The sequence below is a fragment of the Prevotella sp. C561 genome (genome assembly GCF_000224595.1).
Classification (GTDB): domain Bacteria; phylum Bacteroidota; class Bacteroidia; order Bacteroidales; family Bacteroidaceae; genus Prevotella; species Prevotella jejuni.
This window is the reverse complement of sequence record NZ_JH114145.1, coordinates 15,694-98,539: the sequence shown is the minus strand read 5'-3', so window position 1 is coordinate 98,539 and position 82,846 is coordinate 15,694. Positions and strand designations below refer to the sequence as shown.

The following is an 82,846-nucleotide window of genomic DNA, read 5'->3' as shown; positions in this document are numbered from 1 at the left end:
GTGAAATAGTTCACGTAAACGAAACCACTAATCTGATGGATGCATCCATGCCTGGTCAGCACAGAAAGGCAAACCATGCTACTGGTCCAGCTGCTGCTAAGGCAAGTCAATGGAATGAGGAAGACTTCGAGAACGAAGCGCCAACATCATGGGAAGACTAACAGAGAGTTATTAACTAAAAGAACAAAGTAAAACGAATAAATGATGAAGAAAACAATGAAACAATATTCATTTGCATCGCAACTAAAGTCTTTGGCTGTCGTGTTCGGCATTGCCTTGACTTTTGCATCTTGTGCTAAGGAGGATGTGGCACAGAACCCAAGCAATAAAGAGGGCGACAACGATAAGAACCTTACGACTTTCGTTGCAGGCGACGAGGCAAAAACCCGCACGTCATTGGATTATAACAGTAGCGACTTCTCTTGGGAAGCAGGCGACTATATCTACGTAAAGGACGATGATGGCATAATGAGAAAGAGTACGAACGCTCCAACTCAGAAGGTAGCTTCTTTCCGTTATAGAGTTCCTGGTAAGTTTGGTGCAAGTGCAAGCTATAAGGTTTATTACTTGGGTAAGAACAGTAACGGCAGCCAAGTAACCATTTCTGCTAACCAGACGCAAACCTCCCCAGACAACACCGAGCATTTCGGCACTGCAGGCGACTACGGTACAGCTACGGCAACAGGAGCAGTCGGCGGCAGCATCTTTAGCTTCCAGTTAGAGCATCAGCCAGCTTACCTTGTCTTCCAGCCTTACACAAGTAACACAATTCTGCATAACTGTTACTTAACTAAGGTAGAGGTAACCTCTGACAACGATATTGCCGAGACATACAGCATCAATACAACAACAGGTGCTTTGGATGCTTCAGCAGGTACAGGCAGAAAACAAATTGTCTTGACCACAAGCGGCAGTAGTACTAATCCAAACGGCTTCCCACTAAGCAACAGTTCAGCCAGCGTAACCACTAACGGTGCTTACATGGTGATTAAGCCAGGAACTCATACCTTAAAAGTACGTTACTGGGTAAAAAACGTTACAACAAGAGTAGAGGGTACTATTACGAAGACTCTTCCTGCAACTGCATACGCTTCCAACACTTACTACGATATGAAGGCCGACCTCAACGTAACGAATTACGATGGCGACCATTATTACATGTGGGATGCTCAGAATCAATATTGGTACGGTTACGAATGGACAAAGCACTTGTCTGGAAACACAGGCCAGCCAACGCTTAACGGTAACAGTTCATCAAACTATCCCAAAGGCAGTTACGACCCTAACCATCGTTATTACCACGAGGGCGGCGGTTTAGGTCGCTTCGATGCAACCCAGAGTTGCGCAGGTCTTCTTAACGTTAACGAGATGTCTTGGTACTGCATGTACGGTGATCCCCGTTGGGACGCAGACGAATTATGGACTACTATGGGTCATTTATATAAAGGCGGTATGTGGTTTAAGAAGAAGTCCGTATTACAAGCCGAGCATCATTACGACACCGAGAAATCTGCCGACGGTTCAACCGACGTGCGTACAACGTACAAGTACTACGAAAACACCAATAGTATCCGCTCTGGTCTTCCTTCCGCTGCCGATGCAGGCAATTATTTCTACCTGCCCGCCTTGGGTTACTACGACCGTGGTCAGCTGATCGATGTTGGCAGCGTTGGCGTCTATTGGTCGTCAAATACTAGCACATTGATGTGGAACTACGCGTACTGCCTGAGCTTCACCGATTCTCGCGTCAACGTGGGCAACGCCGATCGCTACCGCGGGTACAGGGTAGAGGCGTTTCAGTAGTCCTCGCGATTGCCCTTTTACAGGTGTCGCCCTCTAAAAGGCGACACCTAAAGAACCGCCGTAAAACCCCACCCGGCCCTCCCCGAGGGGGAGGGAGTGCTTAACGGACAGGGCTTCTGCTGAATGCGTATTCCGTCGCTGCGCTCACCGTATCTACGTGTTGGCGGATGCGTATTTAGCTACTCGTAGATACGCATTGCGCAGCCGTTAGATGCGTATCTAACAGCAGCGCTCACCGCATTCAGCAGCAGCGCTCACCGCATCTGGCAGCACGTAGATACGCATTGCGCAGCAAGGGAATGCGCATTTAGCAGGTGAAGGATGCAGAAAGTAGGAAAAAAGAGACGATGAAAGGGAGGAAACAAACCAAGAAAATAGAATGGGGTAGCATGAAGATGCACGAAGAAAGCTGCAGAAGCGTGCTGCCCTACGCTATGATAAACAACAATAGTATTAATAATTTAAAGTCGAAAGAATCATGAAAATTCGTTTAGTACCAAAGAAAAATCCGCAAAAGCGGGAGGAAGTGAAGTTTTATGCTAATCCTGTTAATCTTGGGCATAAGTCGCTCGACGACATTGCACGTGACATTGCGGGGCGTTCGTCCTTGACGCGTGGTGATGTGTCGAACGTGTTGTATAACTTTATCGATTGTCTGCCCCATTATCTCCGTGATGGTTTCAGCATTCAGTTGGGCGAGTTTGGCTCGATGCGTGTCACACTGTCGAGCAAAGGAGCCGAAAAGGAGGAGGATTTTAAGACCGCAACCATTAAGCCTCGTGTCGTCTTCACGCCTGGCGGAGAATTGAAGCGAGAACTTGCTGCAAACTCCTACGAGTCGGTGAGGAAGAAGGAGGAAACAGACAAAGACAAGAAAAAGGAGGATAAGAAAAAGAACGGAGGAGGAAGTGGCCCAGTAGCGGGCCAAGGATAGGAAAGGATATTGGGCTAATTGGCCTAATAGGGCTAATAAGGCCTAATGAGGCTAATAAGGCTAATAAGGCTAATGAGCCTAATAGGGCCTAATAGGGCCAATATTCAAGAAAAGAAAATAGTTCGGTTTTAATAATACTGAATTGATTAATTTAGTTTTAATTATGTTTCCAGCGGGAAGCCATTGATGTGATATCAATGACGATACATCGGTAATTTAATTTTCGTTTCTTGCCCCTGGCACCATGGTTGGTGTCATGGGGCAAGTTTTTTTGTGGTAGCTCGTTGGGAATTTTATTTCTCACAGATTTTCACAGATGAACAGAAGCCTTTTTGCTCACAGGGAGAACCCACAAACGCCGACAAGCGACGACAGATAGCACAGAACCTTTCTGCTAATTTTGGTTATATCGTTCTGTGTCATCGGTTGACTTAATGTCTCTGTGCGTCTTTGTGAAATCTGTTCGTCTGTGTAGTTCTGTGAGAAAAAGAATACAAGTGGCTTGATAGATGTTTTGAATGCCATTATATAAGAGCTTTAGTTTATCACACCAAATCTCAGAAGAGTCCCCATAATTCACAATACAAAATAATAGTTTATCCTATATTTTTCTTACCTTTGCAATCAGAACATAAAATATAGTTTAACGAAATAATAAAGAAAATGAAACCTACATTATTACTCCTTGCGGCAGGTATGGGAAGCCGCTACGGTGGGCTGAAGCAGCTCGACGAACTGGGTCCTAATGGTGAGACCATTATGGATTACTCTATCTATGATGCTATTCAGGCAGGATTTGGTAAGATTGTCTTTGTTATCCGTAAGGATTTCGAGGAGCAGTTCCGCAGCCAGGTTCTCTCAAAGTATGAGGGTCATATCCCTGCAGAACTTGTTTTCCAGAGCATCGATGCACTGCCAGAAGGATTCTCTGTTCCTGAAGGTCGTGAGAAGCCATGGGGCACCAACCATGCGGTCTTGATGGCAAAGGATGTTATCAAAGAGCCTTTCTGCGTTATCAACTGCGACGACTTCTATAACCGTGATTGCTTCAAGGTAATTGGTAAGTTCCTTGCTGACCTCCCAGAGGGTGCAAGAGACAAGTACGCAATGGTTGGTTTCCGCGTAGGTAACACATTGAGCGAGAATGGTACTGTTGCTCGTGGTATCTGCTCTACCGATGCTGAAGGACACTTGACAACCGTTGTTGAGCGTACAGAGATTGAGCGTAGAGATGGCGAAATCAAGTATAAAGACGACAATGGTGAGTGGGTAGCCGTAGGCGAGAACACTCCTGTATCTATGAATGTATGGGGCTTCACACCAGACTACTTTGAATACAGCGAGGCCTATTTTAAGGAGTTCCTCTCTGATCCTAAGAACATGGAGAACAAAAAATCTGAATACTTCATCCCATTGATGGTAAACAAGCTCATCAACGATGGTACATCTACCGTGAAGGTGCTTGACACTACCAGCAAGTGGTTTGGCGTTACCTACGCTGCCGACCGTCAGAGTGTGGTTGAAAGGATTCAGTCACTGGTTGATGATGGTACCTATCCTGCTAAATTGTTCTAATTCATAACCCCTGCCTGGGTACTATTTCCACATACATCCTTTGATATTATTCAAGATGTAAGACGGGTATCCAGGCAGGTTTTTTTATTTCTTACATCTCTATACACATCGGGCATAATAGCCCAACCAATTTCAAACACACCAAAGCTTATAGCTATAATGGAATTAAACCTACTAAATCAAGAAGAGATTGCAACACTTCGCAATCTTCTTTCCAATGCAACAAACATAGTAATCTGTGCACATAAGTCGCCTGACGGTGACGCAACAGGTTCGTCACTGGCATGGATGCACTATCTGAACCAGATTGGCAAGACTAATATAAAGGTGTGTCTGCCTGATGCCACACCCGATTTCCTGCATTGGCTACCAGGACATAATTCCATTATCCGTTATGACAGACGACCCAAAGAGGTAGAGAAAGCATTTAAGGAAGCAGACCTCGTTTGCTGTCTTGACTTCAACCAGCGTTCTCGTGTAGATACGATGCAAGAGGTATTGGACTCTTCCAAGGCCCCTCGCCTACTCATCGACCACCACTTAGAACCTGAGACAAACAACGCACTGACGGTTTCACACCCAGAGATGTCAAGTACCTGTGAGATTGTCTTCCGTCTGATTAGTCAGTTAGATGGCTACGAGAAGATGACAACCCAATGTGCGTCTTGCATTTATTGTGGTATGATGACCGACACAGGTGGCTTCACCTATAATTCTTCACGCCCAGAAATATTCTATATTATCGGTCAGCTTCTCGCAAAGCATATTGATAAGGACGAGATTTATAACCGTGTATTCCATAACTACTCTACCAATGCCCTCCGCCTCCGTGCACACATTATCCTCAATAAGATGAAGGTGATTGAAGAGTTACATGCGTCTTACTACACCGTAACAAAAGAAGAGATGGCACAGTTCCATTTTATTAAGGGTGACATGGAGGGACTTGTTAATATTCCACAGCAGATTAAAGGACTTAAACTAAGTATCTCATTACGAGAAGATACAGAGAAGCCTAAGACCGTACTCGTGAGTCTTCGTTCTTGCAATGGCTTCCACTGTCAACCGATGGCAGCAAAGTTCTTTAATGGTGGCGGTCACGCTGACGCATCAGGTGGAAGACTAAATTGCACCATCGAGGAAGCTGAACAGATTGCCATTAAGGCGATATTATATTATAAGGAGGAATTACAATAGCTAAAATCCTCCATAGAAAAAGCATCAACAACATCGTATCTCATAGCCTTCTCCCCGTTGAAAGGCTTTTATTCTTCACATTATGAGCATATTAGAACTATCCCAAAAGCGCTTTTCCGTTCGTAAATATAGCGACAAGCCTGTATCAGAAGAGGACTTACAATATATTTTAGAGTCAGTACGTATGGCCCCCTCAGCTGTCAACAGACAACCATGGAAATTTGTCATTGTGAAGTCTAAAGCAGCTCGCAAGCAACTACAAGAATGCTACGACCGTGAATGGTTCAAGTCGGCACCACTCTACATTATTTGTATGCGTGAGGTTGACAGCAACTGGATACGCAAAGAAGACAACAAGCAGCATGGCGATATTGATGTTGCTATTGCTACTGAACATCTTTGCTTGGCTGCAACAGAGCGGGGCTTAGGTAGTTGTTGGGTATGTAATTTCAATGTGGCTAAATTAAAGGAGACATTCCCATACGTTGGGTTTGAACCTGTTGCCATCATTCCTATCGGTCACATAGCTGACGACTGTCCAACGAATGAGAAAAAGCGAAAGTCTTTAGAAGAAATTACAGACATCATATAATCTTCATAACAACCTTTGTCGTTTGGTGAACATTACCCGTAGAGGTTGGTCAATAGTCGTCTTATAAATATAATGTAACAATCATCGAGAATCTTTTCTCTTATCTTCATACAATACGCAGAAGGTCCTCAACACACAAGATGAAGCCAGTGTTATCAGTAAGATATTGTAAGAATTAGATTCAAAACTTACCTTATAATATTCAAGCAGAGGAGTCATCTGCTTATCAACATCATTATTCAACAATCAATTATGCGTATTCTTGGAAACATTATATGGTGGATATTCGGTGGCTTAGAAGCTGCCATCGGATATTTTACAGGTAGTTTAGCACTTGCCATCACCATTATCGGTATACCAGCAGCCGTACAGACATTCAAGCTCGGACTGTTGTGTCTTTGGCCTTTTGGGGCAGAAGTGAGAAACGGAGAAAGTCTTTCGGGCTGTATCACCATCCCTCTCAACATCATCTGGATTATCTTTGGTGGCTTATGGGCATGTCTTACCCACATCTTCTTTGGACTACTTCTTGCCATCACAATTATTGGTATTCCTTTTGCAAAGCAACACTTCAAAATGGCAGGACTGTCACTTGCGCCATTCGGCAAGGATGTTGAGCTTCACCTTTAATCCAAAGACAAGAAATAAAGACAATTGATAATCATTTGAATTAAATTCTTTTAAATCCTTGGTAGAACTATTAAAAGTCAGTATCTTTGGCAAAAACAAAGGAGAAAAAGCCCATGATTACGCAAGACAATTTCAACCAAGAATACGCTGACCCAATAGAGGAACAGCAGATTCGCCATTTCGTGTGCATTGAAATGGGGCGACAGATACACAGATATATCAAAGCTATGCACGGCAGCAAGCAACAGATGCTACGTTTTGAAGAACATCTGAAAGACCTTCCTATGAAGGAAAAAGAGGCTGCTATCGCCCGATACATCGATTTGAATCGCAAAGCTATCAAAGGATTAGACATGAAGATTGTCTTAGCCCGTGCGATGGCCAACTACTCTGACACCTTCGAATACCTCGTCACATTGGTCAACGATAAGCGAAAGATGGTGAAATATCTGAACCTCATACGTGAGATATACATTCAGTATCACGAGGTTATCGAACGGAAAGGAAAGTTTGGTATCCTTGACCATAGAGGACGTATACTCGTTGAACCAAAGTATGAGTTCCTTCGTACTTGTTATGTATATGTCGATGACTTACGTACTATGCCACTCATAGCCCAGTTAGACGGCAAACTTGGTTTGATACTCCCTGATGGTAAAGATACAATCATTGCACCTTTCATCTATGATAGTATATCATTGAGGGACGAACCACCTTATTTCGAAGCAAAGAAAGGAAACAAGGAAATTCTGCTTAACACGGATGGTGAGGAGCAATAATACCCAAAAAGAGCTGTAACTGCTAATGCGGTTACAGCTCTTATTTATTACGATAGAATCTTCTTTAAATCTTTTTCAACAAAGCAGTCAAACCAGCAAGTTGCTCCTGCCACATAGTAATCTTACTATTCACCTTGTCAAGGTCGACTCCCTGATTCAGTTCAGGAGAATCACGCTGCTGCTGCAACAGGCCAATATACTGATTAACAAGTGCTATCTTAGCCTTAACAGTCTTCTTCTTAGGATAGCCACGTTTCTCTACCTCGCGCTGATACTGCTCAGATATAGTATTAATCTGACGACCACACTCTTCATACTGGCTCAACCATTGCTGGTAAACAGCGCTATTCTGCTTGTTCTCAAACTGTGTCGTGTTAGCAGAATCACTCTTCTGCTCGTATGAGCTTTGTGCCATACCCATCATTGGGAAAGCCATCAAAGCAATAACCAATAACTTTTTAACTCTCATAATTGTGTTCTTTTAAATATATAATATCGCTGCAAATATAAAGTAAATATCAGAAAGAACCAAAGTTTTTTTGTAATTTTGCATATTCCGATTAGCCCTTTAAATCTCTTTTAAGGGTCTATAAGAGTAAATATAGAATAAAGTTGAGCAATATGAATAAGTATATTGAGGTAAAAGGAGCCAAGGTTAACAACCTAAAGAATATAGACGTAAATATTCCTCAGGGACAATTTGTCGCCATCACAGGTGTATCTGGTTCAGGTAAGTCATCACTTGCTTTTGATACGCTTTATGCTGAAGGACAACGCCGATATGTAGAGAGTCTTTCTGCTTATGCCCGTCAGTTTTTAGGTAGAATGACTAAACCTGAGGTCGATTTCATCAAAGGACTCCCCCCTGCCATAGCCATTGAACAAAAGGTTATATCCCGTAATCCACGTTCAACAGTGGGTACTTCTACCGAGATATACGAATATCTCCGTCTTCTTTATGCTCGAATAGGTAGAACATTCAGCCCTATTTCTGGCGAAGAAGTGAAACATCACTCTGTAGAAGATGTCATAGAAAAAGTGATGTCCTACTCAGAGGGGACCAAGTTCTGTATTCTTGCCCCACTCCACATCGTCGAAGGACGAAGCGTACAGAACCAACTTGAAATGGAGATGCAGGAAGGTTATGCACGTATCTATGTAGATAACGACTTTATCCGTATAGAAGATTGGCTGGAACAGAACCCTGCTGACGACAACAACAAAGCGACAACTAAGGATAAGACAAAGAGTATCTATCTTGTCATCGACCGTCTATCCGTTGACAGTTCTAAAGACACACTGACCCGACTCACCGATTCTTGCGAGACAGCCTTCTATGAGGGCGATGGCAATATGCAGTTGATGATTCTTCCTTCCAAGATTACTTACGATTTCTCCACACGCTTTGAAGCAGACGGCATACGCTTTGAAGAACCGAACGACAACATGTTTTCGTTTAATTCTCCTCTCGGAGCATGCCCTACTTGTGAGGGTTTTGGTCGCGTCATTGGCATAGATGAGAAGTTAGTCATCCCAGACTCCTCTCTATCTGTCTATGATGGTTGTGTACAATGTTGGCATGGTGAGAAGATGGCAACATGGAAAGATGAGTTCTGTAGACGTGCAGCAAAAGACAATTTCCCTATCTTCAAGCCTTATTTTGAACTAACAAAGGATGAGAAGGAAAGCCTTTGGAAGGGTCTGCCAAGCGAAAGAAAGAAAGACATCCACGATCGTATCTGTATTGACACCTTCTTCCAAATGGTAAAGGAGAACCAATACAAGATTCAATACCGTGTCATGCTCAGCCGTTATCGTGGTAAGACTGTTTGTCCTGACTGCCATGGCACAAAGCTAAAGAAGGAAGCTACATGGGTGAAGATTGGTGGTATGGCTATCACCGACCTCGTTGATATGTCTATTATCAACCTCAAACAATGGTTCGACAAACTGGAACTAACTGAGCATGAGCAAGAGGTCAGCAAGCGACTAATGACCGAGATAACAAGTCGTTTGCAGTTCCTTTTGGATGTAGGATTGGGCTATCTCACCCTCAACCGCCAATCAAACACACTGAGTGGTGGTGAAAGTCAGCGCATCAACCTCACAACTTCCCTTGGCTCCTCACTCGTCGGCTCACTCTATATACTTGACGAACCTTCCATTGGCTTGCATAGTCGAGACACCGATCGACTTATCCACGTACTCAAGGAACTTCAAGCATTAGGCAACACCGTGGTTGTCGTAGAGCATGACGAAGAGATTATGCGTGCAGCCGACTACTTAATTGATGTCGGCCCAGATGCTGGACGATTGGGTGGAGAGATTGTATTTGAAGGTAAAGTATCTGACATCAAACGAATAGAGGGAGACATCAATGATAAAAACAATGCTGAGTCAAAGCAACTCCTTGAGAAGTATCCTCGTTCATACACCATTAAATATCTGACGGGAGCGGAGGTTATCGAAGTACCAAAGAGTCGTCGACCATGGAATATGGCCATAGAACTAAAGGGCGCTCGCATGAATAATCTCAAAGGAGTAGATGTAAAGTTTCCTCTGAACGTCTTTACTGTGGTGACAGGAGTTAGTGGTAGCGGTAAGTCTTCCCTTGTGAAAGGAATTCTCTACCCTGCCCTCAAACGTCATTTAGATGAGGTTGCCGACACACCTGGCGAATATTCTTCTCTTGGAGGTGACTGGAAACAGATTAAACACGTGGAATTTGTTGATCAGAACCCTATCGGTAAGAGTACACGCTCTAACCCTGCGACATACGTGAAGGCATACGACGAAATCAGAAAGCTATTTGCTGACCAGCAGTTATCAAAGCAGATGGGCTACACACCACAGTATTTCTCATTCAACACTGAGGGTGGTCGCTGCGAAGAATGTAAGGGTGCTGGTGTCATTACAGTAGAGATGCAGTTTATGGCAGACCTTGTCTTGGAATGTGAGGAGTGTCACGGACAACGTTTCAAACGTGAGATTCTCGACGTACAGTTCCAAGGTAAGAATATCAATGATGTCTTGAACATGACAGTGTCTGAGGCTATTCAATTCTTCGGTGAGCACAAGCGCAAAGCGATTGTCAACAAACTTAAACCGTTGGAAGATGTTGGATTGGGCTACATCAAACTCGGACAAAGTTCTTCTACCCTATCTGGCGGTGAGAACCAACGTGTGAAACTCGCCTACTTCATCGGACAGGAACAGCAAGACCCAACTCTCTTTATCTTTGATGAACCAACAACGGGTCTGCACTTCCATGATATCGATCGGCTACTCCATGCTTTCAATGCGCTTATCGAACGTGGCCACACCATATTGGTTATCGAACACAACCTTGATGTTATCAAGTGTGCCGACCATGTCATCGACCTTGGTCCTGATGGAGGTGATAAGGGCGGAAACCTCGTAATAGCTGCAACACCAGAAGAGGTGGCTCGCTGCAAGGAGAGTCTGACAGGTAAGTATTTGAAAGAAAAATTATAAATTCACGCCTTGATAAGCATTAATCCTATCACAACAGATTGATAACACCTCCCTTCACAGGCGTTTCTTGGTGGTATTAAGACACACTGCAACATAAATCAGTCGACTGAATCTTTTAAGACAGTCGACTGATTTTTAAAAAGCTCAACCCTTTTGAAGAAAAAGGTTGACCTTTTTGAGCAAAAGGGTCAACCATTTTTAGGAGAAGTGTCAACCACTTTGAAAGCTATTACCTTAACGCTGTTATCTACCACATGCGTACGTCCTCTAATCTGCTATAAGCAGATAGCCGGATTCTATACGCTATCTGATAACAATAACATAGAAAATAGAGACTCATTATGACTATACCACCAAACGTCGATATTATAAGTAGACAAATAAAAAGGCTGAACTCATCCATTGAGCTCAGCCCTTTTTATATCATTGTATGAAACTACCAGAAAACTATATCAAAAGACTCGTTTACAGTAGTCATACGTTCACTCTTGTATTTTACTATGCAACCTTCTCCAAACGTTTCATCATCAAGAACATGAAGCCAGCAGAGACGAAACAAAGGATGATAAAGACAGCCCATACAATTGTCAGAGGTATGTCATTCCACAAGAATCCGCCGACACTAACAAGCAGGTTACCGATGGCTGTAGCAACAAACCATCCACCCATCATCGCGCCCTTATACTTTGGAGGTGCAACCTTACTAACGAAGCTGATACCCATAGGACTCAGCAACAGCTCACCGAATGTAAGAATGAGATAGGTACCAATCAGCCAGTTACCAGAAGCAAATGGAACAGTCTCTCCTGCAGCCTTTGCTGCAGCCTGCGCATTAGGAGTTAGCAAACCACGTGATGCCAAAACCATAAGCAGATAAGCACAACCAGCAATAATCATACCGTAAGCTATCTTACGAGGAGCCTTTGGTTCCTTACCTTTAGCTGCTAAAGCACCAAAGATTGCCATACTTACAGGAGTCAAAGCTACTACATAGAATGGGTTAAACTGCTGGAAGATAGGAGCACTAACATCAACAGGACCACCGATGTTATGATACTTATAAACCAATACTCCTACGGCTGCAAGGAATACAATAGTAGAAATCAGCTTAGCCTTAGAGGTCTTGCTCTGAAAGAATGACATAAGACTATAAACCATGAAGATAATCATCACAAGGTTGATTACGTCAAATGCCATAGTCTGAACACCTTCTGACTTTGGATTTACAAACTCATCAGCAAAGTAAGTTAGAGTAAGACCATTCTGGTGGAATGACATCCAGAAGAAGATAACGACAGCAAAAACAAGACAAAGAGCAACAATACGTTCCTTAGTCTGCTGTGGAGTAAGTTCTTCCTCAGTACCAGCTGTGTCAGTTTTCTTGCTCTTACCTGCACCTGCCTCAACATGTTTGAATGTGCTGCGGAACGCATAATAAATCATCATTGACACAATCAATGACACACAAGCAACTGCAAAAGAGAAGTGGTAAGCATCATTACCAGAATAACCAAGCGAATGCTCTGCCCATTCCTTAATTCTCACAGCTGCTGTAGGAGCAAAGAGTGCACCAATGTTAATAGCCATGTAGAAGATAGAGAAACCTGAATCGCGCTTTGCTGACAGCTCTGGTGCATCATAAAGATTACCTACCATCACCTGTAGGTTACCCTTGAACAAACCTGTTCCAAGACTAACAAGTAGCAAAGCACCAAACATTGCTGCATAGCCCATTACTCCTCCACCCAATGGGATGGACAAGAATAAATAGCCCGCAAACATGACGATAATACCAATAGTCACCATCTTTCCATAGCCAAACTTGTCGGCCATGATACCACCTATCAATGGTAAGAAATAAACTAAGGCAAGGAAAACACCATAAATCAAGCCAGCTTGGTCAGAAGTTAGTCCAAAATTAGCTCTTAAGAATAAACTAAATACAGCTATCATGGTGTAATAGCCGAAACGCTCACCGGTATTGGCTAATGCCAATGCGTACAGTGCTTTAGGTTGGTTCTCAAACATAATGATAAAATTATAGGTTAATTATTACTTTGTTCTTACAATGTCAAAAAGGTAAGTAGCCTTAACAACAATATTGCCGTAATTAGATTTGCCGAAAAAGTCTTTCTTTGAGCTTCCATAAATATTGCCCAAACCATAGTAATAGCGGGCTTCCAGCAAGAAATGTCCTACTTGGCGATTGCTATACTCCATTCCTAAACCAGCAGCAATACCGTAGTCTAACTTCTTTTCTACAGGCATTGACTCCTGTGCAATTACCGCATTACTCCGCCCAGTACCATCAGTAGCAAGATTTGGGGTGTCATAGTTCTTTGATGTCGACTCTCCCAAATAGAGTCCTAACTGTGGACCTGCTTGGAAGAAGAAGTTAAAACCGTTTTGTTCACGTCCCCATGCAAGATGAGCAAAAACTGGAATCTGAATATAGTTTACAGTGCGTGAATACTCTTCAGCGGCCCCGTTAGAGTTGATAACAGACTGATCAGTACCCGTCAGTATCTTCTCTTTCCATCCTACAGAAGCGTAATTGACTTCACCATAGATAGAACAGATAGTATTAAAATACTTCTCGCACACATAACGCACACTCAGTCCGCCCGTTAACCCACCGTGCATGGATTGTCTTACACTCGGAGTGAAGCCCACATTAGAGAGGACATAACCACCATTAACACCAATGGCGAGGTCATCACGATGGTCTCCTATCTGCGCTGCTGCAGTCAGTGGCAGCGCAAATAGGATAACAGCTAATATTCTTGAGCTTATTTTCTTCATCTCGGGATAAGATACTCTTCTTCAGATTAATAGACAAGATTCTCCATTGTCTGGTCTGTCTTAAAGTGAACCAGTTGGAAATTATCATTGATATACCCGCCCTGTCCTACACGAACAAAGTCGTAACGAGTCTGTAACGGACGATACTTAACCTCGGCAGCAGAACCCTTGAAATCCTTTCCATGTGCTTTCAAACCACGAACAAAGAACTGTGCTTGGTCGTAGCCTGTTATTGCCATACGTGGAATAAACTGCTTTGACATCGGCTCGCCATACTGTTCTGTATATTTTGCCTCCAACTCCTTTGTTTTATCTGCTGCCTTATTATAGTAATAGGTAGATGGGATATAAGTGTTATACTTGAAGAACTGGTCAAGATCATAATCTTGATAGACAAACCACTGATTGTATCCAAACAGGCTGACAGCCACACCAGGACGTGATTTCTTCAACTGATTTAACTTCGCAAAGACCTCATTCAACTGCGGACTCTTCTCTGAATTGATAACTACAACATTTGGACGAGTTGACTCAAAATGCTTTGAGAAATCTGCATCTGATGACTTTGAACTCGTAAGATTATACTTAATCTTCTGTAAATCGAGCTGTCTTCTCAAAGTTGTTGTGAAGTCGCCCACCTGACTTGTTGCGTCCTTGCAATTAACAAAGATAGGATGGTGTGTTTTCTGAAAACGCTCTAAGAAAGCGGCTATGGCCTTATTCGTTAACGAAGCATCAGTTTGATAAACCTGGAAAACATTTGGATTCGTCTCCACATCAGTCGCTGTTATTGAGAATGGAATGACGAGTTTTATATCATACGTACGACAGAAATCAGCCAAAGGCTTTACCTGCTCTGAATAAAGAGGACCGAAGATAACATCCAACTTAGAAGCGTTTGGCTCCAACAATGTAGTTCGGATGTCAGCACCCTTTGGTACGTTCCATGCATGAACATCAGTCGTAATACCCTCACTCTTCAACTGGTTAAGAGCCAACAAGATACCACGATAGTATTCAACCATACGTTTACCATCTCCATCTTGGTTATGCAAGGGTAGCATAACACCTACACGAATAGCATTCACAGCCTTCGCAGCAACCTGATTAGTGGCAGCCTTTGCCGCAGCCTTCTTGTCTACCTTACCTTTTATAGACCCGTCAGCTTGGAAATCTCCCTCCTTTGAATAAGGAACAAAGATTAGGTCGCCCTTCTTCAGTTCGTATCCTGCTTGCTTCATCAAAGGGTTTGCTTCTATAAGTTGTGGGATGGTAACACCATACTCCTTGGCTATTCCGAATATAGTCTCCTTGCGTTTAACTTTATGTTGGTCGTGCCATTGGACACTTTGTGCCAATAAGCTATAACTAAAAGTCATCGCAAAGAATAACAAAAGATATTTCAAATACTTTCTCATAAACATACTGTTGGTTTCAAAAAGATTTAATTACAACTGCAAATATACAAAAGAAATCTGTAATCAAAAGATGTAGAATGATAAAAAACACAAAAACGTTAATAGCAAATAATTTATTTGTGCACATAATAACGTTCTTGTATAATTTTTTAGTAATCTATTGTTCGATGTTATCTTAGGTTCTTCCGAAATATAGAAAGATAATGACTCACTCACCAGAGAGAAACGATTACATATCTTACAAGAATAGTTTTATTTTAAGTTGCTGTCATATTTAACATTTCATGAAACTTTGCTGTAAACCAACAAGTTAACATCTTAGAATCTATGACAGATATGACAGGAAAAATAATTTGAGTGAATTGAGCTGTTATAGCAACTTTTCTTCATTCATGCTTAACAAGAAGACAAAAAACAAAAAGTTCAAAGAGGAGGGCTCATCCTATTTCTGCCTTGACGCCTTGACCATTCCTTATAATCTTAGACTGCATCCCATTTGTACGCAAAGACTATGATATTCTGTGAGAACAAACTCCCCTTCTCCTTCTATCAGCATCTTCTACAGGGGGATTTCAATCAGCTCTCAATAGTCCGAAAAGGCCAACAAGGATATGAAAAATCCTTACACAAAGGTAAACCAAACATTCTCAACATAAGACTAACCTTTCCTTAAAACACAAGTTTATAATATTCAACAAATCAGCATATTACAAACAGCGTCGAAGAAGGGGCCTTTCTTGCTTCAAGAAGGGCATCTTCAATAGGCAAGAAGGGCATGTTCTTGAACGTAGTTAGGCCTCTTCTATGAGCATGAAAAGCATGTAGTAGCTTTAAGGGGAGCGAAAGATATTGACAAACTAACAAGGAATTTTGAGCTGACGGGGAATGATTCTATGAGGAGTTAAGGAGTGAAGGGGAGTAATTTCATAAGGTGTTAAGGAGTAAAAGGGAGTGAAAAGGAGTTAAGACAATTCCATCTACACTTTTGATAAGGAGTGATGGGGAGTGAAAAGGGGTTAAGGCAACATCGTTTACACTTTTTTGTAAGGAGTGAAACCACCGATGAAGAAATACGCAGTATTATCTTATCCAGACAAGAACATTTACTTGTCTGTATGGGAAAAATTGTGTAAATTTGCACGATTATACAATTTTCAAGGTAACATAAACGAACGATAAGAATGAAACAACATAAACCACGGATATTGGCCATAATGCTTTCAATGGTGCTATCTACAGTAGCTTGGGCACAAAACTGCCAGCCATCGGCCAAATATACAGATACGAATGGTGAGACAAACACGATTGCAGCTGGTGATACTTATAGTGGTTCAGCTCCATTAACAATAACTTTCACAGCCAGCCCAGCTACCACAACGGATGCAGCAACAAACTACGAATGGCATTTCTTCAACCAGAAGAATCCTCGTTCGGCCTTTCTTATCCGTTATGATAAGGACACGGAATACACGTTCACAGAGGCTGGTACGACGAGGGTAATACTCTATGAGATTCTAAATGGTGACACCACACGCTATAACCCAATAAGCCTGTCGATTAGTGAGAGTAGTCTACAAATGCCTAATGCATTCTCACCTAATGGCGATGGCATCAATGATATCTATCGTGCCAAACCCGGCTATAAGAGTATTGTAGAGTTCAAAGCTATCATCTTTAACCGTTGGGGACAAAAGATATACGAATGGAATGACCCTACTGGTGGCTGGGATGGTAAGTATAAAGGCAAAGACGTTGCCCAAGGAACTTATTTCGTCAATGTAACCGCCAAAGGAGCTGACGGCAAAGAGTTCCACATCCGACGAGATGTTAACCTTCTCAGAGGTTACACGCAGTCGACGAGATGATGATGGGTGGGTGATAGGTGATGAGTGATGGGCGGTGATGAATAGCGATTTTCATCAGTGGTTATCTTCAAGGAAACCATCAACACAGTACTAATCATCAACACCCATCACCAAACACCAAACACCCAACTATCCATCAACACCCAACATTCAACACCAAACACCCAACATTTAACACCCAACAACTCCCATGAATGAGAAAATAGAAGTCTTCGGAGCAAGAGTACATAATCTGAAGAATGTAGATATAACTATCCCACGCAACTCACTTACTGTCTTCACTGGACTGTCTGGTTCAGGCAAAAGTTCGCTTGCATTCGACACTATCTTCGCCGAAGGACAGCGTCGATACATTGAAACCTTCTCTGCTTACGCACGCAATTTCCTTGGTAATATGGAGCGTCCAGACGTCGACAAGATTACAGGATTATCCCCTGTCATCTCCATCGAACAGAAGACAACAAACAAGAACCCCCGCTCGACCGTTGGTACAACAACTGAGATATACGATTTCCTGCGCCTTCTTTATGCACGTGCAGGTGAAGCCTATTCTTATATGAGCGGTGAGAAGATGGTGAAATACACCGAGGAGAAAGTGGTAGACATGATTATGTCTGATTATCAAGACCGCAAGATATATATCCTCTCACCACTTGTTCGCAATCGTAAAGGACATTATCGTGAACTCTTTGAACAGATGCGACGCAAGGGATACTTGTACATTCGTGTCGATGGAGAGGTACAAGAGCTTACACGTGGTATGAAGGTAGACCGCTACAAGAACCATAACATCGAGGTTGTCATCGACAAGATGAAACTAAGTGGTACGGAGAATGAGACACTACGTGAGCGTCTGGCAAAGACGGTCTCTACGGCCATGAAGCAAGGAGAAGGCTTGATAATGATTCTTGATAACGAACGAGACGAAGCTAAATATTTCTCTAAACGACTGATGGACCCAGTCACTGGGATAGCATACAAAGACCCTGCTCCAAACATCTTCTCCTTTAACTCGCCCGAAGGAGCTTGTCCGCAGTGTAAAGGATTGGGTGTGATTGATGAGATAGACTTAAAGAAGGTGATTCCTGATGATAAGCTTGACATCCATAGTGGGGCTATCGTACCGTTAGGAAAGTATAAGAACCAGATGATCTTCTGGCAGATAGATGCACTCTTAAAACGATATGATTGTAGCCTCAAGACCCCTGTCAAGGATATTCCAAAGGAGGCAATGGATGAAGTTTTGTATGGTTCTTTGGAGAAGTTGAAGATTGCTAAAGAGCTTGTACACACCACCTCCGACTACTTTGTGTCCTTTGATGGTATCATCAAGTACCTCCGCACCGTGATGGAGAACGATGATTCCTCAGCGGGAAAGAAGTGGGCCGACCAGTTCATAGCCGAAGCACAATGTCCTGAATGTCATGGTCATCGTCTTAATCGTGAGGCTTTATCTTACAAGATATGGGATAAGAACATTGCTGAACTTGCAGAAATGGATATAACCGAGCTGCGAGATTGGATAGACCATGTTGAGGAACACATGAATGAGAAACAGCGTACAATCGCTGTAGAGATAGTGAAGGAGATACGTAAACGTATAAATTTCTTACTCGATGTGGGCCTTGATTATCTTGCTTTGAACCGCCAAAGTGCTACGCTTTCAGGTGGTGAAAGCCAGCGTATCCGCCTTGCCACACAGATTGGTTCACAACTTGTTAATGTTCTTTATATCCTTGATGAACCATCTATCGGCCTTCATCAGCGTGATAATGAGCGTCTTATCAACTCGCTAAAAGAGCTGCGCGACATGGGAAACACGGTCATCGTGGTAGAACACGACGAAGACATGATGCGTGCTGCCGACTGGATTGTAGACATCGGACCAAAAGCTGGACGCAAAGGTGGCGAGGTTGTCTTCCAAGGAACACCTGCAGACATGCTCAAGACACACACGCTTACCGCACAATACTTGAACGGTGAGCGTAAAATAGAGATACCTAAGGAACGCAGAGAAGGTAATGGAAAGACGCTACAGCTCACTGGCTGTAAGGGTAATAACCTGAAGGACGTAGACGTAACCTTCCCACTTGGCGAACTAATTGTCGTCACTGGTGTGTCTGGTTCAGGAAAGAGTACGTTAATCAACGAGACCCTACAGCCCATTCTCTCACAACACTTCTACCGCTCACTGAAGCGTCCAATGCCTTACAAGAGTATTGAAGGGATTGACAACATCGATAAAGTAGTCAATGTTGACCAAAGTCCTATCGGCCGTACACCACGTAGTAACCCTGCTACTTACACCGGTGTATTCTCTGATATACGCCAACTCTTCGTCAATCTCCCCGAAGCTAAGATACGAGGCTACAAGCCTGGACGATTCTCTTTCAATGTGAAAGGAGGACGTTGTGAGGCCTGTGGCGGTAATGGCTACAAGACTATTGAGATGAACTTCCTACCTGATGTAATGGTACCGTGCGAGGTCTGCCATGGTAAACGCTATAACCGTGAGACGTTAGAAGTGCGTTTCAAGGGAAAGTCAATAGCCGACGTGCTCGACATGACGGTTAACATGGCTGTAGAGTTCTTTGAGAACGTACCACAGATACTACCGAAGATTAAGGCACTACAAGATGTTGGCTTGGGTTATATCAAGCTTGGACAAAGCTCTACTACCCTCTCTGGCGGTGAGAGTCAGCGTGTTAAGTTGGCTACAGAACTGGCAAAACGTGACACCGGTAAGACCCTTTACATCCTTGATGAGCCTACAACAGGTCTGCACTTTGAAGACATACGTATCTTGATGGACGTCTTACAGAAACTTGTTGACCGTGGTAACACTGTTATCATCATCGAACACAACCTCGATGTCATCAAACTTGCAGACTATATCATAGACATGGGACCAGAAGGAGGACGTGGAGGTGGTCGCATGTTGAGCTGTGGTAGACCAGAAGAAGTGGCAAAGAATAAGGAGAGCTACACTTCTCGTTTCCTTGCGAAAGTTCTGAAATAAGTCATAGCTATCAAGAATAAAGTTACAAGTTATCATCTCTTTTATTTGGATAATCGGTAAATTAGTTCTAAATTTGTCGGGTTTCTTTGATGAAGGAAGGACTCAGTAAGATTGTTCCTTACCCACCCTACACAGCTATCCATTGGAGAATAAACATATAGATAATATCACCTAAGATTATGAATAAGAAAGAATACTTACGTTCATGGGCTGAAACCTACAAGAACGACCTAACTAACAACATTATGCCCTTCTGGTTGAACCATGGCTGGGACAAGGAGAATGGCGGTATATACACCTGCTTGGACCGTGATGGATCCTTAATGGACACAACGAAATCGGTGTGGTTTCAAGGACGATGGGCCTTCATCTGCGCTTTTGCATACAACAATGTAGAGAAGAACCAAGAGTGGCTTGAAGCCTCTAAGTCGGCTATCGACTTCATTGAGAAGTATTGCTTTGACAAAGACGGACACATGTACTTTGAGGTGACAGCAGAAGGCAAACCACTGCGCAAGCGTCGTTATGTTTTCTCAGAGACATTCGCAGCAATAGCCTTTGCCGAATACTCTTTGGCTACAGGTGACAAACACTATGCAGAAAGAGCGTTGCAGGTGTTCCATGATGCACAGCGCTTCCTCTCTACGCCAGGTTTTCTCCCTGCTAAGTATGAGCCTACAGTAGAGATGCAGAGCCATTCTATCATTATGATTCTCATCAACGTTGGTTCACGTCTGCGTGCGGTGATTGACGACCCAACACTGACTCAGCAGATTGATGAGTCTATCTCATTGCTCCGTCGCTACTTTATGCACCCAGAGTTTAAGGCATTGCTTGAAACTGTCGGTCCAAAGGGAGAGTTCATTGATACCAATGCAACACGTACCATCAACCCTGGTCATTGTATTGAGACCGCATGGTTTATCATGGAGGAAGCAAAGTTGCGCAACTGGGATAAAGACCTACTCGACACCGCCCTCACCATCTTCGATTGGTCATGGGACTGGGGATGGGACAAGCAATATGGTGGTATCATCAACTTCAGAGACTGCCGTAACCTCCCACCACAGGACTACTCACAGGATATGAAGTTCTGGTGGCCACAGTGCGAGACTATCATTGCCTCTCTCTATGCTTACCTTGGAACAGGCGATGAGGAATATCTCTATCGTCATCAGCGCATTAGCGAGTGGACATACGCCCACTTCCCTGATCAAGACTATCCTGAGTGGTATGGTTACCTACATCGTGACGGAACCGTTGCACAGCCTGCAAAGGGTAATATCTTCAAGGGTCCTTTCCATATTCCACGTATGATGATTAAGGGATATATGCTCTGTCAAGAGATATTGAAGACTATGGAATAGTTATAAGCTACGAAAGAATAAAACAAAGAGTCCCATAACATAACTAATAATAGTTTGTTGTGGGACTTTTTTTATGTAGTGCTGATGTAGGAAATGAAGGAACTAACGTGAGTTAGCAACCACTTAATAAGACTCAAGAAAGAAACGTCCTTGAACTCTATTGGCCATCATCATAATTGATAAGGGATAAGTAATGGTTTTGAGAAGGGCAAGAAAGAACTACAGTAAATCCTTACTTTTTCATGTAACAACACCCTTATTCCTCCCTTTATCCCATCTTCTCCCCACGTTTTAAGGCTTATCTCATCTTGTCCGGATGTCCCGGACAGATTGTCCGAAGGCTCCGGACAGGTTGTACGGAGGCTCCGGACAGGTTGTACGGAGGCTCCGAACAAGTTGTCCAAAGCCTTCGGATAGGTTGCAAAGATACCTTGGACTGGTTGTAAAAATGCTGTAGTCCAATAAAGAAGGGGAACATCACCCTACTCCTTCGGCTCGGTGTCAGTTATATAACTACAAGTTTTTGATACTTAAAAGGTCTATGCGAGCGACATTGTCATCATCCTTCTTAGTGTCCGCATTTCAATCCTTTTGCGTCTTTTGGTTGCTCCTTGCAAATTGAACATTTCCCACTACTTTGTTTCAGAGAAACGATAACGCTGCATTTCACCTAAAACTAAATTTGCTGTCATTACTGTCATTCAATATTGTCACCTAACACATTAGTTTACAACGAGATTACATGAAATGTTAAATATGACAGCAAAATGAAATGAAAAATATTTCTGTAATTGTAAGTGTTATATTCGGCCTTCGTTAATAGACTTTATCAATGATTAGAAAGCGCTTTTAAGATACCCTCACAGCCGTCTTCTATCAAATCAAGAGCGAAGTTGAAATCCTCTGTACCACCATAATAAGGGTCGGGAACACAAGTAGCTGAAGGATGCTGAGTGAAGAAATCTGCCATTCGAATAACCTTCTTTCGTGCCGCCTCATTTGGTGCTTGCGACGTAATATTACGATAGTTATCTTCGTCCATAACGACAATCTTATCGAAACAATCAAAATCTCTGCTTGCATCAAACTGCCGAGCATGATGATTGACATTATACCCACGCTGCCTTCCACACTCTCTCATCCGCTTGTCTGGAAGCTGTCCAACGTGCCAACCCCCAATTCCTGCTGAGTCTATCAAGTATCGGTTGCCCCACCCTCGTTCGTCAACAAGGTGTTGCATCACAGCATGAGCCGCTGAAGAACGGCATATATTGCCTAAACAAATAAACAAGATACTTACTTTCTCTTCTGCTTTTGTCTTCATCATTTGTATTCTGTTTCTTATAATTCAAATAGTTTCTTTATCTCATCCAACCTCTCTAAGGCTACCTCCCTACCCTGTTCATACGTTGCTTGCATCATGGCAGGATCGTGAGAAAGGTGCCCAATAGTAAGTTTTCCTTTAGGTCGTAGGACCAGCGTATTAGGTTTCTTTTCTTCCTCTTTGATATATGCCAACTGCTCATTATACATGATATGGCGCTGTTCCAAAGCCCGCACAATACGTGGATGACGATGTAACCACATTCGCATAAGGGGCATTAATGAATTAGGAGTCTTCACATAGTCTTCTGGTTGAGTAAGTACAACGAGATTATGGTCGTACCCTTGCTCTTGAAAAAAGCGAAGAGGAATAGAGTCGGCAATACCACCATCCAATAGTTTCTTACCTTCCACCGTCACAATACGAGCAGCAATAGGCATAGATGCAGAGGCACGAATAAATTCTAAACAATTATCATCAACCTCCATCAAACGCTTGTATTCAGCCTTACCCGTACCGACATTCGTACATACAGCCCAGAACTCCATAGGGTTATCACGGAAGGTATCAACATCAAAGTAGTCGATGTGACGAGGCATATAATGGTAAGCATACTCCCCACCAAAGTAATCACCGGTCGTAAGGAGTGATCGTAAAGAAGCATATCGCCAGTCGTTTACCAACTTTTTGTTGTATCTTATTGCCCGTCCTGGCTGTTTTGACTTCATATTACAACCAAAGGCAGCACCAGCAGAAACACCTATCACACCATCAGGCCATATCTCATTCTCCATCAAAACATCCATCACACCAGCTGAAAACAATCCGCGCATGGCGCCTCCTTCTAATACAAGTCCTTTCTTCATTATCCTTTATATTATCTATACGACCAACTAATAATATCACGATATGGGAATTAGAGAAAACAAAAATTCCCATGGTAACACACTACCCTCTTATCTTCTTTTAGCCAAGGTCGCAATGGCATCAAAGTTATAAACAAGTGTTCCGCTGGTAAAAGTGGTTGTTTCTATCTTGAAAGAACGATATTTACGGAGACAGTCAACGAAACCTATGGGGTCTTGAACAAATGCTGAGTCAGTTTGTTTACTGATTCCAGGCTTATAACTGAACCTCCCCACCTCTTCTCCGTATGCGTAGACACGTACAAAATTAGTTGTATCATAACTATTACCAGCAAACTGCTCACCATCACCAAGTATCATACAAGCCTCTATTCCAACACGTCCAAGATATCTAACTCGTATCGTCATACGATTAGAAGGAGTTATCTGTGATTTCTTATTTGGTGCACTTTGTGTCTTGGCAACAAGTGAGTCATTCTGATAAGACCATGACGATACATACGTCCCATCACCAGACGAATTACTATCAAGGTCGACAGCCATCATTGTGTCAACTTGTGTCGTATCATAATGTCCTACTCCTCGTGAAGAATAACCTGAACATGACATAATAGCTAAGACCATAACAACCACAAAGGATGTAGGAAGAGCCCGCATAGATAGTAGTTTCATATTTTAAAAGTAAAAGGGTCAAGAGAGTAAAAGGCAGTAAACACATTACCACCTCGTTCTCAAATAAAAAGTTAAGGGAGTTTAGAAATATGTATGAATACCCTTAAAGATAACTTATCTCTAAACTCCCTATACGCTTATTAATATCTGAAGAGCATTAATACTCGCCCCATGCCTTAATATCAATATCATCCATTCCGACATTGCAGAAGGCTGAAATAAACGCACTTGCCAGTCGGCTATTCGTTATCAATGGTACATTGAGGTCGATAGCAGCACGACGAATCTTATAACCATTCGTCAACTCACGCGGAGTAAGGTCCTTTGGCATGTTCACAACCATGTCTATCTTCTTCTCATGGAGAAGTTCAAGCGCTTGTGGATGTTGTCCTTCATCTGATGGCATATAGACGAGTGTGTTCTCAATACCGTTCTCTGTGAGATACTTTGATGTACCAACTGTTGCATAGAGTTCATATCCATGCTGCTTCAACATCTTTGCCGCATCAAGCATTTCAGCCTTCTGCTTTGCGCCACCTGTTGACAACAAGATTGTCTTCTTTGGTATTCTAAGACCAACAGACAGCATTGATTTCATCAAAGCTGTTGAGGTGTCATCACCCAAACAACCTACCTCACCTGTAGAACTCATATCAACACCTAACACTGGGTCGGCCTTCTGTAAACGATTGAAAGAGAACTGAGACGCCTTAATACCTACGTAATCAAGGTCGAAGAGGTTCTTATTAGGCTTCTCAACAGGTGCACCAAGCATAATCTTAGTAGCCAAGTCGATGAAGTTGAGCTTCAACACCTTACTAACGAATGGGAATGAACGGCTCGCACGGAGGTTACACTCAATAACGAGGATATCGTTATCACGTGCCATAAACTGAATGTTGAATGGTCCGTTGATGTGCAACTTCTTCGCAATCTGACGACTGATGCGCTTAATACGGCGCATAGTCTCTACATAAAGTTTCTGTGGTGGGAACTGGATAGTAGCATCACCAGAGTGAACACCAGCAAACTCAATATGCTCAGAGATAGCGTATGCCAATATCTCACCATCTTGTGCAACAGCATCCATCTCAATCTCCTTTGCATGTTCAATGAACTTACTTACCACAACAGGGTGGTCTTCGCTGACGTTGGCAGCCAACTGAAGGAAGCGAGTGAGTTCATCTCTATTAGAACAGATATTCATAGCTGCACCAGAAAGTACGTAAGATGGACGTACAAGTACTGGGAAGCCAACACGGTCAACGAACTTATCAATATCGTCCATACTTGTCAATGCACTCCATTCTGGCTGATTGATACCATTCTCTGTGAGCATTGACGAGAACTTAGCACGGTCCTCAGCGTTATCAATATCCTTTGCTGATGTTCCAAGAATAGGCACATTCTCCTCATCAAGATACATAGCAAGGTTATTTGGAATCTGACCACCTGTTGATACAATCACACCATGTGGATTCTCTGCATCAATGATATCCATAACACGTTCGAAGGTCAACTCATCGAAATAGAGACGATCACACATGTCATAATCCGTTGACACTGTCTCTGGATTATAGTTAATCATAATAGAACGATAGCCCTGACGACGGATGGTATTCAATGCCTGAACACCACACCAGTCGAACTCTACAGAACTACCAATGCGGTAAGCACCTGAACCAAGTACGATAACTGAGTTACGATCATTAGGGAACGTAACATCTGAAGCCACACCAGCGTATGTAACATAGAGGTAATTGGTCTGTGCAGGATACTCGGCAGCCAATGTATCTATCTGCTTAACAACAGGAAGAATACCAAAACTCTTACGTAAACGACGAACGATTCTCATAGCTTCGTGCATCTTCTTGCACTCTTCTTCCAAACCAACAGCACGTGCGATTTGGAAGTCTGTAAAGCCATAAACCTTTGCTGTACGCAGAAGTTCCTTATCAAGTGTGTTGATATTCTTAGTTTTCAGTTCCTCATCAATATCTATGATATGCTTGAGTTTATTAAGGAACCAACGGTCAATCTTGGTTAGTTCGTGAATCTGGTCAACCGTATAGCCCTTGTGCATCGCCTTAGAAATAAGGAACACACGCTTGTCGGTAGGTTCACGCAACGCTGCATCAAGATCGTCTATCTGCAATTCTTTGTTCTCAACAAAGCCATGCATGCCCTGTCCTATCATACGAAGACCCTTCTGAATGGCTTCCTCGAAGTTACGGCCAATAGCCATTACCTCACCAACAGACTTCATACTTGAGCCTAATTCCCTATCCACACCACGGAACTTACTGAGGTCCCAACGTGGAATCTTGCAGACTACATAGTCGAGTGCTGGTTCGAAGAAAGCAGAAGTGGTCTTTGTAACAGAGTTCTTCAACTCAAAGAGTCCGTAGCCCATACCCAACTTAGCAGCAACAAAAGCAAGAGGATAACCAGTTGCCTTGCTGGCAAGAGCTGAAGAACGAGACAAACGAGCATTTACCTCAATAACACGATAATCCTCACTCTCTGGATCGAAAGCATACTGAACATTACATTCACCAACAATACCAATATGACGTACTATCTTTATAGACAGTGCACGAAGCTTATGATACTCGCTGTTAGAAAGGGTCTGAGAAGGTGCAATAACGATAGACTCACCTGTGTGAATACCAAGTGGGTCGAAGTTCTCCATATTACAAACTGTGATACAGTTGTCGTAACGGTCACGAACAACCTCGTACTCTATCTCTTTCCAACCCTTCAAACTCTTCTCTACCAATACCTGAGGAGAGAATGAGAAGGCCTTCTCACAGAGTGTATTCAATTCTTCCTCATTATCGGCAAATCCACTACCAAGGCCACCTAATGCGTATGCAGCACGTACAATAACAGGATAACCGAGGTTCTTTGCAGCCACTCGTGCCTGCTGAATATCCTCACAAGCCTCACTCTTGATAGTCTTTACATCAATCTCGTCAAGTCGTTCAACGAAGAGTTCACGGTCTTCAGTATCCATGATAGCCTTAACAGGAGTACCTAAAACCTTTACATTATACTTCTTCAGCACACCTGTCTTATCCAACTCAACACCACAGTTTAGTGCTGTCTGGCCACCAAAAGACAGGAGAATTCCATCAGGACGTTCCTTCTCAATAACACGCTCAACGAAGTAAGGTTGAACTGGGAGGAAGTAGATTTGGTCTGCTACACCCTCAGATGTCTGTACGGTTGCAATGTTTGGGTTTATCAAAACCGTAGAAACACCCTCCTCGCGTAATGCCTTCAACGCCTGTGAACCAGAGTAATCAAACTCTCCTGCTTCACCAATCTTCAATGCGCCTGAACCAAGTATCAGGACTTTCTTTATTGACTCGTCTTTCATTATTTCAGTGTTTCTACAAATTTATCAAACATAAAGTAAGTATCAACCGGACCAGAGCAAGCCTCTGGGTGGAACTGTGAGGTAAACCAAGGATTCTCCTTATGGCGAATACCCTCATTACTTCCGTCATTCATGTTAACGAAGAGTTCCTGCCATTCCTTGTCTAATGTGGATGCATCAACTGCATAACCGTGATTCTGTGAGGTTATATAACACTTATCAGTACCTACCATGCGAACAGGCTGGTTATGTCCACGATGACCGTATTTCAACTTATAAATCTTTGCTCCTGCAGCCTTTGAAAGCAATTGATTACCCATACAGATTCCACAGATAGGTTTCTTACTCATACTCATCTGCTTACGAATAACCTCAACAGCATCATTACACATATCAGGGTCACCAGGACCATTACCGAGGAAAAGGCCATCATAATCCATACCAGTGTAATCATAGTTCCAAGGTACACGGATAACCTCAACTCCTCTGGTAATCAATGAACGGATAATATTGGCTTTCACACCGCAGTCAACAAGGACAACCTTCTTACCAGCGCCCTCGTTGTAGTGGATAATCTCTTTTGTTGAAACGCGATCAACAAAGTTTACTCCCTCGTAATCAGCCTCTGGGATATTATTAGGTTCATCATCAAAGAGAATCTTACCCATCATCACACCGTGCTCACGTAAAACCTTAGTAAGTTCACGTGTATCAATACCAGTAATACCTGGTACGTGTTCACGCTTCAGCCAGTCAGCCAAACTCTCCACAGCATTCCAATGTGAATGCGCCTCTGTATAGTCAGACACTATCAAGGCTGATACATAGATTTTATCACTCTCCATGAAGGTTGGAATACCACTCTCCCCTATAGTAAAAGGTGGTACACCGTAATTACCTACCAATGGGAAGGTCATTGTTAATAGCTGACCCGCGTATGAAGGGTCGGTTAAGCTCTCTGGATAGCCCATCATAGCTGTGTTGAAGACTACTTCACCAGCCACTGGGGCGTCATATCCAAACGACTTTCCATGGAATTTTGTTCCGTCACTTAAGACTAAAGTTACGTTCCTCATTGCTTATAGTATTGTTGGATTGAAATTTCTATTCATGAAAAGAATTATTTCTTGTCGTGAAAAGAAATCTTTCTTTTCATGAAAATAATTCTTTTTTATCATGATAATAATTTACAGGTAGGCGTTTATTACGCCTTTCCTGCATTTAAGTGTTCACGCTCATAATAGTTAACGAAGGCCGCATTGACCAATCGCATACCACCAGGAGTTGGGTAGTTTCCTGTGAAATACCAGTCACCTGGGTGATTAGGAATAGCTTTATGCAATCCTTCTACACTCTGGAAGACAAGTTCAACAGGCGTTGTCATCCCCTCAGGGCGCAGCATTTCAACTATCTTCTTATTAATCTCATCTACCGTAAATGGCTTATAAACAGCACGTACAGCATTGAAGATAGGTTCGCCCTTAGGCTTTGCCAATTCTTTCTTACAGTTCTCATACACTTCACGAAGAAGACTTTCTTGACCACGTTCACGTATCAATTCGACTACAGCACGGAACACACAGAACTCCTCTGGATGAGGCATATCAATACCGTAGTAGTCTGGGAAACGAATCTGTGGTGCACTTGACACGACTACAATCTTCTTAGGATGCAGACGATCAAGGATACGGAGGATACTTTCTTTCAATGTTGTACCACGCACGATAGAGTCGTCAATGATGACAAGACTATCCTGATAGGGTTTAATACACTCGTATGTAACGTCATAGACATGAGAGGCAAGGTCGTTACGTGAGTTACCTTCTGTAATGAAAGTACGCAATTTTATATCTTTCCATGCCACTTTCTCTGAGCGTACATCTTGATGAATGATATGATAAACCTCCTCTGGAGCAGCATTAGAACCTAAAGCTGCAATCTGCTCAACCTTCTTCTTGTCTATTTGTTCCTTAAAGCCATGAACAAGACCATAGAATGCTACTTCTGCTGTATTAGGGATGTACGAGAGAACAGTATGCTCTGTATCATAATCAACAGCCTTCAAGACTGCATCTGTCAACTGGCGTCCTAAGGTTTCACGTTCCTTATATATATCGCGATCCGAGCCACGAGAGAAATAAATTCGTTCAAAAGAGCAAGCCGCATTCTGCTTAGGTTCAAGTATCTGCTGTAGTGAACACTCCCCACTCTTGTTGACTATCAGTGCTTGACCAGGCTTCAATTCCTGAATATCATCACATTCGAGGTCGAATGTTGTTTGTAGAACAGGACGCTCACTGGCTAAGACAACAATCTCATCATTCTTATAATAGAAAGCAGGACGTATTGCCCATGGGTCACGAATAGAGAACATCTCACCTGAACCAGTCAATCCACAAATAACGTAACCACCATCAAAATGCTGCATCGTTGTCTTAAGGACATTGCTCATCTGTACGTTCTCTTCAATATAGTTGGTGATAGCACGCTTCTCCAAACCTAACTTTTGAGCAGCCACAAAGTTACGTTCAACCTCACGGTCGAGTCTGTGTCCCATCAATTCCAATAGGATGTTCGTATCACTATAGATGCGTGGACACTGTCCTTGTTCGGTCAGTATCTCAAAGACATCTTCAATATTCGTCATATTAAAGTTGCCACACATACAGAGGTTCTTAGCCTTCCAATTGTTACGACGCAAGAAAGGATGAACATAAGAAAGGCCACTCTTGCCGGTAGTAGAGTACCGAAGGTGGCCCATATAAAGGTCTCCCGCAAAGGGAAGCTTAGTTTTAGCAAAAGAAACATCAGACAACTGCTCCTGTGAGTAGTCCTTATAATGCTTATGAACATTAGCAAATATCTCAGTAACAGCATTCTTTCCCTCTGCACGCTCACGGAACATATATTCATTACCTGGCTCAGAGTCTAATTTTACAGAAGCCATACCAGCCCCTTCCTGACCACGATTATGCTGCTTCTCCATCATCAGATAGAGTTTATTCAGTGCATACATCCAGGTGCCATACTTCTCCTGATAATACTCAAGCGGCTTCAACAAACGTATCATTGCTACACCGCAATCTTCATGAATGTTCTTTTCCATTGATAAGCTTTCTGTCTATCTTGTTCTTTTATATTACTCTTTCTCTCTGTATATCTCCCCTTTTAAATAGGAAGATATTATTGGTTTCATTTTTTAGGAGTGTTCATAGCCTGCACATTAAGCGTTAACTCGCACAGACTATGTCTTATAATGTTTGGTTTACTACCACTCATTCGATTCTTATTCAACAGTAACTGACTTCGCCAGATTTCTCGGCTGATCAACATCCTTGCCTTTGCATACAGCTATGTGATAAGCCAACAGCTGTAGTGGAACCGTTACTACTAATGGTTCAAGACATTCCATCATGTCTGGAAGTTCAATGACAGCATCCGCAATCTTAGAGATTGTTGTATCACCCTTTGATACTAAAGCTATCACACGACCTTGACGTGCTTTTATCTCTTGGATATTACTCCTTACTTTCTCATACATTCCGTTATGGGTTGCAATAGCTACAACTGGCATATCTGAGTCAATCAAAGCAATTGGACCATGTTTCATCTCTGCTGCTGGATAACCTTCTGCATGTATATAGGATATCTCTTTCAACTTCAATGCACCTTCCAAAGCCACAGGATAACTATATCCTCGACCAAGATAGAGGAAGTTACGGGCGTAAGTAAACGTACGAGCTAAGTCTGCTATCTGCTCATTTGACTTTAACACCTCTTCTATAATAGATGGCATTTCAGCCAATTCCTTTATTACTTTCTTGTAATCTTCTTCGCTGATAGTTCCTTTTGCATGTGCAAGTGCAAGTGCAAACATTGTCAACACAGTAACCTGTCCTGTGAAGGCCTTCGTTGATGCTACGCCAATCTCAGGTCCTACATGAATATAAGTACCCGTATCAGTAGCACGAGGAATACTTGAGCCTATCGCATTACAGATACCATAAATGAAAGCACCCTTAGACTTTGCAAGCTCGACTGCCGCAAGTGTGTCTGCTGTTTCACCACTCTGTGAGATAGCAATGACAACATCACCACTACCAACTACGGGATTTCCATAACGAAACTCACTTGCGTATTCAACCTGAACAGGGATACGACAATACTCTTCTATCAACTGCTTACCTATTAATCCTGCATGCCAACTTGTTCCACAAGCTACGATAATTATGCGCTTTGCATTGAGTAATTCATTACGATGGTCTATCAAAGCACTCAACGTAACCTGATTATGCTCAGGATGAACACGTCCTCGCATACAATTCTTTAAACATTCTGGCTGCGCAAAAATCTCTTTAAGCATGAAATGAGGGAACCCACCCTTCTCTATCTGACCAAGATTAATATCTACAGTACGCACTTCAGGTGATAACTCTTCATTCAGAATATTAACCACCTTCAGCTCTTCTCCTAACTTCATAACGGCAATATTACCATCATCTAAGTACACTACCTTATCCGTATACTCAATGATAGGACTGGCATCAGAGCCAAGGAAGAACTCCCCATCACCAATACCAACCACCAACGGACTCTGTTTACGTGCCGCAATAATAGTATCTGGATTACGCTTATCAAGTATAGCTATGGCGTATGCACCAATGACTTGATGAAGTGCTAACTGTACAGCTTCCAACAGACTGAGGTTTTTCTTCGTCTGTATATAATCTATCAGTTGCACCAACACTTCTGTATCAGTCTCTGATTGGAACTTCATTCCCTTCTCTATGAGGTTATGCTTTATCTCAGCATAGTTCTCAATGATGCCATTATGAATAATAGCAAGATTCTTAGACTGCGAATAATGCGGGTGAGCATTTACTGAGGAAGGCTCTCCATGAGTAGCCCAACGTGTATGAGCAATGCCGATATTACCTGTTGTATCCTTATCAGAGCAATACTCTTCCAGGTCGGCAACCTTCCCCTTAGTCTTATATACATTCAGATTCTTACTCTCGTTTATCAATGCAACACCTGCACTGTCATACCCTCTATACTCAAGACGCTGTAAGCCTTTAATTAAAATGGGATAAGCTTCACGCTTTGTTCCAATGTATCCTACAATTCCACACATACTCCTAATACAATCTATTATTTTATTAAAAAAAGAGAACACCTCTCACACCCCCTCTTTTTTGGTAGACCCGAAAGGTCTACCCAAGACATGGATGTCAAAGATATTCTCATTCCAATTATATTTCTTCCATAGAAGACTATAAGAATAGCCTCCAAGGACAGTATATTACTTTCTCAACACGTTCACAAGCAGCGAAGCTACTGACGTCACGATACCGATAAAAGAGAACCAGAGAGTGGTTGAACTACCGATACCAGAGTTCTTAGCCTTTACGCTGTTTGGCTCAATATAGAGGACATCATTCTGCTGAAGATAATAATAAGGTGAGTTCAGCAAGTTTGCATCATTAAGATTCAAACGTACGACGTGCTTCTGACCTGTCGCATCTTCACGTATCAACATGATGTTATTACGCTTACCATAAACGCCAAGGTCACCTGCTTGTGCAATAGCTTCCATAACGCTCATCTTCTCCGTTGACACAGGAATAACGCCTGGGTGACCAACTTCACCAAGCACCGTTATATGATAACTGCTCATGCGAACCGTCACAATAGGATTCTCTGTGCGTGCCAAATAAGGTTGAATCTTACTCTTGATAAGGTCCTCACACTCAGGCTTTGTCAAGCCACTTACATGAATCTTACCAATCACAGGGAAATTGATAAAGCCAGAGTTGTCTACCAAGTAGCCCTGTAAAGAACCACCACCAGAACTAACTTGCTTACCACCTCCCAACTGGTTGCGTACTTGCAGGTTAAAAGGAGCTGCCGCATCAGGGTCGGTAGTGTTCACCGTGATGGTCAACTCATCCTTTGGCATAATGCGTGCGTCATACAAACCACGTGAAGCAGCAAGGCTAATAGAGTCAGCATTTTGTAAGTAGGTAAAGCCCTTACTTGAACCACATCCTGACATTGTCACAATCATAGCCGTAACTATGAGGGAGAAAATAATTTTTTTCATTTGAACAAATAACGTGTAGTCAACTATCAACATTAATTTTAGCAAAATAAAAACGAACGAAAATTATGGAACTTCGCCCCTTATTTTATCGATCGAATCATATTCTTTGCAAAAATACAACTATTTTCTGATAACTACAAGCTAATAACTGTTTTTCTTTTTAGATTCTTCAACACATAATAACGCACACCTTTCCACATCAGAACTGTGTTGAAGTGCATTGAGAGAAATTCTGTCTAAAACTTAGGACTTGCCATAAACTATAATGGTCAAAACTGGTTATTAATCGTATTGCTATCAGACATCTTATTAGTCCTTAGTCGTTTACAGCCGTCCTAACGATAAACAGGATTCAGACCAAAGACATTCTACAAGACTTTTAGCCCTTAACAGCGATGGTGCAGACACCTCACACCATTGGTGTTTGACATCAATACAACATGTACAAAGTACCAGCACCAAAGTAGACAACGAGGAGAAAGACTTACGTTTATAATTTAACCGTACGTAGTAAATGTCTAATTACAAGCGTCTTATATGTATAGTTGCTTTATAAAGAGTGTCATTCAGAATGAACAACACACCTTACTCCTTCTTGATGTCAGCCACCACATACTCAGACCTTGTTCCTATACGAAACTTACCACCCCAAATGCCAATTCCAGAAGATACATAATAATGCGTATCTCCCTTCTGTAAAGGCCCAAAGGCATCCTCGTAGATAAGGTCCTCTATCCAACTTATAGGCCATACCTGTCCATAGTGTGTATGCCCAGAGAGTTGGAAATCTACCCCTGCCTGCTGTGCCTCTTCTAAGTGATAAGGCTGATGATCCATAAGAATCGTATAATAACCTTTTGGTGCTGACCCTATCAAATGTCGTAGACTGGCACGTCTTTTATTCGTCCTATCGTCACGTCCTACAATAAGGATTGAGTCACCACCTGCTAAAGGTACCACACTATGCTCGTCGATCAGCAAGTGTATCCCCGCATCTTGATAGAACTTTTTAGCACGGGGCTCGCCACTATAATACTCATGATTGCCCAAACAAGCATATACAGGAGCTTTTAAGCGATGGAACTCTGACGCCATATCTTGATCTATCAAAGCTCGAATACTTCTATCAATGATGTCGCCAGCTATAAGAATTACCTCTGGATTCTCTTCATTGATCATGTCAACCCACTTTCTAAACTCATCTGCACGATTATGATAACCCAAATGTAAATCCGACATCATTACCAATCTATGCGGCTGATGAAAAGGTTTATCAGAGTTCAAAACCATGGGTACACGTTCTTTATGTAGATAATTGAAATAGCCATAGACAAATAATCCTGTCATAATGACGATAACCGACACCGTACCAATCCAACTATTGTAAAGGAAGGAACGAGGAACAAGATGAAACAGTCTACCTAAATCGAGTACAAGAAAGAACAACAATAAATAGAATCCGATGAAAAGAGAAGAATTTCCCAGTTCATACAGTGCTACAGCCACAGACATTGGCTTATCATCAAGACCAAAAATAAAATTGGTAAAAAAGCATACCAAGCACAAAAGCAACGCACCTGTAACGACCCATTTACCTGTAACTGTCATCGGCAGGAGTTGCCACACATGCCAACTTACATACCCAACACCTATTAGAAGGATTAGAAGAAGGACTATTACTCTACTAAAATTCATCTTACAATCTTTTTACTTAAAATATTACTAAATATCTACGTGCCCACAGTATAGAGGCTACACCTCTCATTCCAAGAAACGATAAGAATGCTATCCATAAGGCATCATTCCCATAACTACTCCACAGTAGATAATAGACAACGAAGAATGTTATCATTGCCATAGCTGTTGAGAACAACATCCCCTTAGTTGCTGTCAACCCAATAAAGACCCCATCCAACACAAAAGCTGCCATCCCCACTACGGGAATAAGGTAGGCCCAAAAGAGATAGGGGTGTGCTGCGACGACAACAGTCTTATCGCTTGTGAGAAGATGGAGAAAACCTACACCCCCAAAGACATACATCAACGTAAAAAACAAGGCCATAATGATGCCAAAACCAAACAATCGACGAACGGTTATACGCAACCCTACTCTATCTCCCGCACCATAGTACTTCCCACTTAGTGCTTCTCCTGCGTATGCAAAACCATCCATTATATAAGAAAACAGCGTAAACAATGTCATTAACAAGGTGTTTACAGCCAAAATCATTGGTCCTTGCTTTCCACCTGACGAGGTAAAGAAAAAGTTGACAGCTACCAAACAAAGGGTGCGTAAAAAGATATCCTTGTTTACACGAAAGAACTCACCCCACTTACCCTTCATAGCCAACACTCGACGGACACACCCTTGCAAACACTCACTCTCAACAACTCCGACAGTAGTCATCTGCCTATAAGCAGCATACAGAGAGACAAGAAAACCTACCCATTGAGCAAGTAATGTTCCTGTTGCAACGCCACTTACCCCCCAACCAAGCACGAAGACGAAGAAGAGAGAGGCAAGGATATTGACTATATTCTGCAATACTGCGACAAGCATAGGCGTACGTGTATTCTGCATACCGATAAACCATCCGGTCAAGCCATAGAGTCCCAACATTGCTGGAGCACCCCATATCACTATTCTAAAATAGGTGGCTACGAAGTGCCACGAGGCTGCTGGTGTATTCATCAACCGAAGCATCCCCCACTCTATGCCACGTTGTGCCACAATGAAGAGCAAGCCCATGCCTACTCCTATCATCAAGGTGCGTATAAGAATATCTAAACATTCTTGCCTATCTTTCCTCCCGTATGCCTGAGAAGTCATACCACTTGTACCCATACGAAGGAAGCCTAACAGCCAATACATCACATTGAATATCATTGAACCAACTGCTATCGCACTGATATAGGTCTCATTGCCAATATGCCCTACCACCGCCAAGTCGACAAGACCTAACAGTGGTACCGTCACATTACTTATAATAGAGGGGATGGCAAGGCGCAGTATCTCCCTGTTCCAGTTATCCATCAATTGCATTTCTCTACTCTCTAATGTAATCCTTAGCCACAAGATCGTAATACAAAGCCTCCAACTCTGCCAATGACAAGCGTTCTATTGAATGTTCCAACACTCTAATCAGCTCTGCTCGACGTGCGTCATTCTCTATTCTATCAAAATCCATATCGTTCGTTTATAAGCTATTGTACAAATACTATGCCGAAACAAAAGTAATTGAATTAATTGTGAATTCAAAAGATATTAGCTACTTTTGTGTGCATTATTGGATAATTAAATGATATGAGTAAGAAGCAAGAATACAAACTGAAGAACGAAGAGTATCTCAAAGAACTTAGTCAGAGAGAGGGTATCCGAAGCCTTTCGCATGGTGTTCTCTATGAAGTAATAAAAGATGGAAGCGGTGAGGAACAAGTCTCAGAGCGTTCTATCGTCACCTGTCACTACCGTGGTAGCCTCATCTCTGGTAAGGTGTTCGATGATAGTTGGCAAAGAGGTATCCCTGAGGCATTCCGTGTCAACGAACTGATTACAGGTTTTCAAACAGCACTCTGCGCAATGCACAAAGGCGACCACTGGCGTGTCTACATTCCTTACCAAGAAGGCTATGGCACAAAACGCAACGGTGACATTCCTGCTTTCTCTACTTTAATTTTCGAGATAGAACTGTTTTCAATAGGATAAAGTGTCTCACTCTTCCTTTTGTCTACAAGGACTATTAGTTGACAATACACATCCCCGAAAGAACGGTTATACCAATCATGGCATAGCCGTTCTCTTTCTATTATGGAATAGGAAAGACTAAATTACGCAATATTTCACCATACAGAATACGTCACTTGGAATATTTTTTGTAACTTTGTAGTCTAAGAATTATAAAACAAAAAGACGCATTATATGAATATAAAAGAGACTCCTGTCCTTCTGCTTACAGGTTACTTAGGCAGCGGTAAGACAACATTAGTAAACAAGATTCTTGCCAACAAGAAAGGTATTAAGTTTGCCGTCATCGTTAATGACATTGGTGAAGTGAATATTGATGCCGACCTTATTGAGGCAGGCGGTGTTGTCGACCAGAAGGATGACTCGCTCGTTGCACTCCAAAACGGTTGTATTTGCTGTACGTTGAAGATGGACTTAGTGCAGCAGTTGAACGAGATTGTATCACAGCAAAAGTTCGATTATATCGTCATTGAGGCAAGTGGTATCTGCGAACCAGCCCCTATTGCACAGACTATCTGTGCTTATCCACAGATGTATCCAGACCTGGCCAAGAAAGGAAAAGCAGTACTCGACTCTATCGTTACCGTCGTTGACGCACGTCGTATGTGTGATGAGTTCTCTGCTGGTAGTGACCTTCTGAAGAAAGACTTACAGGAAGATGACCTTGAGAATCTACTTATCCAACAAATTGAGTTCTGTAATATCATTCTCCTTAACAAAGTGGATGATGTCAGCAAGGATGAGTTAGGATTGGTAAAGAAGATTATCCGCTCACTCCAACCAAAGGCTGAGATTATCGAATGTAATTATGGAGATGTTGACTTAGATAAGATTATCAATACAGGAGACTTCGACTTTGATAAGGTTGCAACATCTGCGGCTTGGATTGCAGAGATTGAAGGACACGATGAGGAGGAGGAAGAACATGAGCATCACCATGACCATGATGAACATGAGGACGACCATGATGAGCATGAAGAACATCATGACCACCACCATCATCACCATCATCATCACCACCACCATGGCTTAGAGAACGAAGAGAGTGGCGAGGCTTTGGAATATAACATCCAGACCTTTGTGTATAATGCACGTAAACCATTTGACATAAACTTCTTTGATGACTTCGTTGCACGCCAATGGCCTAAGCAGATTATACGTTGTAAAGGCTTATGCTACTTCGCTAACGAGAAAGATATTTGTTATGTTTTCGAGCAAGCAGGAAAGCAAGTTAGCCTGCGCAATGCTGGTCAGTGGTATGCTACAATGCCACAGTTCCAATTACGTGAGTTCCTTGAGAAAAATCCTAAACTTAAGAAAGATTGGGAGGAACCATACGGAGACAGAATGCAGAAACTCGTATTTATTGGCCAAAACCTCGACAAAGAGGCTATCACCAAAGCCTTGGATACCTGTCTGACTGACTTCTAATCAGTTGATACCCTCACCATTCATGGGAGATTAACAGTATCTTATCTATGGTTCACCCAACCTATGGAGCATCATACTGACTATTCTTTATAGTCGTAGAGAGGGTTACTAAATGAGAGAAGGACGTGGTTTACCACATTCTCTCAAATCCTCACGGGGATTATCTCAATAATTACTCCATCATTCGAGAGAACAAGTAAGATTGCGAAAAATCATTACATAATATCAAGCCAAAGTCTCTCACAACAAAGGTATAGTATCTCTTATAAACAAGTTTATAACCCGCAATAAGTCAACGAGTTATATATAGCATTATTAAAGACGCCCTTCTTGCCTCAAGAAGGGCGTCTTCTGTATGTAAGAAGGGCATGTTCTTGAACGTTGAAAGGCCCCTTCTACCATCTTAAAGAGCATGTGTCAAGTTCGAGAGGAGCAAAAAGATTTGACATGATGAGAAGAGGAACCCTTCCTCCCAGCCCCTAAAACCTCTCCCCCATCCTCTCCTCGAAAAGGAGAAGGATGCCAAATGGGCTGACCTCCTATCAACATCTCTGAAAAAGGAAGGTGTCTAAAGAGACGTCTTCTCCTACCTCCTCCGAAAGAGAGGAGTACCTAACGGGATTAAGTTCGCTATAACTATATAGGTAATGAGCGAAGTATGACAATCTAACTCCGGCCAATAACAGTCAATATTCAATACCCAACAACATTTGCAAACATCTCCATAGAGGTAACCCGGTGGGTTCTGTATTAATATAATATCACCTCATCGCCAATCCGCAGACCACGCTCAGCAAGTTTCTCGTTCTTCTTCACGAGACTCTTCAGACGAATACCATATCGCTGCGCAATATCATATAAGCTCTCAGACTTGCGTACATAATATGGGCGATTCTTATATTCTTTCGGCACTTTCTTCTTTTTCTTCTTCAACCAGATATACTCACCAGGAATAAGTTGGTCATGCTTATCGCGCTCATTATACTTAGCAAGCTTCCTTGCACTTATCTCTAACTCCTTACTTAACGACTTAAACGAATCTCCCTGTCTTACAACAATATAATAGTTATCATTGTATCTATTGATAGGATGGGCTCCTACTATCTGAGCAGGACTAATCCTACCCTTATCAATATCACGAACAACAGTGTTCTCACCACTGTGATGCGCCATAAATCGGTCGTAACGAGTAGCCTTGTCATACTCATAGAGCTTATACAACTCTATCAGATTAATCAAACTCTGCGCATAAACAGGGTTAGTAGCATATCCAGCTCGCTTCAACCCGTATGCCCAACCACGATAATCAGTTCTATCTAAACTGAACAGACTCTTATAACGTGGACGGTCACGAAGAAACTTACAATGGTCTTCAAAGCTCTCTAATGCACTATCGTAGGCACGAAAACATTCTCCTTTTGCGTCATCATCGTGTGTGATAGTACGTCCAACCCAACCATGACATTTGATTCCAAAATGATTATTACCTAAAAGTACGAGTCGGCCACGGCCTGCCCCACTCTCAAGCAAACCTTGTGCTAAGGTGATACTTGCAGGTACACCATACTTCAACATACCTTCAATGGCCATGTCTTTGTACTGATCAATATAAGATTGATAAACTTGATTCCACCTTGCCTGTCCCGACGCTACGGTAGAAAACATATAGAGGAATGAGATAAAAGGAAAATATATCGCTTCATAAAAAGTTCTTTTTAGATAATATAACTGCAAAAATACACGTTTTATTATATACTACAAAGTGATTTATCTTAAATCTCTCAAACATTTCAAAACTTATACGTAACTTTGTACTCTATGAGGACTATTATCGCATTGGGGTCAAACCATAATCAAGAGGAGAATATTTACAAGGCACAAACACTGTTGAAACAACGTTTCAAGAATGTCAAATTCTCTGATAGGCGATGGACTGAACCGATTGGAATCACGTCGGATAAGTTCTTAAACTGTATAGGAACTCTTGAAACAGAGATGTCGCTCACTCAAGTTATACAATGTCTAAAGGAGATTGAACAGACGATGGGTGACTCGCATGAAAACCATCAAAAGGGAAAGGTTCTGATTGATATAGACCTTGCACAATACGGCGAGAAGATTGTAAAAGAGATTATATGGCTGTAAGAATAACAGGGAAATTAATCATAACACTCCTACTGTTCCTAACGTGCTCTGTCTCTGCATCTGCACAGAAAAGCAAGGATGCTGAAGAGTTGGGAAAGGCATTGGAATACTTTACGTCGGCAAAGTATCATGAAGCCCTGCTTATCTTTCAGCGATTAGATAAAGAGTATAAGCTTAACGAACGCTTTAAGGCTTATATAGGATTGTGCTATTACCACGATTGGGATTACGAGACTGCCGCTAAATACTTGGAGGATGCTATGCCAAAACTGGAGGTGTTCGCCCCACATGAACGGTCAGTCTACTATTACACCACGGCTGAAAGTAAGTTCAACCTTAAGCGTTACAAAGAGGCTATCCCCTATTATGAAAAAACACTAACCGTATGTTATGAACGAGAAAAGGCTGATGTCTATTACCGCTTAGGCCTATGTAATATGTTTCTACAGGCATGGAAACTGGCATACGACCAATATATGAATGCTGAAAAGATTTATTGTCAGTATAAAAAGGATGAAGATGTGCAAAGAAGACTTGCTCAGATAAAAAGAATGTCAGCTGCTTGCTGGAATAATTATGAGGCTACTTTACCTAAAGATTCACTATCGAAAATAGACGACAACACGACTAACAAACACAATGAGACGACGCAATTAAAAAACATATCGACAATTTTCAACTCATTGATATCTACAATGTTACTACCGCTAAACACGCCTGACTCTGTAAAAGATATTATCAAAAAAGAAGCGAAAAGAAATCTTGAAAAATAAGTACTATTTTTCTTTTCTTTTCTTCGTTCGTTCATTTTTTTTTCGTACTTTTGCGACACTAACATTATTAAATAGCATAAAAACTCTTGCTTATCACCCTCTTGAGGTACAAACCTAATAGAATTTAGGATTTTTATTCATCTGCTCAATAATTCGACGGCTTACATGTATCAGATAAGAAAGTAGAGTTACAAGATATTACCATAATCTAATATATGGAAAAACACAACAAGGGCTGGCACCGAAGACATTAAGATCTACGACGTCAGCCCTTAATAATTCCTATAAAGCTTATACTATCTCTATCCCTGATGCAATTTAAAGAACTTCCGCATGAATAGTATATATATAATAGATAATATTATAATCTGGCACAAAAGTGTAAGATAACCTGGATACATAATATACCAAATACAGCACAATAATTGTACCGCCATATAAACAAGGGAAACTATTACATGGGGTATCTTCAACTCATTTGCCATAATCTGAAACAAATGCTTTCGATGAGGTTGAGAAATATTCTCATGCAACATTATACGATGTAAAATAGTTAGACAGCCGTCAACACCATAAACAACGAGGAAAGACAGCCAAGAGAGGTCCCCTGTATTTATAACTATAAAACCAAGTGTAAACAAGATAATAAAGGCTATAGAAACAGAACCAACATCTCCTGCAAAGCACTTGGCCCTACTACGGAAATTAAAGAAACAAAATACAAGGGCAGCCGATAAAACTATCTTTAACAAAGATACAATGGTCTCAACTTCTGATGACTGACCCAACAAAGTTTCTTTATCTAAAATGAAAAGTATAGCTGAAAGGACTATTAATGAATATCCACCTGTTATTCCATTGATACCATCCATGAAATTAAAAACATTCATAGCTCCCGTACAAATCACCAAGCCCAAAACAAGAATAAGGACTATAGTAAAGAATCCACTACTGTTTATATCTATTATACTATTATTCCCAAGAATTAACTGGAATAATAGCAGTAACATTCCTATAAACTGCAATGGTAAACGTAATCGTGCACTTAAAGAATGTATATCATCAACAAAACTAAGTATAGAGACTATACTAAGTCCTATAAAGAAAAGCCAATACTCTCTTCCATAGAATATAAACCAAATTAAGGCACCAATATAAAAGATTATACCACCTCCTCTAAGAGTAATAAACTTTGAAGACCCTCGTTCTGATGGCTTATCTATAATATTAAAGTAATCAGCAACCTTAAAATATAAAACTTCAAGAATGAAAAGCGAAAGAAATATAATTGCTATCTGCAACATGCTTACTTATTTTAATATATCTTGTTCTGTTATAGGAGTATACGGACCATCCTTTGTTTCGAAGATTATAGTACCAGACTCTAATACCTCCATAGAATGCCATATCCCAGCAGGAATATGGACACCATAACATCCATGAGATTGGTCGAGAACATCCTCTTCAATAATTACTTTCTCTTCATTATAGAAAAATATCTTAAGCTTTCCACGCAGTAGTATATAAGTCTCTGCTGTATGTCTATGACGATGGATAGGGACAAAAGTTCCAGGTTCCAAAGCATTCAACATACGCTGACATGGAGCCTCTAAAGTTTCATGAAAATTATGATTCATCCGCAAGCGTTCTGACGACTTTGCTGCTGCACTTACAGTATCTAACAAATTCTTATCTATGATTTCCATTTACTATTTTTCCTTAAAACTATGTATCGTATAAGAAAGACCTTCACGAGCAGGAACAGGCATTCTGTCTATCTTTAACGCATTCTTAATCTTGCTATTATCAACAATATAGTTCTCTGTAAGCTTAGCCAAACGTTCCGTGGTTAGAGGTAAATGCAATTTGGCACCAGTCTTAGCTAAAGATGACATAGCAGAGCGTCCAAATTTCCATATTCGAGTCGGACGACCTAAGTTTTCACAAATAATACCAATCAACTCATTTGTAGACAAAACTTCATCATCAGCCAAATTATAAGTTCCACTCTTTACATCAAAAGCCAAAAGCTGCCCCACTACATAACAAACATTGCTTATAGAACAGAAAGAACGCTTATTCTCAAAGGCTCCTAATGGCCAAGGTAATCCTACATTTACGACTTTATAAAGTAAGTTCAGATTACCTTTATTACCGGGCCCATGCATCATACAAGGACGCAAAATATACACATGACGAGAGCCCTTTTGATTCATATCCAAATTACTCCATACCTCATTTATTTTCTTCTCAGCCTCAGCCTTACTTTCTCCATAAGGGCCTTTAGGCGTCATCGGCATATCCTCTGTCAAAGCCTCACCATTAACTTGGTCTGCTGCGGCCTTGACAGAAGAGAAGAATATGAACTTTTTTATATTTGGATGTTTGATAAAGTAATTAAAGACCTTCATTGTCAAATCAACATTAACTTTGAAATAAACACCAGCTTCTGTCTGATTCTTCGTATCATGTGCTTTACCAGCAAGATGAATTATAGCATCTACATCCGGTAATTTATTTTCTTCAAGATCTTTCCATAAATAATCGCCTGACCGCCCAAGCCCGTAGACAACATGTCCTTTCTCTTTCAAATAAGGTATAAGATTTTGTCCAACAAAGCCATGATAGCCAGTAATAAGTATTTTCATTTCAATATAATTTTTCTATTTCTTTCCAAACAATATGATTCTCAAAGTTATCACGAACCCACTTACGTGCCTTTACTCCATCTATATTTGTTTCTCCATTATGAATACGACGAATAGCTGCAGCCAACTGGTCTACATCATGTCTTACAAACAATCCTGTCTCATTTTCAAGTATAGAATCACAGCATCCTGTTGCACGAGTTGTAATAACAGGGACTTTCATTGACTGAGCCTCCAAAACACCTGTAGGAAATCCCTCACGATAAGATGCAAGGACATAAACATTCATCATTGCGTAAAAATACTCCATATCACAATTCTGAAAGTCAGTCCATATAATCTGAGTATCTTTCTTTATATCTTCTTGAACATCATCAGGAAGCGCATCTCGAACTTCAAACATTCCAACAAGAAGAAGTTTGTAATGAGGATTGTCTTTTTTTACCTTGCGAAAAGCTCTTACCAACTCTATAATTCCTTTGTCCTTCACTAAACGACCGGAATACCCTATCACCCAATCGTTAGTATCAATGCCCCACTTTCTTCTCATAGAAGATAGCTTAGCTGTATCAATATTATCTGGATTAAACTTTCCTTCGGTATCAATTCCACAGCACGTCCCTTTATGAAGAATTAATTGCTTGGCTGCGGGCGCTAAATGATCCTCTACAGAGTGTTGTAAAACAGAAGGAGACACACATACTATCTTGGTCGCACAAAGGGATGCCAATCGATCTACACTCATAAGGACAAAACGTTTTAGCCCACGTGAAGTTTGATAGACAAGTCCATGACGGAAATAAATACGATTTGGCACCCTCATTAACCATCCGGCTATCATCGACAACAAACCACCCTTAGGCGTGTGTCCAACAACAATCCCTATTTCTTTTTCTTTGATATATCGACAAATACCAACAATAGTCTTAAAATCTTGAAGAATATTAATAGATCTCAGAACAGGCATCACACGATAATCAAAACCATTCTCCTTGGCATAAGCATCCAAGTATTCTGACGCTGAACACACAACGTGGAAACGATATCCCTTCTCTTTAAAGTACTTAAATTGCCCTCCTATAAAATAAGGAAGTACAAAGTAAATATTTACAACATGGAGTATGTTTTTATTATTATATTTCATTATATACCTTGTTATAACCAACAACCATCATACTGATATCGAACTCTAAAGCTCTATTATAACAGCGTTCAGCAATCTCGTTATAATAAGTCTCATCACTTACTAAACGTTTAATTTCATCAGCCAATGCCTTTGCGTCCTCATGTGGGAAAAGAATACCATATCCCTTAGTAACTTCTTTCAAGCCATTAACATCAGAGGCTATAAAAGGCTTATGTGCACTCATTCCCTCTACATTACTAAGGCTCAACCCTTCCCAATGAGAAGACATCACGATAACATCTGCTGCTCTCAGGACATTTGGAATATCAGTACGTAAGCCTAAGAATCTAACTCGCTCACTTACACCAAGTGAATCTGCTAACTGCTTAACGATTTCTTGACGTATACCAACCCCAGCAAACCAAACCTCAAAGTGACTGTTATCGAGTAGCCCTAAGGCTTTAACAACCGTATCTTGATCTTTCGCATCCCGAAATCCAGCTACCATCAAAATAGCTTTTCTTTGTTCCTTTAATGACAACAAAGCATTATCGGGAGTTGCATCACTTATAGCCTTAACATCTACGCCATTATTAATTGTTGAGATTTGATTATATTGAGGATTGGTATTATCTAACCAAACTCCTCCCATATACTCTCGCAACTTGTCCTCAGCAATCTGACTTATACAGATAACATGATTATACTGTCCATACATCCAGCTTTCAATTGGTGCATACCATTTCCAATCACGCTTACGATTAGAAGTTGTATGCTCCGTAGAGACCAACTTTCGAGAACTAAATAAGTTAGCGATTGCTACAAATAGCTGTGGTGAAGAATTATGCGTATGAACAATATCATAATTCTTCATTATCTTTACCAGCTTTAATATATAGAGCGGATTATAAACCCCATGTCCTAACGCATATATCTTTGTCTGTGGACTCTCTTTCCTTAATCTCTGAGTCAATGGTGTTTCTTTTTCATTAAAGATACATAAATCCACCGTATTCCCCAAAGCCTGCAACCTTGGTATCAAATTAACCACCAAAGTTTCAGCCCCACCCATATCCAAAGATGTTATGACTTGTAATATTCTCATTATCCTGTTTCTTTTGTTCTATAATGCCAGATAATCTTCAAAAGTATTCCACAAATACCACAGAAAGTTTAAAACGTGTTTGCTGTCACTTTTAACATTTCATTATATAAAATTGATATTCAAAGGGTTATGACTTACTCTCAAGTGATAGGAATGACAGCAAAACCGAAAATTTACGCAATAGTAATAATCTATTTGCTTCCGAGAAGACACATAATAATATAGCATTTTCAGTGTTAGTATGCTTGGAACCAAATATAGGACTAACATTCCAGTTTAACACATATATACAGGTATGTTATGAATTATAGAATCCTCTTAACTATCTTTTATTTACACGCTTATCTTTCAAATGTATCAACCAACCTAAAGGTGCTACAGCATTCCATAATCCAGGAATCTTCGGATAACTATCATTTCCATTATAACACAAACGAAATCTCCAATAGTTAATAGCAGCTTTCAACTTATCTTTAAATGGAATGTCAAGCTCTAACATTTCTGCATAACACATCATAGTAGTAATCGGACTTCTCATCCTAACTTTGACTATATTAGACGTTAATCCTTCTGATTGATACTCTACCTTGTATATTATCTTATTGAAATAACGTAACTTATATTCTTTTGCAATACGATTCCACACCAAAGCCTCTGGACAAAACTTTTCTCCTTCTATATCTGGGAAGGGGAACTCTTTCATTACAGAAGTACGAAAGACTTCTTTCATATCTCCTCTTACATGAAACTTATATCGAATATCAACAGAATTGCAATCTATAGAGTCATCAGGAAGCCCACTACCTATTATACATCCATCAAAATATCCATCTATGCCTGACACACCAGCAAAAGATATATCATGTTTAATAGGTTGATAAGTTTCAACTACCAGTTCTAAAGCATTATTAGGAAGAATATCATCACTGTCTAAAATAAAGAAGAGTTCTCCTTTAGCTAATCCAACGCCAGTATTAATAGCCCTATGCTTTCCGCCATTCTTTTGCTGTACATAATGTATATTTATTTTCCCTTCCTTTACAAAGGAACTAACAACGTCTTTAGTATTATCCTTAGAACCATCATCTACTATAATCCATTCAAAATTCTTATATGTTTGAAGAATTAAAGTGTCATATAAACGGTGCAAAAGGCCTGCACGATTATATGTGGGAGTAAAGACACTAATTAATATATCAATCATATCAAACACATTTACTTTTTGAAAATATTATCTTGCTTAAAACAAGACGAATCTGATCCAAAGATATAGCCATTATAAACACAGCAAAGATTAGAAACGAGGTTCTCATAACAAAGCTTGTCGTTGTCTCACAACTGTACCACTGAGCAATCCACTTACCATAATAAGGACGTAAGATAAGTTCGTTTCCATGCAACAAATAAATTGCTAAACATGAGAAAGCAATTCGATTTATGATAGAACTTTTAAATTTAATTTTGCTAAATAATAAAACTAAAACAATAGATTCTAATATAACAAGCGGATTTGTATAAGTAAACAAACGCCCTTCTATTGGGATTCCTAAATATGTAACCGTATACGCTAAAAAGGTTAGAAGAAAAACAATACTTGAAAATAATAGCAATAGATTTCCTTTTGAGAGCGAACAAATTCTAAAATATCCTCCTACATTAATAGTATCGCCGTATTTTTTTAAATATCTACCTAAAAGATAAAGACAAATAAAAGAAAAAGCAGAGTATCCACCTGCCATCCATGCAGCTCCATCAATACTGAACCATCCATAAATAGTTTGGAAAATATAAAGTAGTATCAAAATATTACGATAATACTTTTGATCCACATTTTCCACAAAGACATTTAAAATAGGCGATAAAAAATAAAGACCCAAATAAGCTTTTATAAACCAATAGTCACTACCATTTAGCATTAAGACCGTTGTTAAGCTCTGCAAATTCATATGCTTACTACTAGGTTCAATAAAAACAAGTACTCCCCAAATTACAATTGCAAAGAAAAAAACTTGAAACAAAAGTATACTTAGTCTTTGCAGTCTTAAATTTATACCGAACCATCCGGAAATAAGAATAAAGACATTAACACAAATTATAGAAATCGCATCTATAAAATAGAAACTTATTGCTTTAAAAGGTTCTGCTATAACGAAAGCGGTTGTAGGGCGAGGTAGACATATCAGTACATGAACTATTAGAACCAAAATCATCGCAACAATCCTAAGCAATTCAAAGTTTGAATATCTCTCCTTTATTTTTTTCATAAATATTACATATTTGGTAAAAATCGAAAAGACTTACGACAAAATTTATCATTATCGTATTCATGATTGTATTCATAATTTTCCCAACTATAATCTCCTACTCTAACACCATTTGTAAAGAATGTTTTATAAGGATATAAGTTAAGATAAACCTGCCATCCTGTATAAATTCGTATATAAAGAAATAGACTCAGCCCTATAAGAAAAAGGGGAATCTTATTTTGTATATTTGTTTTATAAGTACAAATAGATGTTATTGTTGCAATTATACCGATCATATAATACCAACTCAAACGCCCACCATTCTCAGAGCGAACAAATAGTAGTAATATACCACAGAAAATAAGTGCCATATTCAACAAGACTACATGAAACTTATCGGCAGGGATATATTTATAGCTCTTTAATATAAGGTATAAAAAGAAAAATGCTTCTAAAATATATGCTATTCTTAAATCACCACTTGCATTATACTCTGCATGCCGCTCAACAATAGAACTACTTTCGTATACTTCAAAAAGTGAGTTAGGTAAAGGAGATAGTCCTAACAATAGTAAAAACAGCATAACTCCCACTATTAATTTTGGGGAAAATTTCTTTAATGGTATAAAGTACAGAGGAAAGAAAATAATAGCAGAATTATGCATAGAGAATCCTATAAGAAAGACTACCAAGAATTTCCACAACTTACGTTCAATAACATACTGAATACTTAACCATACAATTGTTGCAGCAAGCACTTGTCTCAAATAGGTAAATGTAAAGAAAAACCATAAGCCCATAAATAAAATTACAGCTAAAGGATAATTTTCCGTATACTTCCTTAGAGATATAAATAAAAAGATATAAATAATCAATGTGATTATTAAGATGAAAATATAACGATTCTCTGTAAAAAAAGATATTAGTACATTTAGAAAAGTATAACCAAATTCACTATTATAAAAATTATAATAAAGCGATTCAGAATACTTTCCTTTCATCGTTGTTATGTCAGCAATATTATCAAAAATTTCTCCATAAATATATCTGTCATAACCACCAAACATATCAGAAAAGCCTACGAAAAGAGATAAGCCTAAAAGAAATAGGAACAAAAATGAACTATGTTGATTCCTTCCTGGATTAAAAGATAGATAGGAAAAAACAGGTATAAAGAAAATTAGAAGATACAACCACATAAATTACTTATTTAATTAATAATTCCAAAAAGATTTCTTGCTATAGCCATTGTATTATGTTCTAATAGGACTTTTTTTTGCCCCTCTTTAGCAATTCTCTCATAGAGAAATATATTTTTCTTTATAGCATAAAGAGATTGAATAAAATCAATACCATTAGAGACCATAACACACGACTCTCCATTTTTTACAGATATATTCTCTAATGCATAAGGTGTACCAATGATAAGCAAACCATTTGCTATCCCATCTAACACCTTACCTTTTGTTCCAGTACCAACGTCTATAGCATTAACCTGTATATCATGTTTTTGCAACTCGGCTATATAATCTGGCGCAAAACAAATATGATGAGAATGGAAACCAGCCTTATGTAGTTTTTCACTCCACTTCTCCCATCCTTTTCCTAAAAAAGTTATATCAAAATAGGAAGATAGATCATGACTATTTTTTTTAAGTTCTGACAAAAAATCATCACTTCCATGCTGACAATAAAAATCGTATCTGCCTGTAAATAATAATTTTATCTTTGGTTGATGAAACTTTATAGTCTTTTTGCTATTATAGGCATATAAAGGATGGCGCATAAATAAAGAATTAGCTTGACCGTTCATCGATTTAAAAAAATCCGCATCTTCCTTACCAACAAAATGATATATTACATCTTTCTCACAGAAACGCCTCTCTAAACTCTTGTACTGCCAGTATGCAAATGAATACTTCATTATTTGCAATAGACTCATAGTTGCCCAAGGCTGCCGAAGCATCCTATAATAATAAAGAGATTCACAATCAGGCATAGTTACTATACATTTTGAACCTTCAAAATATTTAGAATGACTAGCTAACTCCTCACCATAAATCCAAATAATATCAGAGTGTGTACTTTTAATAGAATCAATATGTTTCTGGGGTAATCTACAATAACTATACAGTGGATATTTCAAGAAAACTCGAAGAAAGAACAAATGTAACATCATCATCAATTTTAACCACTTAGGTTTATCTAACAGATGAATTGTTATATTCAGTTCTTTTTCTACTTGCTCTATCTGGGCTGTATCTAATTCATTAATATTATAGCTATATACATTGATCGAAGCTGGAAAAGACTTCTTTACTGAAGATATCAAATGATAAGGTAAAGCACTCGCTGCACGACAATTATTAAATGTAGGAGTGGATAAGGATATTAAAGTCAATCTCATAAAAATACAATTAGTTATTAAGCCCTAAACGATATTTAATGAAATTCTTTACCATAATCATGAAAGCACAAAGCTTTAATATTTTTTTTGTGCGAATATGTACCATTAGCCATTGTTGAAGATTTAGCTTATATTGATACCTTTTTATATCTCTCTTAAGCTGGACAAGATAGGGATGTTCCCATTCAACAATAGACTCTGGATTATTAAATGCAATACTAACAAGGCCATTCAATCTGCTCCACAAAATCTCTGACATATAACAAGAGACCATATCAGAAGGAATAGATATTGCCCTTATCTTATCAAAAATCTCCTCATGTTCTAAAGAAGCCTTTTTCGTGTGAGAAACACTAGCTGTATTACGCCGGAAATTATACACCTTCCTAAAACATATATGTGGTGCACGAGTAATCTTAAACATTAAACGAATATTCATTATCATATCTTCTTCTCCGTCTATTTCCCGAGGAAAATCAAAAATATCATCTGTCAATAATGACCGACGATATAGTTTCGCCCAAGGGGATGGTGGGAGAAGCCTTGCTGTAATCATATTACGACGACAATCATCAAGTGACAATTCTCTACGATAATTAGGAGTATCTGGAAAACCTAATACAATGTCTGTGTCCTCTGTAAGACAATATAAATTTTCTAAGGCATCCTGCGGTAAAGAATCATCATTATCACAGAAATTAACCCATACCCCTTTAGCCTCACGAACTCCACGCCTTCGAGTAGCGTTTATACCTTCATTTTGCTTATGTATAACTCGTACCCTTTGGTCTTTCTTTGCGTAATCATCGCATATATGAGCAGAGCCATCTTTACTGCCATCATCAACTAATATTAACTCAAAGTCTGTGAAACTTTGATTAAGAATGCTATCTATGCACTCATGGAGATAACGCTCTCCATTATATACAGGAACAATAACAGATATTTGTGGATTCATTTTTTATTATATTTATTCCATTCACGATTCCATCTTCTCCAAACGAGGCGTCCCGGTTCCTTATGTGAGATGACTTTTGCAGGGTTCCCAGCAACAGTTGTTCCAGCTTCAACGTCTTTTACAATTACAGAACCTGCACCAATTGTTACTCCATCTCCTATTTTTACATCCTCGACTATACAAACAGATGGACCTATATAAACATTATTTCCAATCTGAGCAGCTTTTAAAAACATACTTCCAATAGTGGTATTTTGATAAATATCGACATTGTCACCTATAATCGCAGAAACATTTATAACTATAGGTCCATTATGTACTATTCTCAGTCCATAACCATTTGAGTTTGGCGATGTATAGAAATATGCAAAATAAGACCTATAATCTGATAGATAAACCTACTTACCCCCCCAGTAACAAATTATTACAATTAGACAAACGCAGCCAAAATAGAAAATGAAATCCGCCATCAAAAAGTGTTAACAACCACATTCTATAAATTCCTACATCCCGTCTCCCTGTTATGCGGTAATAATCACTTCGAATATAATCCAAACATTCAATATACCTCATATTTTTAAATTAACTGTTTCAAAAGATTTATCCAATCTTTTTTAATAACTTCTCCTTCAAATCTAAAAGAAGAAACCAGTGCTTTTTCCCCCATCATATTACGCAAATTATTATCTTCTATAAGTTTACAAATACGATTAGATAAAGTATATATATCTCCTACTTTATCTACAAGAAAACCATTTTCTCCCTCCTGAATAATTTCACTTGGACCTTGATGACAATTAAAAGATATCATAGGTAAACCACAACTAGATGCTTCTAGTAGAGCCAAAGGGAAACCTTCTGCACGAGAACTCATAACATAAATAGAATGTTTTCCATACTCCTCTTCTATTTGCTTTGTTACACCACACAGCCTCACTTTATCATGTAACCCTTTTCTGTCTATCTGGTGTTGTAAATCTAATCTATCTGGACCTTCCCCAAAAATATCCAACTGCCAGTCTGGATGCCTATCATCAACCAAACCCCAAGAATCTATAAGAATGTCAAAACCTTTTTGCCATCCAAGCCGTCCTACCGCAATCACAGTTTTTTCAGAAAGGCTAGAAATAACTTTTCTATCAATTGTAATCGGATTGTAAATGTACTTAACATTATTACAGAATCTTTTCCATGATTCATAATCAGTTTTTGATAATACAACTATTGTATCAAACTTCTTTGCAAAATAAACTCTACGTATTGTATGGATATAGTATAATAAATTCAATTTCCAGCCATGGAATCTTTCGCTCAAAAACATTTTCGAAACATCAAATGCGAAATGAAACCACATAACCTTTTTGCTTCCATCTTTTATCTGAGGTAAAAAAATAATTCTAAGCCTCCTAACGAAATTACGACACTAAATTGATGCTCTTGTAAATAATGAGTTAACGATTTCTTATATTCTTCTTTATAATTTGTACTACTTACACATAAATCAACAACATTAATATTCTCTGCAAGACTATATGCATGTTCCCTACCCCTTTGATTAGCAACTATTATCGTTATAGAATAAATATCAGATAAAAGGTTTGCACACACTGATAAGACCCGTTCCATACCACCATGGTTATAAAAACCTTCTATGCAATATGCAATATTGTATTTCATTTTGCTTGAATAAAATTTTCACATATATTTTTTAACTTATCAGCTATATTATACCAAAGCGATTTATTAGAAAAGTTACTTTTACATGTTAAAGGTAATTCTATGGGAAATAAAGTCCGTAACACGCCATTGTCATTTTCAATAATATTAAAAAGCTCTCTTAAACCATCTAGTCGACATGCACTTGTTTCTGATTGTTGTTTATTCTCAACATATATTACTGGTGTTTCTAATCCTAAACATGGAAGTGCGCAATGTATTCTTGAAGTAACAACATATTTTGCTTGGGCATATTCTTCTACTAATCGCTGTGCTTCTGCAAATCGCTCTTCTTCATTCTTAAAATTATTTTTATATCGTTTACTTTCTTGACAAACATATTCTGCATTTAGTAACACCTCTTTTGAGAACAACTTAATATATTGCCTATAAAAAGATGTAACTACAACTCTATGAAAAAATCCTCTATGCCAATAAAATTCAAATTTAGAAGCTATAACACAAATCGTTTTCCAATGTTTCAGTAGATAGAGAGAATTATAAAGAAATTCTTTGAGAGAGGAAGGAGTTTTAAAATAAGGGTCTACAAAATAAATCTTATTGTTTTTTTTCTCAGAATGATAACAACGACCTAAAGTTAATGTCATACATCCTGAAAAGAATGCATCAATTCCTTTAGCTCTCAATATATTCATCGTATAATAATCCCTACATCCTATAGGCTCATACTTTTTTAAATATTCAATAGACTTAGCCGAAAGTAGTTGCTCTTTAAAATTAGAGTTAATATGTAATGCTACAAATAATGGAATGATTTGTTTAGATGGTGGCCAATTCTCTGGATAATGCATATACCATCCATTCATTATTACTTTAGACAACTCCCCTTCATATTTGCCAACAAGCTCTCGATCTATAAATCCATCTAACCGCGGAAGAAACTGTGCAGAAGCAACCCCTTGGATATAGTCACCTATATTTATAAAATCAGTAGGTGTTTTTTTACCAATAGATAAAACCTGATATTTCATCTTTAAAAAATTTTATTTATTTTACAAAAACGTCTATTTTGTAGTTTTTATTTTAACATCTAACCATCGTAATAGAGGAGAACAAATAAGTAGCCTACACCTATCAATCACTATTGCACATACGAAAATCCCAAATAAAAGTGCAATGAATCCAAGAATTACTAAAATCTCATTGGAAAAAGTATAGATACTTCGACTTAACTTATAAATAAGTGTCGCAACCCCACCCCTATTCGAAAAAAGATAAACAGCCAACATAGATTTTGCGACATCATTGACAAACTTGATGTCTCTTATTTCTAATCTTGCAAACCAACTAAAAACACAAACAGCAGAGATAATGACAAAAGGAGAATTATAATAATGAAAATTCCAATACTTCATTCCAAAATAACTTAAAATAATCGTGATAAACGAAGAAACCAAATATAATAATATAAAATATTTCTTCTTAATTTTACACAACGTTTTAAAATATTTATGTATTAAGTGCCCTAAATAATACATATAAATAAATTGTGATAAGTTATACCCACTATTATTGACATCATTATGCAAAAAAAAGCCAAGATAAACATTTATAACAGAAAGGCATATTAAGATTAATACATCCAATTTCTGATCCATTTGTTTAAAAGCTAAGTTAAGTAAAGGTGAGAATAAGACTAAACAAAAATATACATTCATAAACCATCCTCCAGGATGACTAAAAGCCATAAAAGCTTTTATATAATCACCAGGAGTATGAACTATATCAAATAATATTGAGTCAAGAAAGACATGAAGTAGATTAAAAAATAAACATAAAAAGAAAAGGTTCAGTAATGAACTCCATCTAAGTTTTATAGAAAAGAATCCTGATATCAACAGAAAAATATTGACTCCTATAATTGTGATAGAATCAAGGAATTGTATTATAATGCCTCCATCTTTTAATCCATAAATACATAAATGATGGAGTACAATTAATAACATTGCAACAATCCTTAATATTTCTATGTTAGATTGACGAGAAACACATTTGCTCTTATTTATAGAACCTATCATATATATACGCAAAAATATTAATAATAAACTTCAAAATATATGTTTTCCATGAAAAACATGTTCCTTTAATAGGAAAGAGATGCATTTGATATGCCCTACACATAAACTGTCTTTTAAATTCATAACTTAAATCTCTATTGTTAGCAAGGTGTAAACATAAGCCAATTAACTGCGAATTTGATTTTTTTATATAGAAAGACTTTAGTTTATCACTTAAAGATTCGTTGAGACTAAAATCCACTAAATTTTTGCATATTTGCAAATCAGATAGAATTGAACGTTTTTGTTTATTAATGTCCATCAATCGATCAGTTGATTCTGGATTATAATAATACGTATAAACATATACATGACAGAACATAAAACGTTTAATATGAGCAAACAACTTAAGCTGGAAGTCTACATCTTCGTGCATAATATCCGTCAAAAATCGTATACCAGAACGAAGTAAAAACTCCTTCTTAAAAAAATGCGCACAAACCGAAGCTGGGAAATATCCATGCAACAATAACCATGAACCTGTATAAACTTCTACTTCGGAGAAATGTGGTGCATTAACCTTTGCAGGTTCACCTGAAGGTAAAAGACGTTTTATACGCATACAACATACCTCCAAATTATTGTCTATTGTTTTTTGGAGGCAATCTTTAATCTGATTGTCTATTAAATAATCATCAGCATCAATAAACATAATGTAGTCACCCGAAGCAACTTCAACACCAAGATTTCTTGCGCTCCCTTGCCCCCCATTGCTTTTGTTTATAACTGATAAATTAGAATAAGAAACCTTCATTCTATTTAGAAGTACAGACGTATTGTCTGTTGAGCCGTCATTTACAACAAGTACCTCAAAATCATTTATATTTAAGCCTTGATGATATACAGACTCCACACAACGCTCTATATATTTCTCAGCATTATATACTGGTATAATAAAAGAAAGAAGCATAACCTATGATTTAATCTTACCAATAGTTTTTCGTAATAAAATGAGACACCTCCCAATACGATAATTGTTCACTGCAATCCTTACAATGAAATCATTAATATTTCTTGCCTTCAAACGAGAAAAATAACCGAATTCTTGATGAAAACGATTTGCAGTAAAGACATTATAGTACAGACTCAGATACGCAATCCAAGGCATTTCTTTTTCTACCCATAACTCCCAGAACATAGGATGTGGCTTTAGTAATTCTCTAAAGTGTTTACATATACCATCTGCATACCCTTTGAAGCGTTCACCATGAGCCATTGTTAAACTATTAGGATTTGTATTTCTTTCATAGTGATATAACGCCTTAGGAACGTACGCTACTTTAAGTGGGTGGAGTAGGAATTGGAACATCAAGAATAAATCCTCTATCAGTACTAAATCTTCATAGAACTGAATGTTACATTGCTTATAACATGAAGTTCTGATAAGTTTATTCCACATGGTACCTTTCAGAGTTGAAAACATTTCTTTCATAACTTCCGTATGTTCAAGGGACTTTGGCTCTTGTTTTGAATATACAATATTCCCATCACAATGCTCCCAGAAGTCACAAATCACCATGTCAGCATCTTCTTTAATAGCCTTCTGATACAAATCTTCCAGCAAAGAAGATTCTACCCAATCATCTGGATCTATTTGAATCGAATACCTCCCTTTTGCATATTCAACTCCACATTTACGTGCAGAAGTAAGTCCTCCATTTCTCTTATGAATCACTTCTATACGAGAATCCTTAGAGGCATATTCATCACAGATTTCTCCAGAGCTATCTGGGCTCCCATCATCAACTAATATAAGTTGAAAATCCGTAAAAGATTGTTGTAATATGCCATCTATGCACTTACGAAGATAATTTTCTGCTTTATATATTGGAACAATAATAGAAATAGCGTACTCCATAGTCTTTTACATAAAATTCACTTAAACTTATCCACAGCTTTTTGTAATGCCTCTATGTAACCATGCCCATACCTCATATCAGGTTCCATATAGTTGCCTTCTCCCCATTCATTCCATGATTTAAGAATGATAATCTGTTCCTCAGAGGGTTTATCTTTAATTGCTTTCAATGCATCACACGCCATTTCATAGAATGAGTCAGGGTCTTCATTATAGAATATTGCTGTAGCTGCTCTACCGCTACGTGGGCTATGATCCCAATTAGGAAATATTTCGGGGATAACATAACGATTCTTACATTCATCAGTAATAACCTTAGAAGCAAACTCCCTATAATTCATAGCTCCTCTGGACTTTCCACTCAACGCTTGAGAGCATCTCCTATAAGCACGATATAGAAATTCCTTATACTTAGGCATCTGCGAATATTTTGTTTGTAACAAATCAAGCATATTATTTTCAACAACAGCTTGATACCCCATTGCCTGATAATGTTCTAATGTATTCTTTCCCCACACATTAGCTACTAAATATAAATCCTTAAAACCAGCTTCTTGTGCCCATTGCCTGAACCAACGTAAATAAGTTGATGGCACTTCGTCTGGTTTAAAAATATACAAGAACGGACAACCATCAACTTTTATATAACGTTCATCCTTAAATGCCTTTAATAAAAACTCAAAATGCTGTCTTGCATCTTCTTCCCCAGGATAGGTCTGTTCCATCAACATAATATCATGAAGTCTACCTCCTTCCCAGTCTTTCTTATCCCACGAATGATTTGCCCATGCTAAAGCAAAAGGAAGATCTGGCTTACCTGTCTCAAGAACTTCATGAAAAACACGTTCCATCAACCGTTTCCCGTTTCCAAACCAATAATGCCAATACAGGAAACCTGTGACACCAGCTTTTCGTGCCAATTCAGCCTGCTGCTCACGAACCTCAGGCACACGAAGATCATAATAACCTAAGTCTGCTGGAACTTTAGGCTGATAATGTCCTTTCCATAATGGCTTAGCTTTACCTACATTAGTCCATTCAGTAAACCCTTTACCCCACCATTCGTCATTTTCGCGAAATGGATAATACTGAGGTAAATATAATGCTAAAATCTTTGGTGTCATATACTTACTTTTTATACCTTTTTTTAAGAAACTCTACAAAATAAACTCGCTCTGAACGCTTCATTCCCAACAACCAAATGAATAATAAAGAACTTAACACAGAAATAACAGAAATCATAAAAAATTCAACCACCTCATTAGTACATAAATAATTGGACAAGGCTAAAGGAACCAATGGGGCAATAAAAGACACTAATACTAAGGGGATAACAACCTCACGAATATAATCTAAATACTTATGATTTATTAGTGGTAAAACGACCCATACACGAACAAAAATCTCAACAATTTCAGCAACAAGTAATATAATAAAGACCCAATATGAGGCTGCATGAAAAAACTTAAATGCAATATACGAAATTGGTAGAACAAGCGCTTGTACCGTATTATCCCATAGTTGATATTTCTTAAGTTTACCAGTGGCTAACACTGCAATCCATAAAGGATTAGCTAACGTCGCAAAAACAGAATATAACAATATAATTCTTAGATAAACAATAGTATTATCAGGAATTGTCCCTAACCACCACTTCAAGATTATAGGTGCTTCAATAAAGACAGGCACACTCATTAAAAGCATTAGGAAATAAGAGAACTTACTACTTAAATGAAGCAAAGAGTGCATTCTATCATATTCTACATTAGCATAACTTTTTGTAATCTGTGGATTAATTGCCGTTTGGAAATTTGTGACAAACTGGCCCATAACACCTTGCACCTGCATCGCAATACCACGAGCAGCATTAACAACAGGGCCAAAGAAAACATTCAAGATAAGATTTACTCCTTGCGTATTCAAAATCCAAAATAAGTTTCCGCTTAAAGACCATCCAGACATTGTCAAAATCTCCCTTAACTGTTCTTTATCAATTCTTGCTGGAGCATGAACTTCTTCAAAGCGCTTATTACAATATACTGCATAAATAATCCGATCAATGACACCTACAAAAAACAACAAAGTAGCATACACTATTAACTTATCATAAGGTGACATCTGCAAAAGAAAACAGATAACTAACTTTAACGTAGCATCAAGCAAAGAAATATAAGCAAAAGCCGACATCCGCTCATGGGCAATGATAGCAGAATTATATGGCACAGAAATAAAACCAACAACAGAAGAGAGTACCGAATATTGATAAACCCAAAATGCGGCAGACATTCTATCAGCAGGGATGGTCATTTTATTAAACAAGAACCAAAGTCCAACTGTCTCTGCAAATAATACTATAACCACGCAAAGGATATAGTACATTACTTTTATATTTCCATAAGTACGATTGGTATAACTTTGATCAACACGACCTATAGCAATCGTTATAAATCTTGAAGTCGCATTGCTCAAAGAAGAAGATATAAAACCAAACATAGCTATAATACCTCCAACAGCATTATAGATACCAAAATCAGTTATCCCTAAGGCTTTAAGGATAATACGAGAGGTATAAAGACCTATTCCCATCATGAGAATAGCTCTCATATACAACATCAAAGTGTTTTTGGCTATCGTTTTGTTATTTCCTTCCATAACGACCTCTTCCTCCCATTATAATAGGGAAATATTTCTGAATCCAAATAATTGGATAATATAACAACAAAAGACTTATACTTGACAATAGGAATTTTCCTATAAATATAAAAAGTCTATCTTCTTTCGCCGCACAATTCTTCAAAAAAAACTCGGCAATTCGTTTGTTTTCATTGGTTATTCATAATATTAAGATACTCTTAGATTAGATAAGGAAAAGAGAACAAAACAAAGAAGACGTAGATACCGATTAAAGCTGAAAAAAGAAATATCATCTCCTCCCTACAAACAATGAATAGCTTGCAGGCTGACAACTATCACAGTCACTCCACATAAGAACGAATGGGCAAAAAACAAATAGACGTGGTACAGTAACAATCGTTAACTTAAACAATAAGACTGTGTTGGTCAATTCAGTAAATGCTTCGTTCGCAGAATCATTCTGTTAATAGTTCTAATTTCCTTTATTATGGGTACAAATTTAAATAAAAAAAATGAGAAAAGAAAGAATATTAATAGAATTATTGTAGGCACACGATATAAAAAGAAAGAATGAGCAACAAGGCCTGACCCACCAACTGGCCCCTCCCCCCAACCCCTCCCCCAAAGGGAGGGGAGTAATCACCGAAATACCCCGCACATATGATGACAAAGCTAAGACAGAATGACATAGAGACATAATTAATGCTCCACCACCTTTCTTGTATTGAATATGTCATTAAAAATGTCTTTATGTCATTATGGCTTAACATATTTATCCACACAGACTATATTGAATATGTCATTGAAAAATATGTATTTTTGTCATTCTGTCTTAACATTATCCATACTTTTATGTCATTCTGTATTGTATTCTCTATCTTTATATGTATGAAAAAGCCACAATATATCAATGGTTTGAAGAAAAATCACTATCTTTGCATCAGAATCAGTTATCCTAAAAAATGAAAAAGATTATATTGATTGCTGCCATCCTTTTAGGGGCATTGACAAACGGACAGGCTCAGGTAATAAACAAAAACGCCGCGAAACGTATTGGCGAAGTTGTTAAAGAAGGCTACCAAGACGTTAAAGGAGCCATTGTTCAAGATACTAAACCAACTGGTGAGCATACGGTATGGGATTTATATGCAGCCCCAAAAGTTGGATTAAACTTATCAAACCTCATAGGTGTTGATAACAATTTTAAGTTGGGGGCTGTTGCTGGTGCATACGTTGAAGTCTTCGTGGCTAAAAACCTTGCAATAGACGTTGAAATGCAATATAGCCACCAAGGAGGTTCTGGTATCTATCGTAATATCAACACCGCAGACGACTATGGAAACCCTATTATACAAAAATATGGTCCATACAATGTCAATTTACATTATATCAACACTAACTATATAGTACGTTGGTATCCTTGGGTAGATTTACCATGGAGTTTCACTACTGGAGTACACGCAGGATATGTTATCAGCGCACATGCTAAAGAGAAAAATGGTGAAGATATCAATCTCAAAAATCATATCCATAGTGGTGATATCGCACTTCCTCTTGGTGTTAGTTACGAATGGAAGCAATGGCAGATAGAAGCACGTTACAACCTATACTTCAGAAAGTTAGCAAGAGACACTGAAGCAAAGGATTTGTTAAAGAATGCTCGAAATAGTATGTTGGAAGTAACACTTGGCTACAGAATACAGGTGCTTTAATACCACCTGAAAACAAGTGAGAAAACTCCTTTTCATACCTTTTTTACTACTCTCTGCAGTTGCTTCTGCAGAGGAGTGTGATTCTATTGCTATACCCAAAACAGGGGTAGAGATGCGTTATATCCCTGCCCAAACTTTATGTTTGGACAAGGAGCCACGTATCTGGACTAAGACGAAAGAGACGCATGCCATAGCTGCACAACTAAATATCACACCATCAGAGAATGATTTTGCACGCGATTATAATTATCCAACATTCTCTGTTGGCCTGCGTTATAACTTCAACCATGGGACAACAATGCATAAAGACAATCCATGGGGAGAAGCACAGACAGTAGACTACACCAGTAAATTAGGCAACTTTCTGACACTCTATGGTACGTTTAATCGTCCACTTTATCGTAGTAAACACTGGCAATGGGGCTATTACTTAGGCACTGGCGTAGGCTATACTTCACTAAAATATAACCAGAAGAACAATATTGACAACGAATATGTTGGATCGCACCTTAATATCTTCTTCACAGCAGGACTGTACGGACAATATAAGGTAGCGAAGGAATGGAGCATAAAGGCTGGATTAGACTTTGCACACCATAGCAATGGAGCTATGGCACGACCCAACAAAGGGGCAAACTATTTAGGTCCATTTCTTGGTATTGTATACGAACCAGAGAAGGAAACAACAAAGGTTGCAAAGGGGAACACACTTCCTAAAGATCCCTTCCAAAAGTATTGGTTTACAGAATTTACCCTTGGAGTAGGTGGTAAAACCTTAATAGAGGATTGGCAGCAGACACAATTTGAAACACCGCAAGGACATCCTGACTATCGTAAGGAGCAGTTTACTTTCTACGGAGCCTATTCTTTCCATACTCACCTACTCTATCGTTATGCACGTCGCTGGGCATCTGGCGTAGGCTTTGGTCTTTTCTATGGAGATTATGCCAATAGGGTTGCACAACATGATAAGGAACATGGATACACTGGAGAGAAGCATAGTCCGTGGTCACTTAGCATCGAAGGTCGTCACGAGATCTTTTATGGTAACATGTCTGTTCGTGTCAGCTTAGGCTATTACCTCTACCGACACATGGGTTATAAATCACGTAATGGATTGGAAAGACCTTATCATGAACAAGTTGGTGTGTTTTATAGTTTCCCTAAGCTAAAGAATCTTACTTTAGGCTTTAGCGTTAATGCACATGCAACGAAGGCAGACTTCACAGAACTACAAATAACAATGCCTGTGAAGCTATAGAGCAAGACAGAATGACGATAGTTTAGACAGAATGACATAAAAACATATTGCTTTAATGACATAAATTAAAGGAAGACAGAATGAGACAGAATGCAATAGTTTAGACAGAATGACATAAAAACATATCACTTTAATGACATATTTGATATGCGATGCATAAACTGTGAATTAAGATTGCCATTCTATCTTCTCTTAAATTATGTCATTGGAAAATATGTCTTTATGTCATTCTGGCTAAATATTTGTCATTCTGACTAAACTATCGTCATTCTGTCTGGAAGAGGTACTTCTCTATATCCTTAAAGCCATTTAAGAATGAGCGAACATCCATTCGCTTCTTACCTGTCAACTGAATATCAAGAAGTTCCAAGAGGTTATCAGACGTATTGACATAGAGACGGGTCTTTTCTACAACGAGCGTACCAGGGGTACCTACAGATGTACGGTCAGACTTATCCGTCTTATAAACCTTCATAATCAAAGGCTTAACTCCATTGTCTTCAATAGAACAAAGTGTACTCCAAGTGCCAGGATAAGGACTGAGTCCACGCACAAAGTTATAAACTTTCTTAGCAGACTGGTTCCAATTGATTTCGCAAGTCTCTTTGAATATCTTCGGTGCATGATGTAATTCAGCATCTTCACACACCTGAGGAGCACTTATGCCATCAAGAACTGCAGAGAAATCAACATTATCCAAATTGTCTTCAGGTAACTTTGACGCTATGAGATCGATTGTTTCCATAGCAATCTTTGCACCCAAAACCATCAAACCATCATAGACATACTCAACATCTGCTGTATCAGGAATAGCAAATGGTTTTTGAAGGATAATGCGACCAGTATCTATGTCTTTATCAAGGAAGAAGGTCGTCACACCTGTCTCGGTCTCACCATTGATAACCGCCCAGTTGATAGGAGCAGCACCACGGTACTGCGGAAGCAAGGCTGCATGTACATTAAACGTACCTAAGCGAGGCATACTCCACACTATCTCCGGCAACATACGAAAGGCTACAACCACCTGCATATCAGCTTTATAAGAACGCAATTCATCTATAAAATCAGCATCCTTCATCTTTACAGGCTGCAAAACAGGCAAGTTATGTTCAAGTGCATAGAGTTTCACAGGTGATGGCTGCAGCTGTTCTTGATGACGTCCAACAGGTTTATCAGGCTGTGTGACTACAGCTACAACATTATATCCATTCTCAACTAAAGCCTTCAACGACTCCACAGCAAACTCTGGAGTACCCATGAAAACAATACGTATATTATCTTTTTTCATTATCTTTGGGAATTTAACAAGAGGTGAGATAAATAAGTAAGAGACGGGCAGATATCTATTTTACTCTGCACTAAAATCTGCTACAAACTGACGATACATACTATAAAGGCGAGCTCGAGAGATATAGCCAACCAACTGGCTATCAATATTCACAACAGGTAAATACTGTGCACCCGTACGTTCAAAAGTCTTCATCACATCCTCCATTGGGTCGTTGACACCGAGCATTGCTGCTGGTGGCGACATCAATTGATTGACATGGAAACGGTGATAAAGTTCTGTACGGAAAATAATATGTCGTAGATTGTTAATATCAATCTCACCTAATAACTTACGAGACTCATCGAGCACAGGAATATAATCATTGCGACTTGAACTGATAGCATGAATAAGCTTTCCCATCTCCATATCCGGTCCGACAGATGTAAAGTCATGATCGATAATCTTATCCATACTCATCAAAGTGAGGATAGACTTATCTGTATGGTGTGTGAGAAGTTTACCTTGCTTTGCCAAACGTACAGCATATATACTATGATGTTCAAAGATATTTATCGTAAGATAAGAACTGATAGTCACGATAATCAATGGGATGAAGAGTTGATAACCGCCTGTTAGCTCAGCAATCAGGAAGATACCCGTCAAAGGTGCATGCATCACAGCCGACATCACAGCTGCCATACCATAGAGCGTAAAGTTCTTCTCTGGAATATAAACACCAAGTTGCTCCATATTCCAAAAACGAGCAAAGAAGAAACCACCAAAGCCACCAATGAACAAAGAAGGCGCAAAGGTTCCACCACAACCGCCTGCACCATTTGTTGCACTGGTTGCAAAGACCTTCGTCATTACAACTAAGCCCACATAAAGCAGTAAGAAATTTGACTTTTCAGCAAACATAGAACCACTCATGATTTGCATCCAGTCAGCCTCTGTCTTTCCTTCTATAAACAATCTCAAACTATCATAGCCTTCACCATAGAGAGAGGGAAAGAGGAAAATAAGCGGAGAAAGCACCAAGCCTCCTACAAGAAGTTTCAGATAAGGCTTAGAAGAAAGTTTCCCATAACCATTCTCACACCATGACATTAAGCGCATGAAGTAGAGTGATACAAAACCGCAACCGATACCTAACAAGATTGTCGGTGGAACGCGATCAAGTCCCCAGATGTTATCCATTTGGAAATGAAACATTGACGAACCACCTGTGAAGAAATAGGAGAAACACGTTGCCGTCACTGATGCAATCAATATCGGCAAAAGAGAAGCCATGGTCAAATCGACCATCAACACTTCCAATGTAAATACCAATCCTGCTATTGGAGCCTTGAAAATACCAGATACAGCCGCCGTTGCACCACAACCCACAAGAAGCATGAGTGTGCGATTATCTAAATTAAAGACACGTCCGAGGTTACTACCAATAGCTGAACCCGTCAACACAATAGGTGCCTCTGCTCCTACCGAACCACCAAAACCAATCGTAATGGCAGAAGCAACGATAGAGGACCAAGTATTATGAGCTTTCAAACGAGATTGTTTCGTAGAAATAGCATAGAGGACACGCGTAATACCATGCGAAATATTATCACGTACAACATACTTAACAAATAGACCTGTCAGCCAAATACCTACGATTGGATAGATGAGATAGAGCCAGTTAATCGTTGCAACATCGAAACCAGAGGTTACTAATTCCTCTATCAATTTGATAATAAAGTGAAGAATATATGCTGCCAATGAAGCAAGAAGACCAATAGCAAACGCCAGTACTAAGACTAACTCGCGATTGGAAACATGATTCTTTCGCCAATTATCAAGTCGAGAAATAATCTCCTGACTACCTGATACTTTCATCTATCTATTCAATTATTTCCTTATAACTTTTACTTCGCCATCAGCAGCCAATTTGATAATGCTGGATGGAGTATGTGGTTTGTGTTCCTGACGTCTTGACTCACAAACATAGTCAACACCATCAAGAATCTCCTGTGAGATATCACGATAATTCTGCGCAGCAGGTTCACCACTGACATTTGCCGAAGTACTTACAATAGCCTTCTGGAATCGATAGCATAACTCATGTGAGAAGGGCTCTTTTGTAATGCGAATACCTATAGAACCATCTTCTGCTATCAGATTTGGAGCAAGATTAACAGCACCATCAAGAATCAATGTTGTTGGTTTCTCAACAGCTTCTATCAACTGCCAAGCAACATCAGGAACATTGCGAACATAACGCTGAAGTCGGTTATCAGAATCAACTAAGCAAATAAGAGCCTTCGAATCATCTCTGCGTTTCAAGGCATATACCTTTGCTACAGCTTCCGCATTGGTAGCATCGCAACCTATACCCCACACTGTATCAGTTGGGTAAAGAATGATACCACCCTTTCTCATCACTTCAATCGCTTTCTTGATGTCGTCTTCCTGTTTCATCTTCTGTTATTGTTTTTTCTTTCTAAGTATTATAAGTATTCGCAAAGTTAGATTAAAAAAACGAGAACACAAAACAAAAACTATAAAAAGAAAGTCTACAAAGAGTGATTAATGTTCGGAGGAACCTTTAAAAGCAGACTCTTCTATAAACTTACCTATGGTAGAACAAATCCTTACAACCAATAAGTTGTCCTTTATCTTGCTCTTCTTTATAACATAGCTATACCCTCACTAAAGATATATCACACGAAAACAAAGATATGGATAACAAACACGAAAAGGACAAACATCCTCGTAAGTCAGTTCTACCTATCTAATATAGAAAGACTGACAAGGGTGTTTGTCCCTACATTATGTACATTTCGTTTCACGCTCTATTAAGCGGATAGCCATACGCACCACCTCATAGAAGCCGAAACTATATACCTTATATTATAATTCCCAACCAATAGCTGAAGCACCGAGAACGGCAGCGGCAGCATCGTCAAGCGAACTTACCAAGAACTTTGGTTTGTCCTTGAAGATTTCCAAAGCATGCTCCTTATAAGAACGCATGATAGGTTCCATCAACAAGTCACCAGCCTTAGTTAGACCACCAAAGAAGATGAAAGCCTCTGGAGAAGAGAAGGTTGCGAAATCAGCACAAGCCTCACCTAACATATTACCAGTGAACTCGTAAACACGCTTAGCAAGTGCATCGCCACGACCAGCAGCAATAGAAACATCCAAAGAAGTAATATCTTCTGGTTTCAACTCACGCAACAAAGAGTCTTCCTTGCTATTCTGCAAGAACTCACGAGCGGTACGAGCAACACCTGTTGCAGAGCAGTAAGTCTCCAAACAACCTGTACGACCACAACCACAAGTACGACCTTTCTCTCCACGAACCATAATGATATGACCCAACTCACCTGCAAAGCCATCAGAGCCGTAAACCATCTGACCGTTAACAACAATACCTGAGCCTACGCCTGTACCGAGGGTAATCATGATGAAATCCTTCAAGCCACGTGCCACACCATACTGCATCTCTCCGATAGCAGCAGCGTTCGCATCATTGGTAAGACCAACAGGAATACCTAACTTCTGTGAGAACATATCGCCCAATGGCACAACACCATCGTGTCCCCATGAGAGGTTTGGTGCAAACTCAATCGTGCCACGATAGAAATTACCATTAGGTGCACCAATACCCATAGCACGGAACTGACCTATTCCACCATATTTAGCAACGAGAGGACGTATTGCCTCTACACCTGCTTCTACAAAATCGTCGACTGTTTTATAAGCTTGTGTCTTAATAGAATTGGTGGCAAGTACCTGACCACGCTGATCTACGACACCGAATACAGCATTTGTTCCTCCTAAGTCCAAGCCAATTACAAATGGCTTTTCCAATCCAGCTACAACTGGCTTCTGCTCTGTTACGTCCATGACATAATAAGTTTTTAGTTTGAATATACTATGGGCAAAGTTATGAAAAAAGTGGAATACCACAAAGTTTTGTTAGGTAAATTTGCTTATCTCGTATTATTTTTGCAATTTTGCACCCAAAATTACAAGCATGCAATTTCCTATTCAATTAGATATACTGGATTTTATCTTTAAGGGATTACTCATTGGTATTATAGCGTCAGCTCCCATGGGTCCAGTTGGAATATTATGTATACAACGCACTTTGAACAAGGGGCGTTGGTATGGTTTTATAACAGGTATCGGTGCTGCCATCAGTGATACAATCTATGCTTTGATTGTTGGATTAGGCATGAGCTTTATCATGGCTCCTTTAGAGAATCCAACCTACAAGTTGATCTTACAGATTTCAGGAAGCGTGTTACTGCTGCTTTTCGGTGTATATTGTTTCAAATCAGACCCGATGAAGAAAGCTCACCAGAGCGGAAAAGAGAAGGGTTCACTCTTCCACAATGGTGTTACAGCCTTTTTAGTAACGCTTTCTAACCCCTTGATTATCTTTCTTTTCATTGCATCATACGCACAGTTTGCATTCGTACAACCTAATCGTCCATTAGAGATGATTATTGGTTTTGCCTGCGTCCCAGCTGGTGCGTTGCTATGGTGGTATGGTTTGTCATGGCTGATAGACAAGATTAGAGGGAAGTTCGATGTCAATGGTATCCTTATTATAAATAAGGTGATAGGTGCTGTCGTCATCCTGTTCTCTATCATTATGCTTTTGGGAACAGTGTTTAATCTCTATCATTTACCAACTATTGACGGATTAATGGAGAAAGGATAATTATGTTTGTAGCGAAGGAATTAAGAAAAAAGAGCATAGCAGAATACCTGCTTTACATGTGGCAGATAGAAGATACTATCCGTGCATACGGCTGTTCATTGACACGAATCCGCAAAGAATATATCGACCAATTCCAATATACTGACGAGCAAAAGGAGGAAGAGGAAGACTGGTTTGGCGACCTTGTTCGTATGATGAACCAAGAGGGTTGCCGTGAAGGTGGACATCTGCAGATTAATAAGGTGCTCATGCAGGATTTGACAGAACTACACGCACAGTTACTGCAATCGTCTAAGTTTCCTTTCTATTCCGCTGAATACTACCGTGTTCTGCCTTTCATTGTTGAACTAAGAGGTAAGACTAAGCGCACAGCAGACAAGATGGCTCGTATGAATGACGAACGCCTGAAGACCGTTGCTGCACAGTTAGGAAAGAGCGAGATAGAGACTTGTTTCGACCTCCTCTATGGTGTGATGATGCTTCGTCTGCAGAAGAAAGAAATTACACCAGAGACAACTCGTGCACTTAACGAGATAACAACCTTCATTGGTATGTTATCAGACTATTACATAAAAGATAAGACTGAAGGATTAGACTTCGGCGAAGAATAAAGGAGATAGCGTATGAATATTTTAGTTACAGGAGCTAACGGACAGCTTGGCAACGAGATACAGCTTGTTTCTAAGCAGAGTAAAGACCACTATATCTTCACTGATGTATGTGAAGGATATACTAAGTTGGATATTACTAATTTGGAGGATATCCGCAAGATGGTACATGACAATAAGGTTGAATGTATCATCAACTGCGCTGCATGGACCAATGTAGACAAAGCTGAGACTGCTGGCGAGATTGTTGAACTACTCAACGCCGTTGCCCCAGAGAACCTCGCAAAGGCAATGAAAGAGGTGGGTGGCTTGCTCGTTCATGTCAGCACTGACTATGTCTTCGGTGGCGACCCTTACAACACTCCTTGCAAAGAGGACATGAAGGGTACTCCTACAGGTGTTTATGGCCTTACAAAACTACATGGAGAAGAGAAGATTCAGGCTACTGGTGTCAACCATATTATTCTTCGTACAGCATGGCTTTACAGTGAGTTCGGCCATAACTTTGTGAAAACAATGATGAATCTCACTGCTACTAAACCACAGTTGAAGGTTGTCTTCGACCAGTGTGGTACTCCTACCTACGCTGGCGACTTAGCAGATGCTATCTTCGATATCGTTGAGAACCGCAAGTATGAGGGGAATAATGGTACCTATCATTTCTCTAACGAGGGTGTATGTAGCTGGTATGACTTCACCATTAAGATTGCAGAACTTGCAGGTAACACAGCATGTGACATCCTTCCTTGCCACAGCGACGAGTTCCCTTCTCTTGTTAAACGTCCTGCTTACTCAGTCCTCGACAAGACTAAGATTAAAGAGACCTTCGACATAAAGATTCCATATTGGGTTGACTCTCTTAAGAAGTGCATGAAAGGCTTACAGGAACAAGACAAACAATAGGAGTGAAGAAATAAGTTGGATGAGATAAAGTTAAGCCGTCATCTTCCTTGAAAACATAAAGGGGAAATAGTTGGCTTCGGCTTAACCAACTGTAGACAAGACTTTTACTCCCAAAGAACATAATACAGATGAATGAAATAGAACGCAGGCGAACGTTCGCCATTATCTCTCACCCAGATGCCGGTAAGACTACTTTGACTGAGAAATTCCTTCTCTTCGGTGGTCAGATTCAGGTTGCTGGTGCGGTGAAGAGCAACAAGATACGTAAGACGGCTACGTCTGACTGGATGGATATCGAGAAGCAACGTGGTATCTCTGTATCGACCTCTGTGATGGAGTTCGACTACAAAGATTATAAAGTGAATATCCTCGATACGCCTGGTCACCAGGACTTTGCAGAAGATACTTATCGCACTCTGACAGCTGTTGACTCGGCTATCATCGTTGTCGACTCGGCCAAGGGTGTGGAGGCACAGACACGTAAGTTGATGGAGGTGTGCCGTATGCGTAACACACCTGTTATCATCTTTATCAATAAGATGGACCGTGAAGGTCGCGACCCGTTCGAGGTGTTAGACGAATTGGAGGAAGAACTCAAGATTAGTGTACGCCCGCTTTCATGGCCTATCGGTCAGGGTCAGCGTTTCAAGGGTGTGTATAACATCTACGAGCAACAGCTGAACCTCTTCACACCTAACAAACAGCGTGTGACTGAGAAGGTTGAGGTAGACATCAACTCGAATGACTTGGATGAACAAGTAGGTGCTGAGTTTGCAGAACAGTTACGCAACGACCTTGAATTAGTAAATGGCGTTTACCCAGATTTCGACGTCGAGGCTTATCGTCGTGCGGAGGTTGCACCAGTGTTCTTCGGCTCTGCATTAAATAACTTTGGTGTACAAGAATTACTCGATTGCTTCGTTGAAATAGCCCCAAGTCCACGTCCTACTAAGGCTGAGGAACGTGTTGTAGAACCTACTGAACCAAAGTTTACTGGCTTCATCTTTAAGATTACAGCCAATATCGACCCTAATCATCGCAGTTGTATTGCCTTCTGTAAGGTGTGTTCGGGTAAGTTCCAACGCAACCAACCTTACCTCCATGTGCGTAACGGGAAGACGATGCGCTTCTCCTCCCCTACTCAGTTTATGGCACAACGTAAGAGTACTGTAGAGGAGGCTTACCCAGGTGACATCGTTGGTCTGCCTGATAGTGGTGGTGTCTTTAAGATTGGTGACACACTAACTGAGGGAGAAAACATCCACTTCCGTGGTCTGCCAAGTTTCTCTCCAGAACTTTTCAAATATATTGAGAACGATGACCCAATGAAGTCTAAGCAGTTCCAAAAAGGTATTGAACAGCTGATGAATGAAGGTGTCGCACAGTCTTTCGTAAACCAATTCAACAACCGTCGTATCGTGGGAACCGTTGGACAGCTTCAGTTTGAGGTTATTCAGTATCGATTGGAGCATGAATACAATGCGAAATGTCGTTGGGAACCAGTACACCTCTACAAAGCTTGCTGGATTGAGGCTGATGATGAGGCAGAGTTAGAGAACTTTAAGAAGCGTAAATACCAGTATATGGCTAAGGATATTGAGGGGCGTGATGTCTTCCTCGCAGACTCTGGTTACGTTCTAAGTATGGCACAACAAGACTTTGAACATATCCGTTTCCACTTTACAAGTGAGTTCTAAACTTAGGACAAGATAAGATTAAAGCGCCAAAGAGTATGTCTATTCTTTGGCGCTTTTTATATGACAGAACGAGTTAAAGGGGTTCGCTATTATTCACTTATACTAAAGAGATTACCCTGCTGGACTTATTTTACTTAGCACACGCACCTGAGGTTTCTCTTTATGAGTAATCAATATCATCTTTGCATAGAAAAGGTAAAAACCTTTCCTAACCATTTACAGATCCTACCCTACCATTATATTACATGGCATTTTAGGTAGAATACACCTACTCAACCAACTTTTCGAGTGATGTTTCAGACGCTCCTCTTCCTCCTCGATGGTAGCATTATCACCATAAAAAACCATTACACATCATCGAGTTTGTCTCCTTCAAAACAGGAATGACATATCTCACTAAAACGAGCTTATAACGCCCAATGAATCAGACTATTACACACAGCCTTCAAGAAGACACCCTTCTTGCCCCAAGAAGGGCGTCCTCTATAGCCCAGAAGGGCATGTTCTTGAATAAAGAAGAGCCTCTTCTTCGCTCCCCTCTATCCTCTCTCCAAACAATGATGGTCGTGATTACCAAAATAATACCATATTTTAAACCAACATGTTTAGCGTCCTATCTCCTTTTATCAGCCACTTTATAGAAGAAAGCTCACATTCTCCTCCCCGCTACTATCGGCGAGGAGTTAGAGGTGAGGCTACCTTCACTGGGGTAACCTCACTAATCATGTCTCTCCTTTCGGTGAAGGGAAAGGAGAGAAAAAAAGTACTCCTATTACTTTTGTAACCTCTATCAATCAATATATAGGGACAACAAAATCGTTGGTATTCAACATGTACACTACTTGTATCAAGCAGCAACACCACCTGTACAATCCCTTTATCTATCAATTAGAGATTAAGAGAGGTATTCATAAATGGTATCCTCCATATCGACAGATGTCAAGGTCGACTTTATACAGAAGATAATTACCCAACAGTACGATAGTCTGTCTATTTCCGAACAAACTTCTTACCGTTCTGTATAACTACACCTTTGTAGTCCTTACTTACACGCTGACCAGCAAGGTTATAGATTGGTGCTTTCTCATTTACCTCTATCGTCTGAACGTTCTTAATACCAGTAGCGGAGACTGTCGTTATTGTAACACTTCTGAGAAAAGCCTTTTTTACATTGAGGACTACTTTCTTTGAGACTCCAGTCCAATTGTAGAATTTATAGACGTTCTTTCCATCTTTCTCCGAAGTCATCTTAAGTTCCTGATTATTAACATTGTTACTCTCATCCCAATTATTGAAAGATACTGCATAAACTATCTTAACTATATTGTCATTAGCACTTTCAACAGTAAGTGTTCCACCATACATTCTCAACGAACCTTTCCACATTCGGTTTGCAGTTTTTACTCCACTTGTAGAGACAGTGAGTTTTACATCACCCGAAGTTACAGACTTATCCTCTGTAAAATCACCATCATTGGATGTTTGAGATGACTGGCCCGCTAATCCAAACTGTTTATAGCTTTCAGCTGACGAAAGCTCAAAAGTCACAGTCTTCTGAGCAAATGATAAAGAACTAACAGCAGTAAATGCTGCTACAAAAACAAAGCGTAAAATTCGATTCATAATAAATTAGTTTAATTAATATAAAGGTTTAAATACAATGCAAATATAGGTAATAATTATGATATATGCAATTATTAATCAAAGTATAGCCATTTATTTATCCTCTTCGACATGTATAAGCAAAGTTCACATAAACACATGTGTGCGCTTACAATGTTAAAAACATCTTTTTTTATTGGTAAAATTTGCTTTATTACATTATTTGCCCTATATTTGCGATGTGTTTTTCATTGATTTAGATATTCTGCTAAATCATGTTCGAGGTTGGTAGCTTCCTGCACCAACCTCTTTTTTTATCATCTTAAACAAAATCCTTAGCGAATGTTCCCCGTATTCTGTATAGACGAAAAAAGTAGAAATGAAGTTTCCTGTCATATCTGTCATCACTTTCAAAGAGCTAAATAACTTATTTACAATGCTATACGAGTAAATGTTAAAATGACAGCAACTAACATTAAAACTAAATTCGTATAAATTGATACTTTTCCTTCTCTATTTTAGTTTCTCATCCTTTCATAGATTCTAACTCATATTTGCCACCACTCTTACTCGAATAATTAGATTAATTCGTAGTTCACTTCTACAGTCTTCGAAGGATTAGAGTCGCCTGTAACACAGACTACTCTTCCATCAGAAAAATACTGATTTACTTGACAAGTAACGAATGATTACTTATCTTTGTACCAGTTTTTAAACCTAAGTCTATGAAACTGAATAAGTTTTTCATCTTACTATTAGCCGTAATCTACCTATCAGGTTGTGGCAAAACAATTCTGCCCTCCGAGAATGATCAGGAAGAAGAAACAGAGAAAGAAACACCTTCTTCAACGCCCGTCGACGACGAGACGGTCTATAGTGTGGAGGAGTTCATCGAAGGAAACTTTGGAGACAAAGCTGTCTGGGTACAGGGTTATATCGTTGGCGCATGTAAACGAAGTATCAAACAAGCCGAATGGGAACCTCCCTTCTCGTATAATACGGCTATCTTGTTGGCTGATAGCCCAGAAGAATCAGACCCTGACAAGGTTATATCCATTCAGATGGTTAACAAACAAATGAAAGAAAACATTGCCTTAGATAGTAATCCACAAAACTATGGACGGCAGATAGCTTTCTTAGGCATTAAACAGAAATACTTAGGAATACCAGGTATAAAAAAGCACATATTGGCCATTGAATGGCTTGACGAATGACTTTTTTATATGAAACATTTGCTCTAAAAGAGAAAAATGATTATATTTGCAACACCAAATAATTGTAAAAGTTAGAAAAGCCTATCGACATACTTCTACTTCATAAGAAAGAGAATTAAAAATGAAGAAACTGAATGAGATGACCGACGAGCAGTTGGCATTGTCATACATTGAAGGAAGCAACGATGCATTCGACCTGTTGCTGTCACGCAATCAGTCGAAACTCTTCTCGTATATTCTGTTCGTTGTGCATGATAGGGATGCTGCTGATGACTTGTTTCAAGAGACTTTCGTAAAGATTATCACGAAGTTGCAACAGGGCAGATACTCACCAACTGGTAAGTTCTCTGCATGGATTATGCGTATCGCTCATAACGTTATCATGGATTGGTATCGTGCACAACGTGCTGACAAGGTGATTGACGCACCCAAAGACAACGACCTATCCAATGTTGGTGGTGACGATACTGTCATCGACAACATTGAGTGTCAGTTCATTAACAGCCAGACGCTCTCTGACGTAAAGCGCATGATGAATCTTCTTCCAGCGACACAGCGTGAAGTAGTGTTTATGCGTTTCTATCAAGAGATGTCGTTTAAGGAGATTGCTGAGACTACAGGTGTTAGCATTAATACCAGTCTTGGTCGGATGCGTTATGCCATCTTCAACCTAAGAAGAATGGTTCGCGAACACAAGGTGAACCTACAGTTAGCATAAAGATTTACACCTCTTTGAATTAATTATAAAATGTCCCTCGCTTGTTTCTCTACAATGTAGTTGAAACAAGCGAGGGTCGCTTTATACCTTATAATTATCTATGCAACTGCTTGAGAGAGTGGATTGTTGCTTTTGGGTCAGCTACCTTAAAGACATAACTACCACTAACAAGTATGTCGACACCTGCCTCCACTAAACGAGGGGCTGTCTCTGCTTGTACTCCACCATCTACCTCTATCAAGGCTTTACTACCTTCACGCTCTATCAGTTGACGAAGACGTTGAACCTTCTTAATACTGCTTTCAATGAAATTCTGTCCTCCAAAACCAGGATTAACACTCATGAGCTGAACGATATCTACGTCGCCAATGATATCCTCAAGTACATTGACAGGTGTTGAAGGATTGAGGGTTACACCCGCCTTCATCCCTGCATCATGAATAGCCTGTATCGTTCGATGTAAATGAACACATGCCTCATAGTGGACATTCATGATTGCAGCACCCGACTTAGCGGTCTGTTGGATATAATTCTCTGGATGAACAATCATCAAATGAACGTCCATAGGCTTCTTACAAACCTTTCCGACTGCATCAAGTATAGGGAATCCAAAAGAGATATTAGGGACGAAAACACCATCCATAACATCCATGTGGAGCCAATCGGCCTCACTTTCGTTAATCATTTCAATCTCCTTATCCAAATGAAGGAAGTTTGCAGAGAGTAGAGAAGGTGATACTATTGTTTCCATATAAGACTTAGTTCAAGCAAAAGGTTTGCATTTTTCCATTAACTTTAATTACCCGATAGGTATAAGCTATCTGTCGGATGAGGTTAAGCGTCTTCTCAGACGGCTTAAGTTCTTCTGAAGTAAATATTCTTACCATAGGCTGGAAATGTATTATTGAGAGTTATTATATCTTCTAAACGATATAAATTAGATATTATTATATCTCTTTACAAGAATATTTCTTCTTTATATGTATTAATTCTATCAGAATACTCTTGCATTGCTCCTTTTTACCCATCTTTCCCTTGAAGAGACAAGCTTTTCTCTATCTCACAGGCTCATAATTCGATAATTTTATGTAAGTTTGTAGCGTAAAAGTATTTGAGAATTTTATATCTATATGATTATAAAGGTATGTGGCATGCGTGATGCCCGCAATATTCACGAGGTTTCTCAACTTGGCATAGACTGGATAGGATTGGATTTCATTCCTAACAGCGAACGTTATGTGAGTCAAATAGCATCATGTGCGGGGATAATTCCTGACTATAGTAGCCTTTCTGACCTGTCTTCAGACAAACTATCCCAACAGAAAAAAGGTCCTGTTCTTTGTGGAGTCTTTGCTGATGACATGCCACAGAATATTGTTACACGTGTTGTTAATTTCAATCTTGATATTGTTCAGCTCAATGGAGACGAGAGTAGCGTGATGATTGACAATCTTCGTCGTACTCTTGACCCAGACATTCATGCGGGAATTAAGATAATGAAGCGTCTTGTTATCACAAAACGTGAGGACATAGAGAAATACAAGGAATATGCTGAGGGAGTGGATTATTTCCTCTTTGAACTCCAAGAACATCTAAAGGATTGGAGCTTTTTGGAAGCGTACGACGGGAAAGTTCCTTTCCTTGTAAGTGGAAATATTGGTACTGAAGATATTGAGAAAATCAAAGGTCTCTCCCACCCTCTGTTCTATGGTATCAGTGTGAACGAGAAGTTTGAGAGCGCACCAGCAATAAAGGACGTTGCATTACTGAAGGACTTTCTTGAAAAGATAAAGTAAGGTTCGTCGATTAAAAGGTTGATACACGAATGAAAACAAATTGTGTTATCATTGACAACTACGATTCTTTCACCTATAATCTTGTTCATCTCATTAAGGAATTGGGAGTTGACGTGGCAGTAGTTCGTAACAATCAGTTCTCCCTTGAAGACTTGAATGCTTACGACCGTATCGTTTTGAGTCCAGGCCCTGGGGTTCCTTCAGAAGCAGGCCTACTATTGGATGTTATTCATCGGTATGCTGGCGTAAAACCTATCTTGGGCGTTTGCTTGGGCCATCAAGCTATTGGCGAGGTGTTCGGAGCAAAGTTGAAGAATTTGTCTGACGTCTTTCATGGTGTGACAACAAAAACAACACAAGTCGTTGATACCCCTTTGTTTGACGGTCTTCCTAAACATTTCCTTGTGGGAAGATATCATAGCTGGGTCGTAGAAAGGACCAACTTTCCTGATTGCTTGGAGGTTATCGCTGAAAGCAAGGAAGGATTAATCATGGCTTTACGTCATAAGACGCATAATATATATGGTATACAGTTCCACCCAGAAAGTGTTTTAACACCTGACGGGAAGAAGATTATGGCGAATTGGTTACGCATCTAACAAATAATAAATCTTGTACTTTACTATGACAAAAGCGACAAGCTATACAGACGAAGTCATTGACGACGGATCACCGTGGTATGCAGTGAAACTATTCACACTGAAACTTGAAGAGGTCAGAACCTATTTTAAAAGTCATAACTTGGAATCTTTCGTTCCTGAACAGTATGTTGACATTGAGGGACGAGACGGTAAACCACACACTGTTCTTCGTCCTGTTGTTCGCAATCTTATCTTTGTTAAGAAACCTAGAGAAGAAATTTCATTTCAGAAGATTGTACAGGAAGCCAACTATAAGATTAGCGTTGTAAAGAAAGCTAAGGATTCACAAGAGTATGCTCTTATCCCTCATAACCAAATGTATGAGTTCCGCTTGATGTGTAATCCAGAGATAACGATGCGTAAATTCCTATCTTCAGACGAGGCACAAATGAAAGCTGGGGACGAAGTTCTTGTTAAGTTTGGACCATTAAAAGGGATGACAGGTCGACTGGTGCGATCAAGTAAGAAGTATTATCTCCTAAAAGAAATACCAGGTATAGGCGTTATGCTCAAAGTCTCCCGCTGGTGCTGTGTACCTATGGAGGGTAAATAACAGCCCCCTTACCCTTCCTCATAGGAATCTCCTCCCTACGTCCCGAACACATGTGAATAGGAATCTGATTATCTATGAAAACTGTAAGAAAAAACTTGCCCCTTAACACCAAGGATGGTGACAGGGGCAAGAAACGAAAATTAAATTACCGATGTATCGTCATTGATATCACATCAATGGCTTCCCGCTGGAAACATAATTAAAACTAAATTAATCAATTCAGTATTATTAAAACCGAACTTTTTCTTTCTTGAATATTGGCCCTATTAGCCTTAATCCCTATTAGTCCTATTAGCCTTATTGGCCCTATTAGTCCCATTAGCCTTATTAGCCCAATATTATCCCTCACTCTTGCCCTGCTACTGGGCCTCCTCCTCCTGTCTGCTTTTCTTTCTCCTCTTTTTTCTTCTTCACATTTTCGTCTTTCCACTCTTCCCAGTAGATAGAATCAGAAACCAGCGAACGAGTGGCAACTTTATTGCTCTGTGTGCGTGAGGTCTCAGGAATGAAGCGGACACGGATGCCCTTTATCTGCTTTGCCGTCACTTCTTCTGGCTTTGCAATGCCCTTATCAGCGTTGATTGTATAGTAGAATGTACCCACGCCCTCTAGCTTCACCGTGCGACCTTCAGCCATAAAGGATGCCATTACGCCGCCTAAATCTTTCAGCACAGCATACGTATCACCGCGACTCACAGTCGAAATCAATGCTAATCGGTCAGCCACTTGGTCGGTTGTTACGGGCTTCCCAACGGTTATTGCTTCTGGATACCATAGTCCTGTCAACTTCTTCTTTACTTTCTTAAAAAATGCCATAATATTAATGTTTTAAAGTTGATAAATATGATTTGTAAATTATTTTCTTATTCGAGCCACCCTCGGTATGGGACTGAGGGTACCTAAGTATCATACTTAGGGTACCTGAGTATCATACTTAGGGTACCTGAGTATCATACTTAGGGTACCTGAGTATCATACTTAGCCCCCCTAAGTATCATACCTTGGTACCCTGTTTATAATCCCCCTGATTATCAAGTACTTATAAAGGGACTATTTTCACCCTCTTTTGTCATGTTTTTTCGTATTAATCCTCGCCTTTTAGAGGACGACACCTGTAAAGGAGCAATTGCGAGAACTACTCAAGCACCTCCGCCCTGTACCCGTAGAAGCGGGGGTCGTTGCGCACGAGGACGGTACCACTGTAGAAGCGCAGGTCGAACGCGCTGTTGCCCCATGGGAGAGCACTTGACGACCAATAGTAGCCTTTGCTGCCAACGTCGTACAGCCGACCAGAGTAGTAGTAACCCAAGGCGGGCAGGTAGAAATAATTACCAGCGTCAGCCGCATCGGGGATAGCCAGAGTTACAGACCAGGAGGCTCCACCGCCATTTGTTCGCCAATCGGATCCGTCGTAGGCTGTGTTAGAGTTGAATCCTATTATGTTTGCCTTCTTCTTAAACCACATGCCACCTTTATATAAATGCCCCATGGTTGTCCATAATTCGTCTGTGTCCCAATGGGGATCACCCTTTGTAGCGTACCATGTCATCTCGTTCACGTTGGGAAGACCTGCGCAACTCTGGGTAGCGTCAAAGCGACCTGAACCGCCCCCCGCGTGGTACCAACGAGACACATCACTGTTATTCTGGGGGTAATTTGGAGAACTGTTATCGTTTAGAGTTGACTGACCTGTGTTTCCTGACAAGTGCTTTGTCCATTCATAACCTTCCCAATATTGTTTCTCTGCATCCCACATATAATAATGGTCGCCATCGTAGTTCTTTATTTGCAGATCAGCTTCCATGTTGACGTATTCATTCTTTGCAAAGGTATGAGAAGGAATGATCTTGGTAATTGTCCCCTCTATGTTCGTTGCAACATCCTTTACCCAGTAACGAATTCTTAATATGTGTGTACCGGGCTTGATAACCATGTAAGCACCATTAGTTGTTAAGTTAGCAGAAGTGTTTGTCAAAGGGAAACCATTTGCATAAGCACCACTACCCTTGGTTTCAAGCACAATCTGCTTTCCATTACCTGTTCCTGTTAATGCGCCTGCACCGGTATCTGCAGTTGGATCAAGGGTGTAAGTAGATGTAGATGCAATGTCGTTATCTGATGTTACTTCTATCTTAGTGAGATAGCAATACTTTAGAACATCATCGCTTGTGTAAGGCTTAAAAACAAGGTAAGCTGCCTTGTGGTCGAGTGCGAACTCGAACTCGTGGCTTGTAGCGTTGCGTGTTGCCTTGGCTATACCGCAATCACCTGATGCACCAAAGTGAGTAGTGGTGTTAGGCTCTGTTTGTTTCTGCTTATCTGAAATCTTTACTTTATCTTGACTACCATTCTTGCCAGGGTAATAAACTTCGTATGAAGATTTGGCGGTGTACTTACCAGGCATTAAGAACTTAAAAGAGGCAGTCTTGCCTGTTGGCGAGTTGCTACTTTGCTTCCAATTGCCGCTATCGTCCTTTACCCAAATCTTATCGCCTGCTTCCCAATAAAATGTACCATCTGCCTCCATGGTTGTGCGTGTTGCAGGTTCGCCAGTACTGAATGCGGTTAACCCTTTATCGTCAGTGGAGGTTTTGCCGTTCTGTGCCAATTCATCATTTGCACAAGAGGCGAAGGCTAATGTTAAACCACACACGACAGCCAAAGATGCTAGTCGTGTGATGAATGAATGTCGTTTCATTGTTTTCTTGATTTTTACTTAGTTCTCTTTGTTAATAACTCTCTGTTAGTCTTCCCAAGCGGAAAAATCGTCTTCGTTCTCATTGTCAGCTCCCTGCCATGCTGGTGCTTGCTTAGCACTGCTGATGGTTCCTCCAGGTGTTGCTGGGTTATGCTGACCATTAAAAGGAGACCCCGCCATTAAATTAGTGGTTTCGTTTACCTGAACTATTACGCAATTAGGTGCAGAATAGTTCTTCTTTTGTTTCTTTTTCTCCATTGTTTTATCAATTAAAATAGTTATTATTTCGTGCTTAATTTCTTCTTATTTCGTTTACGTAGGGATACAAAAAAGCGAACAAAGGAAACTCCGAAAAGTCCTTTGTTTACAGGGGTTGCACGGCACGCCTCGCGCGCGTATGCGTGAAGAAAAAAGTAGGGAGGTTAGGCCTGGCCTATATGAGAGAGAGAGAGAGAGAGAGTATACAAATATTTGGAACTACCAAATATTTTGCAATATTTCTTTCATCTTTTTTACTCTCAGTACTTAATGATTCAGCTACAGGTACGACAGCAACAACACCTTTATCATAAAAGGCGCTGTTCGTTGTGGTTTTAATATTTATTGTCTGAATCATTGTCGTTATTCTCTGTTTCGACTGCAAAAGTAATAAAAGATATTAAAACAGCAAAGAAAACTACAGAAAAATTATAGAATAAACTAAAATTATTAAATTGACAGGAGAATAAACAGGCATTATTTAGTAGCAAGAACGTATATAGACATA

Annotated in this window: 73 protein-coding genes; 26 read left to right on the top strand and 47 right to left on the bottom strand. The window is 39.7% G+C overall.

The features are described 5' to 3' along the window. Positions 1–204: 204 nt before the first annotated feature. Together HMPREF0666_RS08115 and HMPREF0666_RS08110 are read left to right on the top strand one after the other, a co-directional pair. Positions 205–1,803 carry a hypothetical protein gene (locus HMPREF0666_RS08115; RefSeq protein ID WP_009011914.1) on the top strand — a complete coding sequence of 533 codons (1,599 nt, stop codon included), beginning with the start codon at positions 205–207 and terminating at the stop codon, positions 1,801–1,803. A gap of 478 nt (positions 1,804–2,281) precedes the next feature. After that, positions 2,282–2,737 carry an HU family DNA-binding protein gene (locus HMPREF0666_RS08110; protein ID WP_009010613.1) on the top strand — a complete coding sequence of 152 codons (456 nt, stop codon included), beginning with the start codon at positions 2,282–2,284 and terminating at the stop codon, positions 2,735–2,737. Positions 2,738–3,073: 336 nt separating this feature from the next. Here the strand turns inward: HMPREF0666_RS08110 and HMPREF0666_RS17325 are convergent, their stop codons facing one another. Beyond that, on the bottom strand, positions 3,074–3,262 hold the full coding sequence (locus HMPREF0666_RS17325) for a hypothetical protein (RefSeq protein WP_009011913.1): 189 nt from the start codon (positions 3,260–3,262) through the stop codon (positions 3,074–3,076). A gap of 138 nt (positions 3,263–3,400) precedes the next feature. Between HMPREF0666_RS17325 and HMPREF0666_RS08105 the strand changes: the two genes are divergently transcribed. From HMPREF0666_RS08105 to HMPREF0666_RS08085, 5 genes are all read left to right on the top strand, one after another. Beyond that, entirely contained in the window at positions 3,401–4,312 is a 912-nt protein-coding gene (locus tag HMPREF0666_RS08105; RefSeq protein WP_009011912.1) for a nucleotidyltransferase, read from the top strand. Positions 4,313–4,471: 159 nt separating this feature from the next. After that, positions 4,472–5,509 carry a bifunctional oligoribonuclease/PAP phosphatase NrnA gene (locus HMPREF0666_RS08100; protein WP_009011911.1) on the top strand — a complete coding sequence of 346 codons (1,038 nt, stop codon included), beginning with the start codon at positions 4,472–4,474 and terminating at the stop codon, positions 5,507–5,509. Between the two features lie 82 nt (positions 5,510–5,591). After that, the gene (locus HMPREF0666_RS08095; protein ID WP_009011910.1) at positions 5,592–6,101 is read left to right on the top strand and encodes a nitroreductase family protein; all 510 of its coding nucleotides are present in this window, start codon (positions 5,592–5,594) and stop codon (positions 6,099–6,101) included. A gap of 252 nt (positions 6,102–6,353) precedes the next feature. After that, positions 6,354–6,731 (top strand): YccF domain-containing protein, encoded by a 378-nt coding sequence (locus HMPREF0666_RS08090; RefSeq protein WP_009011909.1) that lies wholly within the window; start codon positions 6,354–6,356, stop codon positions 6,729–6,731. Between the two features lie 113 nt (positions 6,732–6,844). Then, entirely contained in the window at positions 6,845–7,510 is a 666-nt protein-coding gene (locus tag HMPREF0666_RS08085; protein WP_042856186.1) for a hypothetical protein, read from the top strand. 64 nt (positions 7,511–7,574) lie between these two features. Here HMPREF0666_RS08085 and HMPREF0666_RS08080 read toward each other — a convergent pair whose 3' ends face one another. Beyond that, positions 7,575–7,979, bottom strand: a complete 405-nt coding sequence (locus HMPREF0666_RS08080; RefSeq protein WP_009011907.1) for a hypothetical protein — start codon at positions 7,977–7,979, stop codon at positions 7,575–7,577. 152 nt (positions 7,980–8,131) lie between these two features. Here HMPREF0666_RS08080 and uvrA (HMPREF0666_RS08075) point away from each other — a divergent pair, with 152 nt between their 5' ends. Beyond that, entirely contained in the window at positions 8,132–11,005 is a 2,874-nt protein-coding gene (gene uvrA, locus HMPREF0666_RS08075; protein WP_009011906.1) for an excinuclease ABC subunit UvrA, read from the top strand. 498 nt (positions 11,006–11,503) lie between these two features. On the opposite strand, the gene HMPREF0666_RS08070 is transcribed toward uvrA (HMPREF0666_RS08075), so the two are convergent. The 3 genes from HMPREF0666_RS08070 to HMPREF0666_RS08060 are packed head-to-tail and all read right to left on the bottom strand — an operon-like array spanning position 11,504 to position 15,225. After that, positions 11,504–13,033, bottom strand: coding sequence for a peptide MFS transporter (locus HMPREF0666_RS08070; protein ID WP_009011904.1), 1,530 nt, complete (start codon positions 13,031–13,033; stop codon positions 11,504–11,506). Between the two features lie 24 nt (positions 13,034–13,057). After that, entirely contained in the window at positions 13,058–13,807 is a 750-nt protein-coding gene (locus HMPREF0666_RS08065) for a porin family protein (RefSeq protein ID WP_009011903.1), read from the bottom strand. A gap of 26 nt (positions 13,808–13,833) precedes the next feature. After that, positions 13,834–15,225, bottom strand: coding sequence for an ABC transporter substrate-binding protein (locus HMPREF0666_RS08060; protein WP_042856204.1), 1,392 nt, complete (start codon positions 15,223–15,225; stop codon positions 13,834–13,836). A gap of 1,181 nt (positions 15,226–16,406) precedes the next feature. Between HMPREF0666_RS08060 and HMPREF0666_RS08055 the strand changes: the two genes are divergently transcribed. The 3 genes from HMPREF0666_RS08055 to HMPREF0666_RS08045 all read left to right on the top strand — a co-directional run bounded on the left by HMPREF0666_RS08055 (position 16,407) and on the right by HMPREF0666_RS08045 (position 21,476). Then, positions 16,407–17,090, top strand: a complete 684-nt coding sequence (locus HMPREF0666_RS08055) for a gliding motility-associated C-terminal domain-containing protein (RefSeq protein ID WP_009011901.1) — start codon at positions 16,407–16,409, stop codon at positions 17,088–17,090. Between the two features lie 190 nt (positions 17,091–17,280). Next, the gene (gene uvrA / locus HMPREF0666_RS08050; protein ID WP_009011900.1) at positions 17,281–20,109 is read left to right on the top strand and encodes an excinuclease ABC subunit UvrA; all 2,829 of its coding nucleotides are present in this window, start codon (positions 17,281–17,283) and stop codon (positions 20,107–20,109) included. A gap of 179 nt (positions 20,110–20,288) precedes the next feature. Next, on the top strand, positions 20,289–21,476 hold the full coding sequence (locus tag HMPREF0666_RS08045; RefSeq protein WP_009011899.1) for an AGE family epimerase/isomerase: 1,188 nt from the start codon (positions 20,289–20,291) through the stop codon (positions 21,474–21,476). 829 nt (positions 21,477–22,305) lie between these two features. Here the strand turns inward: HMPREF0666_RS08045 and HMPREF0666_RS08040 are convergent. From HMPREF0666_RS08040 to HMPREF0666_RS17645, 11 genes are all read right to left on the bottom strand, one after another. Next, positions 22,306–22,803, bottom strand: a complete 498-nt coding sequence (locus tag HMPREF0666_RS08040; RefSeq protein ID WP_009011898.1) for a low molecular weight protein-tyrosine-phosphatase — start codon at positions 22,801–22,803, stop codon at positions 22,306–22,308. A gap of 14 nt (positions 22,804–22,817) precedes the next feature. Continuing rightward, complete coding sequence (locus tag HMPREF0666_RS08035; protein ID WP_009011897.1) at positions 22,818–23,666, bottom strand: patatin family protein; 849 nt, start codon at positions 23,664–23,666, stop codon at positions 22,818–22,820. Between the two features lie 90 nt (positions 23,667–23,756). After that, complete coding sequence (locus HMPREF0666_RS08030; protein WP_042856185.1) at positions 23,757–24,338, bottom strand: hypothetical protein; 582 nt, start codon at positions 24,336–24,338, stop codon at positions 23,757–23,759. Between the two features lie 157 nt (positions 24,339–24,495). Next, positions 24,496–27,720 (bottom strand): carbamoyl-phosphate synthase (glutamine-hydrolyzing) large subunit, encoded by a 3,225-nt coding sequence (carB, locus tag HMPREF0666_RS08025; protein WP_009011895.1) that lies wholly within the window; start codon positions 27,718–27,720, stop codon positions 24,496–24,498. Next, positions 27,720–28,796, bottom strand: coding sequence for a glutamine-hydrolyzing carbamoyl-phosphate synthase small subunit (gene carA, locus HMPREF0666_RS08020; RefSeq protein ID WP_009011894.1), 1,077 nt, complete (start codon positions 28,794–28,796; stop codon positions 27,720–27,722). Before carA ends, carB begins: the two co-directional genes overlap by 1 nt. Before the next feature lie 128 nt (positions 28,797–28,924). Continuing rightward, the gene (locus HMPREF0666_RS08015) at positions 28,925–30,826 is read right to left on the bottom strand and encodes a hypothetical protein (RefSeq protein WP_009011893.1); all 1,902 of its coding nucleotides are present in this window, start codon (positions 30,824–30,826) and stop codon (positions 28,925–28,927) included. A gap of 180 nt (positions 30,827–31,006) precedes the next feature. After that, positions 31,007–32,854, bottom strand: coding sequence for a glutamine--fructose-6-phosphate transaminase (isomerizing) (glmS, locus tag HMPREF0666_RS08010; protein WP_009011892.1), 1,848 nt, complete (start codon positions 32,852–32,854; stop codon positions 31,007–31,009). Between the two features lie 168 nt (positions 32,855–33,022). After that, entirely contained in the window at positions 33,023–33,823 is an 801-nt protein-coding gene (locus HMPREF0666_RS08005) for a polysaccharide biosynthesis/export family protein (RefSeq protein WP_042856203.1), read from the bottom strand. Between the two features lie 585 nt (positions 33,824–34,408). Then, a complete protein-coding gene (locus HMPREF0666_RS08000; RefSeq protein WP_009011890.1) occupies positions 34,409–35,518 on the bottom strand; it encodes a metallophosphoesterase in 1,110 nt (369 codons plus the stop codon). A gap of 16 nt (positions 35,519–35,534) precedes the next feature. Continuing rightward, positions 35,535–36,857 carry an MATE family efflux transporter gene (locus tag HMPREF0666_RS07995; RefSeq protein ID WP_009011889.1) on the bottom strand — a complete coding sequence of 441 codons (1,323 nt, stop codon included), beginning with the start codon at positions 36,855–36,857 and terminating at the stop codon, positions 35,535–35,537. Between the two features lie 13 nt (positions 36,858–36,870). Next, entirely contained in the window at positions 36,871–37,011 is a 141-nt protein-coding gene (locus tag HMPREF0666_RS17645) for a hypothetical protein (RefSeq protein WP_009011888.1), read from the bottom strand. A gap of 116 nt (positions 37,012–37,127) precedes the next feature. Here HMPREF0666_RS17645 and HMPREF0666_RS07990 point away from each other — a divergent pair, with 116 nt between their 5' ends. Further along, positions 37,128–37,529, top strand: a complete 402-nt coding sequence (locus HMPREF0666_RS07990) for an FKBP-type peptidyl-prolyl cis-trans isomerase (protein WP_009011887.1) — start codon at positions 37,128–37,130, stop codon at positions 37,527–37,529. Positions 37,530–37,742: 213 nt separating this feature from the next. Continuing rightward, positions 37,743–38,999, top strand: coding sequence for a GTP-binding protein (locus HMPREF0666_RS07985; RefSeq protein ID WP_009011886.1), 1,257 nt, complete (start codon positions 37,743–37,745; stop codon positions 38,997–38,999). A 750-nt stretch (positions 39,000–39,749) separates the two neighbouring features. Here HMPREF0666_RS07985 and HMPREF0666_RS07980 read toward each other — a convergent pair. After that, a complete protein-coding gene (locus HMPREF0666_RS07980) occupies positions 39,750–40,664 on the bottom strand; it encodes a glucosaminidase domain-containing protein (protein ID WP_050803240.1) in 915 nt (304 codons plus the stop codon). A 153-nt stretch (positions 40,665–40,817) separates the two neighbouring features. Between HMPREF0666_RS07980 and HMPREF0666_RS07975 the strand changes: the two genes are divergently transcribed. Beyond that, positions 40,818–41,144, top strand: a complete 327-nt coding sequence (locus HMPREF0666_RS07975; RefSeq protein WP_009011884.1) for a 2-amino-4-hydroxy-6-hydroxymethyldihydropteridine diphosphokinase — start codon at positions 40,818–40,820, stop codon at positions 41,142–41,144. After that, the gene (locus HMPREF0666_RS07970; RefSeq protein ID WP_009011883.1) at positions 41,135–41,917 is read left to right on the top strand and encodes a M48 family metallopeptidase; all 783 of its coding nucleotides are present in this window, start codon (positions 41,135–41,137) and stop codon (positions 41,915–41,917) included. Before HMPREF0666_RS07975 ends, HMPREF0666_RS07970 begins: the two co-directional genes overlap by 10 nt. Before the next feature lie 302 nt (positions 41,918–42,219). On the opposite strand, the gene HMPREF0666_RS07965 is transcribed toward HMPREF0666_RS07970, so the two are convergent. From HMPREF0666_RS07965 to HMPREF0666_RS07880, 19 genes are all read right to left on the bottom strand, one after another. Beyond that, positions 42,220–43,221, bottom strand: coding sequence for a UDP-GlcNAc--UDP-phosphate GlcNAc-1-phosphate transferase (locus HMPREF0666_RS07965; protein WP_009011882.1), 1,002 nt, complete (start codon positions 43,219–43,221; stop codon positions 42,220–42,222). A 6-nt stretch (positions 43,222–43,227) separates the two neighbouring features. Then, the gene (locus HMPREF0666_RS07960; RefSeq protein WP_009011881.1) at positions 43,228–43,623 is read right to left on the bottom strand and encodes a WbuC family cupin fold metalloprotein; all 396 of its coding nucleotides are present in this window, start codon (positions 43,621–43,623) and stop codon (positions 43,228–43,230) included. 3 nt (positions 43,624–43,626) lie between these two features. Continuing rightward, entirely contained in the window at positions 43,627–44,565 is a 939-nt protein-coding gene (locus tag HMPREF0666_RS07955) for an NAD-dependent epimerase/dehydratase family protein (RefSeq protein ID WP_009011880.1), read from the bottom strand. A gap of 1 nt (position 44,566) precedes the next feature. Continuing rightward, the gene (locus HMPREF0666_RS07950; protein ID WP_009011879.1) at positions 44,567–45,709 is read right to left on the bottom strand and encodes a glycosyltransferase family 4 protein; all 1,143 of its coding nucleotides are present in this window, start codon (positions 45,707–45,709) and stop codon (positions 44,567–44,569) included. Beyond that, positions 45,699–46,796, bottom strand: a complete 1,098-nt coding sequence (locus HMPREF0666_RS07945) for a glycosyltransferase (RefSeq protein WP_042856182.1) — start codon at positions 46,794–46,796, stop codon at positions 45,699–45,701. The genes HMPREF0666_RS07950 and HMPREF0666_RS07945 overlap by 11 nt, the downstream gene beginning before the upstream one ends. Before the next feature lie 322 nt (positions 46,797–47,118). Then, complete coding sequence (locus HMPREF0666_RS07940) at positions 47,119–48,000, bottom strand: glycosyltransferase family A protein (RefSeq protein WP_009011877.1); 882 nt, start codon at positions 47,998–48,000, stop codon at positions 47,119–47,121. 1 nt (position 48,001) lies between these two features. Next, positions 48,002–49,060 (bottom strand): acyltransferase family protein, encoded by a 1,059-nt coding sequence (locus tag HMPREF0666_RS07935; protein ID WP_009011876.1) that lies wholly within the window; start codon positions 49,058–49,060, stop codon positions 48,002–48,004. Positions 49,061–49,065: 5 nt separating this feature from the next. Continuing rightward, positions 49,066–50,241, bottom strand: a complete 1,176-nt coding sequence (locus HMPREF0666_RS07930) for an EpsG family protein (RefSeq protein ID WP_009011875.1) — start codon at positions 50,239–50,241, stop codon at positions 49,066–49,068. An 11-nt stretch (positions 50,242–50,252) separates the two neighbouring features. Then, entirely contained in the window at positions 50,253–51,449 is a 1,197-nt protein-coding gene (locus HMPREF0666_RS07925; protein ID WP_009011874.1) for a glycosyl transferase, read from the bottom strand. A 10-nt stretch (positions 51,450–51,459) separates the two neighbouring features. Then, on the bottom strand, positions 51,460–52,407 hold the full coding sequence (locus tag HMPREF0666_RS07920; RefSeq protein WP_009011873.1) for a glycosyltransferase family 2 protein: 948 nt from the start codon (positions 52,405–52,407) through the stop codon (positions 51,460–51,462). Next, entirely contained in the window at positions 52,404–52,643 is a 240-nt protein-coding gene (locus HMPREF0666_RS18085) for a transferase (protein WP_009011872.1), read from the bottom strand. The genes HMPREF0666_RS07920 and HMPREF0666_RS18085 overlap by 4 nt, the downstream gene beginning before the upstream one ends. Positions 52,644–52,984: 341 nt before the next feature. Beyond that, the gene (locus HMPREF0666_RS07910) at positions 52,985–53,761 is read right to left on the bottom strand and encodes a glycosyltransferase (RefSeq protein WP_009011871.1); all 777 of its coding nucleotides are present in this window, start codon (positions 53,759–53,761) and stop codon (positions 52,985–52,987) included. Positions 53,762–53,781: 20 nt separating this feature from the next. Further along, positions 53,782–54,084 carry a hypothetical protein gene (locus HMPREF0666_RS18080; protein ID WP_009011870.1) on the bottom strand — a complete coding sequence of 101 codons (303 nt, stop codon included), beginning with the start codon at positions 54,082–54,084 and terminating at the stop codon, positions 53,782–53,784. After that, on the bottom strand, positions 54,081–55,115 hold the full coding sequence (locus HMPREF0666_RS07905) for a polysaccharide pyruvyl transferase family protein (protein WP_009011869.1): 1,035 nt from the start codon (positions 55,113–55,115) through the stop codon (positions 54,081–54,083). The genes HMPREF0666_RS18080 and HMPREF0666_RS07905 overlap by 4 nt, the downstream gene beginning before the upstream one ends. 33 nt (positions 55,116–55,148) lie before the next feature. After that, on the bottom strand, positions 55,149–56,162 hold the full coding sequence (locus HMPREF0666_RS07900; protein WP_157600265.1) for an acyltransferase family protein: 1,014 nt from the start codon (positions 56,160–56,162) through the stop codon (positions 55,149–55,151). Further along, entirely contained in the window at positions 56,143–57,111 is a 969-nt protein-coding gene (locus HMPREF0666_RS07895) for a glycosyltransferase family 2 protein (RefSeq protein ID WP_009011867.1), read from the bottom strand. The genes HMPREF0666_RS07900 and HMPREF0666_RS07895 overlap by 20 nt, the downstream gene beginning before the upstream one ends. Positions 57,112–57,114: 3 nt before the next feature. After that, the gene (locus tag HMPREF0666_RS07890; protein WP_009011866.1) at positions 57,115–58,059 is read right to left on the bottom strand and encodes a glycosyltransferase family 2 protein; all 945 of its coding nucleotides are present in this window, start codon (positions 58,057–58,059) and stop codon (positions 57,115–57,117) included. Between the two features lie 17 nt (positions 58,060–58,076). Next, complete coding sequence (locus tag HMPREF0666_RS07885; protein ID WP_009011865.1) at positions 58,077–59,183, bottom strand: glycoside hydrolase family 99-like domain-containing protein; 1,107 nt, start codon at positions 59,181–59,183, stop codon at positions 58,077–58,079. 4 nt (positions 59,184–59,187) lie between these two features. Next, positions 59,188–60,711, bottom strand: coding sequence for a hypothetical protein (locus HMPREF0666_RS07880; RefSeq protein ID WP_042856178.1), 1,524 nt, complete (start codon positions 60,709–60,711; stop codon positions 59,188–59,190). Positions 60,712–61,655: 944 nt separating this feature from the next. Here HMPREF0666_RS07880 and HMPREF0666_RS07875 point away from each other — a divergent pair. Next, positions 61,656–62,405, top strand: a complete 750-nt coding sequence (locus HMPREF0666_RS07875) for an outer membrane beta-barrel protein (RefSeq protein WP_009011862.1) — start codon at positions 61,656–61,658, stop codon at positions 62,403–62,405. A gap of 16 nt (positions 62,406–62,421) precedes the next feature. After that, positions 62,422–63,666, top strand: a complete 1,245-nt coding sequence (locus HMPREF0666_RS07870) for an acyloxyacyl hydrolase (protein ID WP_009011861.1) — start codon at positions 62,422–62,424, stop codon at positions 63,664–63,666. A gap of 265 nt (positions 63,667–63,931) precedes the next feature. On the opposite strand, the gene fmt is transcribed toward HMPREF0666_RS07870, so the two are convergent. The 4 genes from fmt to HMPREF0666_RS07850 all read right to left on the bottom strand — a co-directional run bounded on the left by fmt (position 63,932) and on the right by HMPREF0666_RS07850 (position 68,827). Continuing rightward, a complete protein-coding gene (gene fmt / locus HMPREF0666_RS07865) occupies positions 63,932–64,954 on the bottom strand; it encodes a methionyl-tRNA formyltransferase (protein WP_009011860.1) in 1,023 nt (340 codons plus the stop codon). Positions 64,955–65,014: 60 nt separating this feature from the next. After that, positions 65,015–66,811, bottom strand: a complete 1,797-nt coding sequence (locus HMPREF0666_RS07860; RefSeq protein WP_009011859.1) for a chloride channel protein — start codon at positions 66,809–66,811, stop codon at positions 65,015–65,017. A 12-nt stretch (positions 66,812–66,823) separates the two neighbouring features. Continuing rightward, positions 66,824–67,393 carry an L-threonylcarbamoyladenylate synthase gene (locus tag HMPREF0666_RS07855; RefSeq protein ID WP_004361264.1) on the bottom strand — a complete coding sequence of 190 codons (570 nt, stop codon included), beginning with the start codon at positions 67,391–67,393 and terminating at the stop codon, positions 66,824–66,826. Between the two features lie 432 nt (positions 67,394–67,825). Beyond that, the gene (locus tag HMPREF0666_RS07850) at positions 67,826–68,827 is read right to left on the bottom strand and encodes an ROK family protein (protein WP_009011858.1); all 1,002 of its coding nucleotides are present in this window, start codon (positions 68,825–68,827) and stop codon (positions 67,826–67,828) included. 130 nt (positions 68,828–68,957) lie between these two features. Between HMPREF0666_RS07850 and HMPREF0666_RS07845 the strand changes: the two genes are divergently transcribed. The 4 genes from HMPREF0666_RS07845 (at position 68,958) to HMPREF0666_RS07830 (ending at position 72,858) form a co-directional block, all read left to right on the top strand. Next, positions 68,958–69,650 carry a LysE family translocator gene (locus tag HMPREF0666_RS07845; RefSeq protein ID WP_009011857.1) on the top strand — a complete coding sequence of 231 codons (693 nt, stop codon included), beginning with the start codon at positions 68,958–68,960 and terminating at the stop codon, positions 69,648–69,650. 2 nt (positions 69,651–69,652) lie between these two features. Beyond that, complete coding sequence (locus tag HMPREF0666_RS07840) at positions 69,653–70,261, top strand: DUF4924 family protein (RefSeq protein ID WP_009011856.1); 609 nt, start codon at positions 69,653–69,655, stop codon at positions 70,259–70,261. A 12-nt stretch (positions 70,262–70,273) separates the two neighbouring features. Continuing rightward, on the top strand, positions 70,274–71,161 hold the full coding sequence (gene rfbD, locus HMPREF0666_RS07835) for a dTDP-4-dehydrorhamnose reductase (protein WP_009011855.1): 888 nt from the start codon (positions 70,274–70,276) through the stop codon (positions 71,159–71,161). Positions 71,162–71,289: 128 nt separating this feature from the next. After that, positions 71,290–72,858 carry a peptide chain release factor 3 gene (locus tag HMPREF0666_RS07830; protein WP_009011854.1) on the top strand — a complete coding sequence of 523 codons (1,569 nt, stop codon included), beginning with the start codon at positions 71,290–71,292 and terminating at the stop codon, positions 72,856–72,858. Positions 72,859–73,848: 990 nt separating this feature from the next. Here HMPREF0666_RS07830 and HMPREF0666_RS07825 read toward each other — a convergent pair. After that, a complete protein-coding gene (locus tag HMPREF0666_RS07825; protein WP_009011853.1) occupies positions 73,849–74,481 on the bottom strand; it encodes a hypothetical protein in 633 nt (210 codons plus the stop codon). 704 nt (positions 74,482–75,185) lie between these two features. Between HMPREF0666_RS07825 and HMPREF0666_RS07820 the strand changes: the two genes are divergently transcribed. Both HMPREF0666_RS07820 and HMPREF0666_RS07815 read left to right on the top strand, forming a co-directional pair. Beyond that, the gene (locus HMPREF0666_RS07820; RefSeq protein ID WP_009011852.1) at positions 75,186–75,674 is read left to right on the top strand and encodes a DUF6359 domain-containing protein; all 489 of its coding nucleotides are present in this window, start codon (positions 75,186–75,188) and stop codon (positions 75,672–75,674) included. Between the two features lie 121 nt (positions 75,675–75,795). Further along, a complete protein-coding gene (locus HMPREF0666_RS07815; RefSeq protein ID WP_009011851.1) occupies positions 75,796–76,392 on the top strand; it encodes a sigma-70 family RNA polymerase sigma factor in 597 nt (198 codons plus the stop codon). A gap of 94 nt (positions 76,393–76,486) precedes the next feature. Here HMPREF0666_RS07815 and rpe read toward each other — a convergent pair whose 3' ends face one another. Continuing rightward, the gene (gene rpe, locus HMPREF0666_RS07810; protein WP_009011850.1) at positions 76,487–77,143 is read right to left on the bottom strand and encodes a ribulose-phosphate 3-epimerase; all 657 of its coding nucleotides are present in this window, start codon (positions 77,141–77,143) and stop codon (positions 76,487–76,489) included. 7 nt (positions 77,144–77,150) lie between these two features. Continuing rightward, a complete protein-coding gene (locus HMPREF0666_RS18450) occupies positions 77,151–77,279 on the bottom strand; it encodes a hypothetical protein (protein WP_009011849.1) in 129 nt (42 codons plus the stop codon). A gap of 243 nt (positions 77,280–77,522) precedes the next feature. Between HMPREF0666_RS18450 and HMPREF0666_RS07805 the strand changes: the two genes are divergently transcribed. The 3 genes from HMPREF0666_RS07805 to HMPREF0666_RS07795 are packed head-to-tail and all read left to right on the top strand — an operon-like array spanning position 77,523 to position 79,382. Continuing rightward, positions 77,523–78,188, top strand: coding sequence for a phosphoribosylanthranilate isomerase (locus HMPREF0666_RS07805; RefSeq protein WP_042856177.1), 666 nt, complete (start codon positions 77,523–77,525; stop codon positions 78,186–78,188). Between the two features lie 29 nt (positions 78,189–78,217). Beyond that, positions 78,218–78,787 carry an aminodeoxychorismate/anthranilate synthase component II gene (locus HMPREF0666_RS07800; RefSeq protein ID WP_009011847.1) on the top strand — a complete coding sequence of 190 codons (570 nt, stop codon included), beginning with the start codon at positions 78,218–78,220 and terminating at the stop codon, positions 78,785–78,787. Positions 78,788–78,812: 25 nt separating this feature from the next. Continuing rightward, positions 78,813–79,382, top strand: a complete 570-nt coding sequence (locus tag HMPREF0666_RS07795; RefSeq protein WP_009011846.1) for a UpxY family transcription antiterminator — start codon at positions 78,813–78,815, stop codon at positions 79,380–79,382. Between the two features lie 345 nt (positions 79,383–79,727). On the opposite strand, the gene HMPREF0666_RS07790 is transcribed toward HMPREF0666_RS07795, so the two are convergent. The 4 genes from HMPREF0666_RS07790 to HMPREF0666_RS07775 all read right to left on the bottom strand — a co-directional run bounded on the left by HMPREF0666_RS07790 (position 79,728) and on the right by HMPREF0666_RS07775 (position 82,696). Beyond that, on the bottom strand, positions 79,728–80,198 hold the full coding sequence (locus HMPREF0666_RS07790) for an HU family DNA-binding protein (RefSeq protein ID WP_009011845.1): 471 nt from the start codon (positions 80,196–80,198) through the stop codon (positions 79,728–79,730). A 319-nt stretch (positions 80,199–80,517) separates the two neighbouring features. After that, a complete protein-coding gene (locus HMPREF0666_RS07785) occupies positions 80,518–82,080 on the bottom strand; it encodes a hypothetical protein (RefSeq protein WP_009011844.1) in 1,563 nt (520 codons plus the stop codon). 45 nt (positions 82,081–82,125) lie between these two features. Further along, the gene (locus tag HMPREF0666_RS07780) at positions 82,126–82,338 is read right to left on the bottom strand and encodes a hypothetical protein (RefSeq protein WP_009011843.1); all 213 of its coding nucleotides are present in this window, start codon (positions 82,336–82,338) and stop codon (positions 82,126–82,128) included. Positions 82,339–82,513: 175 nt separating this feature from the next. Then, complete coding sequence (locus HMPREF0666_RS07775; protein WP_009011841.1) at positions 82,514–82,696, bottom strand: hypothetical protein; 183 nt, start codon at positions 82,694–82,696, stop codon at positions 82,514–82,516. Positions 82,697–82,846 lie beyond the last annotated feature (150 nt).

Bases quoted from the DNA above. Each gene is read 5' to 3' on its own strand.
- HMPREF0666_RS08065 (WP_009011903.1), bottom strand. From the start codon at position 13,807: ATGAAGAAAATAAGCTCAAGAATATTAGCTGTTATCCTATTTGCGCTG.
- HMPREF0666_RS07875 (WP_009011862.1), top strand. From the start codon at position 61,656: ATGAAAAAGATTATATTGATTGCTGCCATCCTTTTAGGGGCATTGACA.
- HMPREF0666_RS08085 (WP_042856186.1), top strand. From the start codon at position 6,845: ATGATTACGCAAGACAATTTCAACCAAGAATACGCTGACCCAATAGAG.
- HMPREF0666_RS08105 (WP_009011912.1), top strand. From the start codon at position 3,401: ATGAAACCTACATTATTACTCCTTGCGGCAGGTATGGGAAGCCGCTAC.
- HMPREF0666_RS07935 (WP_009011876.1), bottom strand. From the start codon at position 49,060: ATGAAAAAAATAAAGGAGAGATATTCAAACTTTGAATTGCTTAGGATT.
- HMPREF0666_RS08080 (WP_009011907.1), bottom strand. From the start codon at position 7,979: ATGAGAGTTAAAAAGTTATTGGTTATTGCTTTGATGGCTTTCCCAATG.
- HMPREF0666_RS07895 (WP_009011867.1), bottom strand. From the start codon at position 57,111: ATGCTTCTTTCTTTTATTATACCAGTATATAATGCTGAGAAATATATA.
- HMPREF0666_RS07785 (WP_009011844.1), bottom strand. From the start codon at position 82,080: ATGAAACGACATTCATTCATCACACGACTAGCATCTTTGGCTGTCGTG.
- uvrA (WP_009011900.1), top strand. From the start codon at position 17,281: ATGAATGAGAAAATAGAAGTCTTCGGAGCAAGAGTACATAATCTGAAG.
- HMPREF0666_RS07970 (WP_009011883.1), top strand. From the start codon at position 41,135: ATGGCTGTAAGAATAACAGGGAAATTAATCATAACACTCCTACTGTTC.
- HMPREF0666_RS17325 (WP_009011913.1), bottom strand. From the start codon at position 3,262: ATGGCATTCAAAACATCTATCAAGCCACTTGTATTCTTTTTCTCACAG.
- HMPREF0666_RS07920 (WP_009011873.1), bottom strand. From the start codon at position 52,407: ATGAATCCACAAATATCTGTTATTGTTCCTGTATATAATGGAGAGCGT.
- HMPREF0666_RS08030 (WP_042856185.1), bottom strand. From the start codon at position 24,338: ATGAAACTACTATCTATGCGGGCTCTTCCTACATCCTTTGTGGTTGTT.
- HMPREF0666_RS08000 (WP_009011890.1), bottom strand. From the start codon at position 35,518: ATGAATTTTAGTAGAGTAATAGTCCTTCTTCTAATCCTTCTAATAGGT.
- HMPREF0666_RS07940 (WP_009011877.1), bottom strand. From the start codon at position 48,000: ATGATTGATATATTAATTAGTGTCTTTACTCCCACATATAATCGTGCA.
- HMPREF0666_RS07945 (WP_042856182.1), bottom strand. From the start codon at position 46,796: ATGAGAATATTACAAGTCATAACATCTTTGGATATGGGTGGGGCTGAA.
- HMPREF0666_RS08045 (WP_009011899.1), top strand. From the start codon at position 20,289: ATGAATAAGAAAGAATACTTACGTTCATGGGCTGAAACCTACAAGAAC.
- HMPREF0666_RS17645 (WP_009011888.1), bottom strand. From the start codon at position 37,011: ATGGATTTTGATAGAATAGAGAATGACGCACGTCGAGCAGAGCTGATT.
- HMPREF0666_RS18450 (WP_009011849.1), bottom strand. From the start codon at position 77,279: ATGGTAAGAATATTTACTTCAGAAGAACTTAAGCCGTCTGAGAAGACG.
- uvrA (WP_009011906.1), top strand. From the start codon at position 8,132: ATGAATAAGTATATTGAGGTAAAAGGAGCCAAGGTTAACAACCTAAAG.
- HMPREF0666_RS07775 (WP_009011841.1), bottom strand. From the start codon at position 82,696: ATGATTCAGACAATAAATATTAAAACCACAACGAACAGCGCCTTTTAT.
- HMPREF0666_RS07925 (WP_009011874.1), bottom strand. From the start codon at position 51,449: ATGAGATTGACTTTAATATCCTTATCCACTCCTACATTTAATAATTGT.
- carB (WP_009011895.1), bottom strand. From the start codon at position 27,720: ATGAAAGACGAGTCAATAAAGAAAGTCCTGATACTTGGTTCAGGCGCA.
- HMPREF0666_RS07900 (WP_157600265.1), bottom strand. From the start codon at position 56,162: ATGATAGGTTCTATAAATAAGAGCAAATGTGTTTCTCGTCAATCTAAC.
- HMPREF0666_RS08060 (WP_042856204.1), bottom strand. From the start codon at position 15,225: ATGAGAAAGTATTTGAAATATCTTTTGTTATTCTTTGCGATGACTTTT.
- HMPREF0666_RS07890 (WP_009011866.1), bottom strand. From the start codon at position 58,059: ATGGAGTACGCTATTTCTATTATTGTTCCAATATATAAAGCAGAAAAT.
- HMPREF0666_RS07995 (WP_009011889.1), bottom strand. From the start codon at position 36,857: ATGGATAACTGGAACAGGGAGATACTGCGCCTTGCCATCCCCTCTATT.
- HMPREF0666_RS18080 (WP_009011870.1), bottom strand. From the start codon at position 54,084: ATGAAATACAATATTGCATATTGCATAGAAGGTTTTTATAACCATGGT.
- HMPREF0666_RS07880 (WP_042856178.1), bottom strand. From the start codon at position 60,711: ATGGAAGGAAATAACAAAACGATAGCCAAAAACACTTTGATGTTGTAT.
- HMPREF0666_RS08070 (WP_009011904.1), bottom strand. From the start codon at position 13,033: ATGTTTGAGAACCAACCTAAAGCACTGTACGCATTGGCATTAGCCAAT.
- HMPREF0666_RS08115 (WP_009011914.1), top strand. From the start codon at position 205: ATGAAGAAAACAATGAAACAATATTCATTTGCATCGCAACTAAAGTCT.
- HMPREF0666_RS18085 (WP_009011872.1), bottom strand. From the start codon at position 52,643: ATGTTTTTAAAAGCTGCTCAGATTGGAAATAATGTTTATATAGGTCCA.
- HMPREF0666_RS07905 (WP_009011869.1), bottom strand. From the start codon at position 55,115: ATGAAATATCAGGTTTTATCTATTGGTAAAAAAACACCTACTGATTTT.
- HMPREF0666_RS08055 (WP_009011901.1), top strand. From the start codon at position 16,407: ATGAAACAACATAAACCACGGATATTGGCCATAATGCTTTCAATGGTG.
- HMPREF0666_RS07975 (WP_009011884.1), top strand. From the start codon at position 40,818: ATGAGGACTATTATCGCATTGGGGTCAAACCATAATCAAGAGGAGAAT.
- HMPREF0666_RS07980 (WP_050803240.1), bottom strand. From the start codon at position 40,664: ATGTTTTCTACCGTAGCGTCGGGACAGGCAAGGTGGAATCAAGTTTAT.
- HMPREF0666_RS07850 (WP_009011858.1), bottom strand. From the start codon at position 68,827: ATGGACGTAACAGAGCAGAAGCCAGTTGTAGCTGGATTGGAAAAGCCA.
- HMPREF0666_RS07855 (WP_004361264.1), bottom strand. From the start codon at position 67,393: ATGAAACAGGAAGACGACATCAAGAAAGCGATTGAAGTGATGAGAAAG.
- HMPREF0666_RS08035 (WP_009011897.1), bottom strand. From the start codon at position 23,666: ATGAAGAAAGGACTTGTATTAGAAGGAGGCGCCATGCGCGGATTGTTT.
- HMPREF0666_RS07960 (WP_009011881.1), bottom strand. From the start codon at position 43,623: ATGGAAATCATAGATAAGAATTTGTTAGATACTGTAAGTGCAGCAGCA.
- HMPREF0666_RS07825 (WP_009011853.1), bottom strand. From the start codon at position 74,481: ATGAATCGAATTTTACGCTTTGTTTTTGTAGCAGCATTTACTGCTGTT.
- HMPREF0666_RS07830 (WP_009011854.1), top strand. From the start codon at position 71,290: ATGAATGAAATAGAACGCAGGCGAACGTTCGCCATTATCTCTCACCCA.
- HMPREF0666_RS07815 (WP_009011851.1), top strand. From the start codon at position 75,796: ATGAAGAAACTGAATGAGATGACCGACGAGCAGTTGGCATTGTCATAC.
- HMPREF0666_RS07965 (WP_009011882.1), bottom strand. From the start codon at position 43,221: ATGTTGCAGATAGCAATTATATTTCTTTCGCTTTTCATTCTTGAAGTT.
- HMPREF0666_RS08015 (WP_009011893.1), bottom strand. From the start codon at position 30,826: ATGGAAAAGAACATTCATGAAGATTGCGGTGTAGCAATGATACGTTTG.
- HMPREF0666_RS07805 (WP_042856177.1), top strand. From the start codon at position 77,523: ATGATTATAAAGGTATGTGGCATGCGTGATGCCCGCAATATTCACGAG.
- HMPREF0666_RS07885 (WP_009011865.1), bottom strand. From the start codon at position 59,183: ATGACACCAAAGATTTTAGCATTATATTTACCTCAGTATTATCCATTT.
- HMPREF0666_RS07780 (WP_009011843.1), bottom strand. From the start codon at position 82,338: ATGGAGAAAAAGAAACAAAAGAAGAACTATTCTGCACCTAATTGCGTA.
- HMPREF0666_RS07845 (WP_009011857.1), top strand. From the start codon at position 68,958: ATGCAATTTCCTATTCAATTAGATATACTGGATTTTATCTTTAAGGGA.
- HMPREF0666_RS07950 (WP_009011879.1), bottom strand. From the start codon at position 45,709: ATGAAATATAATAATAAAAACATACTCCATGTTGTAAATATTTACTTT.
- HMPREF0666_RS08005 (WP_042856203.1), bottom strand. From the start codon at position 33,823: ATGAAAAAAATTATTTTCTCCCTCATAGTTACGGCTATGATTGTGACA.
- HMPREF0666_RS07840 (WP_009011856.1), top strand. From the start codon at position 69,653: ATGTTTGTAGCGAAGGAATTAAGAAAAAAGAGCATAGCAGAATACCTG.
- HMPREF0666_RS08110 (WP_009010613.1), top strand. From the start codon at position 2,282: ATGAAAATTCGTTTAGTACCAAAGAAAAATCCGCAAAAGCGGGAGGAA.
- HMPREF0666_RS07990 (WP_009011887.1), top strand. From the start codon at position 37,128: ATGAGTAAGAAGCAAGAATACAAACTGAAGAACGAAGAGTATCTCAAA.
- HMPREF0666_RS07930 (WP_009011875.1), bottom strand. From the start codon at position 50,241: ATGTGGTTGTATCTTCTAATTTTCTTTATACCTGTTTTTTCCTATCTA.
- HMPREF0666_RS08040 (WP_009011898.1), bottom strand. From the start codon at position 22,803: ATGATGAAGACAAAAGCAGAAGAGAAAGTAAGTATCTTGTTTATTTGT.
- HMPREF0666_RS07820 (WP_009011852.1), top strand. From the start codon at position 75,186: ATGAAACTGAATAAGTTTTTCATCTTACTATTAGCCGTAATCTACCTA.
- HMPREF0666_RS08090 (WP_009011909.1), top strand. From the start codon at position 6,354: ATGCGTATTCTTGGAAACATTATATGGTGGATATTCGGTGGCTTAGAA.
- HMPREF0666_RS07910 (WP_009011871.1), bottom strand. From the start codon at position 53,761: ATGTGGTTTCATTTCGCATTTGATGTTTCGAAAATGTTTTTGAGCGAA.
- HMPREF0666_RS07860 (WP_009011859.1), bottom strand. From the start codon at position 66,811: ATGAAAGTATCAGGTAGTCAGGAGATTATTTCTCGACTTGATAATTGG.
- HMPREF0666_RS07985 (WP_009011886.1), top strand. From the start codon at position 37,743: ATGAATATAAAAGAGACTCCTGTCCTTCTGCTTACAGGTTACTTAGGC.
- rpe (WP_009011850.1), bottom strand. From the start codon at position 77,143: ATGGAAACAATAGTATCACCTTCTCTACTCTCTGCAAACTTCCTTCAT.
- fmt (WP_009011860.1), bottom strand. From the start codon at position 64,954: ATGAAAAAAGATAATATACGTATTGTTTTCATGGGTACTCCAGAGTTT.
- HMPREF0666_RS08100 (WP_009011911.1), top strand. From the start codon at position 4,472: ATGGAATTAAACCTACTAAATCAAGAAGAGATTGCAACACTTCGCAAT.
- rfbD (WP_009011855.1), top strand. From the start codon at position 70,274: ATGAATATTTTAGTTACAGGAGCTAACGGACAGCTTGGCAACGAGATA.
- HMPREF0666_RS08095 (WP_009011910.1), top strand. From the start codon at position 5,592: ATGAGCATATTAGAACTATCCCAAAAGCGCTTTTCCGTTCGTAAATAT.
- HMPREF0666_RS07790 (WP_009011845.1), bottom strand. From the start codon at position 80,198: ATGGCATTTTTTAAGAAAGTAAAGAAGAAGTTGACAGGACTATGGTAT.
- HMPREF0666_RS07955 (WP_009011880.1), bottom strand. From the start codon at position 44,565: ATGAAAATACTTATTACTGGCTATCATGGCTTTGTTGGACAAAATCTT.
- HMPREF0666_RS07795 (WP_009011846.1), top strand. From the start codon at position 78,813: ATGACAAAAGCGACAAGCTATACAGACGAAGTCATTGACGACGGATCA.
- glmS (WP_009011892.1), bottom strand. From the start codon at position 32,854: ATGTGTGGAATTGTAGGATACATTGGAACAAAGCGTGAAGCTTATCCC.
- carA (WP_009011894.1), bottom strand. From the start codon at position 28,796: ATGAGGAACGTAACTTTAGTCTTAAGTGACGGAACAAAATTCCATGGA.
- HMPREF0666_RS07800 (WP_009011847.1), top strand. From the start codon at position 78,218: ATGAAAACAAATTGTGTTATCATTGACAACTACGATTCTTTCACCTAT.